This is a genomic window from Actinosynnema sp. NPDC020468, from assembly GCF_040642015.1.
Taxonomy (GTDB): Bacteria; Actinomycetota; Actinomycetes; order Mycobacteriales; family Pseudonocardiaceae; genus Actinosynnema.
The window spans coordinates 25,125-139,455 of record NZ_JBFAEO010000013.1; the positions used below are offsets into that span (position 1 = coordinate 25,125).

The window sequence follows — 114,331 nt, forward strand, 5'->3', positions numbered from 1 at the left end:
GGCGGCACACCCGGCGGCACACCCGGCGGCACACCCGGCGGCACACCCGGCGGCACACCCGGCGGCACACCCGGCGGCACACCCGGCGGCACACCCGGCGGCACACCGAGTTTCGCTAGCACATCGGGCGGTCCCGGTGTGGGCGGGGCGGGTTCGGGTGGCGGGGTTCCGAAGGCGCGGGCGGGGGTGTGGTGGTGTGCTTCGCCGGGTCGGCGGTGGGCCGAGGTCGGGAAGGGGTCTGCTGTGCGTGATGTTCGGGTTCGGCGAGCGGCGCCCCGGTTGGCCCAAGGGACGGGGCCTGGTGGTCGAACAGGGGGTGGACACGCTGTTGACCAGGGCTTGACAGTTGACCTTCGTGGTCACTCAGTGACCTCACGAAGGTCTGACGATTGACCCGTGAGGATGATGGTGACATAACGAACCGCTTAGGGGCACGGACTGGGTAGTCGGCGGGCCTCGCGAATCGTATCCTGGTTGTGACGCCCCCTGGACGGGGCGTCCGCCGGGACCGGCGGCAACCGTGAACACCCGGCGCCCGCGACCGCTGTGCCGGAGGAGGAGCCATGCCACTCTCCGAGCACGAGCAGCGACTGCTCGACCAGATCGAGCGCGCGCTCTACGCCGAGGACCCGAAGTTCGCATCCACAGTGCGCGGCGCCAAGCTGCGCAAGCCGTCCCGACGGCGTCGCATCCAGGGCATCGCGCTGTTCGCCGTGGGTGTGGCACTGCTGGTGACGGGTGTGATGTTGCCGAAGCTCGCTGGTATCCCGGTGGTGAGCGTGGTCGGCTTCCTGTTGATGTTCTTCGGCGTACTGCTGACCGTCACGACGCTTCGTCGTGGCGATCAGGGCGCCGACGAACCCAACGACGAAGGAAGTCGCCCGAGCCGCAGCTCGTTCTCCCAGAAGATGGAAGAACGCTTCCGTCGTCGTTTCGAGGACGAGTAGAAGCCCGAGCGAACATCCGCACACGGCCCGCCCTGGGACACCAGGAGCGGGCCGTGCGTTTGTCCGGAGAACGGGCACCGCGCCTCGGGCGGCGGGAACGGTTCGGATGAACGCGGGGGAAACGGACATCCGCGTTCGGCACGCGGTGGCCGGTACCTGGGGCCGGGTGTCGGCGATCGGACGCCGGGGATGGCCGGGCTGATCGGTGGATCCGGCTGGCGGGCTCGGACGGCGCGCGCCTGGGACCAGCCGCTCGCTGCGCACGAGCCTGGCCCCGCCGACACCCGAAGCCGACCGTCTCCCGTCCGACCGCCTTCCGTCCGAACGGAGTCCGGGCTCGACGGGTGCCTGGCCTGACCGACGCCCTGAGCCGGCGGCTGTCCGGGCCGACCGGAGTCGGCCAGACGGTGGCCCGGCCGGTGGCGGCCCGACCGACGCCTGAGCCGACGGGCGTCCGGCCTGACCGGAGTTGGCCTGGCCGGTGGTGGCCTGGCCTGGTGGTGGCCCGGCCCGGCCCGGAGTCGGCCCGGCCCAGTGGTAGCCCAGCCGGTAATGGCCGGGCCGGTGGTGGCCTGGCCTGGTGGTAGCCCGGCCGGGGTTGGCTTGGCTGGTGGTAGCCCGGCTGGAGTCGGTCCGACCCGGAGCCGGCTTGGCGGGAGTTGGCCCGGCCTGGAGTTGGCTTGGCGGGAGTTGGCTCGGCGCGGAGTTGGTCTGGCCGGAGTGGGCCTGGCTGGTGGGGTTGCCGTGCCCTGGGTCAGACGCCCACCGAGTCCGCGGTCTCGTCCGCCGGGGTGGTCGGGTGGAGGACCGAGCGCGGCATGATCTTGGCCTTCAGGGCCAGGGGCGCGTTGCGGTTCAGGCTTTGGCGGACCTCGTCGACCGCGGTCGGCAGGGACGGGTCGGCGGTGGTCGTGGTGCTGTACCAGGAGCGTTCCACCGCGCCCACCACCGCGCGCAGGCCGTCGCGGCCGCGGTCGTCCAGGTTGTGGGCCCGGACCAGGCGGCGGGCGGCCACCCGGACGGTTTCCGTGTCCGGGACGCGGGTGCCCCGGTCCACCGACTCGGCGAGGAGTTCCTGCCAGGCCGCGTTCGCCGCGTCCGGGCCCAGGCTCGCCACCACGGCCAGGCGCGAGCGGCGGCGCCACGTGCGGATCACCGCCGGGACGGCGGCCACCAGGGCCAGTGCGGGCAGCGCCGCGACCCACCACGACACCAGGCCCACCGCCAGCACCACGCCCACCGCGCCGGACGCCAGCGCGCCACCGGTAGCGATCGGTCGCACCCTGGCCGGGCCGATCCGGGTCCACGCCAGCAGTGCGAGCAGCAGCGCCAGCGCGAACCCGGCGATCAGCGCGATCTTGTGCCACAGCGGCACGGCCTGCTCGTCGCGGTTCGCGTCCGCCTGGTTCTGGCCGTTCGCGGTGTCGACCGCCGTCGTGGACGTGCCGACCTCGGTCGTGGTGGTCGGCGCCGACGTCACGCCCGAGGCGTCGTCCGGCTCGTCCCCGTCCGGGCTCAACCCGTTGATGTACGACGGCGTCACGCTGCGCCCGTCGGTCAGCGGCGTCGGGTCGAAGGTCATCCAGCCGTAGCCCGGGAAGTAGACCTCGACCCACGCGTGCGCGTCCTGCGTGGTGATCGACAGCGCGTCCTCGGTCGGGTACCCGGCGGTGAAGCCCAGCGCGACCCGCGCCGGCAGCCCGACCGCCCGCGCCATGATCGCCATCGCCGACGCGTACTGCTCGCAGAACCCGGTCTTGCCGTTGAACAGGAAGTCCGACAGCGCGTCGACGTTCGTGTCGTTCTTGGTCTGGGTCGTGTACTTGAAGCCGTGCGTGCCGTCGGTGAAGTACGCCCAGAGCGCGCGCGCCTTGTCGAACGTGTTGGTCTGGTCCCGGGTGATCTGCTGGGCGAGTTCGCGCACCTCCGGCCGCACGCCGGGCGCCTGGAGGTACGCCGGGTCGATGTCGAGCGCGCCGGAGGCCTTGCGCAGCACGTCCGCGCTCGGCTCGGTCAGCACCGTCTCCAGCTTGTACTCGTCGGCCTTGCGCGCGCGGACGCTGTAGACCATGCCGCGACCCGGGTCGTACCGCCAGTTCTCGTCCACATCGGACAGCCGGCGCGGCCTGCCGTACACGGGCAGCCAGTTGTCCACCCAGGTGACCGGCTCGATCCGGACCTCCTTGACCTCGCCCGCGCCGTCGTCGCCCGGCTGCGGCGCGAGCGCGGCGTTCGCCGGGTCGCCCTCGGGCAGGTTCCCGCCGAGCTGCCAGCCCTTGTCCGGCACGAAGTCGCGCAACGTCATCGCGCGCAGGTACGCCGACTGGCCGAGCCCCCGCACCTTGAACATCTCCCGCGACGCGCCCTGGTTGAGCATGCCGCGCAACTCGGTCATCGGGTCGATGCCCAACCCGCCGGACCCGCCGCCCACGTCGTCACCGGTGCCGGGCAGCCGCCCGACCGTGCCGACGAGCGTCAGCGACATGCCCGCGAGCAGCGCGACGACCACGGCCAGCGCCGCGACCCCGGTCGCCGCCGAGCCGGACCCGCCGCCGCCACCGCCGAGCCGACCGCGCCACGCCGAGTGCTTGTGCTGCCCGTCGACGGCCAGCAGCAGCGCGAACGCGCCGGCGCCGCAGACGAACGTCCACACCGGCAGCATCGCGTCGGCCAGCGACGCGGGCACCGCGAACACGCACAGCAGCACCAGTCCGGACGCGGCGGGCGCGCCGGCGCCGACGGCCAGCGCGTCGACCAGCACCGAGACCACGCCGATCGCCACCATCACCAGGCAGCTCATCGCGGCGCTGCTCGGCACCGGCGGCACGCCCGTCTGCACCTCGGTGATCGCGTCGGACAGCACGGTGCCCAGGTCGGACAACGACTGCGGACCCGGGAACACCACCAGCACGCCGGTGCGGGTGAACACGGTCACCAGCAGGCACAGCAGCGCCAGCAGCTGACCGGCGACGACCAGCAGCGACGGCAGCCGCAACGACCGCAGCAGCACGCCGACACCGGCCACCACGGCGATCGCCACGGCCAGGTGCACCAGCCACAGCCCGCCGTCGATCACGCTGGACAGCGCGGTCGCGGCGCACAGCGTCGCGAACCCGGCCACCGCCGGTGTCGCGCTCACCACCCAGTTGCCGCCGCGGGTACCGGTCGCGCCGCTCACTTCAGCCCACCTCCGTGCGCACCACTGGCCCGCGGTTGCCCGCGCTGTGGCACAGCTCGCGCCACACCTGGTTCATGGACGTGCCGGGTCCCGCGACGACCGCGCCCCAGCCCGCGCCGCGCAGCAGCCCGACCGCGTCGTCGGGCCCGGGCGCCGGGTCCTCCGAGGGGCCTGCCCACCGGGACACGTCGAGCACGACGGCCAGGCTGCGCATGCCGCGCGGCCGGTTGCGCACCAGCGCGTCGACCACGCCGGGCGTGCAGGAGCCGAGGATCGCGATGACCTCCTGGCCCGCGCCGGGATCGACCCCGGCGGCGGGCTCGCGGCGGTGCGAGGGCTGCAACGCGGCGAGCGCGTCGAGCACCAGCGAGTCGCTGTGGCCGCCCTCGCCCGCGATCACCCGGCCGTCGTCGCCGACGAGCCGCACCTGGTGGCCGTACCGGTGCAGGTGCAGGCACACCGAGGCGGCGAACGAGACGGCCCACTCCAGGGACGCGGTCGGCCCCGCGCCGCGGTGCGCGGTCAGCCGGTGGTCCAGCAGCACGGTCGTGCCGCCGCGCCACGGGCGTTCCTCGACGCGCACCATCAGCTCGTCGCGCCGCGCGGTCGACCGCCAGTGGACCTTGCGCAGGTCGTCGCCGTGCCGGTAGGGCCGGACCACGGCGTCGTCCTCGCCCTGGCCCGCGCGCAGCCGGATCGAGCCGTCGTCGCCCGCGCCCATGCCGGACCCGCTGGGCAGGCCGACGAGCCCGGTCACCCGGGGCACCACGACGAGCCTGGTCCGCCCGGCGAGCTCGCGGTCGAACTCGGCCAGCCCGAACGGGTCGGTGATGCGCGCCATCAGCGGACCCACCTGCTGGACACCGCGCATGACGGGCTTGAGCTGGTAGCGCAGGGCGGTCACGGTGTTGCGCGGCAGTCGTTTGACCACGAACCGCGGCCGGGAGCCGAGCGCGTAGGGGACCGCGTCCTCCAGCAGCAGCCCGCCGGTCGGCAGCCGGCCCGCGCTGCGCAGCTCGACCCGCACCTCGGTGGACGACCCGACCTGGACCCTGGCGGGGAACAGGAAGCGGTTCGCGTTCAGGCCGACCCGGGCGCGCCCGGCGAGCCACGCGGCGAGCACCGGCAGCGCGATCACGAACGCGGCGACGCGCAGCAGGTCGCGCTCGTTGAGGATCACCGCGCACGCGCCGGCCGCGAACCCGGCCGCGAGCAGGCACCTGCCGCGCGTCGTCAGGCCGGACAGGGCTCCGCGCATGTCAGCGGTTCGGGTTGGCGGCGTGCGGGAACGGCCCGCCCGGAGGCATCGGCGTCCCGTGCGGGACGGGCACCCGCTGGAGCAGGTTGCGCACCAGGTCGGCGGAGGACCGGCGGGCGGCCTGCGCCTCGGCGGTCGGCACCAGGCGGTGCGCGAGCACCGGCACGGCCACCGCGTGGATGTCGTCGGGCACCACGAAGTCGCGACCGGACAGCGCGGCCTGCGCGCGGGCGGACCGGACCAGCTGGAGCGTCGACCGCGGCGAGGCGCCCAGCCGCAGCTCGGGCAGCCGGCGGGTCGCGCCGACCAGTTCGACCGCGTACCGGCGGATCTCGGTCGACAGGTGCACCCGGCGCACCGCGTGCACGAGCTTGAGCACCTGGTCCGCGTCGGACACCGGGCGCAGCTCGTCGAGCGGGTTCGCGCCCGCGTGCTCGTCGACCATGGCGAGCTCGGCCTGCGGGTCGGGGTAGCCGATGGACACCCGCGCGGTGAACCGGTCGCGCTGCGCCTCGGGGAGGGCGTAGGTGCCCTCCATCTCGATCGGGTTCTGGGTGGCGATCACCATGAACGGCGCGGACAGCGGGTAGGTGTGCCCGTCGACCGTGACCTGGTGCTCCTCCATGCACTCCAGCAGCGCGGACTGGGTCTTCGGCGACGCGCGGTTGATCTCGTCGCCGACCACGATGTTCGCGAAGATGGGGCCGGGGCGGAACTCGAAGTCGTTGTCCTGCCGGTTGTAGATCGACACGCCGGTGATGTCGCTGGGCAGCAGGTCGGGCGTGAACTGCAACCGGCTCACCGAGCAGTCGATGGATCTGGCCAGCGCCTTGGCGAGCGAGGTCTTGCCGACCCCGGGCACGTCCTCGACCAGCAGGTGACCCTCGGCGAGCAGCGTGACCAGCGCGATCCGGACCACCTCGGGCTTGCCGACGATGACCTTCTCGACGTTCGCGGCGATCCGGCCCACCACGGTGTGCAGCTCCGCCAGCACCTCGTCAGGCCGCTCCTGTGGATGACCTGTGCCCGCCGACACGTGGTTCACGCCCGGCCCACCCACACCCCCGTAGGAGTGACCGGGCAGGGCGGTTGGCGGGGTACTCGGAGTCACGCGACCTCCTGGAGCGGGACGGCCCGACCGCGACCGGTTCGCGGTGGCGGCGAGCGTTTCACGCAGTGTGTCAAACCAGGGCTAAGCGCCCTACACCCGATTGAACAGTTTCGCCCGCGGGGCGTCCAACGTCCGGGCGGTCCGGCCGGTTCGACCCGCTTCCACCCACCATTCCCCACCACGCGCCGCCGTGAACCGGTTTCACGTGTTTTCGTTGGGCCATCCGGGTGGATTCAGGGGCCTCTCAGCTCACTCTCCAGGGGTACGGGCGCCCGTCGTCCCCCACCGCGCCCCACACCGGCCGTCTTCGCTCTACCAGCGAAAACGTGATCCCGCTCGCCGTGCCTCCACTCGTTTCAGCGTTGACTGTGGGGAAAAGTGGGGTACTGTGGCGGCCGGTGGGGCAGACGGGGGCTCCACTGCCGGTCGGACGTCTGGTTCCGGCGTCGGGAGGTGGAGTGCCGTGTTCCTGGGCACGCACCACCCGAAGCTGGACGACAAGGGCCGGCTGACGCTGCCTGCGAAGTTCCGGGACGCGCTAGCGGGGGGTCTCATGGTCACCAAGGGCCAGGACCACTGCCTCTACGTGTTCCCTCGGGCCGAGTTCGAGCAGATGGCGCGCAAGGTCGCGGAGGCCTCCTTCACCAACGAAGCCGTCCGCGCCTACCAGCGCTACCTGTTCGCGGGGACGGACGAGCAGCGGCCGGACGGGCAGGGCCGGGTGTCCATCGCACCGGAACTGCGCCGCTACGCCGGGTTGACCAAGGAGTGCGTGGTCATCGGCGCGGTGAACCGGCTGGAGATCTGGGACGCGCAGGCGTGGCAGCGGTACCTCGACGAGCACGAGGAGAGTTACGCCGAGGCTCGCGAGGAGGTGCTGCCCGGCGTCTTCTGATGGCCCGTTGGCTTGATCGCTTGAGGTTTCGGGTGCCGTGAGGCCTCGGTCCGCTCGGCTATCGGCCCTGGCGCACCTTCCCCGGCGCCAGGTCCGACGGGCGGGCGGGGACCTGACGTCACCCGATTCTGTTGTTCGAGGGGGTAGTTGGAGGAGTGGGTCTGATGGCGCAGCGGGCGCGGCACGTGCCGGTGCTGCTCGACCGCGTGCTGGACCTGCTCGCACCGGCCCTCGCCGACCGCGACGCGGTCTTCGTGGACTGCACGCTCGGTCTCGGCGGCCACTCGGAGGCCGTGCTGGCACGGTTCCCCCGGGTCCGGCTGATCGGGCTGGACCGCGACCCCCAGGCGCTCGCGCTGTCCCGGGAGCGGCTCGCGCCGTTCGGTGACCGGGTGTCCTTCGTGCAGACCACCTACGACCGGATCGCGGACGCCGTTCCCGGCCGGGTCGACGGGATCCTGATGGACCTCGGGGTGTCGTCGTTGCAGCTGGACGCCGAGGAGCGCGGGTTCGCCTACTCCAAGGACGCGCCGTTGGACATGCGGATGAGCGCGGGCACCGGCACGACGGCGGCGGACGTGCTCAACACCTACTCGGTGGACGAGCTGACCCGGATCCTGCGCGACTACGGCGAGGAGCGGTTCGCCCGCAAGATCGCCGGGGCGGTGGTCCGGGAGCGCGAGAAGGAACCGTTCACGTTGAGCGGCCGGCTCGTCGAGCTGCTCTACGCCGTGGTGCCGGCCGCGACCAGGCGCACCGGCGGCCACCCGGCGAAGCGCACGTTCCAGGCGTTGCGCATCGAGGTCAACGAGGAGCTCGAGTCGTTGCGGCTCGCGCTGCCCGAGGCGCTGTCGGTGCTCGCGGTGGGCGGTCGGATCGTCGTGGAGGCCTACCAGTCCCTGGAGGACCGGATGGTCAAGCGGGCGTTCGCGTCGCTGGCCGAGTCGAAGACGCCGCTGGGCCTGCCGGTGGAGCTGCCCGGCCACGGCCCGGAGCTGAAGCTGGTGACCCGGGGCGCCGAGGTCGCGAACGAGCAGGAGATCGAGGACAACCCCAGGGCCGCGCCGGTGAGGCTGCGCGCGGCGGAACGGATCCGGGAGGCGACATGACCGCGCCGGCACGGACCGGTGGCACGGCGTCGCCCGGTCCCCACCCTCGGGAGCGGCAGCTGCGCAAGGCGGCGGCCGAGCGGTCGCGGACCCGGTCCGCGGCGGCCGAGCGGGCCTACGCGCGGCGGGCTCAGCGGAACGCGCCCCGGGGTGCGTCGCGGAGCGCGTCGGCGGCGGCCCGGCAGGCCGTGGTGGCGCCGCGGGCGCCGTTCGTGGTGATGGTCATGGTGGTGCTCGGGGTGGGCATCGCGGCGATCATGTGGTTGTCGACCCAGGCCACGGCCGACTCGTACCGGTTGCAGGACGCGCGGGCCGAGGAGACGCGGTTGGCGCGGCAGGTCGAGCAGTTGCGGCAGGAGGTCGCGTTGGCCGAGTCGCCATTGGAGTTGGCCGCGGCGGCGGCCAAGCTCGGGTTGCTGCCCGCCGGGGATCCGGCGAAGTTGCGGTTGTTGCCCGACGGGACGGTGGAGGTCTACGGGAAGCCGTCCGCGGTGCAGGCGCCTCCTCCGCCGGTGACCTCGTCGGCCGCGCCCACTACGTCGGCCGCGCCGACCACTTCGGCCGCTCCTACTACTACGACTGCTGCTGCACCTACGACTGTTGTTGCGCCCGAGCAGCCCGACGCGAATGTCGTGCCCACCACCACCGCGGCCGGTGGGTGAGGTTCCCGTGGGGCGGGCTCGGGCGTGCTTCCAGCAGGTAATCGGAGGTTCGTGATGCCCACTCGGGGCAGGCCCGCTCGTCGTCCCCTGTCGGTGCGGGGGCGACCCGCCAAGCGTCGGGGGGGTAACAGTCGCGTCCGGATCGGGGTCGGGCGGCTGTTGCTGATCGGGGCCTTGGTGTTGGCCGGGTTGCAGCTGGTTCGGGTTCAGGGGTTCCAGGCCGAGGCGTTGTCGGCGCAGGCCGAGAAGCAGCGGGCCACCCAGATCGACATCCCGGCCGCTCGTGGGTCCATCACGGATCGGAACGGCAACCAGTTGGCGTTCAGCGTCGAGGCCCGGGCGTTGTACGTGGTTCCGGCGTTGATGCGGGAGAATTGGGCCAAGGCTGTTGCGGCCGATCCGTCGATCGGCAGCTTCGAGGATCACGCCAAGGCCATTTCGGTGTTCGTCGAGCAGACGTTGGGTGCTTCGGTCGGTGGGCAGAAGACCGATGCCGCGACCATTTACGGGATGTTGACGCGGGACACCACCTACATCGAGCTGGTGGACAACGTGGACCCGGCGAAGGCTGCCTCGATCACCGAGCGGTTCAACGACGTGGGGGCCGAGTACCGGGCCGTCCGGGTTTATCCCAACGGGTCGTTGGCGTCCAACATCGTGGGGGCGGCGAACTGGCGGAAGTCCGAGTCGCCGGCGGTCACCCAGGGCTTGCTGGGGTTGGAGAACTCGCAGGACACCGTGCTCGCCGGGACCAACGGGCGGCGGGTCGTGGACACCATGCAGGGGAATGACAACGTGGTTATTCCCGGGCCCGGGCGGTCTCGGGAGTTGGCGGCGGCCACTCCCGGGAAGAGCTTGGAGTTGACGCTCGACATCGACACGCAGTACGCGTTGCAGAAGATGGTCACTGATTACACCGCGAAGTCCGGGGCCAAGGCCGGGTCGGCTGTGGTGTTGGACGCGCGTACCGGTGAGATCGTCGCGATGGCGAACGACAAGACGTTCGATCCGACCGACTTCGGGCAGGCTTCCGATGATCAGAAGCGGAACACCGCGGTCAGTTCGGTGTTCGAGCCCGGGTCGGTGAACAAGATCATTACGGCCGCCACGGCCATCGAAGACGGGATTTATCAGCCGGACAGCGTGTTGACCGTCGACCCGTCGATCAAGATTGCCGACCGGGTGATCGGGGATGCCACCTGGCATCCCACCCAGGAGATGTCGTTCACCGGGGTGTTCGCGAAGTCGTCCAACGTGGGGACGTTGATGACCGCGCAGAAGATCGGGCCCGATCGGTATTCGGACATGATGCGGTTGTTCGGGTTGGGCAAGCGGACCCAGTCCGGGTTGCCCGGGGAGGAGCAGGGGGTTGTTCCGCCTCGGGGGCAGTGGTCCGGGTCGACGTTCGGGAACCTGCCCATCGGGCAGGGGTTGAGCATGACGTTGTTGCAGATGACCGGGATGTACCAGGCCATTGCCAACGATGGGGTTCGGATTCCTCCGCGGATCGTCCGGGCTGTGGTGGATGCTTCCGGGGCTCGGCGGGAGATGCCCAAGCCCGAAGAGGTCCGGGTGGTGTCGCCTACTACTGCGAAGACTGTTCGGGATATGTTTCGGGCGGTGTTGCAGAACTCTCCCGGGCAGGTCGGGACCGGGTATCCTGCGGCGTTGCCGGGGTATCAGATCGCCGGGAAGACGGGGACTGCTCAGCAGATTGACGAGAAGTGTTCCTGTTATAGTTCATCGCAGTACTGGATCACGTTTGCGGGTATTTTGCCTGCGGATAATCCGCGGTATGTGGTCGGGATCATGTTGGATGCGCCCAGTGGGTCGCAGTACAGCGGTAGTGCTGCGCCGTTGTTTCATGATGTGGCGTCTTATCTGACTCAGCGGTATCAGATTCCCATGTCCGATGTGCAGAGTCCTGTGGTTCCGTTGGTGTTGGGGTGAGGGTTGGGTGTTGGGGTGAGGATTGGGTAGTCGGGTGAGGGTTGTGTGTTGGGGTGGGTTTAGAGCGTAAAAGCGTCCTCGCCGGACGGGCAGCGCCTCCGGGGGTGAAGGGCGTCGTGTTCTCCCCGTATGGCCTGCCTGAGGCAACCACATGCGTCAAGGGGGCCGTTGTCGAGTTCGGGCGGCGGTTGGGCGGTTCGGTGCCCCCTTGACACATGCGGTTGGGCTTCGCCCAGGCCATACGGGGAGAACACGAGGCCCCTGGCTTGGTCGGCGTGACCGTGCGCTTCGTGTGGCTGGTGAGTTGTGTGTGGGGCTTCGGTGGTGTGGGGTGTGCGGGTGGTGAGGGAGGGGTTGGCTTCGGGAGGTGGTTCCAGGGTGGACGTGCCCGGTGAACACTCTCCGTGCGCCGGTAGCCTTCCGCGCGTGCCTGCCAAGCTAGAGGGCAAGGTCGCGACTGCCCCGCCTCGCCCTTCCCGCACATCGCCTGTGACCGTGTCCGATATCGCCTCCGCGGTGGACGCTCATCTGACTGCGCCCGATCTTGCCCATGTGAGGGTTCGTGGCGTCACGCTGCGTGCTCAGCACGTGGTGGTCGGTGACCTTTTCGCCGCTCTTCCCGGTGCCCGGGTGCACGGGGCCGAGTTCGTTTCCCAGGCCCTCGAGTTGGGGGCCGTCGCCGTGTTGACCGATGAGGCCGGTGTGGTTCACGTGCCTTCCGGGGTTCCTGTGCTGGTGCACCCCCGGCCTCGGGATGTGCTCGGGCCCGTGGCCGCGCGGGTGTACGGGGAGCCGTCCACCAAGGTCGCCTTGTGGGGGGTCACCGGGACGTCCGGGAAGACCACCACCTCTTACATGATCGAGTCCGTGTTGCGCGCCGACGGGCGGAGCACCGGGTTGATCGGGACCGTCGAGACCCGGATCGGGGAGCGGCGGCTCGACAGCGCGTTCACCACGCCCGAGGCGCCTGATCTCCAGGCGCTGCTCGCGGTGATGGCCGAGTGCGGCACCACCGATGTCGCCATGGAGGTGTCCAGCCACGCGTTGCGGCTCGGGCGGGTCGGTGGGGTCGGGTTCGCGGTGGCCGCGTTCACCAACCTGTCCCAGGACCACCTCGACTTCCACCCCGACATGGAGGACTACTTCCAGGCCAAGGCCTCGCTGTTCGACGGGCGGGCCCGGACCGAGGTGGTCTGCGTCGACGGCGAGTGGGGACGGCGGCTGGTGAAGGGCGGCACGGTGACCGTGTCGACCACCGGTGACGCCGACTGGACCGCGTCCGGGCACCGGGTGTCGGCGACCGGGGAGCAGAACTTCACCGCGCGGGGGCCCGGTGGGCTCTCCTTCGACGTCACGTTGCGGTTGCCCGGTGAGTTCAACGTCGCCAACGCGCTGCTCGCCATCGGGTGCCTGCACGCCGGTGGGGTCGGGGTCGACGCCATTCGGGAGGGGCTCGCGAACGTCCAGGTTCCCGGGCGGATGCAGCGGGTGGACGAGGGGCAGGACTTCACCGCCGTCGTCGACTACTCGCACAAGCCCGCGGCCGTGGCGCTCGCGTTGGACGCGGTGCGCGCGCGGTCGGCCGGGCGGATCATCACCGTGCTCGGGTGCGGCGGGGATCGGGATCGGGCCAAGCGGCCGTTGATGGGTGCGGAGGCCGCCTTGCGCAGTGATGTCCTCGTGGTGACCGACGACAACCCCCGCGGTGAGGACCCCGCCGTGATCCGGGCCGCGATGCTGGCCGGCGCGTTGGAGGTACCGGACGACCTGCGCGGCGAGGTGGTCGAGATCGGCGACCGGGGGCGGGCGATCGCGCACGCCGTGTCGTTGGCGCGTGCCGGTGACGTGGTCGTCGTCGCGGGCAAGGGGCACGAGACGGGCCAGGAGGTGGCGGGGGAGATCCTGCCGTTCTCCGACGTCGACTCGCTCGCCGAGGCGATTCGCGGGGTGCGCGCGTGATCGAGCTCAGCCTGGCCGAGATCGCGGAGGTCGTCGGCGGACGACTGCACCGCACCGACGGGTCGCCGGTGGTGACCGGGACCGTCGAGTTCGACACCCGCGAGGTCGGTGACGGCGCGCTGTACCTGGCGCTGCCCGGCGCCCGGGTCGACGGGCACGACTTCGCCGACGAGGCGATGCGGGCCGGTGCGGTCGGGGTGCTGGCCGGGCGTGAGGTCGACGCGCCCGCCGTCATCGCGCCTCCGGTCGAGCACGGGCACGGGAACGCCTACGTGCTCTCCGACGACACCGACGGGTCCGGCGCCGCGGTGTTGGCGGCGCTGGCCAGGCTCGCCCGGTACGTGACGGACAGGTTGACCGGGTTGACCGTGGTCGGGGTGACGGGCTCGTCGGGCAAGACGAGCACCAAGGACCTCATCGCGCAGGTGCTCGCGCCGCTCGGGCGCACCATCGCGCCGCCCGGGTCGTTCAACAACGAGCTGGGGCACCCGTGGACGGCGTTGCGGGCCGACGCCGACACCCGGTTCCTGGTGCTGGAGCTGTCCGCGCGCGGGCCCGGGCACATCGCCGCCCTGTGCGCGGTCGCGCCGCCGCGGATCGGCGCGGTGCTCAACGTGGGCTCGGCGCACGTCGGCGAGTTCGGCTCGCGCGAGGGCATCGCGGTGGCCAAGGGCGAACTGGTCGAGGCGCTGCCGCAGGACGGTGTCGCGGTGCTCAACGCCGACGACCCGCTGGTGGCGGCGATGGCCTCGCGGACGCGGGCCCGGGTCGTGCTGGTCGGCGAGCGGTCGACGGCCGACGTGCGGGCGGTCGACGTGCGGCTGGACGACCAGGCCCGGGCCGGGTTCCGGCTGGTGACGCCGAAGGGCGAGGCCCGGGTGCAGCTGGCCGTGCACGGGCCGCACCACGTCGGCAACGCGTTGACCGCCGCCGCGATCGCCCTCGAGCTGGGCGCGACGCCCGAGCAGGTGGCCGACTCGCTCGGCAAGGCGGAACGGGTGTCGGCGCGCCGGATGGAGGTCACCGAGCGGGCCGACGGGGTGACCGTGGTGAACGACTCCTACAACGCCAACCCCGAGTCGGTGAAGGCGGCGTTGAAGTCGCTGGCCACCATCTCCCGGGCGACCACGCCGGCGCGGCGCAGCTGGGCCGTGCTGGGTCCGATGGCCGAGCTCGGCGCGGACTCGGTCCGCGCGCACGACGAGATCGGCAGGCTCGTGGTGCGCCTGGACATCAACAAGCTGGTCGTCGTCGGAGCGGACGCCCGCCCGATGCACCAGGGCGCGCACCTGGAAGGATCATGGGGAGAAGAAGCGGTTTTGGTGCCGGACGTCGCGGCGGCCGTGGAGCTGCTGCGCGACCAAGTGCGGCCGGGTGACGTCGTGCTGGTGAAGGCATCCAAATCTTACGGCCTGTGGCGCGTTGCCGAGGCTCTCCTGGAGGCGGTCAGCAAATGAAGAGCATCCTCATCGCGGCGGCCATCGCGCTGATCGCGTCGATCATGCTGACGCCGTACCTGATCAAGATATTCTCGCGCCAGGGCTTCGGCCAGGAGATCCGCGAGGAAGGCCCGCAGAGCCACAAGACCAAGCGCGGCACGCCCACCATGGGTGGTGTGGCGATCCTGATCGCCATGTGGCTCGGGTACCTGGGCGCGCACCTGGTGAACTCGATGTCCGCCTCCGCGCGGGACCAGACGCCCACCGCGTCCGGCCTGCTGGTGCTGCTGCTGACCACCTCGCTCGGCGTGGTGGGCTTCCTCGACGACTTCATCAAGATCCGCAAGCAGCGCAACCTCGGCCTGAACAAGACCGCGAAGCTGGTCGGCCAGTTCCTCGCCACGATCGTGTTCGCGCTGCTGGTGATGCAGTTCCCCAACAAGGACGGGCTGACCCCGGCGTCGGTCAACCTCTCGTTCGTGCGCGACATCGCCGTGGTGTCGTTCGGCGTGGTCGGGTTCGTGGTGTTCTGCTACGCCGCGATCAGCGCGTGGTCCAACGCGGTGAACCTGACCGACGGCCTCGACGGCCTGGCCGGCGGCACGTCCGCGATGGTGCTCGGCACCTACGTGGTGATCAGCTTCTGGCAGTTCCGCTACAACTGCTCCAACCTTCCGGTCGCGGGCTGCTACGACGTGCGCGACCCGCTGGACCTGGCGTTGGTGGCCGCCGCCGCGATGGCGGGTTGCATCGGCTTCCTGTGGTGGAACGCCGCGCCGGCCAAGATCTTCATGGGCGACACGGGTTCGCTCGCGCTCGGCGGCCTGGTCGCGGGCCTGTCCATCGCGACCCGCACCGAGCTGCTGCTGGTCGTCATCGGCGGGTTGTTCGTGGTCGAGGTGCTGTCGGTGGTGCTCCAGGTCGCGGTGTTCCGCACGTCGCGGCGAAGGCTCTTCCGCATGGCGCCGTTCCACCACCACTTCGAACTGTCCGGGTGGGCCGAAACCACGGTGATCATCCGGTTCTGGCTGCTCGCGGGCATCTGCTGCATGTTCGGCCTCGGGCTGTTCTACAGCGAGTGGCTCACCGCGGCTGGGCCCTGACGCATGGGTTTCCTCACGGGACGCAGGGTGCTGGTCGCCGGCGCGGGCGTGACGGGGCGGTCGGCGGCGGAGGCGCTGCTGGCCGCCGGCGCGACCGTGGCGGTCACCGACGGGTCGGCCGACCGGCTGGCGGCGCTGGAGCAGCTGCTGCCCGGCGTCGAGCTGGTGCCCGGGTTGACCGAGCCGCCGGTGGGCACCGACCTGGTGGTCACCTCGCCCGGCTGGCGGCCGGACAACCCGCTGCTCGCCGCCGCGGCGCGGGCGGGTGTCGAGGTGATCGGCGAGGTCGAGCTGGCCTGGCGGATGGGCGGCGAGCTGGCCGACGCGCCGACCTGGCTCGCGGTCACCGGCACGAACGGCAAGACCACGACCGTCGGCATGCTGGAGTCGATCCTGCGCGCCGCCGGGGTGGACGCGGTGGCCTGCGGCAACGTGGGCCTGCCGGTGGTGGACGCGCTGCTCGCCGGGCACCGGGTGCTCGCGGTGGAGCTGTCGAGCTTCCAGCTGCACTGGTCGCCCTCGGTGCGGCCGTTCGCGGGCGTGCTGCTCAACCTCGCCGAGGACCACCTGGACTGGCACGGCTCCCTGGAGGCGTACGGGCAGGCCAAGTCCGGCGTGCTGACCGGCGAGGTCGGGGTGGCCAACGCCGACGACCCGCTGGTCGCGGCACTGCTGGCGGACGCGCCCGCGAAGGCGCACGTGTCGTTCACGCTCGGCGAGCCCGAGGAGGGGCAGCTGGGCGTGCGCGGGTCGGAGCTGGTGGACCGGGCGTTCGGGCCGGACACCGTGCTGCTGCCGGTGGACGAGGTGCGGCCCGCGGGTCCGCCCGGACTCGCCGACGCGCTGGCCGCCGCCTCGCTGGCCCGGGCGTTCGGGGTGTCGGCGGAGGCGGTGCGCCGAGGGCTGCGCGACTTCCGGCCGGGCGCGCACCGGGCCGTGGTGGTGGGCGAGGTGGACGGCGTGACCTACGTCAACGACTCCAAGGCGACCAACCCGCACGCGGCGGACGCGTCGTTGCGGTCGCACGACAGCGTGGTGTGGATCGCGGGCGGCCTGCTCAAGGGCGCGTCGGTGGACGAGCTGGTCCGGGCGCAGGCGCACCGGTTGCGCGCGGTGGTGCTGATCGGCGCCGACCGCGAGGTGATCGCGACCGCGCTGGAGCGGGAGGCGCCGGACGTGCCGGTGACCGTGCTGGCCGACGCGACGATGGTCGACGCGGTGCGCGCGGCCCGCTCGTTCGCCCGGCCGGGCGACGCGGTGGTGCTCGCGCCGGCGGCGGCGTCGATGGACATGTTCACCGACTACGCGCACCGCGGCCACGCGTTCGCGGACGCGGTGGCGGGCTTGTCCGGGACGGTGTGATCGTCGGCCGGAACCGCGACACGCGGGTGACGTTCGGGTTTCTGCGCGGGTCGCGCGGGACGATGGGCGCATGACTGCGGTGGAGCAACCTACCCGACGGGCTCGGCGGGTCGTCGGCGTGCGCGGCGCGCTGACGGCGTGGCTGAGCCGCCCGCTCGCGGACTTCCACCTGCTGCTGGCCGTGTTCGGCGTGCTGACCGTGCTGGGCCTGATCATGGTGCTCTCCGCGTCCGCGCCGGGCGAGGTGGCCGAGGGCGCGTCGGCGTACTCGGTGTTCCAGAAGCAGTTGCTGTACGTGGGTGTCGGCGCGGTGATGTTCCTGGTGGTGCTGCACATCCCGCTGCGCCGGATCCGGCACGGCAGCACGATGGCGATGCTGGTGTGCGTGATCGCGCTGGGTCTGGTGCTGACCCCGCTCGGCACGGTCGCGGGCGGCGCGCAGTCGTGGTTCACCGTCGGGCCGGTGTCGTTCCAGCCGATCGAGGTGGCGAAGCTGGCGCTGGCGCTGTGGGGCGCGCACGTGCTGGTGACCAAGCGGGCGCTGCTGGACCAGTACCGGCACCTGCTGGTGCCCGTGGTGCCGGTGGCGCTGCTGGTGTTCGCGCTGGTGATGCTCCAGCCCGACCTCGGCGGCACGATCACCCTCGGCGTGGTGCTGATCAGCCTGCTGTGGTTCGTCGGCGCGCCGCTGCGGGTGTTCGGCGTGATCGCGGTCGGCGCGGTCGCCGGCGCGGTGGTGCTGGCGGTCGGCGCGACGTACCGGCTCAAGCGCGTGCTGAGCTACCTGAACCCGGACGACGACCCGCTCGGCGCGGGCCTCCAGGCCAAGCAGGCGCTGTACGCGCTGGCCGAGGGCGGGTTCTTCGGCAAGGGGTTGACCAACGGCAGCTCGAAGTGGCGCTACCTGCCCAACGTGCACTCGGACTTCATCTTCGCGGTGATCGGCGAGGAGCTGGGGTTCATCGGGTGCATGCTCGTGCTGGGGTTGTTCGCGTTGCTGGCGCTGGTGGGCCTGCGGATCGCGGCGCGCAACACCGACCCGTGGATCCGGATGGTCGCGGCGACGCTGACCGTGTGGCTGGTCGCGCAGGCGGCGATCAACATCGGGTACGTGGTGAAGCTGTTGCCGGTCACCGGCATCACGCTGCCGATGATCTCCTCCGGCGGCACGTCGATCGTGACGACGATGATGGTGTTCGGGATCCTGGCGTCCTGCGCGCGGCACGAGCCGGAGGCGGTGGCGGCACTGCGCTCGCTCGGTCCCGGCCGGGTGGGCGGCGCGCTGCGCCTGCCCGCGCCCGAGGCCTACAAACCGCCGCCGCGCCGCAAGCCCGTGCGACCGTCACCGCCGCCGCGCTCGCGCCGTGCCGCGCCGCAGACCGACGAACGCCGCGTCGCCGGCCGCCAGGCACCGCCGTCGGAGTACCGCCGCCGCGACACCCGCCGTGCCCAGTCCCGTTCCGAGGGCCCGCGCCGGGCCCGCTGACGCGGTCGTCCTCAAGGGACGGTCCGCACCCCGTCGGCCCGACCCGCACGCCCGGACCGCCGCCGTTCACGTGCCGTTCGCGGTGTCCGAGTGGAGGAGGCGCGGCACGGGGTCGGTAGGCTCGACGGCGTCGCGAATCTCTCACCCTGGAGGTCACCCTGTCCGGCGATCGGCTTGTCCACAACGGCCCTTGCGTGGTGGTGGCCGGTGGCGGCACTGCCGGCCACATCGAGCCGGCGCTGGCGCTGGCCGACGCCGTCATGAGGCTGCGTCCCGACGCGCGGGTGGTCGCCCTCGGCACCGAGCGGGGCCTGGAGAACAAACTGGTGCCCGCCCGCGGGTACCCCCTCGAGCTCATCCCGCCGGTGCCCATGCCGCGCAAGGCGAGCCCCGAGCTGCTGAAGCTGCCGCTGAAGGTCCGCGAGTCGGTGAAGCGCACCCGCGAGGTGCTGGAGCGCGTCGGCGCGGACGTCGTGGTCGGGTTCGGCGGCTACGTCTCGCTGCCCGCCTACCTCGCCGCGCGCGGCCGCGTGCCGATCGTGGTGCACGAGGCCAACGCGAAGTCCGGTCTGGCGAACAAGGTCGGCGCCAAGTTCGCCGCCCGCGTCGCCGCCGCCGTTCCCGACTCGGGCCTGAGCGAGGCCGAGATCATCGGCATCCCGCTCCGGCACGCGATCACCACCCTGGACCGCGCCCGGCTGCGGGACGAGGCGCGCCGCGCCTTCGGCCTGCACCCGCACGCGCCGACGCTGCTGGTGTTCGGCGGTTCCCAGGGCGCCCGGTCGATCAACAACGCGGTGTCCGGCGCGGCCGAGGCGTTCGCCCGCGCGGGCGTCGCCGTGCTGCACGCGCACGGGCCCAAGAACACCGTGGCGGTGCAGTCGTTCCCGGGCGCGCCGCCGTACGTCCCGGTGCCCTACCTGGAGCGCATGGACCTCGCCTACGCCGCGGCCGACGCGGTGCTGTGCCGGTCCGGCGCGATGACCGTGGCCGAGGTGTCCGCGGTCGGCCTGCCCGCCGTGTTCGTCCCGCTGCCGCACGGCAACGGCGAGCAGGCGCTCAACGCGGGCCCGGTGGTCGCGGCCGGCGGCGGCATCCTCATCCCGGACGAGCAGCTGAGCCCGAGGTGGATCGCGGAGAACGTCGTGCCGCTGGTCGCCGACCGGGCGCGGCTGGCCGCGATGAGCCAGGCGACGCTGAGCACCGGCCACCGCGAGGCGGACGAGGTGCTCGCCCGCATGGTGCTCGAGGTGATCAAGAAGTGAGCGCGCTCGACCGGGTGCACCTGGTGGGCATCGGCGGCGCCGGGATGAGCGGCATCGCGCGCATCCTGCTCGCCCGCGGCGCCAAGGTGTCCGGTTCGGACGCCAAGGACTCGCGCACCGTGCTCGCCCTGCGCGCGCAGGGCGCCGTGGTCGCGGTCGGCCACGACGGCCGCAACCTCGACCAGCTCGTCGGCGGACCCACGGCCGTCGTGGTGTCCACCGCGATCCGCGAGGACAACCCGGAGTTGCAGGCCGCACGGGCGCGCGGCGTCACGGTGCTGCGCCGGGCCGAGGCGCTGGCCGCGCTGATGCTCGACCACAAGGTCGCGTGCGTCGCGGGCACCCACGGCAAGACCTCCACCACCTCCATGCTCACGGTGGCGTTGCAGCACTGCCGGCTCGACCCGTCGTTCGCGATCGGCGGCGACCTCAACGAGTCCGGCGCGAACGCCCACCAGGGCACCGGCGGCGTGTTCGTCGCCGAGGCCGACGAGAGCGACGGCTCGTTCCTCTTCTTCGCGCCGTCGATCGCGGTGGTGACCAACGTCGAGGCCGACCACCTCGACCACCACGGCACCGTCGAGGCCTACGTCGCGGTGTTCGACGCGTTCCTGGAGCGGATCACGCCCGGCGGAGTGCTGATCGCGTGCGTGGACGACCCGGGCGCGGCCGCGCTGGCCGGACGCGCGGCGGCACTCGGCCTGCGGGTCCGCCCGTACGGCCGCACGGCCACCGGCGAGGGCGCGGCGACCCTGGTGGACTATCGCGCCGACGAGGTCGGCGGCCTCGCGGTGGTCGACCTCGACGGCGAGAAGGTCGACGTCCGGGTGGCCGTGCCGGGCGAGCACATGGCGGCCAACGCCCTCGCCGCCCTCCTGGCCGCCCTGGAACTGGGCGCCGAGCGCTCCGCGGTCCTGGACGGCCTCGCCGCGTTCGGCGGCGTCCGCCGCCGCTTCGAGTTCAAGGGCCGCGCGGGCGGCGTCCGCGTCTACGACGACTACGCCCACCACCCGACCGAGGTCGCGGCCCAGCTCACCGCCGCGCGCCCGGTCGCGGGCGACGGCAAGCTGGTCGTCGTGTTCCAGCCCCACCTCTACTCCCGCACGAGGACGTTCGCGGCGGAGTTCGGCACGGCGCTCGGCCTGGCCGACGAGGTCGTGGTGCTGGACGTCTACGGCGCCCGGGAGGACCCCGAGCCCGGGGTGACCGGCGCGCTGGTGGCGGGCGAGGTGCCGCTGGCCGCGGAACGGGTGCACTACGAGCCGTCGTTCGACCGGGTGCCCGCGCTGGTGGCGGGTCTGGTCGGCGAGGGCGACCTGGTGGTGACCATGGGCGCGGGCGACGTGACGATGCTCGGTCCGGAGATCGTGGACGCGCTGACATGACGACGGGGACGGATGGTCGGCGTGCCGAGGTGCGTAGGCGTCCGTCCCGCGCGCGCCGGACGGCTCGTCGTCCGGTCCGCCGCGGCCCGTCCCGCGCCACGGTGGCGCGTCGACGGGCTGTGGCGGTGCTCACCGTCCTGTCGATCGTCGGCCTGGTCGTCGTGATCTGGTTCACGCCGGTGTTCGGCGTCCGCGAGGTCGACGTGACGGGTATCACCGACCTCACCGCGGACGAGGTGCGCGGCGCGGCGGCGATCGAGGAGGGCACCCCGCTGATCCGGCTGGACGTGGCCGCGGTCGAGTCCCGGGTGCGCCGGCTCGCCAGGGTCGCCGGGGTGCGGGTGGAGCGGTCGCTGCCGGGCACGGTGCGGTTGACCGTGGACGAGCGCGACCCGGTCGGCGTGGTCAAGGCGCCCGACGGCGCGCACCTGCTGGACTCGACCGGCAAGGACTACGCGGTCGTGGCCCAGCCGCCGCCCGCGTTGCCGGAGTTGAAGCTGTCGACCGACGAACGTGCGGTGCGGGCGGCGGTCCGGGTGCTCACCGGCCTGCCCGCCGAGCTGCGCGGCGAGGTCCAGGCGGTGTCCTCGAGCACGGGGTCGGACGTGAAGCTCTCCCTGACCGCCGGCCGCGAGGTCCGCTGGGGCACCGCGGAGAACACCGCGCGCAAGGCGGCGGTGCTGCTGGTGCTGCTGACCAGGCAGGGAACGTCGTTCGACGTGTCGAGCCCGGAGCTGCCGACGGTCTCGTGACCACGATCGCGCCGGGCGAGACGATCTCCCGATCGATCTCCGACTACGCTGCGCAGTGCACGACGCGTCGTGACGAACGTGGTGTGCGAACTGCTCGACGGGGTGACCGACGAGTAGACGTAGCTCACCCGGTCGGGACAAGACACGGCGTGGCTGCTGGACCGAGGCATTCATCGTGCATAACGTCCAGCAGGAACATACGGGGTTGACATAACCCTCGACCTCTGGTTGAGGGTTTCAATCCGGGTGGAGCTCCGTCCGGGTGTGACACCGGTGGTCATCCACTCCAGCACATGAGCACGGACACGATCAGGAAGGCGGATCCGATGACGCCCCCGCACAACTACCTCGCGGTGATAAAGGTCGTCGGCATCGGCGGCGGCGGTGTCAACGCCGTGAACCGGATGATCGAGGTCGGTCTCAAGGGCGTCGAGTTCATCGCGGTGAACACCGACGCGCAGGCGTTGCTGATGTCCGACGCCGACGTGAAGCTCGACATCGGCCGCGAACTGACCCGCGGCCTCGGCGCCGGCGCGAACCCCGAGGTCGGCCACCGCGCCGCCGAGGACCACCGCGAGGAGATCGAGGAAGTCCTCCGCGGCGCCGACATGGTCTTCGTGACCGCCGGCGAGGGCGGCGGAACGGGCACCGGCGGCGCGCCCGTCGTGGCCTCGATCGCCCGCAAGCTCGGCGCCCTGACCATCGGCGTCGTGACCCGGCCGTTCTCGTTCGAGGGCAAGCGCCGGGCCAAGCAGGCCGAAGAGGGCATCCAGGCGCTCCGCAACGAGTGCGACACCCTCATCGTGATCCCGAACGACCGGCTGCTCCAGCTCGGCGACATCGGCGTGTCCCTGATGGACGCGTTCCGCTCCGCCGACGAGGTGCTGCTCTCCGGTGTCCAGGGCATCACGGACCTGATCACGACGCCGGGTCTGATCAACCTGGACTTCGCCGACGTGAAGTCGGTGATGTCCGGCGCGGGCTCGGCCCTGATGGGCATCGGCTCGGCCCGAGGCGAGGGCAGAGCGGTGCAGGCCGCGCAGAAGGCGATCAACTCGCCCCTGCTGGAAGCCTCCATGGAAGGCGCCCACGGCGTCCTGCTCTCGATCGCGGGCGGCTCCGACCTGGGCCTGTTCGAGATCAACGAGTCGGCGTCCCTGGTCCAGGAAGCGGCCCACCCCGACGCCAACATCATCTTCGGTACGGTCATCGACGACTCCCTCGGCGACGAGGTCCGGGTGACGGTGATCGCGGCAGGCTTCGACAGCGGCGGCCCGACCCACAAGAAGCTGGAACCGCAAGCCCTGTCGTCACCGCCTCGCGGCAACCCGGTGGTGTCCGCGACAGCGGGCCAACTCTCGACCCCACCCCCGGTGACCACACCCCCACCGCCTCCGCCGGTGGAACACCAGCAACCGCAACACCAACAGCAACAGCACCAGCAGCCGGTGACCCCGCCACGCCCGTCGGTCCCCCAACAACCGACGAGCCCGGTGGGCAACGGCGCGAACCCGTACGGCGCCCCGACCCCCGTACAACGCCCCCTGCCGTCCTCGGGCTCCCTGCCACCGCGCATCGTGCCGGTGACCGACGACCCGGACGACGAGGTGGACGTCCCACCCTTCATGCGTCGCTGACACCCATCGAACGGCCGCCCCCAGGGCGGCCGTCCGTTTTTCGGCGTCCAGGCGCGCGCAGTCACCCGAGGCGCCTCAAGACGTGCCGCACCTGGCCCGCCCCACCTCCATGGGAGGCTGTAGGCGTGCGCATCCGCCGTGTTGTGACCACTCGCGAAGGCGGGGTTTCGAAGGGCGAGTTCGCGTCCTTCAACCTCGGGGACCACGTAGGCGACGACCCCTCGGCCGTCGAAGCCAACCGAACCCGGCTGGCAAGGGAACTGGGCCTCCCCCCAACCAGGCTCGTGTGGATGGAGCAGGTCCACGGCCGAACGGTCACGGTGGTGGACGGCCCGGTCGACAGCCCGGCCGAAGCCACCGACGCGCTCGTCACGGACCAGCCGAACCTGGCCCTCGTCGTCCTCACCGCCGACTGCGTCCCGGTCCTCCTCGGCGACCCGGAGTCAGGCGTGATCGCCGCCGTGCACGCCGGCCGAGTGGGCGCCCGCGTGGGCGTGGTCCCGGCCGCCCTGGACGCCATGATCTCCCTGGGCGCCGACAAGTCCCGAATCGAAGTCCTCCTGGGGCCCGCGGTGTGCGGCCCCTGCTACGAGGTCCCCGCCCCGATGCGCGACGACGTCGAGAAGCACCTCCCGGGCTCGGCGACCAAGTCCCGCAAGGGCACCCCGGCCCTGGACCTCCGCGCCGGCCTCTGGCAACAACTCGCCGACGCGGGCGTGGGCAAACTGGGCCTGGACCCACGGTGCACGGTCGAGGACCGCACCCTCTACAGCCACCGCCGGGACCCGGGCACCGGCAGACTGGCCTCGGTCATCTGGGTGGAGTCGTGAACCGAGCCGAGGAACTGGCCGCGAACCTGGCCGACGTCCGAGCCCGCATCGCCAAGGCCTGCGCCCAGGCGGACCGCGATGAACAGCAGGTGACACTTCTCGCGGTCACGAAAACCTTCCCCGCCTCCGACGTGGCCCTCCTGTACGACCTGGGCCTGACCGAGTTCGCCGAGAACCGCGACCAGGAGGCCGCCCCGAAAACCGCCGAGTTCGCCACCCTGCGCCCCGCCGCGACCCCGCGCTGGCACATGGTCGGCTCGCTCCAGCGCAACAAGGCGAAATCCGCGACCCGCTGGGCCCACCAGGTCGATTCCGTCGATTCCACCCGCCTGGCCGACGCCCTGGCGAAGGCCGCGACCACCCGCCTGGACGTGCTGATCCAGGTCAGCATCGACGCCGATCCGCTCCGCGGCGGCTGCCCGATCGGTGACCTTCCGCGACTGGCCGATCACATCGCTCGTACGGATGAACTTTTTCTGCGGGGTGTGATGACCGTCGCACCCCTCGGGATGCATCCACAGCAGGCGTTTGCCGCTCTTGAACAGGCGGTAACCCGCTTGCGGGACGATCATCCCGATGCCACCGTGATCTCGGCGGGGATGAGCGGCGACCTGGAAGATGCTGTTGCGCACGGATCGACGTGCGTGCGTGTCGGAACAGCGTTGCTGGGCAGCCGGAGACTAGCCTCGCCGTAACTGTTCACAACCTCTGGGACGGCCGCGACGTCCTTGTGGTGGGGATCGGCGGAGGAAGGGCTCGACATGAGCGGGTTTCACAAGCTGAAGGCCTACTTCGGGATGGTTCCCGCCGAGTACGCCGACGACCCCGGTGCCTACGAGGACGAGCGGGGCGGGCGCTACCAGTCGGAGTACCGCTCCGACTACCCCGAGTCCGACGACTACGAGCCCTACCCCGAACAGCGCCAGAACGGCCGGCGCCGCCCGACCGGCGGCTACCGCGCCGAGCTGGACGACACCGAGGACTACGAGCAGCCCGACACCCGCAACCGGCCCCGCCGGTCGTGGAACGCCGACACGCCGGTGCACGGCGCGCTGGCGGTCGAGCCGCAGCGGGAGCCGCCGCGTCCGCGCGTCGCGCCCACGCCGGAGCCCACCCGGTCGCTCGGCCGCATCACCACGCTGAACCCGCGCAGCTACAACGAGGCGCGGACCATCGGGGAGCACTACCGCGACGGCACGCCGGTGATCATGAACCTCACCGACATGAACGACGCGGACGCGAAGCGGCTGGTCGACTTCGCGGCGGGCCTGGCGTTCGCCCTCCGGGGCTCGATCGACAAGGTCACCAACAAGGTGTTCCTCCTCTCACCTCCGAACATCGACGTGACGGCGGAGGACCGGAGGAGGCTGGCCGAGGGTGGGTTCCTCAACCACGGCTGACTGGTGGCAGAGTTGACGACGTGGATGCCCTCTGGCTCGTGGTCTACTACCTGCTGTTCTCGTTCTGGCTGCTGCTCACCGCGCGTGTCGTGGTCGAGCTCGTCCGCAGTTTCGCCAGGGAGTGGCGACCGGCGGGCGGCGTCGCAGTTGCTTTGGAGACCGTGTACACGGTGACCGACCCCCCGGTCCGCCTCCTCCGCCGGCTCATCCCGACGGTGCGGATCGGGGGCATCGGACTGGACTTGTCCATTATTGTGCTGTTGCTGGTCGTTATCATTCTGATGCGAGTAGCCGATCCCAGGTGAGGGGACCAGGGATGTCCACAGCCCAGGAGTGCGTGAGGTGATCTGATGCCGTTGACCCCCGCGGACGTGCACAACGTCGCGTTCAGCAAGCCGCCGATTGGCAAGCGGGGCTACAACGAGGACGAGGTGGACGCGTTCCTCGACCTGGTTGAGGGCGAGTTGGCCCGCCTGATCGAGGAGAACAACGACCTGCGCCAGCAGGTCGAACAGCTCGACCAGCAGGTCGAGACCGCGCGAGCCGACCTCGAGGACGCACGTGCCAAGGTCGCCGCGGGCGTCCCCAGCCGTGTCATCGAAGAGCCCCGCAGGCTCGCTCCGGTGCCACCCCCCTCGGCGCTCGAGCAGACGTCGCCGGGTGGCGGCGGCGGTGGCGGCGGTGACCACCACGTGCAGGCCGCCAAGGTGCTCGGGTTGGCCCAGGAGATGGCCGACCGGCTGACCGGCGAGGCCAAGGCGGAAGCCGACGGCATGCTCTCGGAGGCCCGGACCAAGTCCGAGCAGCTGTTGTCCGAGGCGCGCGCCAAGGCCGACACCATGGTCAACGAGGCCCGCACCCGAGCCGAGACCATGCTCAACGACGCGCGGACGCGTGCCGACACGCTGGAGCGGCAGGCCCGCGAGAAGGCCAGCGCGCTCGACCGGGACGCGCAGCGCAAGCACGCCGAGGTGATGGGCAACATCACGCAGGAGAAGAACACGCTCGAGAAGCAGATCGACAAGCTCCAGACGTTCGAGCGCGAGTACCGCACCCGCCTGAAGACCATGCTGGAGTCGTCGCTGCGCGATCTACAGGACCGCGGTCCCGCAGCGCCGTCCGACGGCCGTCAGCAGGGCTACTCGTTCGGGGCTCGCGCCGAGGCCGGCTGATCCCGCTCGCGGTGATCTAGTCTGCTCCGATGCTCTACGTCGTACTGCTGTTGGTGCTGGCGGCTCTCGGGCTGCTCGTGCCCGCCCTGACCACGTCCCGGGAGATCTGGGCGTGGTCGTCGGTGGGCGCGAGCGCCGCGGCCGCGATCGTGCTGGTGGTGGACTGGTGGCTGCGCCGCCGGTCCGGGCCCGAGCCCGCCGCGCCGGCAGTGCCGTCCCACCCGACCGAGGTCGGGCCCGGACCGGAGGACGACGCCGTGCCCGTGCCGGCCACCGACGCCGAACCGGCGGAGGAGGACACCGACGCGGGCGACCTGCTCGCCGTGGCGGACCTGTCCGACGAGGTGCGGGTGCTCGACGAGCGACCCCGCTACCACCTGCCCGCGTGCGCGTGGGTGGGCGACCGGGCCACGCTCGGCCTGCCCGTGTCCGAGGCCCGCCAACTGGGCTTCACCCCGTGCGCCACGTGCCGCCCGGACTCCACGTTGGCCGCCCGCAACCGACTGGGCTGAGCCCGCCCGGACCGGGTCGCCGGAACCGGTTTGCCTGCCCGGCTATTCTCGACGTACAGGCATCGACCCGGCCATCACCGGTGAGCCTCCGGAAGAACAGGCGCGAGCCCCAGTAGAACCGGACGGGAACGGCCCGTCACAGCCGTCCAACGAGAGGCCGGAGCTTCGCGCGCCGGCAAGCGGGGTGGTACCGCGGTTCGCTCGCGAGAGCGCGTCGTCCCCGTGCGCCGGCAGTACCCCACGCGAGGAGCGACGCACGATGGCCTACCCCAAGGCAGGCGAGGGCTCGGTTCCCTCCCAGCCGTCCTTCCCCCAGCTGGAAGACCGGGTCCTGGACTTCTGGAAGTCCGACCGGACCTTCCAGGCCTCCATCGACGCCCGGCCCGCCGGGGACGACGGGGCAGGCGAGTTCGTCTTCTACGACGGCCCCCCCTTCGCCAACGGCCTCCCGCACTACGGCCACCTGCTGACCGGCTACGTCAAGGACGTCGTGCCGCGCTTCCAGACCATGCGCGGCAAGCACGTCGAGCGCCGGTTCGGCTGGGACACGCACGGCCTGCCCGCCGAGGTCGAGGCGGAGAAGCAGCTCGGCTTCTCGTCCAAGTCGGACATCGAGGCGTTCGGCATCGAGAAGTTCAACGACGCGTGCCGCACGTCCGTGCTGCGCTACACGGACCAGTGGCGCGACTACGTGACCCGCCAGGCGCGCTGGGTCGACTTCGACAACGACTACAAGACCCTCGACCTGGACTACATGGAAAGCGTCATGTGGGCCTTCAAGACCCTGTGGGACAAGGGTTTGGTCTACGAGGGCTTCCGGGTGCTGTGGTACTGCTGGCGCTGCGAGACGCCGCTGTCCAACACCGAGACCAAGATGGACGACACCTACCGGGACCGGCAGGACCCGGCGGTGACCGTCGGTCTCCGGCTGGAGACCGGCGAGCTGGCCCTGGTGTGGACGACCACGCCGTGGACGCTGCCGTCCAACCTGGCCGCCGCCGTCGGACCGGACATCGACTACGTGGTGGTCGAGGCGAACGGCGAGCGCTACCTGCTGGCCGAGGCCCGGGTGGCCGCCTACGCCCGCGAGCTGGGCGAGGAGCCGCCGGTCGTGGCCCGGTACAAGGGCTCGGAGCTGGTCGGCCGCCGCTACACGCCGCCGTTCGACTTCTTCGCGGGCCGGGAGAACGCGCACCAGGTGCTGCCGGCGGACTACGTGACCACCGAGGACGGCACCGGTGTCGTGCACATCGCGCCCGCCTTCGGCGAGGAGGACAAGGCGGTCACGGACGCGGCCGGCATCGAGGTCGTCGTGCCCGTCGACCCGCACGGCCGGTTCACCGCCGAGGTGCCGCCGTACGAGGGTCAGCACGTCTTCGACGCGAACAAGGTGATCATCCGCGACCTGCGGGAGACCGGGCTGCTGCTGCGGCACGAGACCTACGACCACCCGTACCCGCACTGCTGGCGGTGCGACAACCCGCTGATCCAGCGGGCCGTGTCGTCGTGGTTCGTCGCCGTGTCGCAGTTCAAGGACCGGATGGTCGAGCTGAACCGGCAGATCAACTGGGTGCCCGAGCACATCAAGGACGGCCAGTTCGGCAAGTGGCTGGAGAACGCGCGCGACTGGAACATCAGCCGCAACCGGTTCTGGGGCTCGCCGATCCCGGTGTGGGTCTCCGACGACCCGACCTACCCGCGGGTGGACGTGTACGGCTCGCTGGACGAGCTGGAGCGCGACTTCGGCGTGCGCCCGACCGACCTGCACCGGCCGAACGTGGACGAGCTGACCCGGCCGAACCCGGACGACCCGACCGGTGGCTCCACCATGCGCCGGGTGCCCGAGGTGCTGGACTGCTGGTTCGAGTCCGGCGCGATGTCGTTCGCCCAGGTGCACTACCCGTTCGAGAACCGCGAGTGGTTCGAGAGCCACTACCCGGGCGACTTCATCGTCGAGTACAACGGCCAGACGCGCGGCTGGTTCTACACCATGCACGTGCTGGCCACGGCGCTGTTCGACCGGCCCGCGTTCCGCAACTGCGTGGCGCACGGGATCGTGCTGGGCGACGACGGGCAGAAGATGTCCAAGTCGCGCAAGAACTACCCGGACGTGAACGAGGTGTTCGACCGGGACGGGTCGGACGCGATGCGCTGGTTCCTGATGTCCTCGCCGATCCTGCGCGGCGGCGACCTCGTGGTGACCGAGCGCGGCATCCGGGACGCGGTGCGCCAGGCCGTGCTGCCGCTGTGGAACTCGTGGTACTTCCTCGCGCTGTACGCCAACGCGGAGGGCGTCGAGGGGCACTGGCGGACCGACTCGGAGCACGTGCTCGACCGGTACGCGCTGGCCAAGACGCACGACCTGGTGGCGACCGTCGGCGGGCAGCTGGAGGCGTTCGACATCTCCGGCGCGTGCGCGTCGATCCGGGAGTTCCTGGAGGTGCTGACCAACTGGTACGTCCGCCGGTCCCGGGACCGGTTCTGGGCGGGCGACCAGGACGCCGTCGACACCCTGCACACCGTGCTGGAGGTGGTGTCGCGGGTGGCCGCGCCGCTGCTGCCGCTGACCACCGAGGTGGTGTGGCGCGGGTTGACCGGCGGCCGGTCGGTGCACCTGGCCGACTACCCGGTGCCCGCCGACCTGCCCGCCGACGCCGCCCTGGTGGCGGCGATGGACAAGGTGCGGCAGGTGGCGTCGACCGCTCTCGGGTTGCGCAAGGCGGCGAAGCTGCGGGTGCGGCTGCCGCTGGCGCGGCTGGTGATCGCGGCCGACGAGGTGGCGTCGCTGGAGCCGTTCGCCGGGATCCTGCGGGACGAGGTGAACGTGAAGGCGGTGTCGTTGACCACGGACGTGGCGGCGCACGGGCACTTCCAGCTCGCGGTGAACGCGCGCGCGGCCGGGCCCCGGTTGGGCAAGGACGTGCAGAAGGTGATCAAGGCGGTCAAGGCGGGGGACTGGGCCGAGGTGGACGGCGCGGTCGTCGCGGCCGGGCTCGCGCTGCTGCCGTCGGAGTACGAGCAGCGGCTGGTGGCGACCGACCCGGCGGCCACCGCGGCGCTGCCCGGCGGCGGCGGTCTCGTCGTGCTGGACACGGTGGTGACCGACGAGCTGGCCGCCGAGGGTGTCGCGCGCGACCTGGTGCGCGTGGTGCAGCAGGCGCGCAAGGACGCCGACCTCGACGTGTCGGACCGGATCTCGCTGGTGCTGGACCTGCCCGAGGACGTGGTGGCGCAGGTGCGCGCGTTCGAGGAGTTCGTGGCGTCGGAGACGCTGACCTCGGCGGTGGCCTACGGGCCGGTCGAGGGCGGGTCCGAGGGCACCGTGGGCGACGGCGCGAAGGTCCGGGTGTCGGTCACCCGCGCCTGAGCGAGCTCTCCAGGGCCAGCAGCACCTGGACGTCGTGGACCAACCGCTCCGGCGGCGGGTCCACGACGTCCACCAGCCGCTCGACGGCCTCCTCGGCGCTCACCGGTGACCGCCCTCGGGTCTGGCACGGGACGCGGCCGGGTGGGTTGTGGTCGCCGGGGGCCGCGTTCGTGGTGTGGCGCGGGACGTGGCCGGGTGGTCGGTGGACCCGTGGGTCGTGGTCGCCGGCGGATCGCCTCCGGCTCCGGCACGGGACGCGGCGGGCACCTCGGCGTTCGCCCGGTGGGGCGCGGTGGCGCTCACCGGAGACCGCCTGCGGGCGTGGAACGACGCGCGGCCGGGTGGTCGGTGGTCCGGTTCGGCGTCGTGGTGTTCGCCGGCGACGGCCCTCGGGTGTGGCCGGGTGATCGGTGTGGCGTGGTCATCGGGGCCGCCTTCGGGTCGGGTGCGTGGCGTGGTGGGCGTTCCGGTGTCACCGGAGGTCGCCTTCCTCTTCGAGCGTGGCGCGCAGGGTGGCCAGGCAGCGGCCTCGGGTCGGGCCGATGCTGCCGCGCGGCATGGCCAGGGTTTCGGCGACCACGCGGTACTCGGCGCGGCCTGCCAGGACGGTCAGCCGCAGGAGTTCCTGGCAGCGCCTCGGCAGCGTGGCGAACGCCTGCCACAGTCTGCGGTCGCGGTCGTTGCGCAGGGCCTCGGACTCCGGGAGCCACCGGGTTTCCGGCACGTCCAGCGCCGAGTCGTCGGAGAGCGCGGCCTTGCCGTTCGCCTCGCGCCACGCCCGTTGCGCCTCCCGGCGGGTGGCCACGATCAGCCAGCCCGCGACCGCGCGCGGCTCGACCAGGCGGTCCAGGTGGCGGAGCAGGCTCAGCCACACCGTCTGCACCACGTCCTCGGTGGTCGCCCGGTCCAGTCCGTTGCCGCGCGCCACGTGCCACACCAGCGGCGTCAGTTCCGCCACCAGCGCGTCGAGCGCGCCCTTCGCGCCGCCGCGGGCCGCGTTGATCAACGACGCGTGCCGGTCCGGCGCGGAGCCCTGTGCCATGATCGCCGCCACTCCCAGCTCGTCGGGCGCCGGATCCTCCGGGATCGCCTCGACCAGTTCCCGCCGCAACCGTGCCAGCGGCTCGGTCTCGTCACTCACGAGCGTCCTCCCTTCCGGCCCGGTCCGACGGCGTTTCGCGCAGTCACGACCGTCCCTCCCCTCGCCGGGACCGGCGCGCCCGCCGCTCCTGGTTGCCGACCACCTCGCTGATCCGGGCCCGCGCCTCGGTCACGTACCGCCGCACGGTCTCCCGCCGACAACCCAGCACGTCGGCGATCTCGTCGTCGCCGAAGTCCCAGAACCGCAGCACCAGCGCGGTGCGCAGCCGGTCGGGCAGGTCCGCGATGGCGGCGAACGTGCTGTTCAGCTCCTGCCACGTCTCGGGGTCCCGGTCGCGCTGCACGAGTATGCGGAACGTGCCCCGGTGGCGTGCGGCCACCTCGTCGGTCACCTCGCCCGGCCGTTCGCGCCGCCGCGACTGGTCGACCAGCAGGTTGCGGATGGTCTTCACCATCCACGCGCGGCGGCGGGTCTCGTCGATGGTGGGCCAGTGCCGCCACGCGCCGACGAACGCCTCCTGCACCGCGGACTCGTGGTCCAGGTGCGGCGACACCACCGCGGCGAACCGCAGCAGCCTCGTGCGTTCGCGCTGGTAGAAGTCGCTGAAGGAGTCTTCCGGCGTCACGAACCCTCCCCTCGTTCCCCGGCACAGGTGAGACGGACGAGGGGAGGTGTTGTGGATGTCAGCGCAGCCGGCGCAGCACCCGCACCCACCACGACCAGCGGGCGGGCCGCTCGGGCGGCACGCCGGCGAACGTCGCCGCGTTGTCCAGCAGGTCCTCCACGAGGGCGTCGTGCAGCCACCGGACGGCCAGCGGCCACCCCAGCCGCATCCACCCCGTCGTCCGGCCGCGCAGCACGTGCCGCAGACCGCCGGGCACGACCTCGAACGCGTGCGTGCCGTGCAACCCGACGCGGGGGTCGAAGGCGAACTCGATCCGACGTCCCGGCTCGTGCGCGGTGCACGTGTAGCGGACGAAGCCGTGGCCGCCGGTCGCGCCGACCCCCGGCGGGCGGTCCAGCACGAGCTTCGGCCACCGGCGCGGCCACAGGTCGGCGAGGTGCTCCACCACCCCGTCCGTCGGCAGTGCCCGGAAGTGCACGTTCTCCACCACGACGACCTCCGTACGCATCCGTATGGAACCTGTCCGTACGGTAGCGTACGGAACCGTGCGGACACGACGGACTCGGGAGGACTGGACCGGGGTGGCGCTGCGGGCGCTGGCCGAAGGCGGTGTCGCGGCGGTGGCCGTCGAACCGCTGGCGGTGCGGCTCGGCGCGACCAAGGGCAGCGCGTACTGGCACTTCCCCAACCGGGAGGCGCTGCTCAAGGCGACCCTGGAGCGCTGGGAGCGCGAGCACACCGAGGCGGTGATCGCGCTGGCCGACGTGCACGCGACGCCGGAGGGGAAGCTCCGGGCGCTGTTCGGCGTCGTCCTGGGTCGGGAGCGGGACAGCGCGATCGAGCTGGCGCTGCTCGCCGCCGCGGACGACCCGGCGGTCGCGCCGGTGCTGGCCCGGGTCACCGGGCGGCGCGTCGACTACCTGGTGGAGTTGTTCTCCGCCTTGGGTTTCCCGCCGGACGCGGCACGCAGCCGGGCGGTGCTCGCCTACTCCGCCTACCTCGGGCAGGCGCAGCTGCTGACCAGGGTGCCCGCCGTGCTGGGCCGTCGCGGCGTGCTGCTGGAGGAGACGCTGGCCGCGTTGATCACGCGTGGCTGACGGGTTCCGGTTCGCGGTGCGGGTCAAGCCCGGCGCGCGGCGGGACGCGGTGGGCGGGCGCTGGGACGAGCGCGCGCTGGTGGTCGCCGTGGCCGCTCCGGCGGTGGAGGGCAAGGCGAACGAGGCGGTGCGACGGGTGCTGGCCAAGGCGTTCGGCGTGCGGCGTCAGGACGTGTCGGTGGTCGCGGGTGAGCGCGGCCGGGACAAGGTCGTGCGGGTGGACCCCGCCCCGGCCGACGCGCTCACGACGTTGGAGCGACTGCTGGACGCGGGTTAGGCGGCCAGCTTCCACAGCACGCTCGCGATGCCGTCCGCCTGGCGGTCGAGCGAGGTGTTGTCGATGTTCGACGACGTGTCGCACGCGCGGTGGTAGCACGGGTCGAACGCGCGACCCGACGTGCCGCCCCACTTCTGCGCCTGCGCCGCGGTCTTGGTGCCCTCCGCGCCGCTGAACGTGCCGCCGACCGGGATGCCCGCCCGCGCGAACGCCGCGTGGTCGGAGCGCCCGCCGACGACGGTCAGCTCGGTCTGCACGCCGATCGACGTGAAGTAGGCCTGGAGCGCCTGCTGGAGCGCGGCCGAGCCGGTGGGCTGACCCGAGGCGGAGTACACGAAGTAGCCCGGGTTCGGCGACGCGGTCATGTCGAAGTTCAGGTACGACTTGATCTTCGACTTGTCGCTTGTGGACAGTGAGTTCACGTAGTACGTCGAGCCGACCAGGCCCAGTTCCTCGGCGCCCCACCAGGCGAAGCGCAGGTGCTTCGTCGGGGTGAAGCCGGTGGCCTTCACCGCCAGCGCCACCTCGAGGATGCTCGCCGAGCCGGTGCCGTTGTCGTTGATGCCCGGACCGGCCGCCACGCTGTCCAGGTGGCCGCCCAGCATCACGATGTTGTTCGCGTCGCCACCGGGCCAGTCGGCGATCAGGTTGTACCCCGTCGCGCCGCTGTTGGTGAACGACTGCACGCGGGTGGTGAAGCCCGCGGCGTCCAGCTTGGACTTCACCCAGTTGACCGACGCCAGGTAGCCGGGCTTGCCGTGCGCCCGGTTGCCGCCGTTGGAGTTGGCGATGCTCTGGAGTTGGGCCAGGTCCGCCTGGACGGCGGCGAGCGAGATGTTCGGCGCCGCCGCTTGTGGCGCGGCGTTCGCGGTGGCCGCGCTCGACAGGAGCACGGCGAGCGTCACGGTGATCGTGCGCAGTTTCACGGTAGTTCTCCCGCAGGGAAGTGGAGGACTGGTGCGCACATCAACATGCACGGTTTCGCATGAGGTGGATAGGTTCGATCGGCTGGTGACGCTGCGCGTGTGCCGGATTAGTCCAAATCGGTGGTACCAGGGAGAATGGCCCCACCGTCGAGTGAAACCCCGGGGAGGGTGAGTGGGTGGTGTCACGGTCTACCTCGGCATCGGGGCCGCTGTACTGCTGATCGCCGTGGTGGCGGTGCGGGTGTCGACCCGGCTCGGGTTGCCCTCGTTGCTGCTGTACCTCGGCATCGGCGTCCTGCTCGGCGAGTCGGTGCTGGGCATCCAGTTCTCCGACGCCGACCTGACCCGGTCGCTGGGCACCGTCGCGCTGGTGCTGATCCTGACCGAGGGCGGGTTGACCACCCGGTGGTCGGCCGTGCGGCCGGCGCTGGGCATCGGGCTCGCACTGTCCACTGTGTCCGTCGGCGTCTCGATCCTCGTGGCCGGCGTGGGATTGCACTACCTGTTGGGCTTCGACTGGCGCACGGCGCTGTTGTGGGGCGCGGTGCTGTCGTCGACCGACGCGGCCGCGGTGTTCTCCGTGCTGCGCGGTGTGGGCGTCGGCAAGCGGCTGATCGGCGCGCTGGAGCTGGAGTCCGGCCTCAACGACGCGCCGGTGTACATCGCCGTGGTGCTGCTGTCGTCCGCGGAGGCGATCACCTGGACCGCGCCGCTGTTGATCGTCTACGAGTTGGTCGCCGGCGCCGTGGTGGGCATCGCCCTGGGGTGGCTGGGCGGGGTGGCGCTGCGCCGGGCCGCGCTGCCGTCGACCGGCCTGTACCCGTTGGCCACGGTCGCGGTGTGCCTGCTGGCCTACACGGTCGGCGACCTGGCGCACGCGTCCGGGTTCCTCGCGGTGTACATCGCGGCGCTGGTGCTGGGCAACGCCCGGTTGCCGCACCGGTCGGACACGCTGTCGTTCGCCGAGGGGCTCGGGTGGATCGCCCAGATCGGGCTGTTCGTGCTGCTGGGGCTCTACGCGTCGCCGTCGCGGGTGCTGGAGGTGCTGGTGCCGGCGCTGGTCGCGGGCGCCGTGCTGGTGCTGCTGGCCCGGCCGCTGTCGGTGCTGGCCGCCTGCCTGCCGTTCCGGGTGCCGTGGCGCGAGCAGGTGTTCATCTCGTGGTCCGGGCTGCGCGGCGCGGTGCCGATCGTGTTCGCGCTGTTCCCGTTGATCGAGGGGGTGCCGGGCGCGCGTCGGCTGGTCGACGCGGTGTTCGTGCTGGTGGTGGTGCTGACGGTGGTGCAGGGCAGCACGCTGCCGCTGGTCGCGCGGTGGCTCGGGCTGGTGCGCCGCGGCGAGGCCGAGGAGGTGCAGGTCGACTCGTCGGTGCTGGACGAGATGGGCGCGGAGCTGTTGCAGGTGCGGATCCAGAAGGGCTCGCGGCTGCACGGCGTGTACCTGTCGGAACTGCGGCTGCCGGTGGGCGCGGCGGTGAGCCTGGTGGTCCGCTCGACCCAGGGCTTCACGCCGTTGTCGACCACCCGGCTCCAGGAGCACGACCAGCTGCTGGTGGTGTGCACCGAGGAGGTCCGCACGGCCGCCGAGCACCGCATCCGGGCCGTGGACCGGGCGGGTCGCTTCGCCCGCTGGAAGGGCGACGCCGGTGTGCCGTGACCGTCCATTCCGGACGGTCGGGTGGGAGTGGTCCGGTGGTGAGCTGGGGACTCCCAGGATGTGGGCGCGGGTTGGCGGCCGGTGGTTCGTCGGTTAACGTTGTCGGCAGGTCATGAGTGCCAGCGTCAAGCCCGAGCTTGCTGGCCGGCAACCCTCCTCCGCGGTGGGGTGCCCTCGGTGAGGACCAGGCCTGACGCGCAGGGCGTCTGGGCAAGCGCGGGCTCCTCTCTCCGACGTGGGGTCCCGGACTCCCCGGAGGGTTTTGTCATGACCGTCGCCGTTCCCGGTTCCATCGCCGCTCTGCCCCGCGTCGTCGGCTCCGCGCTGCGGGTGCCCGTCGTCGGCGGCGCGCGGGTGCAGTACGCCAACCTCGACCACGCGGCCAGCGCGCCGTGTCTGGAGCAGGTGCGCGACGCCGTCGACGAGCTGCTGCCCTGGTACGCCAGCGTGCACCGGGGCGCGGGCTTCGCCTCGCAGGTGTCGACCAAGGTCTACGAGCAGGCGCGGGCGTCGGTGCGCAAGTTCCTCGGCGCCCGGCAGAGCGACGCGGTCGTGTTCACCCGCAACACCACCGACGCGCTGAACCTGCTGGCCCGCAGCCTGCCCCGGCACACCTCCGTGGTGCTGTTCGACACCGAGCACCACGCCGCGCTGCTGCCGTGGCGCGGGCCGAACGTGCACCGGATCGAAACCCCCGCCGACGCCTCGCGGGCCGCCGGCGTGCTGGACGCGGCGCTGTCGCGGACGCCGGTCGGGCCGCGGCTGGTGGTGCTCAGCGGCGCGTCCAACGTGACCGGCGAGGTGTGGCCGGTCGCCGAGCTGGCCGCGGTCGCCCGTCGGCACGGCGCGCGGATCGCGCTGGACGCCGCGCAGCTCGCGCCGCACCGGCCGATCGACGTGAAGGCGCTGGACGTGGACTACGTCGCGTTCTCCGGGCACAAGATCTACGCGCCGCTGGGCGCGGGCGTGCTGGTCGGGCGGTCCGACTGGCTCCAGGCCGCCGACCCGTACCTGGTCGGCGGCGGCGCCACGGCGCGGGTCACCGACCACGGCGACCGGCTGGGCGTGGCGTGGTCGGCGGTGCCCGAGCGGCACGAGGCCGGGTCGCCCAACGTGGTCGGCGTGCACGCCCTCGCGGTCGCGTGCGAGGTGCTGGGCAGGCACTGGGAGCAGACCGAGGCGCACGAGCGCGAGCTGCTGGGCCGGCTGCGCGCCGGGCTCGCCACCGTCCCGGGCGCGCACGAGCTGTCGCTGTTCGGCCCCGAGCACGACCGGGTGGGCGTGGTCAGCTTCGTGGTGACCGGTCAGGACGCCGGGTTCCTCGCCGCGGCGCTGTCCGCCGAGCACGGCATCGGGGTGCGCGACGGCGCGTTCTGCGCCCACGTGGCGGTGAACCGGCTCACCGACGGGCAGCGCGCGCTGCGGGCCTCGCTCGGGCTGGGCTCGACCGCGGAGCACGTGGACCGGTTCGTCGCGGCGCTGCGGTCGCTCGTGGCCGAGGGTCCGAAGTGGCGCTACGCGATCCAGGACGGTCGCTGGGCGCCGCTGGAGGACGACCGCGCACTCCCGCCGTTCCTGCACTGAGCGCGTGTTGGACAATGGTTCGGTGAGCACAGAGCCGACCACCACCGAACCGCAGCCCAAACGCCGCGTGCTGCTGCTGGCGGTCATCGCGCCGGTGGTGCTGGCGCTGGACATCCTGACCAAGGTGCTGGCGGTGGCCGACCTGGAGAACAAGCCGCCGGTGGAGCTGTTCGGCGGTCTGGTCTACCTGTCGCTGATCCGCAACTCCGGTGCCGCGTTCGGGCTGGCCGAGGGCTGGACGGTGATCCTGGCGCTGATCGCGTTCGGCGTCGTCGGGTTCATCCTGTGGATCGCGCGCAAGCTGCGGTCGGTCGGCTGGGCGGTCGGGCTCGGCCTGGTGCTCGGCGGCGCGCTGGGCAACCTGGTGGACCGGCTGTTCCGCGGCCCGGGTCCGCTGCGCGGGCACGTGGTCGACATCGTGTCGGTGGTCGAGCCGTACGGCACGTTCTTCCCGGTGTTCAACCTCGCCGACTCGGCGATCTGCGTCGGCGGCGCGCTGATCGTGCTGATGGCGCTGCGCCAGCGGGACTACGACGGCACCAAGATCGTCAAGAAGAGCGACTCGGGCACGGCGGACCAGGACAAGGCGGAGAACCAGGCGTGAGCGGCTACCGGACGCTGCCCGTGCCCGACGGACTCGACGGGATGCGCGTCGACGCCGGACTGGCGAAACTCCTCGGGTTGTCCCGCACGGTCGTCGCCGCGCTCACCGATTCGGGTGACGTCGTGCTGGACGGCCGGCCCGCGGGCAAGTCGGACCGGCTGATCGCGGGCTCCGTCCTGGAGGTCACGCTGCCCGAGCCCGAGCGGCCGGTGCAGGTGCAGGCCGTGCCGGTGGAGGGCCTCGAGGTGCTGTTCGAGGACGACGACGTGATCGTGGTCGACAAGCCGGTGGGCGTGGCGGTGCACCCGAGCCCCGGCTGGACCGGTCCCACGGTCGTCGGCGGGCTCGCGGCGGCGGGCAAGCGGATCTCCACCTCCGGCGCGGCCGAGCGGCAGGGCGTCGTGCACCGGCTGGACGTCGGCACGACCGGCGTGATGGTGGTGGCCAAGAGCGAGAGCGCCTACTCCGCGTTGAAGCACGCGTTCAAGGAGCGCACGGTCCACAAGCTCTACCACGCGCTCGTGCAGGGTCACCCGGACCCGATCAAGGGCACCATCGACGCGCCCATCGACCGGCACCCCAAGCACGACTACAAGTTCGCCGTGATGGCCAACGGCAAGCCGAGCATCACCCACTACGAGGTGGTCGAGGCGTTCCGGGCCGCGTCGCTGCTCGACGTGCACCTGGAAACCGGGCGGACGCACCAGATCCGGGTGCACTTCTCGGCGTTGCGGCACCCGTGCGTCGGCGACCTGACCTACGGCGCCGACCCGGTGCTGGCCAAGCGGCTCGGCGTGACGCGGCAGTGGCTGCACGCCCGCACGCTGGGGTTCCACCACCCGGCGGACGGCCAGTGGGTCGAGTTCACCAGCGAGTACCCGGCCGACCTGTCCCAGGCGTTGGAACTGCTGCGCGCCGAGGGCTGAGCACCGTCCGCCCGCGGCGAATTCCGTTCCGGGATTGTCGTACCCCCTCGCTACCGTGATCCACGTGAGCCGACCTCGCGTGTCCCGGTCCCGACGACCGCGCCGACCGCCCCGGCTCACGCCCGGTTCGCCAGTCCGGCGGCCGGCGGAGGGTCATCGGGGGATGAAGTGCGGAGCCGTGCCGGTCTGATCGGGCTCCTGGGCGTGCTGTGCTGCCTGGGGCCGCTGTCCGTCGACGCCTACCTGCCCGCGTTCCCGGCCATCGCGGCCGAGTTCGGCGCGGGGGAGTCGGAGGTGCAGCTGTCGCTGACGACGTTCATCGTGGGGATGGCGGTCGGGCAGCTGGTGGTCGGTCCGCTGTCGGACTCGTGGGGGCGGCGAAAACCCCTGCTGATCGGCATCGCGGGCTACGTGGTGGTGTCGCTGGTGTGCGCGTTCGCGCCGTCGGTGCTCGCGCTGTCCGGGCTGCGGTTGGCGCAGGGCCTGGGCGTGGCGTCCGGGTTCGTGATCGCGATGGCGGTGGCGCGCGACCTGTTCTCCGGGTTGGCGATGGCGCGGTTCATGTCGTTGCTGATGCTGGTGAACGGGATGGGGCCGATCGTGGCGCCGGTGCTGGGCGGCCAGGTGCTGCGGTTCGCGTCGTGGCGGGGCACGTTCGTGGTGCTGGCGGTGTTCGGGGTGCTGCTGCTGGTCGCGCTGGCGGCGTGGCTGCCGGAGACGCTGCCCGCCGAGCGGCGGCGGCCGGCGAACGTGCCGGGGACGCTGCGGGTGTTCCGCGGGCTGCTCGCGGACCGGGTGTTCCTGGGGTACGCGCTGGCGTCGGCGTTCGCGCTGGGGTCGCTGTTCGGGTACGTGGCGGGGGCGTCGTTCGTGCTCCAGGGCGTGTTCGGGTTGACGCCGCAGCAGTTCAGCCTGGTGTTCGGGGCGAACTCGGCGGCGATCTTCCTGTCGGGGGCGGTGAACACCTGGCTGACGGGCAGGATCATGCCGCGCGGCCTGCTGCGGATCGGGCTGGTGGCGGCCGTGGCGGGTGGCCTGGGTCTGCTGGCGGTAGGCCTGGCCGGTGGCGGCCTGCCCTACTTCCTGCCGCCGCTGTTCGTGGTGACGGCGAGCGTGGGCCTGCTGCTGCCGAACGCGGCGACCCTGGCCATGTCCCGCCACCCGGAGGCGGCGGGCAGCGCGTCGTCGGTGCTGGGCGTGACCCAGTTCGTCACGGGCGGTCTGCTGGCGCCACTGGTGGGCGCGGCGGGTTCGGCGAGCGTGCTCCCGATGACCGCCGTGATGGCGGCCGCGACGGCGGTGGCCCTGCTGTCGTTCGCCGTCCTGACCCGGGGCGACGCGGGCATCACGGCACACGAGCCGGAGGAGGTCCCGGTCCCCTGACCCACCGGCCCGACTTCCGAGCCGGACCAGGCCGTCCGGGACGGCTCGGCCCACTCTGTCCCGACCAGGCCGAGTCCTGCTCGGCGGGACCGGCGCGTCTGTGGCCGGACTCGGCCCTTCCCGGTGTGGGCGCGGCCCGGTTCGAGATGTCGCGGTGGCGTTGGTAGGGCACGGCTACCCGGTTGTCGCCCGTCGTTTTCCGGATGCCGCGACACCAGGGTGGCGGTACGGCTCCTGGTGCGGATACCGCAGCGGGCGTGCTGCGGTCGGCTCTGCGCGGTGTGGCGGAGGGGGTAGTCCGGTCGAGTGGCGCGGTGCCGGTGCGGGGTGGTGCGGGCATTGGCGCGGGGGTGTCGGGCGGCCCGGAAGTGACCCCCTACAACTGCGGACCGGCGGTGGGGCGCGCGCGGTTACGTTGTGCGGTCGGGCGGGGTGGGAATGATCTGTCGTGACGGTGTTTTCGCAGCTCAGTGTGACTGGCGTCCCAGCGGAAATGTCGTTTGGATGGGTGACAATGTCCTACCGAATAGTTCAGCTGTGCACTGAACTCGTCACGGTCGGTTCACTCTGGGCCTAGTTGTGTATCGAATTGATTACACACGACAAGGTGATAACGGACGGTGATAACACTCCGGAAGGTTGCACCGATCGAGCAACCACGGACATCGACCGTGGAGAGTGCGGCATGGCAAGAGAACACCGACCGATCACCCGGCGGACGCTGCTGGCAGCGACCCTGGGTGGAGCGGCGGCCGTCGGGATTTCGGGGGTGCCCGCGTTCGCGCAGACCACCACCCCGTCCCAGCCGGCCGGCAAGGCAGGGGGGGAACGGCTTCTGATCGGCAACGTCGTGGACGGTGGCACCGGCCTCCTCCAGGTGACGACCGCCGATCTGGCCGCTCCGGTGGGTGTTCCCCTGAGCAGTCAGCCCAACGGCCTCGTCGGCAGCGCCGACGGCAAGGTCGCGTACGTCGCGACCCAGTTCAACCCGGGCCTGACCGTGGTGAACGTGGGTGGCGCGAAGGTGGACGGCACGATTCCCGTGGGGGGATTCGCGAACTCGGTCGTCCTGAGCCCCGACGGCGCCACCGCGTACGTCGCGGTCGGCGCGGGCGGCGGCTCGCGCGGCTACGTGGCGGTCGTGTCGACCGCCGACGGCCAGGTCAAGACCCGGGTCCAGGCGGGCTACCAGCCCCGGGACATCGCCATCACCCCCGACGGCGCGAAGCTCTTCGTCGCCGACGAGCGGGCCAAGGGCGTCACCGTGGTCGACACCAAGACCAATCAGGTGGTCGGCACCATCAAGACCACCCGCCCGGCGCTGAAGGTGACCACCGACCCCAAGGGTCAGCGGGTCTTCATCGCGGGTCAGCAGGAGCTCGTGACGGCCGACGTGGCGACCGGCAAGGTCACCTCGACCGCCGTGCTCGCGGGCCGTCCCGGTGGCCTCGTGGTCGCGCCGTCGGGCGCGCTCGCGTACGTCAGCCTCTACACCGGGCCGACGACACCGGCTGCGCTGGCCGTGGTGAACACGCAGAATGGCCGCGTGTTGCAGTCCAAGGGCAACAAGAAGGCGCACGGCGACCTCGCGATCGCCGGCACCAAGGTCGTCGCCGTCGACCCCGTGGACGGCACCACCACCGCGGTGAACACCGAGACCACGGCAACCACCGGCGAGCTGGCGTCCCCCGGGAACGCCACGCCCACCTGCGTGGCGTTCGTCGGAACGAACTGAGAGAAGGACGCCACAATGCCCTTGTCGATGGCGGTCAGGACCCTCGACTACACCCCCACCTACCCGACCTACCCGAGCTTGTGGATGGGCGGCTACGGCGGCGCGCAGCGCGGCAACCACGGCACGGTCGCCCGGCGCCTCAAGGCGTCGTGCGTGGTGTTCGACGACGGCAGCGGCACCAAGAAGGCCATGCTGCGGATCGACGTCGTCAGCATCGCCCGCGAGATCCACCAGCAGATCCGCGCCGCCGTGCTGCCCCTGGTCGGCAACGTGAACGGGAACTTCCTGATCACGTGCAGCCACACCCACTCGGGGCCGATGATCGGCGTGAACTCGCCGCACCCGTACGTCATGATGTCGCTGAACGCGGCCGACATCAGCGCGATCGGTCAGACCACCACCGTGTTCATCAACCAGCTCGTCGCGCTGGTGCAGAACACCCTGTCCGACGCCACCACCCCGGTGAACCTCGGCTACGCCACCGGCTCGGTGACGATCGGCTACAACCGGGCCGAGCTGCCGACCGTGCTGACCGAGGTGCAGGTGCTCACCGCGCGCCGGACCTCGAACAACTCGCTGTTCGCGCTGCTCTACGGCTACGGCTGCCACGCCGTGTCGCGCGGCAACGACGACGTGTTCGACAGCGACTACTGCGGTTTCGCCGCCGAGGCCATCGGGTCGGCGCTGGGCATCGGCACCAACGTGTTCTTCTTCCAGGGCGCCGCGGGCGACCAGGACCCGGAGGACCCGCACCAGGCGTCGCAGGTGAACACGCTGGGCCAGCGGTTGGCCAACAAGGTCGTGGACATCGTCAACAACGGCACGTTCACCCCGGTCACCGGCCCGATCTCGACCCGGTACAACGACCTGCTGCTGCCGCTCAACCGCGACCTGGGCAACCCGGCCGCGATCATCGAGCTGCGCAACAAGTACACCGCGCGGATGGCCGCCAACCCGCCGGAGAGCTACGACTACCGGCACGCGAAGGTCATGGTCGACCAGATCGCGGGCGCGGGCGTGCAGCGGTACTTCTTCATGCCGATCGAGGTGTGGAAGTTCGGCGGGCTCAACATCGTGGCGCTCGCGCACGAGGTGCTGAGCGTGTACGAAACCCGGATCAAGGCGCTGACCGGCACCAAGACCTGGGTCATGGGCTACTCGAACGAGATCGGCGGCTACGTCGGCGGCGACACCACGATCCGCGCGGGCGAGACGAAGCACTTCGGCTACGAGGGCGGGTGGACCGACGACCCGAACGTCTCCGGCGCGGGCACCTGGACCACGTTCTACGCGTGGGCCGCGCCCTTGAAGCTCGACGGCGACAGCATCACCACGCCGGGCGGTCCGAGCACCGAGCAGGCGATCGTCGACGCCGCCGCCGCGCTGATCAACCAGGCCTGAGGGGACCGGAGAGAACATGCCCGCACCAGGAAACCTTGTGGCGCCGTACGGCGTGACGCCGGTGTACCCGGTCCACACCAACGGTCAGCTGTGGCAGTACGAGCACAACGACCCGGCCGGCGGCAGCTTCACGTGGGGCTCGTCCAAGCAGATCGGCAACGGCTGGCAGGGCCGCGTGCTCGCCGGGCCCAGCGGCTACTTCTACAGCATCACCACCGGTGGTGAGCTGCGGCTGCTGCACTTCAACGGCTCGTCGTGGGACCCGTACGCGTCCGGCGTGTACCAGGTCATCGGCCAGGGGTGGAACTACATCGCGGCCACCACGAAGTACAAGATCACCGTCGACGAGGACGGCGTCATCTACACGCTGGAGACCGACGGCCGGCTGCGGGCGTGGTACTTCGACGTGATGGCGAAGAACTGGACGATCCTCGGCGCGACGCTGGCGACCGGCCTCGGTTCGACCTACAACGCGATCATCGGCGCCGGCCGGGGCGTGCTCTACCTGCGCACCACCGCCGGCGTGCTGCACCGCTGGTACATCGACGACTGGACGACGCCGGCCACGCCGACGTTCCAGAAGCCGACGACGTCGATGTCGACCGGCTGGACGAACTTCAAGAACTTCAGCTCGTCCGGCGGCGACGTGATCTACGTGGTGAACGCGAGCGGCACGCTGCTGCACTACAAGTGGAACACCAGCACCAGCAAGCTGACCGCCGGCACCACGATCGGCTCCGGCTGGGGCAGCGAGCAGGACGTGATCGTGTCGTCCAACACCACGACCCGCTCGAACCCGGCCACGGCGTTCAGCAGCCTCGGCCCGAACGACGGTGGCGCCGCGCTCGCGCGGATCAACGCGGTGAAGCTGCCGTAGTACCCCGGTAAGCGCAAGAGGCCCGTCGCGAGTCGTTCGCGGCGGGCCTCTTCGCGTGCGGGGGTGCGGTCAGTCGTCCACGGTCCAGACGAGGGTGTTCAGGTCGGTCTCGGGCCGGGCGCTCCAGCGCACCGAGGTGACGACGGTGTTCTCCGGCAGCACGTACACCGTGTGGCCGCCGGCCGTCTCGCCCGGCTGCACGCCGATCTTGTGCGGCGGCCGGGAGGACAGCGACACCGGCGCCTTGGCGATCGTCTCGCCGGCCGAGGTCATCAGCACCAGGTACATGTCGGGCAGCGCGTTGAACGTCACGCCGCCGTTGTTGGCCAGTTCGGTGTGCACGACCACCGCGCGCTCGCCGTCGGCCAGTTTGTAGCCGGCCGCGGTGAAGAGGAAGTCGGCCGGGTCCACGACCTCGACCAGCTGGATGGTGAACCGGGCGCCCTCCAGGCCCTCGGTCTCCAGGGTGCTGCCGATCTTGCCGGTGCGCGGCCTCGGTCCGGACGGCGCGTCGCCGCGCGCCCAGCCGGCGGACTGCGGGGGACCCCAGGTGCTCATCGGCTCGGGCACCGGCGGCACGGGCACCGGGCCGGAGGGGTGCGGCGGGTGCGGCTGCTGCGCGGGGAACGGCTGGGACGGCGGGCCGGGGTACCCGGGGTAGCCGCCGCTGGGCGTGCCGCGGACGGTGCCGGGCCCGGGCTGGTAGGCGCCGCTGGGGGTGCCCCGGACGCCGGCGACACCGCCGCCGAGGCCACCGCCGACGCCCGCGCCCGGACCGCCGGTCGGGCCCGCGTAGTTGCCCCAGGCGACGCTGTTCGCGAGGGCCTTGCGGATGCCGTTGGGGTCGCACTCCACGCCGACCAGCAGCGGCAGCCCGCTGCCGGACAGGGTGATCAGCCGGGTGGCCGCCTCGCGGGGGTCCATGCCCAGCCGGGCGGCCAGTTCGTGCACGGCGGCGCGACCCGTCTCGGCGAGCAGCGCGAGCAGGCGGGCATCGACGGGATCCGGCGCGACCACGTCTTGAACGCTACCCGCCGGAAGGGGGTGCCGTGTCGACACCCCGACGGTCGGCGAGTCCCTGTTTGGTATCGATCGCGGGCGCTATAGGCTCGCTGGATCTGGCCCGTGGGCGGCGACCCGGGCGTACTGCGAACCTCCGGGGGGCTAGGGTGTCCGACTCGTTTGTGCACCTCCACGTGCACACCGAGTACTCGATGCTCGACGGCGCGGCGAAGCTGAAGGACATGTTCGCCGAGTGCGAGCGGCTGGGCATGCCCGCCGCCGCGATCACCGACCACGGCAACATGTACGGCGCGTACGACTTCTACCGGCAGGCCACCGCCGCCGGGATCAAGCCGGTGGTCGGCATCGAGGCCTACCTGGCGCCCGAGTCGAGGTTCAACAAGAAGCGCGTGCTGTGGGGCGACCCCGGCCAGAAGTCCGACGACGTCTCCGCCTCCGGCGCGTACACCCACCAGACGATCTGGGCGCGCACCGCCGAGGGCCTGCACAACCTGATGAAGATCTCCAGCCGGGCCTCGACCGAGGGCCAGCTCGGCAAGTGGGCGCGGATGGACGCCGAGCTGATCGCGGAGCACGCGTCGGGGCTCATGGCGACCACCGGCTGCCCGTCCGGCGAGGTGCAGACGCGGTTGCGGCTCGGGCACGAGAAGGAAGCCCTCGAGGCCGCCGCGAAGTGGCGCGACATCTACGGCGCGGACAACTTCTTCGTGGAGCTGATGGACCACGGCATCGAGATCGAGAGCCGGGTGCGCGGCGGCCTGGTGGACATCGCGCGCAAGCTCGCCATCCCGTTCGTGGTGACCAACGACAGCCACTACACCTACGCCGAGGACCGCGACGCGCACGACGCGCTGCTGTGCGTGCAAACCGGCAAAACCCTCCAGGACCCGAGCCGGTTCAAGTTCGACGGGTCGGGCTACTACCTCAAGTCGCCCGACGAGATGCGCGCGATCGACTCCTCGGACGCGTGGCAGGAGGGTTGCCGCAACACGCTGCTGGTGGCCGAGAAGGTCGACACCACCGGCATGTTCGCGTTCCAGAACCTGATGCCGCGCTACCCGGTGCCCGACGGCACGACCGAGTCCGAGTACTTCCGCGAGGAGGTCTGGGCGGGCATGCGCCGCCGGTTCCCGGGCGGGGTGGACGAGGTCCACGAGAAGCAGGTGGAGTTCGAGATCGGCGTCATCCTCCAGATGGGCTTCCCGTCCTACTTCCTGGTGGTGGCCGACTTCATCAACTGGGCCAAGGAGAACGGCATCCGGGTCGGTCCGGGCCGGGGCTCCGCGGCGGGCGCGCTGATCGCGTACGCGATGGGCATCACCGACCTGGACCCGTTGGCGCACGGCCTGATCTTCGAGCGGTTCCTCAACCCGGACCGGGTCAGCCCGCCCGACATCGACATCGACTTCGACGAGCGCCGGCGCGGCGACGTGATCCGGTACGTGACCGAGAAGTGGGGCGCGGACAAGGTCGCCCAGGTCATCACGTTCGGCACGATCAAGGCGAAGGCGGCGATCAAGGACTCCGCGCGGGTGCTCTACGGGCAGCCGGGCTACGCGGTCGCGGACCGCATCTCCAAGGCCATGCCGCCCGCCGTGATGGGCAAGGACATCCCGCTCGCGGGCGTGTTCGACCCGCAGCACAAGCGGTACTCCGAGGCGGCCGAGGTGCGGGCGCTGTACGAGACCGACCCGCAGGTCAAGGAGATCATCGACACCGGCCGGGGCCTCGAGGGCCTGATCCGCAACGCGGGCGTGCACGCCTGCGCGGTGATCATGTCCGCGGAACCGCTGATGGACCACATCCCGGTGTGGATGCGGCCGCAGGACGGCTCGATCATCACCCAGTTCGACTACCCGACGTGCGAGACGCTCGGGCTGTTGAAGATGGACTTCCTCGGGTTGTCCAACCTGACCACGATCGACGACGCGCTCAAGAACATCGCGTTGAACGGCAAGGGGAACCTCCACCTGGACGACATCGGGCTGGAGGACAAGAAGACCTACGACCTGCTGGGTCGCGGCGACACGCTGGGCGTGTTCCAGCTCGACGGCGGCGCGCTGCGCGACCTGCTGCGGCTGATGCGACCGGACAACTTCGAGGACGTCTCGGCGGTCATCGCGCTGTACCGGCCGGGCCCGATGGGCGCGAACTCGCACACGAACTACGCGCTGCGCAAGAACAGGCAGCAGGAGATCGTGCCGATCCACAAGGAGCTCGAGGAGTCGCTCGCCGAGATCCTGGACACGACCTACGGGTTGATCGTGTACCAGGAGCAGGTGATGGCGATCGCGCGGAAGGTGGCCGGCTACTCGCTGGCACAGGCGGACCTGCTGCGCCGCGCGATGGGCAAGAAGAAGAAGGAGATCCTGGACAAGGAGTTCGAGGGTTTCCGGCAGGGCATGCTCGACCAGGGTTACACCGACGAGGCGATCAAGACCCTGTGGGACATCCTGGTCCCCTTCGCCGACTACGCGTTCAACAAGGCGCACTCCGCCGCCTACGGCCTGATCGCGTACTGGACCGCGTTCCTCAAGGCGAACTACCCCGGCGAGTACATGGCCGCGCTGCTGACCACCAACTCCGACAACAAGGACAAGTCGGCGATCTACCTCGCCGAGTGCCGGCGGATGGGCATCACCGTGCTGCCGCCGGACGTCAACGAGTCGGAGCGCGAGTTCGTCGCGGTCGGCGACGACATCCGGTTCGGCCTGGGCGCGATCCGCAACGTCGGCGCGAACGTGGTCGAGGGGATCATCAAGGCGCGCAAGGAGAAGGGGAAGTTCGCGGACTTCTCCGACTTCCTGCGCAAGGTCGACGCGACGGTGTGCAACAAGAAGGTCGTGGAATCGCTGATCAAGGCCGGCGCCTTCGACTCGCTCGGCCACCCGCGCAAGGGCCTGCACATGGTGCACGTCGAGGCGGTGGACGCGGTCATGCTGACCAAGAAGGAGGAGGCGCGCGGCCAGTTCGACCTGTTCGGCGACGGCGGTGGCGACGACGGCGTGGGCAGCGTGTTCGACGTGAAGATCCCGGACGAGTACTGGGAGCCCAAGCACCAGTTGACGCTGGAGCGGGAGATGCTCGGCCTGTACGTGTCGGGTCACCCGCTCAACGGCGTCGAGCAGGTGCTGGAGTCCTACTCGGACGCCTCGATCGCGCGGATCCTGGAGGGCGACGTCCCGGACGGCACGCAGGTGACGCTGGGCGGCATCCTCGCCTCGGTCACCCGGCGGGTCAACAAGAACGGCGAGCCGTGGGCGTCGGCGCAGCTGGAGGACCTGGCCGGTGGCATCGAGGTGCTGTTCTTCCCCAAGTCCTACATGGTGCACGGGATGTCGGTGGCCGAGGACGCGATCGTGCTGGTGAAGGCGCGGGTGGCCAAGCGCGAGGACCGGATCTCGCTGATCGCCAACGACCTGGTGGTGCCGGACCTGTCCGAGCTGGGCGCGCAGGCGTTGCGGCTCAAGGTGAACGCGTCGCGGTGCGACCCGAAGCTGGTGACCTCGCTCAAGGAGGTGCTGGCCGCGCACCCCGGCACCACCGAGGTGCACCTGAACCTGATCATCAACGCCTCGCGCAACACGGTGCTGAAGCTGGACGACGCGCTGCGGGTGCAGCCGACGCCGTCGTTGATGGGCGACCTGAAGGCGTTGCTGGGCCCGGGTTGTCTGGGATGACCGGTTCGGGTGCCGTTGGGTAGGCCGATCGAGTGACGTGGCGGGGTGGCGGGATCTCGAGGGGACCTCGGGTCGTTTGAGTGAACAGGGTTAACTCAAACGAGGAGGGGCTCCCATGGGGGAGAAGGTCGCCGAGCACGAGTGGCTCGGCGAGGAGTACTTCGAGGACCCGCACACCTTCCACGCCCGGTTGCGCGCCGACGCCGCCGCGACGGAGGTCGTGCTGCCGCGCTCGGTGAAGGTGTGGCTCGTGACGCGGTACGACGAGGCGCGGCAACTGCTGGCGGACCCCAGGCTCAGCAAGGAGTTCGGCGGGTTCGCCCCGCTGTTCGACCGGCACTACGTCGGCACCCGGGCGCGGGACGTGTTCGACCAGTCGCTGGTGCAGCACATGCTCAACAGCGACCCGCCCGACCACACCCGGCTGCGCAAGCTCGTCACCAAGGCGTTCACGCCGCGCCGGGTCGAGCAGCTTCGGCCGCGCGTGCAGCAGATCACCGACGAGCTGCTGGCGTCGGTGCGGGAACCGTCGGAGGTGGACCTGCTCGACCTGCTCGCGTTCCCGCTGCCCATCACGGTGATCTGCGAGATGCTCGGCGTGCCGGACGACAAGCGCGACGACTTCCGGCTCTGGTCGAACGTGCTGGTCGGCGTCGGCAACGACCCGATGTCGATCCAGGAGGCGGGCACGGCGATGGCCGAGTACCTGTCCGCCCTGGTGCAGTCCAAGCGGGACGACCCGGGTGACGACTTCTTCTCCGAGCTGGTGCACGCCAGCGAGGGCGGCGACTCGCTCAACCACGTCGAGCTGATGTCGATGGCGTTCCTGCTGCTGGTCGCGGGCCACGAGACGACGGTCAACCTGATCGCGAGCGGGGTGTACAACCTGCTGCGGCACCCCGAGCAGCTGGCGAGGTTGCGCGCGGACCGGTCGTTGCTGCCCGGCGCGGTCGAGGAGTTCCTGCGCTACGAGGGCCCGGTCAACCAGGCCACGTTCCGCTACACCACCGAGGACGTGCGCGCGGGCGACGTGGTGATCCCGGCCGGCGAGCTGGTACTGGTGTCGCTGATGTCGGCGAACCGGGACGAGTCGCGGTTCCCGGACGCGGACTCGTTCGACATCACCCGGCCCACCGGCGGGCACCTCGCGTTCGGGCACGGCATCCACTACTGCCTCGGCGCGCCGCTGGCCCGGATCGAGGGCGAGATCGCCGTCGGCGCGCTGCTGGACCGGTTCGACGTCGAGCTGGCCGCCGAGCCGGAGACGTTGCGGTGGCGGGAGAGCACGCTGATGCGAGGGCTCTACACGCTGCCGGTTAGCCTCGTTCCCCGTGGAGCACGATGAGCTGCTGAAGCTGGACCGGGCGCACGTCTGGCACCCGTACGGCCCGATGCCGGGCACCCTCGACCCGCTCGTGGTGAGCGCGGCCGAGGGAGTCCGGCTGCGGCTGGACGACGGTCGCGAACTGGTCGACGGCATGTCGTCGTGGTGGGCCGCGATCCACGGCTACCGGCACCCGGTGCTCGACGCGGCGGTGCGCGACCAGCTCGGCCGGATGAGCCACGTGATGTTCGGCGGCTTGACCCACGAACCGGCGGTGGCGCTGAGCGCGAAGCTGGTCGAGATCACGCCGGCCGGCCTCGAGCACGTGTTCCTGTGCGACTCGGGCTCGGTGTCGGTCGAGGTCGCGGTGAAGATGGCGGTGCAGTACTGGCGGTCGAACGACCGGCCGGCCAAGCGCCGGCTGCTGACGTGGCGCGGCGGGTACCACGGCGACACGTTCCAGCCGATGTCGGTGTGCGACCCGGAGGGCGGCATGCACGCGCTGTGGCGCGGTGTGCTGCCGGAGCAGGTGTTCGCCTCCGCGCCGCCGCGCGACCTGGACACCGACTACGTGCAGGAGCTGGCGGATCTCGTCGAGCGGCACGCGGACGAGTTGGCCGCGGTGATCGTGGAGCCGGTGGTGCAGGGCGCGGGCGGCATGCGCTTCCACGACCCGCGCTACCTGCACGTGCTGCGCGAGCTGACGCTGGCGCACGACGTGCTGCTGATCTTCGACGAGATCGCCACCGGCTTCGGCCGCACCGGCGAGCTGTTCGCCGCCGACCACGCGAACGTGACACCGGACATCCTGTGCCTGGGCAAGGCGTTGACCGGCGGCTACCTGTCGATGGCGGCGGCGCTGTGCACGCCCCGGGTCGCGGACGGCATCTCCCGCGGCGACGTGCCGGTGCTCGCGCACGGGCCCACGTTCATGGGCAACCCGCTGGCGTCGGCGGTCGCGCTGGCGTCCACGAACCTGTTGCTGGCGGGCGATTGGCGGGCCGACGTGGCGCGGATCGAGGCCGGGCTGAAGGCGGGGCTCGCGGACGCGCCGGGCGACGTGCGGGTGCTCGGCGCGATCGGCGTGGTGCAGCTCGACCACTCGGTGGACATGGCCGCCGCCACGGCCGCCGCGGTCGAGCACGGCGTGTGGCTGCGCCCGTTCCGCGACCTGGTCTACACGATGCCGCCCTACGTCAGCACGGACGAGGACGTGGCGACGATCGCGGCGGCCGTGGCCGCGGCGGCGCGGGCCTCGCACGCCCGACGGGGTTAGGGACGACCCGCCGCGGGATCGTGGGCCGGCGCGCCGAGGGGGCTCGGGTCCGCCGGGTCGCGGGCGGGTGCGGCCTGCGGCGGGCTCGTGCGTTCGCCCTGCTCAGAAGAGGACGAGCGCGGCGTACAGCCAGACCGCGCCGTACAGGGCGCTCGCCAGTCCGACGCCGAACGGGGTCGGTCGCGGGTCGCGGCGCAGGACGCCGGCCGCGATCGACCACCACACGGCCGCCGCGCCCGCCGCCACCGGGCTGAACACCACGCCCCACGCGCCCGCGAACACGCCGGCCCGGAAGTCGGCGGGCAGCGGCACGTCGTCCACCCAGCCGAAGGGCGCGCACAGCGCCATCACCACCGCGCACGCCACCGCCGACCCGCGCCGCGCCCGGCCGGACGCGAGCAGCACGCCCAGCACCACGAACCCGCCGCCCGCGAACGCCCAGCCCGCCGCGGTGGCGAACGGCGTCGACCCGACCACCGCGCCCGCGGCCGGCAGCACGGCGTGCCACATCAGCCAGTGCCCGCCGACCACCGCCGGCGGTGCCCACCACCACACCCCGCTCCGCGTCCGCTGCACCCGCACGTGATCCAGAATCCCAGCGGTGCCGACCGGAGCGCCGGCGCCGGGAGGGCGTAATCGGGGTCAGAACCGGAGCAGCGTCGAGCCCCACACCAGCAGCAGGAACGAGTAGGCCACCGCGAGCCAACCCATGGCGACCTCGGTCGCCTCCACCTCGCGCTTGAGGAACACCTTCGTCACGAGCCACCAGAGCAGCGCCGCGACCGCCGCCGCGAGCGGTGTCGCCAGCACGCCCCACGCGCCCGCGAACACGCCCGCCCAGTAGTCGGTCGGCAGCGACACGTCGTTGGCCCACCCGAAGGGCAGGCAGAGCAGCGCGAGCACCGACCACGCCAGCGCGACCTGCATCACCGGCTTGGCGCGCGCGGACTCGTGGTTGATCAGCGCGACGCCGACCGCCATGATCGCGCCGCCGCCGTACGCCCAGCCCACGACCGTGGACACCACCGGCACCGAGCCGACCACCTCACCGACCGCGGGCACCGCGTAGACCCACCACAGGTAGTGCGCGAGCAGCGCGCCGAGCACGCCGCCGGTGACCAGCAGCGACCGCTGACCGCCCGAGCGGCGGGCGAACCAGTTCTTCGGCTCGGGTGGCGTCGACACCGCGTCGGCGCGCTTCTGCCGACCGCGGCGGGTGTTCTTCGGCACTCACGCCCCCAGCGCGGCGGCGAGTTCGGCGTTCGTCGGCTCCACCAGCACGTCGCCGTTGGGCAGCACGACGACCGGGATGTTCCGGCGGCCGCCCGCGATCTCCACCGCGCGGTCCCGCGCGACCTCGTCGTGCTCGACGTCCACGTCGAGGAAGGGCACTTCGTTCTCCCGCAGCCACGCCTTGGCCCGACGGCAGTCGCCGCACCAGTTCGCACCGTAAACCGTGGTCTCACCCATGTCGGTGACTCTAGAACGCCGCCTGCGGCCACGCTCCGTGTAGTCGTAGGGTGAGTGCCCGTGAGCGTCCTGGTGATCACGGGCACCGGCACAGAGGTCGGGAAGACGGTTGTCGTCGCGGCACTGGCCGCGCTCGCGGTCGCCGAGGGCCGCCGCGTCGCGGTGCTGAAACCGGCGCAGACGGGCATCGCGGCCGGGGAGCCGGGTGACCTCGCGGAGGTCGAGCGGTTGGCGGGTCCGGTCACCACGCGTGAGCTCCGCCGCTACCCCGAGCCGCTGGCGCCCGCGACCGCCGCGCGCCGGTCCGGGCTGCCGACCGTGCACCCGTCGGACGTGGCGGCGGCCGCCGTCGCGCTGGGCGAGGCGCACGACCTCGTGCTGGTCGAGGGCGCGGGCGGGCTGCTGGTCCGGTTCGACGACGAGGGCACCACGATCGCGGACGCCGCGTGGGCGCTCAACGCGCCGGTGCTGGTCGTCGCGCACGCCGGTCTGGGCACCCTGAACACCACCGCGCTGACCGCGGAGGCGTTGCTGCGCCGGGGAATCGAGTCGGTGGGCGTGGTGGTGGGCCGGTGGCCCGCCGAGCCCGACCTCGCGGCGCTGTGCAACCTGGTCGACCTGCCCGAGGCGGCCGGCGCGCCGCTGCTGGGCGTGCTGCCGGACGGCGCGGGCGCGCTGGGGCGGGCGGAGTTCCAGGACGTGGCGCGGGAGGGCCTGTCGCCGTGGTTCGGCGGTACGTTCGACCCGGAGAAGTTCGCCGCGCCGCACACCTGCTGACCGTGACGCACGTCGCTCGGTGACGGAGAGTCGGGTGCGGCAGACTTGCCCCCGACCGCAGCCGGACGCCAGAGGAGATGTCGTGACCGCAGCCCCTGAACAGGTCGATGTCCTCCACACCGCTCGCGAGCAGGTGTTGGAGCGGGGCGTCGGGTTGTCCGAGGAGCAGGTGCTCGAGGTCCTCCGACTGCCCGAGGACCGGATCCCGGAGCTGCTCGCGCTCGCGCACGAGGTGCGGATGCGCTGGTGCGGCCCGGAGGTCGAGGTCGAGGGCATCGTGTCGCTCAAGACCGGCGGGTGCCCCGAGGACTGCCACTTCTGCTCGCAGTCCGGCCAGTTCCCCTCCCCGGTGCGGTCGGCGTGGCTGGACATCCCGGGCCTGGTGCGCGCGGCCCGGCAGACCGCCGAGACCGGCGCGACCGAGTTCTGCATCGTGGCCGCGGTGCGCGGTCCGGACAAGCGGCTGCTCTCGCAGGTGCGCGACGGCATCAAGGCGATCCGCGCGGACGGCAACGACATCCAGATCGCGTGCTCGCTCGGGATGCTGACCCAGGAGCAGGTGGACGAGCTGGTGGAGATGGGCTGCCACCGCTACAACCACAACCTGGAGACCGCGCGCTCGCACTTCCCGAACGTCGTCACCACGCACTCCTGGGAGGAGCGCTGGGAGACGTTGACGATGGTGCGCGACGCGGGCATGGAGGTGTGCTGCGGCGGGATCATCGGCATGGGCGAGACGCTGGAGCAGCGCGCCGAGTTCGCCGTGCAGCTCGCGTCGTTGGAGCCGGACGAGGTGCCGATGAACTTCCTCATCCCCAACCCCGGCACGCCGTACGAGAACTACGACGTCGTGGAAGGTCCCGAGGCGCTGCGCACGATCGGCGCGTTCCGGTTGGCGCTGCCGCGCACGATCCTGCGGTTCGCGGGCGGGCGGGAGTTGACGTTGGGCGACCTCGGCGCGAAGCAGGGCATGCTCGGCGGGATCAACGCGATCATCGTCGGCAACTACCTGACCAACCTCGGCCGTCCCGCGCAGGCCGACCTCGACATGCTGGGCGAGCTGTCCATGCCCATCAAGGAACTGAGCAAGACGCTGTGAGCTACTGCGGTTACTGCGGTGTCGCGGAGTCCGGGAAGGACCACTCCGCGTGTGCCTCCCGGCTGGCCGTGATCGACCCGCCGCGCTACTGCGGCGAGTGCGCGCGGCGGATGGTGGTGCAGGTGACGCCGACCGGCTGGACCGCGAGGTGCAGCCGACACGGCGAGATCGCGTCCGCGCGGTAGCCTTCCGGGGCATCGGGTTCTCGGGAGGTCGCGCGTGGCGGAGTTGGACGAGCGCGTCGAATTCGTCTACCACTACTACCCGCCGCGGCCGCGGGTGGTGGTGAAGCGCGACCTGCTGCCCGCGTTCTCCGTGTTGTCCACGGTGGCCCTGCTCGGGTTGCCGGTGGGGTGGGTGTGGGGGTGGCTCGCGCCGGCGCAGAACGTGGTCGTGGCGGCTGACGGCACCCTCGTGCCGGTGACCGGGGAGAGCTACCACCGGCTCGACGGGTTGATGGTGTTCGTGCTGCTGGGGTTGGCGGCCGGGCTGTTGACCGGTATCGGTGTGTGGATGCTGCGCGAGAAGCGCGGTCCCGTGGTGATGCTGGGCGCGGTGCTCGGGTCGGTGGCGGCGGCGTTCCTGGCCCAGCAGACCGGTGTCGGCTCGGCGGCGGGGCACTACGCGGTGGCGGACGCGCCCAAGGTCGGCGACGTGCTGTTGAAGGCGCCCGTGCTGGAGACGTGGTGGGGTCTGCTCGCGTGGCCCTTGGCGGCGGCGCTGGCGTACGGCTGCCTGGCCGCGTGGAACGGCATGGACGACCTCGGGCGTCGGCTGGGCTGATTTCTCGGCTGACCGTTCAGCTCGACCACGGCTGCCCCGAAGCCGCCGAGGATCGCGCACAGCGCGAACCCGAGCGCGAAGCCGAGCAAGGACCGCGGTGTCCGCGCCGGCCGGGATGCGGGTGCCGATCGGGATCAGCGCGGCGGGCAGGACGGGCCGCCGATGAGGTCGCCCACGAACGGCGCCGGAGATCAGAAACGCCCAACAGAGGATTGTTGAACAATCCCACCCAAGAACAATAGAGCAAACCAACACGCGAACAATCGACACGTAGAACAATCCTTCAATGCCGCCGCGTTCGCCAGGCGGGGTGCCGCCCGGCGGCGCCGTTTTGGTTGGCGCGGGCGGTGTTCGGGCCGGGGTTGTCGGGCGCGGCTTGCCGACTGCCGCCACAGCCGCCACAGCCACAGCCGCCACAGCCGGGGCCACAGCCAAAGTCACAGCCGGAGCTGGGGCTGCGACTGTGGGCCTGAGGCCTGAGGCCTGAGGCCTGAGGCCTGAGGCCTGGGCTTCGGGTCGGCGTGAGGCCGGAGGGGCCGACGGGTGGCGGGTTGGTGGCGGCGTGGGTTCATGGGGCCGCGAGCGTTGGGCGCCTGCTGAGCGGTCTCGCTTGGTGCCTCGCGCCGCGTTGCGCCTTCACCTTGCGCGTGCCGGTCGGGAGCTGTCAGGACTGGTGCGCGTCCGGGCCGGGCTTGCCGTGCCGGGTCTTGGCGCGAGCATTCCGGCGTCGGCACCCCCGAGCCCGCCGATACCGCCCGCCCGTACCGCCGGCCTCTGCGTTGATCGCCGGGATCCGGCCGCGCCTCCACCGGCGTGCCCCGCGTCGATCACCGCGTCTATCACCGCGTCGATCACCGCGCCGTCGAAAGCGCCGACGTTCGAGCCTTCAGTTGCGGTGCGGGAATTGGCCCAGTTCGGAGAGCGGGGCGGGGACGGCGTGCAGGGCTTTCAGGATGCCCGCTTCGCGGTGCAGGACCTTGCGGATCAGGCGGAGGCGGCGGGCGGCTGAGGGGTCTTCCAGGAGGCGTTGGCGGTCTTCCAGGGTCAGCAGGCAGTCCGCGGCCAGGGCGTAGGCCAGGTCCGGGTACGGGGTGTCGGGTGCGGGCGGGGTGCGGGGGGTGCGTTCCCAGGCCACCTCGCGGTAGCGGGTGTGGGCGGCGCGGGCGCCTTCGGCCAACGCGGGCAGGAGTTCTTCGACGCCCGGCGGGGGCGGGGTGTCCGGGAGCCACTCGACCTCGCCCACCAGGTACGGGGCCGTGTCGGTTTCCACCGACAGCAGGCGGAAGCGGCGGATTCCCTCCGTCTCCAGGTCGAAGCGGCCGTCGGGGAGGCGTTGCGCCTTCTTCAGCAGCGCCGTGCAGCCGACGGTGTGCAGCGCGGCCACGTTCTCCGTGCCCACCTCCCAGCCCTGGCGGATGGCGATCACGCCGAACGTGCGGTCGCCCGCCAGCAGGTCCACCGTCATCTGGCGGTACCTCGGCTCGAACACGTGCAGCGGCAGGGGAGTGCCCGGGAGCAGCACGGTGCCCAGAGGGAACAGGGGGAGTCTCACGGACCCAAGCTACGGCTCGACGGTGGCCGCAGCACGGCGAACGGATCGGTCACCCGCATCTCCCGCGACACGAACCGGAACAGCGCCGCCGGTCGCCCGCCGGACGGTCCGGGAGGCGCCGTCGCGCCCGTCGGCTCCAGCAGCCCGCGCCGGGACAGCACGCGCTGGAGGTTCGTCGCCGACACCTTGTACCCCAACGCCGCCGAGTACAGCGAGCGCAGCGCGGAGATCGTGAACGCCGGCGGCGCGAGCGCGAAACCCAGGTTCGTGTACGACAGCTTCGACGCCAACCGCTGCCGCGCCCGCAGCACGATCGCCTCGTGGTCGAACGCCGTGGGCGGCAACGCGGACACCGGGTACCAGGCTGTGTCCGACGGCACAACGGGGTCCAGCGAGGACGGCACCAGCCCGAGGAACGCGGTCGCCACCACGCGGGTCAGCCCGGGCACCCGCGAGGGCGCGCTGAACACCGCCAGTTGCTCCACGTGCGACAGTTGCCGCACGTCCACCTTCTCCGCCAGCTGACGGCGGATCGACGCCTCGACGTCCTCGTGGTCGCCGAGCGTCCCACCCGGCAGTGACCACCGGTGAGCGTGCGGTTCCTTTGCGCGCTCCCACAGCATGACCTGGAGTGATCCGGCTCTCACCTGGAGCACTGCGGCCAGCACCTCGTGTCCCGCGAGCCCCATTCGGCTGATACTATCGGCCACGTTTTCGACCGAAAGGCGAAAACCGGCGGAACCTGAGGAGGGACCCGAAATGGTCGCTACCGCGTACGTGGAGCGGACCACCGATGGTGCGTACGACGGCATCGCGCCGGACGCCGAGTGGCGGGACGAGGTGCTCGAGCTGGCGCGCAGGCAGGACGCGGTCATCCTCGCGCACAACTACCAGCTGCCGGAGATCCAGGACATCGCGCACCACACCGGTGACTCGCTGGCGCTCAGCCGCATCGCGGCCCGGAGCGACGCGTCCACCATCGTCTTCTGCGGCGTGCACTTCATGGCCGAGACGGCCAAGATCCTGGCGCCGCACAAGACCGTGCTGATCCCGGACGAGCGCGCGGGGTGCTCCCTCGCCGACTCGATCACCGGTGCGCAGCTGCGGGAGTGGAAGGCCGAGCACCCGGGCGCCGTCGTCGTGTCCTACGTGAACACCACGGCCGAGGTGAAGGCGGAGACGGACATCTGCTGCACGTCGTCGAACGCGGTCGACGTGGTGGCGTCCATCCCGGCCGACCGCGAGGTGCTGTTCCTGCCGGACCAGTTCCTCGGCGCGCACGTGAAGCGCGAGACCGGCCGGGAGAACCTGCACATCTGGGCGGGCGAGTGCCACGTGCACGCCGGCATCAACGGTCCCGAGCTGGCCGAGCGCGCGGCGGCCAACCCGGACGCCGACCTGTTCATCCACCCCGAGTGCGGCTGCGCCACCTCGGCGCTCTACCTCGCGGGCGAGGGCACCGTGCCGGCGGAGAAGGTCAAGATCCTCTCGACCGGCGACATGATCACCGCGGCGCGCGACACCAAGGCCAAGACGGTGTTGGTGGCGACCGAGATCGGCATGCTGCACCAGCTGCGCCGGGCCGCGCCGGAGATCGACTTCCGCGCGGTGAACGACCGGGCGTCGTGCCGGTACATGAAGATGATCACCCCGGCCGCCCTGCTGCGCTGCCTGCGCGAGGGCAAGGACGAGGTGTTCGTGGACCTCGACACCGCGAAGCGCGCCCAGGGCGCCGTGCAGCGCATGATCGAGATCGGCAAGCCCGGCGGCGGGGAATGACCGTGTGGGAGGCCCGTGCCGACCTCGTCGTCGTCGGCACGGGTGTCGCGGGCCTGACGGCCGCGCTGCGCGCGCGTGAGCTCGGCCTGCGGGTGCTGGTGGTGACGAAGGCCGGTCAGGCCGACGGCAACACCCGCTGGGCGCAGGGTGGCGTGGCGGTCGTGCTGCCCGACCAGCACGACGAGGGCGACTCGGTCGACGCGCATATCCAGGACACCCTGGTCGCGGGCGCGGGCCTGTGCGACGAGGCCGCGGTGACCGCGATCATCTCGGGCGGACCGGCGGCGGTGGCCCGACTCCGGGAGCGCGGCGCGGTGTTCGACCCCGGCGCGGACGGGCTGCTCGCCCGCACCCGCGAGGGCGGGCACGGCAAGTTCCGGGTGGTGCACGCGGGCGGTGACGCGACCGGCGCCGAGGTCGAGCGGGCCCTGCTCGCGGCGGCGGCCGACGGTCGGGTGCCGGTGCTGGAGGACCACGTCGCGGTCGACGCGGTGCGCACGCCGCTCGGTCGGGCCTGCGGCCTGCTGGTGCTGGACGGCAACGGGGTGCCCGGCGTGCTGACCGCGCCCGCCGTGCTGCTGGCCAGCGGCGGTCTGGGCCAGCTCTACCAGGCCACGTCGAACCCCGAGGTGGCCACCGGCGACGGGCTGGCGCTGGCGATGCGCGCGGGCGCGGTGGCGGCGGACGTCGAGTTCGTGCAGTTCCACCCGACCGTGCTGTACACGGGCCGGGGCGCGCGCGGTCGGTGCCCGCTGGTCACCGAGGCGGTGCGCGGCGAGGGCGCGGTGCTGGTCGACGCGACCGGCGCGCGCGTGATGCGCGGCGTGCACCCGCTGGAGGACCTGGCGCCGCGCGACGTGGTGGCGGCGGCCATCACCCGGCACATGGCGAACGCGCCCGGCGGCGTGGACGACCACGTCTTCCTCGACGCGACGGGCATTTCCGACTTCGCCCGCCGGTTCCCGACGGTGCACGCGGCGTGCGTGACGGCGGGCGTGGACCCGTCGTCGCAGCCGATCCCGGTCGCACCGGCCGCGCACTTCGCCTGCGGCGGCGTGGTGTCCGATGTGGACGGACGCACCGGCGTGCCCGGCCTGTACGCGGCGGGCGAGGTGGCGCGGACCGGGTTGCACGGCGCGAACCGGTTGGCGTCCAACAGCCTGCTGGAGGGCCTGGTCGTCGGCACGAGGGCCGCCGAGGCGGTGGCGGCCGACCTCGCGCTCGGCGGGCAGGCGAAGCTGACCGGCACCGTGGAGCTGCCGACCGCGCCGGTCGCGGACCGGGACTCGTTGCAGCGCGTCATGAGCCGGTACGCGGCGATCGGCCGGGACGCCGAGGGGCTCGCGGTCGTCGGCTCGGTGCTGGACCTGTCCACTGTGGACCGGGTGCTCGACACCCGGCAGCGGGTGGAGGACGCGGCGCTGACCCTGGCGGCGCGGGCGTTGATCGCGGCGGCGGCGCAGCGGCACGAGTCGCGCGGCTGCCACGTGCGGACCGATTTCACCGAGCGGGACGACGCGGGCTGGTCGCGCAGCCAGGTCGTGCGGCTCAACCCGTCGGGGCAGCCGGTGCTGGCCGACCCCGTGGTCGCGAGGGGAGTGGCATGAGCCTGGACTGGGACGACGTCGCGCGGGTGGTCGCGACGGCCCTGGAGGAGGACCTGCGCTACGGCGTCGACGCGACGACCGAGGCGACCGTGCCGGCGGACGCGGTGTCCACGGCCGAGTTGACCCCGCGCGCGGCGGGCGTGCTGGCCGGGGTCCCGGTCGCGCTGCACGTGTTCCGCACCGTGCTGGGCGACGTGGAAGTGGTGGCGCAGAAGGAGGACGGCGACAAGGCCGTGCCCGGCGAGCCGGCCCTGGTGCTGCGCGGACCGGTGCGCGGGCTGCTCACCGCCGAGCGCACCGCGCTGAACCTGGTGTGCCACCTGTCCGGCATCGCCACGCTCACCGCGGCCTGGGTCGAGGCCCTGGAGGGCACCGGCGCCAAGGTGCGGGACAGCCGCAAGACGTTGCCCGGCTTGAGGTTGCTGGAGAAGTACGCGGTCCGCGCGGGCGGCGGCGTCAACCACCGGCTGGGCCTGGGCGACGCGGTGCTGATCAAGGACAACCACGTGCAGGCGGCCGGCTCGGTGACCGAGGCGCTGCGCCAGGTCCGCGCGCACGCGCCGCACCTGCCGTGCGAGGTCGAGGTGGACTCCCTGGCCCAGCTGGACGAAGCCGTCGCGCAGGGCGCGGAACTGGTGCTGCTGGACAACTTCACGGTCGCCGACTGCGCGGAGGCCGTGCGGCGGGCCCAGGGCGTGAAGCTGGAGGCCTCCGGCGGGCTCACGCTCGACGTGGCGCGCGCGTACGCCGAAACCGGTGTCGACTACCTCGCGGTCGGCGGCCTGACGCACTCCGCGCCGGCGCTCGACCTGGGGATGGACCTGCGCTGAAGCCGGGAGAGCGGCCCTCCCCCCGGAGAAGGGGGAGGGCCTGCGCTCACGCCGGCACGCCGTAGTGCGCGGCCAGTCGGCCCTGCTGCTCCTCGGACATGTGGCGGTCCGAGACGTCGAGCCGCGGCGAGTCCGCCACCTGCTCCTTCGCCACCGGCACGGTGATCATCCCGGAGCCGACGCGCGCGCCGCGCAACGGCACGAACGCCTCGCCGAGCCCCAGGAACCCGGTGTGCACCGAGGCCCACTGCGGCCGGCCGCTCCGGTCGTCGAGCCACACCTGCTTGAGCGAACCGATCTTCACTCCCTGCCTGTCGATCACTTCGCAGTCGTACAAGCGGTTCAAGTCGGCCTGGTTCATCAACGGCCTTCTCCCTTCCGTTGTTCGGTCCTGCGTCCACTCGGGTACCCCGGGCACACCCGTGCGCCCGGGCTTTCACTCGAACGTGCCGCGTCCACCCCTCGGGTGGAGCAGAGGTCACAGTCGCCGGTTGGCCAGCACGGGCAGCGTGCGCCGGGCCTGCTCGACCGACGCCGTGTCGACGTCCGCCACCAGCACGCCGGGTTCGCCCGACAGCCGGTCGACCACCCCGCCCAGCGGCCCGACAACCGCGCTGTGCCCGACGCCCGTCGGCGCGCCGCCGTGGTCCACGCCGGGGTCGGCCTGCCCGCACGCCAGCACCCACGTCGTGCTGTCCAGCGCGCGCGCCCGCACGAGCAGGTCCCACTGCTCGACCTTGCCCGGACCCGCGCCCCACGACGCGACGAGCACCACGGCCGTCGCGCCCTCGTCGGCCAGCGCGTGGAACAGGCCGGGGAACCGGACGTCGTAGCAGGTCGCGAGCCCGAGGGTGACCCCGTCGACCTCGATCACCACGGGCTTGGCGCCCGGCGCGACGGTGTCCGACTCGGTGAACCCGAACGCGTCGAACAGGTGGATCTTGTCGTAGCCCACGTGCAGGTCCGCGCCGGTCGCGAGCAGGGTGTTCGCCACCCGGCCGTCCGGCGACGGGGTGAACATGCCGGCGACGACGACCACGCCGTGCTCGACCGCCACCGCGCGGACGGCGGTCGCCCACGGCCCGTCCAACGGCTCCGCGACCGGACCGAGCGACACGCCGAACCGGCACATCGTGGCCTCGGGGAACACCACGACGCGGGCTCCGCGCGCGGCGGCCGAGGCGACGTGCGACCGGACCAGGTCCAGGTTCGCGGCCGGGTCGGTGGACGAGGCGATCTGGCAGAGCGCGACACGCATGCCCCCCACTCTAGGTAGTGTCGGCACTCGTGCGCTCCCTGTTGCCCCCGCTGGCGGTCCTGACCCTCGTCCTTCTGGCGGGTTGCACGGGCACGGCCACACCGGGCGCGGAGGGCACCGCCGACGGCAGCACGATCGTGCTCGCGGACAGCGCCGAGCCGACCACGCTGAACCCGCTGCTCGGGTACGGCAGGCACGGCGCCGCCAAGATCTACGACGGTCTGGTCGAGCACCGCGCGGACGGCTCGCTGCGGCCCAAGCTGGCCGCCGAGTCGCCGACGCCGAGTGCCGACGGCCTGTCCTGGACGGTGAAGCTGCGCGACGGCGTGACGTTCACCGACGGCACGACGTTCGGCCCGGAGGACGTGGTCGCGACCTACAAGGCGCTGCTGGACCCGGCGTCGGGCTCGACCGAGCGGTCCTCGTTCGCCCGGCTGACCGGCGTCGAGCAGCTGGACACGCACACGGTCCGGTTCGCGCTGGCCAAGCCGTGGGCGGCGTTCCCGAACCTGCTGGTGCTGGGCGTGCTGCCGAGCGAGGCGTTCGGCGTGCCGCTGGCGGAGGTGAAGCCGGTCGGCACCGGGCCGTACAAGGTCGCCGACTGGAAGAAGGGCGACCGGCTGGTCCTCCAGGCGAACCCGACCTACTTCGACGGCGGCGAGCCCAAGGTGCGCAAGGTGACCGTGGTGTTCGTGCCGGACGACAACACCCGCGCGCAGCGCATGCAGGCGGGCGAGTTCGACGGCACGGAGCTGCCGCCGCGGTTGGCCGCGGGCTTCGCCTCGAACAGCGACTTCAAGTCCGTGGCGCACCGGTCGTCCGACGTGCGCGCGGTGACGCTGCCGCCCGGTCCGGTGACCGGTGACGCGGCGGTGCGGCTCGCGCTGAACCTCGCGGCGAACCGCAAGGGCGCGGTGGACAGCCTGCTCGGCGGCAAGGGCACCCCGCTGAGCACGCCGGTGCCGGAGACGCCCGCCGAGTTCACCGCCACCGACGCGGTGTTCGCCTACGACAAGTCCCAGGCCGAGGTGCTGCTGGACCAGGCGGGCTGGGCGCGCGGCGCGGACGGGTTGCGCGCCAAGGCCGGCGTGGTCGCCCGGTTCACCCTGATGTACCCGATCGGCGACGTGGTGCGGGCCGACCTCGCGACGGCGTTCGCGGCCGACGCGAAGGCGGTCGGCGTGGACGTGCAGTTGGCCGGGCTCGGCTGGGACGCGATCTCGCCGCGGCTCGGCGTGGACGCGCTGCTCTACGGCGGCGGCAACCCCTACGACCCGGACCTGTCGCTGTACGCGGCGCTGCACACCGGCAACCCGTTCGGCTACTCGAACGCGGCGGTCGACGCGGCCCTGGACGCCGGGCGCGACCTGACCGACCCCGGTCAGCGCGCGGTGGCGTACAAGCGGTTGCAGCGCGCGTGGGTGACCGGGCCGGGCATGGTGGTGCTGGCCGCGGTGCAGCACACCTACGTGCTGCGGGACAACTGGACCGGGTACCAGGAAGTCGTGGACCCGGACGTGCACGGCCCGCTGTCCTGGGGGCCGTGGTGGAACCTGGAGAAGTGGACGGCGAAGTGATCGACCTCGCCCGCGCCCGCGCGGACACCCCCGGCGCGCTCGACCGCGTCTTCCTGGACTCGGCGGGCTCCTCGCTGCCGCCAACGCCGGTGCTCGACGCGGTGGTGTCCCACCTGCGCCGGGAGGCCGAGGTCGGCGGGTACGTGGCGGCCCGCGAGCGCGCCGACGACCTGGCCGACGGCTACCGGGTGCTCGCCCGGCTGTTCGGCGCCGAACCGGACGAGATCGCGTTCACCGACAGCGCGACCCGCTCGTGGCTCGCGGTGTTCGACGCGGTGCCGCTCGGTCCGGGCGACCGGGTGGTGATCACCGAGGCCGAGTACGCGGGCAACGCGGTGCCGATCCTGCACCGGGCGAAGCTGGACGGCGTGGCCGTGGACGTCGTGCCGTCCGCGCCCGACGGGCGGGTGGACCTCGAGGCGTTGAAGGCGGTGCTGACGCCCGCGGTGAAGCTGGTGTCCCTGGTGCACGTGCCGACCAACGGCGGCCTGGTGAACCCGGTGCGCGAGGTGGTCGAGGCGGCGCACGAGGTGGGTGCGCTCGTGCTGCTGGACGCGTGCCAGTCGGCCGGTCAGCTGGACCTCGCCGTCGAGGCCCGGGGCGTGGACCTGATCTCGGCCACCGGCCGCAAGTGGTTGCGCGGTCCGCGCGGCACCGGCGTGCTGGTGGTCCGGAGGCAGGCGCGGGACCGGCTGCGGCCCCGGCTGGTCGACCTGCACAGCGGTGACTGGACCGGTCCGGCCGACTACGCGCTGCGCGAGGACGCCCGGGTGTTCGAGCTGTGGGAGTGCTCGGTCGCCGACCGGCTGGGGTTGATCAAGGCCGCCGAGTACGCGCTGGACCTGGGCCTGCCCGCGATCCGGGACGCGGTGCGGTCCCGGTCCGCGCACCTGCGCGAGGGGTTGCGGGCGCTCGACGGGGTGCGGGTGACCGACCTCGGCGACGCCGGGCTGGTGACGTTCACCGTCGAGGGCCGGCACGCCGAGGAGGTCAAGGACCTGCTGGCGGCGGCGGGGGTGATCGTCACGGTGAGCTACGTCGGGTCGACCCGGCTGGACATGACCCGGCGCGGGCTCGACTCGGTGGTCAGGGCGTCGCCCCACTACTTCGTCGAGCCCGCGCAGCTGGATCAGGCCGTGGAGCGGGTCAGCAGGATTGCCCGATGATCCGCGGCACGCAGTCCGAGTACTGGAGGAACAGCTCGACCGCGCTGTCGTTGCGGCTGGTCTGCGGCGCGATCTGGGTGTCGCGCGGGTAGAACCCGCCCGCGCCGCTGGAGGTCGGGTACATCTCGAAGGTGTAGCTCCAGATCTTGTGCTGGAACCACATCCAGTCGTTGACCGAGCCGTCGGTGATGTACAGGTCGGACGACTGCTCGGGCGTGTAGCCGTTCTTGGCGGCCATCTGCTTGCCCAGCGTGGAGAACGCCTTGGCCTGGTTCGCGTCCAGGCCGGGAGCGGTGTCGGCGGTCGTGTAGCCGTAGGGCCACAGGATCAGCTCCGAGTAGGTGTGCCAGTCGATGTGCGACTTGATCTGCTGCACACCGCCGACCACGCGCGAGTTCACGAAGTCGCGCACGCGCTGGGTTTCGGGCGCGGAGAACGCGGACGGCCCGCGGTAGGTCTCGGAGGACACGCTGCCGCTGGAACCGCCGCAGCAGCCCCACTTGTAACCCCAGTTGCGGTTCGGGTCGGTCGCGCTGGGCTGCCGGTTCTTGCGCCACGACCGGAACGAGCCGGACGCGATGTCGTACTCGGCGCCGTCCGGGTTCACGCTCGGCACGACCCAGATCTCCCGGCTGTCCACCAGCGCCTTGATCGAGGCGTTGGTGGCGTAGCCGTCGGTGTACTGCTTGATGATGCGCAGGCACATCTCGACGGTCAGGTGCTCGCGGGCGTGCTGGTTGCAGGTGAACAGGACCTCGGGCTTGGCCTGGTCGGTGTTCGGGCTGTTGCTGATCTTCAGCGCCCAGAGGTCGCGACCCTCGTAGGACTTGCCGATGCTCTGGAGCTTCACCAGGTTCGGGTGGTCGGTCACCGTCTGGTTCAGCTCCGCGACGGTTTCCGCGTAGTTGTGGTACCCGGTGTAGCCGGACGGGAAGTCCAGCGCGCCGACCTCGCGGTCGGTGAAGTCGGACTTGCCGAGCGCGGCCAGCTGGGCCTCGTAGTCGCCGAGCGACTTGACCTTCAGGCCGGTGGCGCGCAGCGCGAACTGCTGGAACGGCTCGGCCGCGACGGTCAGCACGTCCTTGTTCTGCCCGAGCACGTCGACGCCGGTGCGCGCGACCTTGGTGCGCGCCGCGGAGTCGGGCGCGGTGACCTCGAACAGGGTTCGCCCGGTCTTGGCGGTGGCCGGTTCGGCGACGCCGGTGTACGCCGGCGCCAGCAGGGCCAGGCACGCGCCGATCGCTACGGCCACGAGGCCGCGGCGCTTGGTGAACATGGGTCCTCCATCATCAGCAGGGTTTGCGACGGAGTTGCACACGCAGCGTGGCCTGGTCGTCACCCGACCGGTAAGCCGCCGTTTGTCGGGTTCACCACTTCCGCCCGGGCTGACAGTTGACCGAATAGGGCACCGCTTACCCTTGTGGACATGCTCAACCGCATCGACCTGCGAGGTCGTGTCCCGTCGCCGACCGCACTGCGCGCCACGCTGCCGCGCGCCGAGGTGGACGTGGACGCGGTCCTGCATCAGGTGCGACCGGTGGTCGAGGCGGTGCGCGAACGCGGTGTCGACGCGGTGCTGGAGTACACGGAGAAGTTCGACCGGGTGCGCCCCGCGAGCGTGCGCGTCCCGCTGACCGAACTCGACCGTGCGCTGGCCGAACTGGACCCGGAGGTCCGCGCCGCGCTGGAGGAGTCGATCGCGCGCGCCCGTCGCGTGCACGCCGACCAGCGGCGGGTGGACACCACGACCCAGGTCGTGCCCGGCGGCACGGTGACCGAGCGCTGGGTGCCGGTGGCCCGGGTGGGCCTCTACGCGCCCGGCGGACTGGCCGTGTACCCGTCGAGCGTGGTGATGAACGTGGTGCCGGCGCAGCTCGCCGGCGTCGAGTCGCTGGTGGTGTGCTCGCCGCCGCAGGCCGACTTCGGCGGTCTGCCGCACCCGACGATCCTGGCCGCCGCGGCGCTGCTGGGCGTGACCGAGGTGTGGGCCGTGGGCGGCGCACAGGCGGTGGCGCTGCTCGCGTACGGCGGCGTGGACACCGACGGCGGCGTGCTGGAGCCGGTGGACCTGGTCACCGGACCCGGCAACGTGTACCTGACGGCCGCGAAGCGGTTGCTGCGCGGGCTGATCGGGATCGACTCCGAGGCCGGGCCGACCGAGATCGCGATCCTGGCCGACGAGACGGCCGACCCCGCGCACGTGGCGGCGGACCTGATCTCCCAGGCGGAGCACGACCCGCTGGCCGCGAGCGTGCTGGTGACCACGTCGGAGTCGTTGGCGGACGCGGTGGACGCGGAGCTCGCGCGCCGGGTCGCCGCGACCAAGCACCACGAGCGGGTGCGGACGTCGTTGACCGGCAAGCAGTCCGGTGCCGTATTGGTGTCCACTGTGGACGAAGGGCTGCGGGTGGTCGACGTGTACGCGGCCGAGCACCTGGAGATCCAGACGGCCGACGCGCGCGGCGTGGCGGCCCGGGTCCGGGCGGCGGGCGCGGTGTTCGTCGGGGCGCACTCGCCGGTGTCGCTGGGCGACTACTGCGCGGGCTCCAACCACGTGTTGCCGACCGGTGGCTGCGCGCGGCACTCGTCGGGGTTGTCGGTGCAGACGTTCCTGCGCGGCATCCACGTGATCGACTACAGCGAGGACGCGCTGCGCGAGGTGGCCTCGAAGGTCGTCGCGCTGGCCAACGCGGAAGACCTGCCGGCGCACGGTGAGGCCGTGACGGCGAGGTTCCCCTCGTGAGGCCCGTCGGGGACCGGGTCGAGCTGTCCGACCTGCCGCTGCGCGAGGACCTGCGGGGGCGCACCCCGTACGGCGCGCCGCAGCTGGACGTGCCGGTCCGCTTGAACACCAACGAGAACCCGTACCCGCCGTCCGAGGCGCTGGTGGCGGAGGTGGTGGCCGAGGTCGCGGAGATCGCGGGCGAGCTGCACCGGTACCCGGACCGGGACGCGGTGGCGCTGCGCGAGGACCTGGCCGCGTACCTGGCGTCGGCGACCGGCGTGCCGTTGACGTCGCGGAACCTGTGGGCGGCCAACGGTTCCAACGAGATCCTCCAGCAGATCCTCCAGGCGTTCGGCGGCCCGGGCCGCACCGCGCTGGGCTTCGAGCCGTCGTACTCGATGCACCCGATCATCGCCGCCGGCACCCGCACCGAGTGGGCGCCGACGCCGCGCCGGTCGGACTTCTCGTTGGACACCGAGGCCGCTGCGGGGATCGTGGCTGCTCGGCGGCCGGACGTGGTGTTCGTGACCAGCCCCAACAACCCGACCGGCCAGAGCGTGCCGACCGAGGAGTTGCGGGCTTTGATCGAGGCCGCGCCCGGCGTGGTCGTGGTCGACGAGGCGTACGCGGAGTTCTCGTCGCGGCCCAGTGCGGTGACGCTGCTCGCGGACTACCCCGAGAAGCTGATCGTCAGCCGCACCATGAGCAAGGCGTTCGCGTTCGCCGGCGGCCGACTCGGCTACCTGGCCGCAGCGCCCGCCGTGGTCGACGCGCTGTTGCTGGTGCGCCTGCCCTACCACCTGTCCGCGCTGACGCAGGCCGCCGCACGGGCGGCGTTGCGGCACGCCGAGGACACGCTGGGTTCGGTGGCGAAGCTGGCCGCCGAGCGCGACCGCGTGGTGGAGACGTTGGCGGGCTGGGGTTTCGACGTCGTTCCCAGCGACGCGAACTTCGTGCTGTTCGGGTGGTTCGAGGACGCCCGGGAGACGTGGCGGTCCTATTTGGACCGTGGTGTGCTGATCCGGGACGTGGGCATCCCCGGGCACCTGCGGGTCACCGTGGGCACCCCGGAGGAGAACGACGCGTTCCTCACTGCGAGCAAGGAGGTCGGCCGGTGAGCCGGGTCGGCAAGGTGGAGCGCGCCACGAGGGAATCCTCGGTGTACGTGGAGATCGACCTCGACGGGTCGGGCCAGGTCGAGATCGACACGGGTGTGCCGTTCTACGACCACATGCTCACCGCGCTGGGCGTGCACGGGTCGTTCGACCTGGTGGTGCGGGCGACGGGTGACGTGGAGATCGACGCCCACCACACGGTCGAGGACGTGGCGATCGTGCTGGGTCAGGCGCTGCGCGAGGCGTTGGGGGACAAGAAGGGCATCCGCCGGTTCGGCGACGCCTGGATCCCGATGGACGAGACCTTGGCGCACGCCGCGGTGGACGTGTCGGGCCGGCCGTACTGCGTGCACGTCGGCGAGCCGGAGCAGTTCAACACGTTCACCATCGGCAACAACTACCCGTTCGTGCTGAACCGGCACGTGTTCGACTCGCTGGCCTTCCACGCGGGCATCGCCCTGCACGTCCGCGTCGAGTACGGCCGCGACCCGCACCACATCACCGAGGCGGAGTACAAGGCGATCGCGCGTGCCCTGCGCGCGGCGGTCGAGCCGGACGCGCGCGTGGCGGGCGTCGTGCCGTCCACCAAGGGCGTCCTCTGATGTCGAAGGAAGTCGTCGTCATCGGGTTGCTGGCGCTGGCCGGCTTCCTGGCGGGCGGCGTGTACGCGACGTGGAAGACGGTCAGGGCGCTCTCCCTCGCCCTGGCCGTCCTCGTCGTGGTGTCGGTGGGCGGCGCGATCGCCTGGCTGGTCGGCTGAACCTCCACCACCCGAACAGGTCATCCACCAGCCCTCTCGCTCCATGCCGAGCTTGGCGCGAGGGGGCTGAGTGGCGTCTTGGGGAGAGGTCGCGGCACAGGTTCGGCGTGTGCGTGAGACGGCCGAAGCCAGTGCTGCCGCGTCGGAACGCGCGGCGGACGCTGCCGAGGATGCCCGCGACCTGTTGACGGAGGCGTTGGCGGGCGCGAGCCGGCTGGAATCGGATGCGGCACTGGTGCCTGCCGAGTTCGGCCTGGTGATCGATGGGAATGTCGGTGCGATCCGCCGAGACGGCGGACGTGGAGATCAAATTGGCTGCACGCATGGTCGGCGAAGGCATTCGGCACGCGACGGTAGTGATCAACTCACTGCCTTGCGTCGGTCCGTTCGGTTGCGACACCCTCGTGCCGATCCTGCTTCGGTACGCAGGAGGTGCTCGGCCGTGGTGGCGCTAGAGGCGTGGTTCGACTGGAAAGCGGCAGGGCCTACGGTGGTGCGAACCCCGGCCGAGTTGGACGCTGTGTTGGACATCGTCGTCGGGTGGAACGATCCCACCACGGTGCAGCTCCTCGTCCACGGCAACCCCGGCCACGCGATCCTCGATGTCGGACTGGACGCCACCACAGGACGTGGTGTTCTGTACTACTCCGGGCCTGATGCTCCTGATGCCTGCGTCAGCAAGGGATCGGAGATCGCCTCCGAACCGCCCGTCTACTACTTCACCGGCTCGGACACCGAGTTTCCGGTGGACGCGGAGATCTCGTTGGCCGACGCACGTCGGGCCGCGCACGAGTACCTGGCCACAGGAGGCGGACGGCCGGATGGGGTCGACTGGCAGGTCGGCCGACGCTGACCGCCTCCGGTGGGCGAGGTCGTCAGGCAACGGGCACGATGCGCGTGCGCACCCCCGGTACGTCGAGCGCGCTCAGCAGGCGGTCGGTGTCGGCGAGGCTCAGCCAGCCGCCCAGGCCCGCCGTGAACGCCGCCACCCGGCGGTCGGCGAACTCCACGCCCCACGCCGCCACGTAGGCATCGGGGGATTCCTCTCGTTCCTGCACCACGGCGAACAGGCCCGGGGCGGTGCTGGCGACCAGCTCCCTGACGGCCGCCTCGTAGACCTCCGGGTCGGTGAGGTCGGGGACCAGGGATTCGGACGACTGCGACATGTGGGGGTCCTTTCGGCGTGCTGTTGGGGGTGCGCAACAATCGTGGCGTGCTCGCAACCCCGTGTGCAAGTCGAATTGTCCACAGATTGCATTTGTTCACCTGGACGGAGGAACCCCTGCCATGAGTGGAGTGGGGTACGCGATTCCCCCGAACGTGCGAAAGCACCTCGCGGCGGAGGTGAAGAAGATCGTCGGCGACCGGCTCCAGAAGGACCTGGTGAGCGCGCTGAACGAACGCGCCGGTGATGACAGCTGGAATATTCACCGGATGGGCCGAATCCTGCGCAACCAGACGCGCGTTCAGCCCGACGAGGTCGAAGACATCGCGGAGGTCTGCGGTGTCACCGATCAGGAACTGATCGCCAAGCTCAAGGCCTGGGCCAAGTCCGCCCGGCTCAAGGGTCGCTGGGAGCAGAAACGCCGGAACCTGCACGAGAACCTGATGGACCTCGTCGGTTACGAGGAGCAGGCCGTCGTCCAGCGCATCTGGGACCCGCTGCTGATCCCCGCGCTGTGCCAGACCGCTGGTTATGCATCAGTCGTCATGTCCGCCATGGATCCCCACCTGGTGACGGGCGAACTCGACCGCTGGGTCGACGCCCGGATCGCCCGCCAAGCCGCTCTGACCGGCGACTTCCCGCAACACCTTTGGGTGTTGTTGGACGAGCGCGTCGTCCGTACGCAGATCGGGTCGGCGGACACCTGGGTCGAGCAGTTGCGCCACCTCAAGAAGATGGCGTCCTGGCCGAACGTGACACTCCGCGTAGTCCCGACCACCGCGGCACCTCACCCGGGACTCTCAGGCTGGTTCACCCTGATGGAGTTCGCGGACGACATTCCTGACATCGCGTACACGGATGGTCTCGGCGGGAGTCTCTATCTCGAAGAGGCCCAGGACGTTCGCGGCTGTACGCTCATTTTCGGGCATCTGCTTGGGATCGCCCTCAACGCCATGGAGACGATCGCCCTGCTGGACAAGGCGGTCAACGACACGAGGGGGCTCGAATGATCACCTTCACGACTTGGCGGAAGAGCAGCCGGAGCGGTACGAGCAACGGCGGCGGCGGAACGCAGTGCGTCGAGATCGCGTTCGCCGACGACGCGACTCGGGTCGGTGTGCGCGACTCGAAGGCGGACGGTGCACGGCTGGAGTTCGCAGCCGGTGTGTTCGCCCAGTTCGTGGCGGGCGTCAAGCGCTGAACGGGGGCGGGGCGGTGTAGGCCGCCCCGCCTTCCGTCAGACCAGTGCCTCGGTTTCCGGGCTGATCTTGTTGAGCAGCCAGTAGATGCCGCCCGCGACCACGAACGGCACGATGCAGCTCAGGTCGATGCCGCCCGCGATGCCCGCCAGTGGACCGGTGTAGATCGGGTTCGCGGCCAGCAGCAGGCCGAGCACGACCGCCGGCACGAACGCGGCCAGTGCGCGGAGATTGACGCCGGCGGTGAAGCGGTACCGGCCGTGCGGGTCCAACAACTCGTCCGGTGCGTACCGGCCGCCCCGCAGTGCGAAGCCCACCAGCATGATCGCGGTCCACGGCGCGATCAGGGCCAGCAGCAGCAGGATGAACGTGGAGATCGAGTCGATCGCGTTGTACGCCACCGCGCCCACGTACAGCACGGCCACGCCGACCACGGCCATCACGACCGTGCACGTCACCCGGGAAGCCTTGCGCGCCAACGAGTTGGCCGTGATGCCCGCCGCGTAGATGCACAGCGCGCCCTGCGGCAGCGTGCCGAAGAAGCCGAACACGATGACGAACAGGGTGAACCACGGCGGCACGGCCTCGGTCAGGCCGATCACCCACGGCACCGAGGAGTCGGTGATCATGGTGGTGGCCATGATGCCGACCAGCAGCGCGATGGCGTTGGAGACGAACATCGAGAAACCGTTCCAGGACACGGCTTCCCGGTCGGACGTGCCGGGTCGGACGTGCCGGGCGTAGTCGCCCTGCAACGTCGCGTAGGTGATCGGCACGGTCACGCCGAACGTGACGCCGAGCAGCCACGTCTCCCAGAAACCGCCCAGCAGCAAGGAGGACGGCTCGGCGGGGGTGAAGTCGGGCAGCAGCGCCAGCACGAGACCGGCGAGCACCAGGCCGCCGATGACCGTGACGGCCTTGTAGGTGGCCAGCAGGACCCGGTGGCCGAACACGGCGACCAGCACGACCGCCAGGGCGACCGGGATGATCACCACGCTCAGCGAGCCGAAGCCGAACAACCGCTGGGTGGCCGCGACCACCGCGGTCGCGCCGGTCCACACCGCGATGGCGAAGAAGCCGATGGCCACGCACAGCGTGATCAGGTTCGTCACCACCCGGCCGCGGACGCCGAAGTGGGCCGCCGACGACACGGCGTCGGTGGCGCCGGTGCGCATGCCGAACCTGGCCAGCGGTGCGAACGCGAGGCTGCCGAACACCAGCCCCACCAACACCGACGTGACGCTGCCCCACCAGCCGAGCCCGAAGCTCACCGGCACCGAGCCGAGCACCACGACCCCGAACGAGAACTGCGCGGAGTGCCAGATCCACAGGAACTCGCGGGCGGGCGACGTGCGCTCCGCCTCGACCGCGAGTTCGGTGTCCGGCCTTTCGAGTACGACGGACATGCGTTCCCCAATCGGGACAAGGGGGTGCCCGGCCCGCGGGTCGGGTCCGCGGGCCGGGCGGGTTCGCCGGAGCGAGTCAGAGCGGGTACGGTCCGTCGGCCGGGAGCCTGGTCACCCGAAGGGAACCGCACTCCGGACCGGAGACCTGCTCTCCCGTGTTGAGGTCGAACGTGGAGTGGTGCAGCGGGCAGGTGATCCGCAACCGGCGCTCGTTGACGATGCCGAAGAGCATGCGCCCCTTGCGGTGGGGGCACTCGGCCTCGGTCAGGAACCGCTGACCGCCCGCCTCGACGAGCACCAGGTCCGCGGTCAGCTGCCGCATCACCACGCCGGTCCGCTTGCGCGGCGCGGGTTCCCCGGCGGGTTCCCCGGCCGGTACCCCAGCCGGCCGGGGTTCCACGGCGGTCACGCGACGGCCTTGGCCCTGGCGACCGCGGCGTCCATCGCCTCGCCGACCACGGTGCTGGTCAGCTCGACGCCGGCCCACACCTTCCGCAGGTCCACGCCCTGCTCGAGATCCAACTCGCGGATCGCGGCCTGCATCTGCTTGCTGTGGAAGGCGTCGACGTAGAGGTGCTCGGTGTAGTACCGGTCCTGCTCCAGGCCCAGCCGCTTGCTCGCGCCCGCGAAGCTGCGGAACGCGTAGAGCACGCTGGACTCGAAGTAGGAGTAGGCGCCGAGGAAGTAGTCCGGCTCGGGAGCGCGGGCCGCCAGCCAGTAGAACAGGTTGACGAAGCCCAGCACCTCGTCGGCGGCGTTCTCGACGTGGTGGTCGAGGTCGGTCGGCAACCCCAGCTCGCGCAGCAGGCCCAGGTAGAGGCCCGCGTGCTCCTGGTCGTCGTTGCCGCAGCCGAACTCGTCGATCAGCACGCGGAACACGGCCATCCGGGACCGCGAGGGCAGCCGCGGGATCACCGCGAGCAGCGCCTGCGACTCGATCAGCCCGTCCACCGCGAACTGCGAGACGATCTCCCGGAACTGCGGGAGGTCGGCGTCGTCGGTGATGAACAGGTCGGCCGGGCCGGGGTTGGCTTCCTCGTCGGCGAGCCGCTCGCCCAGCGCGGTGATCAGCTCACCGCGCTCGGCGAAGTCCGGCGCGTTCGCGACGAACTCTGCCGCGCGCACGCCGAAGAACTTCTCCTCCAGTTCGAGGATCCGCGCGTAACCGGCCGCGTCCGGCACCGACCGGTTGAGGCGGTAGAGCGCGCGCGCGTCGCTCACGCCACGGCCTCCTTCTCCGGCACCACGTTCGCCGTGGAGAGCACGCCGCGGCGCACCAGCTCCTCCTTCAGCGGCACGTACCACTCGTCGCCGAACAGGCCGTGCTGCTCGCAGGTGGCGTTGATCCGGTCCTGCAACTCCTGGCTCGGCGCCGCGAGCATGTCGTTGACCAGCACCGGCTCCAGGTTGAGCAGCGGGCCGATGAACCCGTTCACGTCGCCCGCCTGGAACAGCAGGTTCTCCCAGCCCTCGAACACCGGGATGCCGGTGCCGGCGGCGGTCATCTCCTGGGTGAAGTCCGCCGAGCCGCTCGACTCCTTGATGCCGACGATGCCGGGCAGCCGGCAGATCTTCAGCAGGGTGTCGAGCTCGATCCGGTTGCCGGACACGGCCTCCTCGTTGTAGAGGAAGATGCCGACGCCCACCGCCTCGCGGATCCTCGTGTAGTGGTCCAGGATGTCCTGCTGCGTGACGTCCTTGCCGTACGGCGTGGTCGCCACGATCGCGTCCACCCCGAGGTCCACCGCGATCTTGGCGCGGGCGATGACCTCGTCGGTGGTCGGCAGCTGGATGCCCGCGAGGACCGGGAGCCCGCGCGAGTGCTTCACCGTGTAGGACACCACGTCCGACCACTGCTGCTCGGATAACTTCCAGCCCTCGCCGGTGCTGAGCGCCGGCATCAGGCCGTTCACGTGGTCGCCGAGACTCGCGACGAGACGGTCCACATCGGACTCGGAGACCTCGCCGTTCGCGTCGAGCGGCGTCACGAGCGGGACGATCGTTCCGTGGAAGCCCATGACGTCACACCCCTTCCGGGTGGACCAGCAGCGCCAACGACTGCTGGTAGAGCGTTTCGAGTGGTTCGGGGAACGCCGACTCGACGTCGGGCAGCTCACCCAGCGGCAGGTCGGTCCGGCCGGTCAGCTGCGGGTCGGTGGTGTAGAGCGTGGCGCCCCGGTTGAGCACCACGGCCACCGTCAGCCGCCGGCCGAGCGGGAGACCGGCCAGCAGGGACGAGGTCTGCGCGACGCGCAGGTCGTCCTCCGTGTAGCCGATCCGGTCGACCTTCATGTCCGTGTGGAGCACGTCCATGAACGGGTAGTACGCGTCCTGCACCTCGCGCGGGTAGCCCCAGACCAGGTCGTCGCAACGGCCGACCTGCTCCAGCGGCATGACGGCGCCGGTGGTCAGGCGGTGGGCGAAGAACGCCTTGCCCTGCCTGCGGATCCGGTCGTCCGTGCTGTTCATCGCCATGAACAGCGCCGCGTCGATGACGGCCTCACCACTCATTGCGGGCCAGCACCTCGCGGAAGGCGGTCATCGCGCCGGCGAAGACCTCGGGCTCGCGGGCCAGGGCCAGGCGGATGTAGCGCTCGCCCTTGATCGGCTCGTGCCAGAAGAAGTACGTGCCGGGCAGCACGTAGACCTCGTTCTCCAGCAGGTGCTTCTGGAGCTCGGACGCGGTCAGGTGCTCGGGCTTGACGCGGAACCACGCCACGCTCACGTTGACGGCCGGCTCGATGTACTCCAGCACGTCGCCGTCGAGCGCCTGCTTGGCCAGCAGCCGGTTCTCGGTGATCACGTCGCGGACCGACGCGAAGTCGTCCTTGATCGAGTCCTCGATGTAGTCGGCCACGAAGTTGAGCACGAACGGCGAGACGTTGAGCAGGACGCTGGTGTGGAGGTTGTAGACCTCGTCCAGGATGTCGTTGCTCGGCGTGATCAGGGCGCACTTGGCGTCCTGGATCGGCCAGGTCTTGCCGGTGTCCTCGATGGCGAAGTAGGTGACGCCGGAGGACTCCAGCAGGTCGTAGATCGGGATCCGGCCGACCTTCTCGTCGGCCAGCGCGAACGAGGCGAAGCAGTGGTCGATCAGCAGGACCTTGTTGTGGTCGACGCAGTACCGGATGACCTCCTCCCAGCCCGTGCGGCCGTCCTTGAGCAGGCTGAAGCCGGTGGGGTTGTTCGGGTCGACCAGGAACAGCGCGTCGGTGTGCACGTTGCGGACCAGGTTGTCGTAGATCGACACCGGGTCGTGCAGGTTGCTCTCGTCGATCGGGCGGACCTCGACCTGCATGTTCTTGAGCAGGTCGACCAGGTTGTCGAAGCACGGCTCGATCAGCGTGACCGAGAGGTTGCGCTGCTTGAGGAACATCGCGGCGACCATGGTCGAGATCGAGGCCGCGTAGGACAGGAAGGTCTTGTTCAGCTCGGCGACGCCGGGCTGCTGGTGGAGCCGGAAGAACGCTTCGATGAACCGCTTCTCGTAGAACGACTGGAGGCCCTCTTCGGCCTCGTGCCACCGCTGCGGCAGGCTGGCGACGATCTGCTCCTGGCTGGCCGACTGGCGCTGGTGCGTGTGGGCGTCCGCCAGGTTGAAGCGGGTCTTGAGGGCGAGGATCTCGTGCTGCGTCAGGTCGACGAAGCCGTCCACGTCCTTCTGCTTGGCCTCCACACCGGCGGTGAGGTCGGTGATCGGCGCTTCGGTGCTGGTGCTCATCGAGAAATACCCCCAGGGCATTGTTCCGGGCAGGTCGACAAGAGGCCGTATGGGCGGCCCCGGTCAATTCGGGAAGTTGGAGCTTCTCACTGTCCGCTGTCGTGCCGAGTCCCACGGTAACCACGGTTACGCCGTCGTAACAATAACGGACGGATCACGATTCGCGGTACTCCGGGGGGTGCAAAAAATGCCGCCACAAGTCCCACATATGAGACTTATGACGACATTGGATTCTGTTATGGCTTCGGATATGCGAAATCCCGGCCACCGGGGCCGGGATTTCGACCAGCAAAAATGAGGTGTATCCGGGCCGGCCTAATTCACCGGCTGAACTACTAAAGAGCGGAGACCTTGAGCAGCGCGTCGACGGCGGTGGGCTCGTCGCCGGTGATGACCGGCCAGCCGACCCCGTAGTCGCCCTGCCAGCCGACCGCGATGCCGGGGTTGGCGTGGTCGGTGCCGTCGGGCAGGAAGAGGTGCGGGCTACAGTTCACCGTGTCCGAGGCGGCGATGTCGGCCTGCTCGAACAGGGTCTTGCGCGCCCGGCCGTCGCGCAGCGCCTCGACCAGGGCCGGTACGTCCACCACGCCGGTCTTCTCCGCCACGTCCAGGATCACGTGGTAGTTCGCGACGCTGCGGGATTCCGCCCAGAACGCCTTGCGCAGGCCGAGGTCGAGCTGGTCGGCCGCGTCGAGCGACTGCTCCTTCGCGGCCTGGATCGCCTCCAGCGCGAGCAGCGTGCTCGACGGGTACAGCCAGTCCTTGTCCTGCCACAGCTGCCAGCCGGCCGCGGGCTCGAGGCTCGCCGTGCGGCCGACCTCGCTGTCCGTGCCGGTGCGCGGCGACGGGGCCTTGTTCAGCAGCTCCAGGGGGAACGCCCGGTGGTCGAAGCGCACGCGACCCTCCAGCCCGAGCCGCTTGCGCGCCTCGTGCAGCCGGAAGATCGTGACGTGCGCGAACGAGCACCAGATGTCCGAGAACACCACGATGGTGCCCTGCTCGGGGGTCAAGCCGTGGTCCGTGGTCATGCGCTTGCCTCCGCTTGTGCGATCACGTTCGCCAACTCCGCCTCGTGTCGTTCGAGGACGGCTTCGACCTCGACGTCCTCGGGCGGCAGCCACGGGGTCATCGAGGGGATCTTGCGCATCTCGTCCAGCAGCCGGTCGGTGAGGCCGTTGGCCACCGGGCCGTGCGCGCTGAGGATGCGGGCCGGGTTCAACGCCCTGATGACGTCGATCACCTTGTCGAACTTCTGCGGGTCCACGAGCGAGGTCCACGGCGCGTTGGCCCGGGTGAACAGGGCGAACCCGTCGTAGTAGTCCTGCTCGGTCAGGTCGCTCGCGTCCGCGACGAACTGCGGGATCACGGTGCCGAAGCTGTCCGCGCTGAACAGCGTGTCGAGCTTGTGGTCGTACACCGCGATCGTGGACGGCGCGTCGTAGGCGGGCGGCCGCAGGACGGTGATCTCGCGGTCGCCCAGGTCCAGCTTGCGGCCCGGGTTCACCGCGATCACGCGGTGCTGGGCGACGTTCCACTGCTCGGCGAGCCGGTCGACCGACAGCTGGTTGGTGATCAGCTTCGCGTTCGGCGCCGCGGCGAGGATCTCGCGCAGGCTGCCGACGTGGTCGCGGTCGTCGTGCGTGACGACGATCCACTTGAGGTCCTGGGGGTCGACCAGGTTCCACAGGTGCTGGTCGAAGGAGCCCGAGTCGATGGGTAACCCGGTGTCGATGAGCACCGGTTCGTGCGCCCTGATCAGGTAGGCGTGCACGGGCAGCACCCCGGCGCCCGCGATGGGCAGCTGGGAGGGCAGCACGAACACGTCCGGCGCGGCGTTGTACGGCGTCAGCACGGCGGTTGCGCCTTTCCGTGGTGGGAGTGGGCGCGTCCCGGACCCCGAGGGAGAAGTGGGGGCCGGGACGCGGGTCGGGGTGGGCGGGTGGTGCCTACTTGGCCAGCTGGACCAGGATCGAGCCCGCGATCAGCAGGCCGACGCCGATCAGGCGCGGCGCGGTGAGCTTGCGGCGGGGCAGCCGGAAGAACCCGTTCTGGTCGATCACCGCGGAGGCCAGCTGCTGGCCGAGCACGGTGAACGCCACCGTGGTCGCCGCGCCGATCTCCGGGATGAGCAGGAACGTCACCGTCACGTAGATCGCCGCGCACGCGCCGCCGAGCCAGCCCCACCACGGCATGCCCTTGAGCCCGGAGAGCTTGGGCTGCGGGGTCTTCTTCGCCGCGAGCAGGATGACCAGGACGATCGCGATGAACAGCGTGGCGACGATGAAGCTGATCAGCGCGACCGCGATGGGCGCGTGCAGGTCGGCGCGCAGCTTGGCGTTGATCGCGCCCTGCACCGGCAGCACGCCGCCGGCCAGCACGCCGAGCACCAGCCAGCCGGACTGGCTGCCCAGCGTCGGACGCGCGTCGGCGGCGACGGCGGTGCCCGGACCTGCCTTGATGGCGGCGTTCTGACCGCGCACCACGACCGTGATGCCGGCGACGACGGCCGCCGCGCCGAGCACGATCAGCAGGTTGATCGGCACCTGCTTGACGCCGATGAAGCCGCCGAGGTCGAGCACGAGCGAGGCGAGCATCTGGCCGGTGACCCACAGGCCGACCGTGGTCACCGCGCCGAGTCGGGGGATCAGCAGGATCCCGCTGGTGATGTAGATCGGACTGGCGATGCCGCCGAGCAGGTGCCACCAGGTCACGTCGGAGACGTCACCCAGAGCGCCGATGCTGCCCACCACGAGCGTGGCGACGAGCAGCAGGCCCGCGGCGACCGAGAGCTGGAGGGTGGACGCCCCGTATGGAGTGCCCACCGCGCGGTTGAGCTGCAAGTTTACCGACGCCTGCACCGCGAGCAGGGTGCCGACCAGCAGCGCCGAAGCGAGGAGAGCGAGGTACATGGCACTATGAAAGCACTAAGTGGACAAGGCGTCCACTTCCCCGATTGCGTATGGTGGTCGCCATGTCCAGCGAGGTCGTCCTGTCCTCCGGCAACAACGGACGGCCGCGTGAGCGCGCGGACGCGGCCCGCAACCGCGCGCGGGTGCTCGCGGCGGCCGAACAGCTGTTCGCGCTGGCCGGCGGCGCGGCCGGGGTCACCATGGAGGACATCGCCCGGGCCGCGGGCGTCGGGCGGGCCACGCTGTACCGCCGCTACCCGGACCCGACGTCGATCGCGCAGGCGCTGCTGGACTCGCACGAGGCCGAGTTGCAGGGCCGGATCATGACCGGACCTCCGCCGCTCGGACCCGGCGCGCCGCCCGCCGACCGGCTGGCCGCCTTCTACCGGGCCATGACCGAGCTGCTCGAACGCCACCTCCACCTGGTGCTGGGCGCGGAGACCGGTCGGGCCCGGTTCCGCACCGGCGTCTACTCCTTCTGGCGCCGGCACGTGGAGGTGCTGCTCCAGTCCGGGCCGCCACCGCACCCGTCCGCGCTGGTCGACGCGCTGATGGCGCCGCTGGCGCCCGAGGTCTACGAGTACCAGCGCAAGGTGCGCGGGCTGACCCCGGAACAAATCGCCGAGGCGTTGGCGCTCCTGGCCGGGCGGGTGTTGGTGGCGGGGCGCTAGCCTTCGGCCCCCGGTTCGATCGTCCCACACGGCACCGACATTTTCGGGTGGGTGCCCGGTGGCCGGATGCGGTCACGGGTGGCTTCATGAGGGGGCGGCGGGTGCGTGCGCGGGGAATTCGCTCCGGCACCCCGAACTTCGCGTTCGGCGTTCCGAACGGGCGTTCGCCTTCGACGTATTTCGCCGGCCCGGCGCGGTGCGTTCGGGTTCGCCACGTGGTGCGTTCGGACAACCGCACGGGGCCGTACTCGAATTATTTTCAGGATGGCCGGAAATGCTCCGGCGAATGTCTCAAATACTCACTCGTCCGAGGGAATTCGGGATGCCGCGGGGTTGGTTCGGGCCGGCCGGGTCAGGGCAGGACGGTCAGGTGGGTCGGCGGCACCGCCGAGGTCAACCAGACGCCGTTGGCGCTCACCTGGAAGCGGTGGCCCGCGGCGTGCAGGGCGGCGGCGTCGACCCGGAGCAGCACCGGCCTGCCCCGACGGGCGCCGACGCGCTCGGCGGTCGCGGTGTCGGGGGAGAGGTGGACGTCGTGCCGGGACATCGGACGCAGGCCCTCGGCCAGGATGGCGGGCAGGGACCGGGCGACCGTGCCGTGGTAGAGGTGCTCCGGCGGCACCGCGTCGGGCAGGTCGAGGCTGACCTCGACGCTGTGGCCCTGGTTGGCCCGGATGCGGTCGCCCTCGACGGCGAAGCGCTGCTTGTCGTTGCGGGCCACCACCTCCAGCACCCGGGCGCGGGTCGTCCGCAGCGCGGCGGCGAACACGTCCAGGTCGACCCAGCCCGCGTCGTCCAGCACCAGGCCCGCGGCCTCCGGGGCGTGGCGCAGGTGGCGTGACATCCGCTTCGAGAGGCGGATCATGTCTTTCTCTTGCACGCCCCGAAGTGCAGCACGTCGGAGGGCGTCACGGCCACCGGTTTCGGCCGCGGTGGTCCCGGCGCCCGTCTCAGGTGCCGCCCTCGACGGCCGGCTTCAGCTTGGGCGCGCCCGGCCCGTCGACCGCCTGCGAGTCCTCGAAGTTGTGCAGGAAGCACGACCGCAGCGACAGGCACCCGCAGCCGATGCACGAGGTCAGCCGGTCCCGCAGCCGCTTGAGCGCGTCGATCCGGGCGTCCAGCTCCACCTGCCACGTCGCCGACAGCCTGCTCCAGTCCGACTTCGTCGGCGTCCGGCTCTCCGGCAGCGTGGCGAGCGCCGCGTGCACGTCCTCCAGTGACAACCCCACCCGCTGCGCGGTGCGGATGAACGCGAGCCTGCGCAGCACCGACCTCGGGTAGCGGCGCTGGTTGCCCGTCGTGCGCTCGGACGCGATCAGCCCCCGCTCCTCGTAGAAGCGCAGCGCCGTGTGCGGCACTCCGCTGCGCTCGGCGACCTGGCCGATGGTCAGCATCTCGGGCAGCTTCGTCACGGCGGACATCCTACGTCTTGACCTCCACTTAAGTCGAGGTTGTTTTCTCGGGAGCATGCCAGCCAAGAGCTACGCCGACCTCCCGGCGCTGTTCGCGCGGATGTCCGGCGACGAGAAGCACGAGTGGGCGGCGGCGTCCACGCTCGACGTCCTGTGGGTGCTCTACGACCGCGTCCTCGACGTGTCGCCGCGGCACCCCGACCACCCCGACCGGGACCGGTTCCTGCTCTCCAAGGGGCACGGTCCGATGGCCTACTACGCCGTGCTCGCGGCGAAGGGCTTCCTCGAGGAGTCCACCCTGGACGACTGGACGTCGTTCGACTCGCCGCTCGGGCAGCACCCCGACCGGGTCCTGGTCGACGGCGCCGAGATCGGCAGCGGCTCGCTCGGGCACGGGCTGCCCATCGCCGTCGGTCTGGCGAAAGGCCTTGCCCTGCAAGGGAACGAGGCGGGCGTGTACGTCCTGGTCGGCGACGCCGAGCTGGACGAGGGCAGCAACCACGAGGCCATCGCGATCGCCGGCCGGTTCGGGCTCGCCAACCTCGTGGTCGTGGTGGTCGACAACCGCTCCGGCACGCTCGGCTGGCCCGGCGGCGTCGCGAGCCGGTTCGCCGTCGAGGGCTGGCAGACGTCCACAGTGGACGGACGAGACCAGGACGCGCTGTACGACGCGTTCACCCAACCGCACGACCGCCCGCTGGTCGTCGTCGCCGAGATCGGGGTCCGATGAGCACCATGCGCCAGACGTTCGTCGACGTGGTCGAGCGGTCCACCGACCCCCGGGTCGTGGTCGTCATCGCCGAGATCTCCCGCGACGTGTTCACCCCGTCCGACCGGGTGATCAACGTCGGCATCCGCGAGCAGGCCCTGGTCGGCGTCGGCGCCGGGCTCGCGCTCGCCGGCCTGCGCCCCGTCGTGCACAGCTACGCCCCGTTCCTGGTGGAACGCCCGTTCGAGCAGATCAAGCTCGACTTCGGCCACCAGGACCTCGGCGGCGTGCTGGTCAGCATCGGCGCCTCCTACGACGACCCGGCCTGGGGCCGCACCCACCAGGCGCCCGGCGACGTCGCGCTGCTCGACACCCTGCCCGGCTGGCGCGTCGTCGTGCCCGGCCACCCCGACGAGGTGGCACCGGTCGTGGCCGACGCGCTGGCCGCCGACGACCGCGTCTACATCCGGCTGTCCACTCGCGAGAACGACGCGCCGCACCCGGTGATCGAGGGGCTCACCGAGGTGCGCACGGGCTCGCGGGGCGTCGTCGTCGCGGTCGGCCCGGCGCTGCGCAACGTCCTGGAGGCCACCGCGGGCGCCGACGTGACCGTGCTCTACGCCACCACCGTGCGCCCGTTCGACGCCGACGGCCTGCGCCGCGCCGTCGCGCGGAGCCGACCCGACGTGCTGCTGGTCGAGCCCTACCTGGAGGGCACGTCGGCGCGCCTGGTCAGCGAGGCCCTGGCGGACACGCCGCACCGGCTGAGGTCGCTCGGCGTGCGCCGGGACGCCGAGCTGCGCGCCTACGGCACGCCCGAGGACCACGACTCCGCGCACGAACTCGACGCACTGGGCATCGCCGCCGCCGTGCGTCGGATGTTCGACCACCCGGTGCCTGCGGCATGATCCCCGATTGTGAGCGTGCCGAGAACCCTCGTCTGGACACCCGCGCCGACCGCGGAGCTGCAACGCGAGCTGCACCGCGCCGGCGGCGGGCCCGCGGCGCTCGTGCCGGTCGCCTCCGGGACCGTGCTGCTGCCCAAGCGCGGCAGCGGTTACGTGGCCGCCGAACGACTCGCGGCGCAGAGCAGGCACGCGGGCGGCGAGGCGGCGTTCGTGCGGTGGAACGGCCAGGCCGAGGTGTGGTCCGACGGCGACCGGGTCGGCTACCGCGGTCCGGCGCGCCGGCTCGTCGGCTTCCTGCGCTGGCTGCGGCTCAAGCCGGTGCGCGGCGTGCTCGACCTGCCCGAGGACGTCGCCGAGGTGCGCGGGCTGGTGGACGAGGGCCGGGCCGACGCGTGGATCACCAACCTGCCCGACCAGGCCGCGCTGCCCATCAACACCGTGCTGCCGGTGGTACCGGTGACGCAGGGCGGCGCGCCGTTGGCCTAGCCTGGTCGCGTGGCACGAGTCGTCGTACTGGACTACGGATCAGGCAACCTCCGCTCCGCCGAGCGCGCGCTCCAGCGCGTCGGCGCCGACGTCGAGGTCACCTCCGACCACCGCGCCGCGCTCGAGGCCGACGGCCTGGTGGTGCCCGGCGTCGGCGCCTACGCCGCGTGCATGGCCGGGCTGAACGAGGTCAAGGGCGGCGTGATCATCGGCCGCCGGCTCGCGGGCGGCCGTCCGGTGCTCGGCATCTGCGTCGGCATGCAGATCCTGTTCGAGCGCGGCATCGAGCACGGCGTGGAGTCCGACGGCTGCGGCGAGTGGCCGGGCACCGTCGAGCGGCTCGACGCGCCGATCGTGCCGCACATGGGCTGGAACACGGTGCGCACGCCCGAGGGCTCGGCCCTGTTCGCGGGCCTGCCCGCCGACACCCGCTACTACTTCGTGCACTCCTACGGCGTGCGCAAGTGGGAGCTGGACGACACCGGCCCCCTGCGCGCGCCGCTCGTCGCGTGGGCCGAGCACGGCGGCGACGAGTTCGTCGCGGCGGTCGAGAACGGTCCACTGTGGGCGACCCAGTTCCACCCGGAGAAGTCCGGCGACGCGGGCGCGCACCTGCTGGAGAACTGGCTCCGCACCCTGAACTAGGCTGTCCGGCGTGACTTTCACGCTGCTGCCGGCCGTCGACGTGGCCAACGGTGTTGCCGTCCGCCTCGTCCAGGGCGAAGCCGGCTCCGAGACCGACTACGGCGACCCGCTCGACGCCGCGTTGCAGTGGCAGCGCGACGGCGCGGAGTGGGTGCACCTGGTCGACCTCGACGCCGCGTTCGGCCGCGGCTCCAACCGTGAGCTGCTCGCGCGGGTCGTCGGCGAGCTCGACGTCAAGGTCGAGCTGTCCGGCGGCATCCGCGACGACGAGTCGCTGGCCGCCGCGCTCGCCACCGGCTGCGCCCGGGTGAACCTGGGCACCGCCGCGCTGGAGGACCCGGCGTGGTGCGCGAAGGTCGTCGCCGAGCACGGCGAGCAGGTCGCCGTGGGCCTCGACGTCCGGATCACCGCCGAGGGCCACCGGCTGGCCGCGCGCGGCTGGACCCAGGACGGCGGCGACCTGTGGGAGGTGCTCGACCGGCTCGACCGCGACGGGTGCACCCGCTACGTGGTGACCGACGTGTCCAAGGACGGCACCCTCCAGGGCCCGAACATCCAGCTGCTGCGCGACGTGTGCGCGCGCACCGACGCGCCGGTGATCGCCTCCGGCGGGGTGTCCAGTGTGGACGACCTGGTCGCGCTGGCCGCGTTGGCGCGCGACGGGGTCGAGGGCTCGATCGTCGGCAAGGCGCTCTACGCGGGCGCGTTCACGCTCCCCGAGGCCTTGGCCGCGGTACGTCGCTGATCGCCCGCTCGAACTCCGCCCGGATGTGCTTCTCGGCGGCGTGCGCGGTGACGCCCGTCTGCGCCAGGGCCCTGGCCGCGGTGCAGTCGGGCTCCGCGAGCAGCCCCAGCAGCACGTGCTCGGTGCCGACGAACGGCTGACCGAGCCGCAGCGACGCGCGCACCGCGAGTTCCGAGGCCTTCTTGGCGTGCGCGGTGAACTGCTGGTCGTCGGGCCGCTCCTCGGGCGCGCCGGCCAGCTCGTGCAGCAGGACGAGCCTGGTCGTGCCCTCGGAGGCCTCCAGCGCGGCGACGGTTTTGGCCGCCTGACCGCCGGACTCGTCCAGCAGACCGAGCAGCAGGTGCCCGGTGCCGACGTGCGTGCTGTACCGGGCGTGGTGGCGGGCCAGCACCACGACCCGCCGGGCGCGGTCGGTGTACCGGCCGAAGTCCGGCCTGGTCGACTCCTTGGGCACGAACCGCTTCTGCGCGGCCTGCTTGGTGACCCCGATGCTCTCGCCGATGTCGGTCCAGCTCGCGCCCGACCGCCGCGCCTCGTCCACGAAGTGGCCGATGAGGTGGTCGCCCAGCTCGCCGAGCCGCGCGCTCAGCTCGACGGCCGCGGCCAACCTGGTCAACGGCTCGCGGGCCTCCTGGGCGACGGTGACGATGAGGTCGGTCAGCTGGACCGGCGGCTGCATCCGTCAACTTTAGGTTGACGCAGAGTAGAGCGTCAACTCGCGGTTGACGGCATCTCGGGGCAGCTTCGGCACCGCGCGTGCCTGGGCTGAAAGCGACGGCCGGCCGCGTCAACCCGGGGTTGTCGGCACCACCGAGTGCCCTGCGGCGCATGGTTCGCCTCGGCCCGATCGCCCTGCGGCGCCCACGTCCGCCGGACGACGCCGAGCCGTTGTCGACGCGATCGCCGGCACCGCGTGGTCGCTGGAGGACGCCGGGCCGTAGTCGCTGACCCGACCGCCGGCCCGCGTGGTCGGGTCGGAGGACGCCGAGCCGCTGTCGCCGACTCGATCGCCGGTGTCTCGCGGCCGCCAGGGGACGCCGAGCCGCTGTCGCCCGCCCGACCCCACCGGCGGCGGCGTGTCCGAGCGATGGCCGGGCAGCGTCAAGCCGAGGTCGTCGGCACCACCCGGATGCCCACAGTGCCCTGCTCGCCCCGCCGGATCCGGCTGCCGAACAGGGTCAGCCGGCCGACCAGGCCGTACTTGCGGGCGATCAACCTCTTGGCGTGCGCGCTCTCCTCGGCGCCCAGCACCTCGGCCGTGGCGTCGACCGCGGGCCCCGTCGGGTTGCCGCGGAAGTCGCACGGACCGACGGTGACCGCGCCGCCGTTGCGGATCCGCTTCACCTTGCCCGCGTCGCGCGCCGACCACACGTACAGCGCGCCGCCCTCCTCGGCCGCCCACACCGGCGTCGGCACCCCCTGACCGCTGCGCCGGAAGGTCGTCAGCACCACGTACTTCTCCTGCCCCAACGTCATCCCCGCACCGTAGGCCCTCGCACCGCGCCACGTAGGCTGGACGCCATGTCGGTCGCGGTGCGGGTCATCCCCTGTCTGGACGTGGACCAGGGACGGGTGGTCAAAGGGGTCAACTTCACCAACCTGGTGGACGCGGGCGACCCCGTCGAACTGGCCAGGGCCTACGACGCCGAGGGCGCGGACGAGCTGACCTTCCTGGACGTGACCGCGTCGTCGGGCAACCGCGAGACCACGTTCGACGTCGTGCGGCGCACGGCCGAGCAGGTGTTCATCCCGCTCACCGTCGGCGGCGGCGTGCGCGCACCGTCCGACGTGGACACGTTGCTGCGCGCCGGCGCGGACAAGGTCGGCGTGAACACCGCCGCCATCACCCGGCCCGAGCTGCTCGGCGAGCTGTCCCGCCGGTTCGGCGCCCAGTGCATCGTGCTGTCGGTCGACGCGCGCCGGGTGCCCGAGGGCGGGAAGCCCACCCCGTCCGGGTTCGAGGTCACCACGCACGGCGGCCGCAAGGGCACCGGCATCGACGCCGTCGAGTGGGCGGCGCGCGGCCAGGAGTTGGGCGTCGGCGAGATCCTGCTCAACTCGATGGACGCCGACGGCACCAAGAGCGGGTTCGACCTGGAGCTGATCAGGTTGGTGCGCAAGGTGGTCGACGTGCCGCTGATCGCCAGCGGCGGCGCGGGCACGACCGCGGACTTCCCGCCGGCGGTCGAGGCGGGCGCGAACGCGGTGCTCGCGGCGAGCGTCTTCCACTTCGGCGCGCTGCGCATCGGCGAGGTCAAGGACGAGCTGCGGCGCTCCGGCGTGGAGGTCCGCTGATGTTCCACCCCCGCAACGTCCCGGTCGAGGTGTTCGCGGCGATCGTCGTGGGCGCGGCGAGCGCGCTCGCGTTCGTCCTCGAAGGACTCGTCCGCTGGCAGGCCGACGGCGACCCGGGGTGGATCAGGTTCCCGGTGATCGTCGCGGTGCTCGAGCTGCTCGCCGTCGCCGCGCTGCTGACCCGGGCCCGGGCCGCGCGACTGGGCGCCACGGTCGTGTTCGTGCTCGTCGGCCTGATCCACCTGCTCGCCACGCTGAACGACGGCCCCGTGTGGGTGCGGGTGCTGTCCGGCGTGCTGTCCGCGGCGCACGTCTTCGGGCTCGTGCTGCTCAACACCCGACCGTCGCTGGAGCACTTCGGAGGATCCCGGTGAGTCTCGACCCGTCCGTCGCCGACCGGCTCAAGCGCACCGCCGACGGGCTGGTGTGCGCCGTCGTGCAGGACCGGACCAGCGGCAAGGTGCTGATGGTCGCGTGGATGGACGACGAGGCCCTGCACCGCACGCTGACCACCCGGCGCGCCACGTACTACTCGCGCAGCCGGCAGCAGCTGTGGGTCAAGGGCGAAACCAGCGGCCACACCCAGTACGTGCACGAGGTCCGGCTGGACTGCGACGGCGACGCGCTGCTGCTCCGGGTCGACCAGGTGGGCGGCGCGTGCCACACCGGCGACGAGACGTGCTTCGACGCGACCACGCTGCTGGCCGCCCAGGACCACGCCGGCGGTCAGCCGATGTCGCCGGTCAGGTAGCGCTGGAGGTTCGGCGCGATCGCCTTGACCAGCACCTCCACGTCGGCCGAGGCGATCGGCTCGAACCGCACCATGTAGCGCACGATGCCCATGCCGAAGATCTGCGTGGCGCACAACGTGGCCCGCAGCTCGCCCCGGTCCACCGCCAGCTCCACCAGCACCCGCCGGAGCAGTTGCTTGACGAAGAACTCCTTCAGCACCTCGGCCACCTGGTCGTGTGCCGTCACGCTGCGCACCAGCGCGGTGAACTGACCGCCGCCGGTCGCGTCCCACACGGCGACGAAGTTGCGCACGATCCGTTCGCCGACCTCCTCGACCGGCCCGTCGAGCAGGCGTTCCACCAGCACGTTCGGGTCGACCGGCAGTTGCAGCACGGCCTTGGCGAACAGGTTCTCCTTGCCGCCGAACCAGTGGTTCACCATCGCCGCGTCCACCCCGGCCCTGGCCGCGATCGCCCGGACGGTGGCGCCCTCGTACCCTCGTTCCACGAACACCTCGCGCGCCGCGGCGAGCAGGGCGGCCTTGGTGTCCTCGCCGCCCGCCCGTCGTCCGCGCCGCCTCGGCGTCGCCTGTTCCCCGGTCACCGCACCATCTTCACCGCACCGGGCCAGTATTTCAACACGAGGTGAAATAGCCCGCGGCGAAACCCGTTGGGCGGCGCACGGCAGAATGGCCGTCATGGTGAGCGTCATCGGTGCAGGCACCGGTCTGGGCGAGATCAGCCCGACCCGCGAGGAGTTCCGCGAACTCGCCGCACACCGCCGGGTGATCCCGGTGGTGCGCAGGCTGCTCGCGGACGCGGAGACCCCTGTCGGCCTCTACCGCAAGCTGGCCGCGGACCGCCCGGGCACGTTCCTGTTCGAGTCCGCCGAGAACGGCCGCTCCTGGTCGCGCTGGTCGTTCGTCGGCGCGCGCAGCGCCGGCTGGCTGACCGCGACCGGGGGCGAGGCGCACTGGCGGGGCACGCACCCGGTCGGTCTCCCCGAGGGCGGCGACCCGCTCGTGGCGCTGCGCGAGACCATCGAGGTGCTGCGCACCGACCCGCTGCCCGGCCTGCCACCGCTGACCGGAGGCATGGTCGGCTACATCGGCTACGACGCCGTGCGGCGGCTCGAGCGGCTGCCCGAGCTGGCCGAGGACGACCTCGGGGTGCCCGAGCTGGTCATGCTGCTGGCCACCGACCTGGCCGCGCTGGACCACCACGAGGGCACCGTCACGCTGATCGCCAACGCGATCAACTGGGACGACTCGGCGCAGCGCGTGGACGCCGCGTACGACGACGCGGTCGCGCGGCTGGACCGGATGACCGCCGACCTCCAGCACCCCGCGCCCGCCACGGCCGCCGTGTTCTCCCGGCCCAAGCCGGAGTTCACCCGGCGGCGGACCCGCGAGGAGCACTGCGCGGCGGTGGAGAAGGCCAAGGCCGCGATCCGGGCCGGCGAGGCGTTCCAGGTCGTGCTGTCGCAGCGGTTCGAGATGCGCACCGACGCCGACCCGCTGGACATCTACCGGGTGCTGCGCACGTCCAACCCCAGCCCGTACATGTACCTGCTGCGGCTCGAGGGGTTCGACATCGTCGGGTGCAGCCCCGAGTCCCTGGTCACCGTCCGCGACGGCAAGGCGACCACGCACCCCATCGCGGGCACCCGGTGGCGCGGCGTGGACGCCGAGGAGGACTCGCTGCTCGAGAAGGACCTCCTGCACGACGAGAAGGAGCGCGCCGAGCACCTGATGCTCGTCGACCTGGGCCGCAACGACCTGGGCCGGGTGTGCAAGCCGGGCTCGGTGACCGTGGTCGACTTCTTCAAGGTCGAGCGGTACAGCCACGTGATGCACATCGTGTCCACGGTCACCGGGGAGCTGGCCGAGGGGCGCACGGCGTTCGACGCGGTGGCCGCGTGCTTCCCGGCGGGCACCCTGTCCGGCGCGCCCAAGCCGCGCGCGATGGAGATCATCGAGGAGCTGGAGCCCACCCGGCGCGGCCTGTACGGCGGCGTCGTGGGCTACCTGGACTTCGCGGGCGACGCGGACACCGCGATCGCCATCCGGACCGCCCTGGTCCGCGACGGCGTGGCCTACGTGCAGGCGGGCGGCGGCATCGTGGCCGACTCCGACCCGATCGCCGAGGACAACGAGACGCTGAACAAGGCCGGCGCGGTCCTGTCGGCGATCGCCACCGCCCAGACGATGGCGGCGGCGGTGGACCCGGCCGGTGTCTAGCCCGTCCCGGCGTCCACTGTGGACCGTCGTGCTGCTGTTGCTGCTCGGCGCGGTGGCGCTGTGGTCGTCGGCCGCGCTCGAGTGGGACGCTTCGGCGCACCGAAGCGGCGGCGCGGTCGAGCCGGCCCTGGTGCCGGTGGCCTGGCTGGCCGTGGCGGCCGTCGCGGCGACGGTCGCGCTCGGCGGGTGGGTCCGCCGGGTGCTGGGCGTCGTCGTGGCGCTCGCGGGCGGCACGACGGTGTATCTGGCCGTCGCGGACGCGGGCGGGCTCCTGGGGCGAGGCGTCGGCGGGCTCGGCGGCGTGCTGGTGCTCGCGGCGGGCCTCGCGCTGGTGGTCCGGGGGTCGGCGCTGCCCAGGCTGGGCGGCGGCTACCAGACGCCGGGCGCGGCGAAGCGCGTCGTGGACCCCGAGCGCGAGCTGTGGAACGCGCTGGAGCGCGGCGACGACCCCACCGCCCGGGACCGACCTCACGCCGACGGGTGACTCGGCGTCCGGGTGGCGCACGTTTGCGCACGTGGAGTGCGAAGAACCCCGACCAACTGCGCGAACAGGGCGACCCCGGTCGCGGGAGCGGGTCCACCACGGGGTTAGCATCCTTGTGGCGGGAAGGGGAGCATGACGTGCGGGAGCTTGCGACCGAACTGTTGACGGACACGAGCGAGGTGCTCGGATGACCGTTCTCGAATCGATCATCGAAGGTGTTCGGGAGGACCTCGCCGCGCGCGAGGCGGAGTTGCCCTTCGACGCGCTTCGGGAACAGGCGGCGAAGGTGCCGCCGCCCCAGGACGTGATGTCGATCCTGAGGTCGCCCGGAGTGGGTGTCATCGCGGAGGTGAAGCGGCGCAGCCCGTCCAAGGGCGCGCTCGCGGAGATCCCGGAGCCGGCGGACCTGGCGACGCAGTACGAGTTGGGCGGCGCGCGGGCGATCAGCGTGCTGACCGAGCAGCGGCGCTTCGGCGGCTCGCTGGCGGACTTCGACGCGGTGCGGGCCGCGGTCGGGGTCCCGTTGCTGCGCAAGGACTTCATCGTCAGCCCGTACCAGGTGCACGAGGCCCGGCTGCACGGCGCGGACCTGGTGCTGCTGATCGTGGCGGCGCTGGAGCAGAACGCGCTGGTGTCGCTGCTCGACCGGGTCGAGTCGCTGGGCATGACGGCGCTGGTCGAGGTGCACACGGCCGAGGAGGCCGACCGGGCGTTGGAGGCGGGTGCGTCGGTGATCGGCGTGAACGCGCGCAACCTGCACACGCTCGAGGTGGACAAGGACGTGTTCGGGCGGATCGCGCCCGGGTTGCCCTTCGAGACGATCAAGATCGCCGAGTCCGGGGTGTCCGGGCCGGGCGACCTGATGGCCTACGCCGGCGCGGGTGCCGACGCGGTGCTGGTCGGCGAGAGCCTGGTGACGAGCGGCGACCCCAAGGTCGCGGTGAACAAGCTGGTGACGGCGGGGTCGCACCCCGCGTGTCCCCGGCCGAGCAGGTAGAGGAGAGCGCATGTCGAGCGGCCAGTTGCCCCCGACGCCCCACGACCCGGACGAACGCGGTCACTTCGGGCGATGGGGCGGCCGGTTCATGCCGGAGGCGCTCATCGCCGCGGTGGACGAATTGGCCGAGTTCTACGAGAAGGCCCGCGTCGACCCGGAGTTCCTGGACGAGTTCTTCCGGCTGCTGCGCGAGTACGCCGGACGTCCTTCGCTGCTCACCGAGGCGAAGAAGTTCTCCGAGCACGCCGGCGCGCGGGTCTTCCTCAAGCGCGAGGACCTCAACCACACCGGGTCGCACAAGATCAACAACGTGCTCGGGCAGGCGTTGCTGACCAAGCGGATGGGCAAGAAGCGGGTCATCGCGGAAACCGGCGCCGGGCAGCACGGCGTCGCCACCGCGACCGCGTGCGCGCTGATGGGCCTGGACTGCGTCGTCTACATGGGCGAGGTGGACACCGAGCGGCAGGCGCTGAACGTGGCGCGGATGAAGCTGCTCGGCGCGCAGGTCATCCCGGTCAAGACCGGGTCGCGGACGTTGAAGGACGCGATCAACGAGGCGTTGCGCGACTGGGTCGCCAACGTGGACGACACGCACTACCTGCTGGGCACGGCCGCCGGGCCGCACCCGTTCCCGATGCTGGTCCGGGACTTCCACCGGGTGATCGGCATCGAGGCCCGGGCGCAGATCCTCGACCAGGCCGGGCGGCTGCCGGACGTGGTGGCGGCGTGCGTCGGCGGCGGGTCGAACGCGATCGGCATCTTCCACGGGTTCATCGACGACCCGTCGGTGCGGCTGGTCGGGTTGGAACCCGGCGGCGACGGCGTGGACACCGGTCGGCACGGCGCGACGTTGACCGCCGGCACGCCCGGGTCGCTGCACGGCGCGATGTCGTACGTGCTCCAGGACGAGGACGGGCAGATCGCCGAGGCGCACTCGATCTCGGCCGGTCTGGACTACCCGGGCGTCGGTCCGGAGCACTCGCACCTCAAGGACATCGGGCGGGCCGAGTACCGGCCGGTGACCGACGCCGAGGCGATGGACGCGTTCGCGCTGCTGTCCCGGTCCGAGGGCATCATCCCGGCGGTCGAGTCGGCGCACGCGCTGGCCGGCGCGCTGGTGCTCGGTCGGGAGCTCGGCCCGGAGGGGTTGATCGTGGTGAACCTGTCCGGTCGCGGCGACAAGGACATGGACACCGCGATCAAGTGGTTCGGGCTGGGCGTGGAGGAGTCGTCATGAGCAGGCTGGAAGCGGTGTTCTCGGCGTGCCGCGCGGAGTCGCGGGCGGCGTTGATCGGCTACCTGCCCGCGGGCTACCCCACCGTGTCCGGTTCGGTGGACGTGCTGCGCGCGATGGTCGAGTCCGGGTGCGACGTGGTCGAGGTCGGCCTGCCGTTCTCCGACCCCGTCATGGACGGGCCGACCATCCAGCGCGCCGCCGAGCAGGCGTTGGGCGGCGGTTTCCGGGTGCGCGACCTGTTCGGCGTGGTGGAGCAGGTGTCGGCGGCCGGTGGGCGGGCCGTGGTCATGACGTACTGGAACCCCGTGCTGGCGTACGGGGTGGACCGGTTCGCGCGCGACCTGGCGGCGGCCGGCGGCCTGGGGCTGATCACGCCGGACCTGGTGCCCGACGAGGCGACCGAGTGGATCGCGGCGTCCGAGGAGCACGACCTGGACCGGATCTTCCTGGTGGCGCCGTCGTCCACCGAGGAGCGCATCGCGCTGACCGCGTCGTCGTCCCGGGGCTTCCTGTACGCGACGTCGGTGATGGGCGTGACGGGCGCCCGCGACGCGGTCTCGTCGGCCGCGCCGGAGTTGGTGGCGCGGGTGCGCGAGCACGCCACCCTGCCGATCGGGGTGGGGCTGGGAGTGCGCAACGGCGACCAGGCGGCCGAACTGGCGGCCTTCGCGGACGGCGTCATCGTGGGCTCGGCGTTCGTGTCGGCGGTGGAGACGGGCACGGTCGCCGACCTGACCCGCGACCTGGCCGAAGGCGTCCGCCGCGTGCCGTCGCGGGCGTAACTGCGGAATAGCCGCACTTTGGAGTGAACGACAAACCGGGGGCCTTCCGAGGCCCCCGGTTTTGTCGGTGGTGGTCGGGACACTTGCCGCATGACGAACACCGCACCCCACGCCCCGTCCTCCGACCACCGCCCCGCGCTGTTGGGCGGCCTACCGCCGACCGACCCGGGCCGTTCTCGCGGCCATCGGCACCCCGAGTCCGCTGCCGGGCCGCCGTGGGCGGAACAGGCGTGTTCTCTCGGTGATCGCCCGAGGTGGCGGAGCGCAGCCTCGCTCCCGCCTGGGCCGCCGCCCTCGTCCGCGCCGCCGTGTTCTCGCGGCGATCGGCACGCCAAGTCCGCTGTCGGGCCGCCGCAGGGGGAACATCCACGTCCTGCGGGTGATCGTCCGAGGTGGCGGAGCGCGACCTCGCCACCGCCTGGGCCGCCGCCCTGGTCCGCGCCGCCGTGTTCTCGCGGCCATCGGCACGCCGAGTCCGCTGCCGGGCCGCCGTGGGCGGAACAGGCGTGTTCTCTCGGTGATCGTCCGAGGTGGCGGAGCGCAGCCTCGCCACCGCTTGCGCCGCCGCCCTCATCCGTACGGCCTGGGCCGCCACCCTCGCCCGCACCGCCGAGCCCGCACAGCCGAGCCCCGCACAGCCGAGCCCCGCACCGCTGGGTCCTGCACCGCTGGGTCCTCGCCGGCGGCGGCACCCCGGGCCGCCGCCGGCCGCCGTGGGCGGCTGGCCCTTCCGGCTGGCACGCCCGTCCGGTGACCGGTCCCTCGGCACCCGGCCCTTCCGCGCCGCGCCCAGCCGAGCCCAATTCCGCCGCCGCCCGTCCCTCTCCGCCAGCCATCCCTTCCGCCGCACAGACCCGGTGCGCATCAAGCCGCCCGCGCTCGCCCTGCCCGCCGCACAGACCTACCCGCACATCCCCCCCGCCCGTGTTTCGCCCTGCCGCGTTCCGCTCGGCCCGCGTTCCGCTCGGCCCAGCGAGAAGTCAGGTCGACGAATGCGGCTTCGCCCTGGCCGCGTTCCGCCCTGCCCGCGCCGGCGATCTTCGCGGTGGTCACGGCGCTCTCCACCCTCGCCCCGAAGGGCCAGGTCCGGAGGGCGGTCGGCGGGCGCGGTCCGCCCGGCGGCGACTCGTGGTTCCCGGTAACAATCGACCTACCGCCATAGGGGTGTTGCGGGCACCCACTACGGTGGTGGCCGTGGTGACGACTTACCTCGCGACGATTCCCAGCCCCAGCCAGGGTGTGTGGCAGCTCGGACCCATCCCCATCAGGGCCTACGCGCTGTTCATCATCGTCGGCATCATCGTGGCCATCTACTGGGGTGAGCGCCGGTGGGTGGCTCGCGGCGGGGTGAAGGGCGAGGTCACCGACATCGCCGTGTTCGCCGTGCCGTTCGGGCTGGTCGGCGGGCGGCTCTACCACGTCGCGACCGACTACCAGAAGTACTTCGGCGAGGGCAAGAACCCGTGGGCCGCGTTCGCGATCTGGAACGGCGGGCTCGGGATCTGGGGTGCCATCGCGCTCGGTGGGCTCGGGGCGTGGATCGCGTGCCGGCGGCGGGGGATCCCGCTGCCCGCGATGGCGGACGCGCTCGCGCCCGGCATCGTCACCGCGCAGGCGATCGGCCGGCTCGGCAACTACTTCAACCAGGAGCTGTACGGCGGTCCCACCACGCTGCCGTGGGGTCTGGAGATCTACGAGCGGGTCGTCCCGGAGACCGGGTTCAAGGACGACCTGAACGGCGTGGCGCTCGACCACACGCCGATCGAGATCGTGCACCCGACGTTCCTCTACGAACTGCTGTGGAACCTGGGCGTCGCGCTGCTGATCGTGCTGGCGGACCGCCGGTTCCGGCTCGGTCACGGCCGGGTGTTCGCGCTGTACGTGGCGGGCTACACGGCCGGCCGGTTCTGGATCGAGCTGATGCGGACCGACCCGGCGACCCAGGTGTTCGGGCTGCGGATCAACGTGATCACCTCGATCGTGGTGTTCCTCGGCGCGGTGATCGGGTTCCTGCTCGCCGGCCGCAAGGGCGGGCGCGAGGTCATCGTCCGGGGTGAGCCCGGGCCGGACGACGGCGGCTCGGCCGCGGATCCGGACGACGCGCCGACCAAGGCCGACGTCGCGGCCGACGGGGGTGGGTCCGACCACCCGGAGCCGGGCGGCGACGGGGTCAAGGCCGAGGCCACGGCCGGCGCGCCGGACGGCAAGCCGGGCGAGGGCAAGGACGAGTAGGCGCGGGCCATGCGCATCCTCGTCGTCGAGGACGACGACCGGGTGGCGCGCGGCCTGCTGACGGCCCTCAAGCACGCGGGCTACGAGGTGCACCGGGTCGGTACGGCCGCGGCGGCGTTGAGCGCGCCGGCCGCCGACGTGGTGCTGCTCGACCTCGGGCTGCCCGACGCCGACGGCCTGGAGGTGCTGCGCGAGCTGCGGCACCGCGAGGGCACGGCGATCATCACCGTGACCGCGCGGGGCGAGGAGCGCGAGCGCGTGCTGGGCCTGCGGGCGGGCGCGGACGACTACGTCGTGAAGCCGTTCGGCACGGCCGAACTGCTGGCCAGGATCGAAGCCGTGCTGCGCCGCACGCGTTCCGCGCGGGCACACGACGACACCGACCCGACCCTGACCCTGGGCACCCTGACGCTGACCCCGTCCACCCGACAGGCCCGCATCGCCACCGAGCCGATCGCCCTGACCCGCAAGGAGTTCGACCTCCTCGCCCTCCTGGTCCGCCGCGCGGGCACGGTCGTCAGCCGCGACCTCATCGTGGACCAGGTGTGGCAGGCCCACTGGGAAGCACCCTCGCGCACCCTCGACACCCACATCGCCGCCCTGCGCGGCAAGGTCGGCCACGCGGTCCGCATCGACACCGTCCGCGGCGTCGGCTACCGAGTCGACCGCCCGGACCCGCCTGACCTGCCCGGACTCCGCTGATCAGGCCGCAGTCCGTCGCTCACCCAATCGGGTGGCCGCCCGCCTGCTCGACCGCGCGATTGCCCGCCTGACCGACTGCCTGCCTGCCTGCCTGACCGACCGCATGCCCACCCCATCGGGTGACCCCGACCGAGTCGGAGTCACCCGGTCGGGGGTCACCAGGTGTGGGCGACGTCCACCACGACTCGGCCGGGCAGGGTGAACACCCGGAAGGGGAGGCGGGCCCGGGTGCCCAGGCCCACGGTCGTCTGGCCCTCGAACGAGCCCGCGAAGGCGACCTGGCGGAACGTCGAGTAGGTCGACACGTCCACCAGTTCGCGCCGGTTGGCGAACACGTAGGTCGGGTGCCCGGAGGCGTCGTAGGCGGGCGAGTACACGACCACCTGGAGCTTCGCCCCGCCGCGCAGCGGCACGACCTTGCCCGAGCCCTCCTCGTAGACCTCGTCCACGTACTGCACCGAGTAACCGTCGTCGGTGCCCCGGAAGTCGAACACCAGGCGGTCGTAGCAGTCCTGCCGGCCGCCGCGGATGTCGGTCAGCTCGCCCGCCGTCGTCGCCGGCGCGAACCGGGGCAGGGAGCCCCAGCCCGTTTCACAGGCCGCGGCCGAGGCGGTGAACGCCGTGGTCAGCGCCAGGCCGGTCACCGCCGCGACCACCAGCGCGAGTTTTCGTAGCATCTCGTCATTCCCCCTGGTCCTGGACCGCGAGTGGGTCCACCGACCAGGATGACGCAGGTCACACCCGCGAGGTTGCGTTTTGCTCAGACGGTTGCTCGTCCTGATCGTGCCGCTGCTGGTGGCACTGGTCGGCGCGCTCGGCGTGCCACTGGCGGTCGCCGTGGTGCAACGGGAAAGTCGGGAGACCTACCTCGACCGGCTCGGTGACGCCGGCCGGTTCGCCTCGCTCGCGGAGAACGCGCTGGCGTCGAACCGGCGGACCGCCCTGCGCGAGGAACTGGTCCGCTACGACCACCTGTACGGCATCGCGGCGGCGATCGTGGGCACCGACGGGTCGGTCATCGAGAGTTCCCGGCAGCCGTTCCCGCTGACCGGCGCGAAGGTTGAGGCCGGGCTGACCGCCGCGTTCGGCGGCTACCGGGGCGACACCGACCAGTCCGTGTGGCCGTGGCGGGACGAGGACGTCGTGGTGGTCGAACCGGTCGGCCGGGACAGCGAGGTGGTCGCCGCCGTCGTCACGATCTCGCCGACCGACGAGCTGAAGGCCGCGATCCTGCGCCAGTGGGCCCTGCTGGCCCTGATCGGCCTGGTGCCCACGCTCGGCGTGGTGGCGGTGGCGTGGCCGATGTCGCGGTGGGTGCTGCGCCCGGTCCGCCGGCTGGACGAGGCCGCCGCGGCCGTCGCGCAGGGCGAGTGGGACGTGCGCGCGGTCGAGGGCGGGCCACCCGAGCTGCGCCGGCTCACGGCGGGGTTCAACACCATGGTCGAGGTGGTCGGCCGGGCACTGCGCCGGCAGCGCGCGTTCGTCTCCGACGCCTCCCACCAGCTGCGCAACCCGCTGGCGGGCCTCCGGCTCGCGGTCGACAACCTGGCACCGCACGTCGTCGGCGAACCGGGTCGGGAGGCGCACCGGATCGCGGTGGACGAGGCCGAGGAGATGGGCCGGGTGCTCGACGCCCTGCTGGCCGCGACCCGGCTGGACAGCGCGTCGGCCGCCGAGCCGGTCGACCTGGACGCCCTGCTCGCCGCGCACGTGCCGGGCTGGCGGGCGCTGGCCGGCGACATCGCCCTGGAGGTGGACGTGCCGCCCGGCCTGCGCGCCCTGGAACCACCCGGCGGCCTGGGCAGCGTGCTGGACGAACTGGTCGCCAACGCGATCCGGCTCTCCGGCGCCACCCGCGTCACGGTCTCCGCGACGGCCACCCCGGACACCCTGGAACTGCGCGTCGCCGACGACGGCGAGGGCTTGACCGAGGACGAACGCGCCCGCGCCCTGTCCCGCTTCTGGCGCGCGCCGAAGCACCAGAACACCCCGGGCACCGGCCTGGGCCTCGCGATCTGCGCCGAACTGGTCGCGAGCGCCGGCGGCACCCTGAGCCTGAGCCCGACCGACCCGCACGGCCTGACCGCCGTCCTGCGCCTCGCGACCCCGTCACCACAGACCCAGCCGCACCCGATCCCGCCACACCCGATCCCACCGGACCGGTGACCCGCCGAACCCGGCTACCGGGCGGCGTCGGGCGCGGCCTCCCGCTCCGGCGGCACCGCGGACTCGCGCGGCGCGGGCAGGTCCACGTCGACCGAGCCGGGGTTGGCCAGGACGTGGGCCAGCCGGGTGCGGTCCAGCTGGTTCTGCCAGCGGGCGATCACCAGGGTGCCCACGCCGTTGCCGATCACGTTGGTGATGGCGCGCGCCTCGGACATGAAGCGGTCGATGCCGACGATCAGGGCGATGCCGACGGCCGGGATGGCGCTGTTCGCCTCGAACGCGGTCAGCGACGCGGCCAGCGTGACCAGACCCGCGCCCGTCACGCCCGCCGCGCCCTTCGACGCCAGGAGCATGAACAGCAGCAACCCGATCTGGGTGCCCAGCGACACGTCGTGACCGGTGGCCTGGGCGATGAAGATCGCGCCCATGGTCAGGTAGATGCACGTCCCGTCGAGGTTGAACGAGTACCCGGTCGGGATCGTCAACCCCACCACCGACCGGTCCGCGCCCGCCGCCTCCATCTTCGCGATCATCCGCGGCAGCACGGACTCCGACGACGACGTGCCCAGCACGATCAGCAGCTCGTCCTTGATGTAGCGCAGGAACCGCAGGATCGAGAACCCGGAGTACCACGCGACCGCGCCCAGCACGACGAACACGAACAGCAGGCACGTCGCGTAGAACGACCCCATGAGCCACGCCAGCTTGCCCAGCACCGTGCCGCCGAACTTGCCGATGGTGTAGGCGATCCCGCCGAACGCGCCGATCGGCGCCGCGTACATGACGATCCGGATGACCCCGAACATCACCTTGGACACGGTGTCCAGCGCCGCCACCACCGACGCGCCGCGCGCGCCCATCGAGCCGACCGCGATCGCCACCAGCACCGCGACCACCAGCACCTGGATCAGCTGCCCGTCGGTGAACGCCGACACGAAGGACTTGGGCACCAGGGAGAGGATGAACCCGGTCACCCCGGTCTCCGCGGTTTTGGCCTCCGTCAACGTCTTCTGCGCCACCGAGTCGTCCAGCGGGATCGGCGGGCCGTGGTGGCCGGGCGCCACGACGTTCACCACGACGAGCCCGATGACCAGCGCCACCGTGGTCATCGCGGTGAAGTACAGGATGGTCCGCAGCGCGAGCCCGCCCGCCTTCGCGAGGTTGCCGAGCCCGGCGATGCCGACGACCACCGTGCAGAAGATCGTCGGCGCGATGACCACCTTGACCAGGTTCACGAACAGGTCGGCGAGCCACTTCATCCCGGACGCCTGCGCCGGGAAGGCGTACCCGACGACCACACCCAGCACGATCGACACCAGAACCCAGAAGTACAGGTGCTTGTAGAGCGGTTTGCGGCGTTGTTCGACCACGTCGTCCTCCCGGCACTCGCGTTGGCCAGTGATCCTCGGGACGCCCGCGCGCCCCGACAAGGCGCGGCGCGGAAACTTCAGGTCCCTCTGACGTAACACGGCGTTCACCCGCCTGGGCGGGCTAGTCTCCCGGACTGTGCCGACCCGACGCGCGTTCCTGCTGGCCGCCCTCGCGGCCGGTGCGTGCACGCCCGGCGACCCGGCGCCGCCCGTCGAGCTGGTGCTCGCCACCGGTCTGGACGGCGCGGTGTTCAAGGAGCTCGGCGCGGCGCTCGCGGCGGCGTTGGGCGACGCGCTGCCGGGCACCGCGGTCCGGGCCAGGCCGACCGCGGCGTCGGTGGCGAACGGCCGGCTGCTCCAGAGCGGCGAGGTCCACCTGGGACTGTCCTCTTTGGATCCACTGGACGGGCTGCTGCTCAGCGCCGAGGACCCGGGCGGGGTGAGCGCGGTCGGCCGGCTCTACGACAGCTTCTTCCAGCTCGTGGTGCCCGCCGACTCGCCGATCCGGACCGTCGCGGACCTGACCGGCCGCCGGGTGTCCCTCGGGCCGGTCGAGTCGGGCACCGAGTTCACCGCGACCCGCCTGCTCACCCTGCTCGGCGTCACCCCCGACAGTCGCCGGATGGCGCACGCCGAGGCCGCGCGGCAGCTCGTGTCCGGCGACCTCGACGCGTTCCTGGTGTTCACCGGCATCCCCACGCCCGCCGTCACCGACATCGCGGGCCGGGTGCCGCTGCGCCTGGTCGACCTGCCGGCCGAGGCCGTGCTGCTGGCCGACGCCTACCCGGGCCCGTACGTGCCGGTCACGGTGCCGGCGACCACGTACCGCGACCTCGGGCCGTGCCGGACGTTCGCGGTGCCGAACCTGCTGCTGGCGCGCACCGCGCTGGACGCGTCGGTGGTCGAGGTGGTGACGCGGACGGTGTTCACGGAGTCCGGGAGGATCGCCGCGGGCCACCCCGAGGCGGCCCGGATCAACGTGCGCACCGGCATCGCCACCGGTCAGGTGCCCCTGCACCGCGGCGCCGAGCGCTGGTTCCGGTCGGTGAAGCGCTGAGCGGCTGTCGGAAAGCTCTCACCAGCGCGCCGACCAGCGGCTAGGCCGTTATGCTTAACAAGGCGTAACAACGTCGGTGACCCCTGTCGTTCGGGCGGCCTGAATCGTTACGCGTCCACGGCCGGGATCACCCGTTGGATGGTGTGCCCCGGTTTCGCGGCTGTTAAAGTCGCGTCAACACGCGGGCCACCGTCGTCCCGTGCCCAGAAGCCGGATTCCAGGAACTGGACACGAGACTCGTTCTCCTCGAAGGACGACGAAGGAGGTCTGCGCAGTGATCTTCTCCGCCATCCCGTCCCCGCAGGGGCTCTACGACCCGACCGCGGAACGCGACGCGTGCGGTGTGGCCATGGTGGCCGACGTCAAGGGCCGGCGGTCCCACTCGATCGTGGTGGACGCGCTGACCGCGCTCGCCAACCTCGAACACCGCGGCGCGGCCGGCGCCGAACCGACCAGCGGCGACGGCGCGGGCATCCTGCTCCAGCTGCCCGACGCGTTCCTGCGCGAGGTCGTGCCGTTCGAGCTGCCCGGAGCGGGCGGTTACGCGGCGGGCATCGCGTTCCTGCCCGCGGACGAGGCCGAGCGGGACAAAGCCGTCGCGCTCGTGGAGCGCATCGCGGACGAGGAGGGCCTGACGGTCCTCGGGTGGCGCGCGGTGCCGGTCGACCCGGAGCACGCCGACGTCGGTCCCACGGCCCGGTCGGTGATGCCGCACTTCGCGATGCTGTTCGTGACCGACCCGGGCGGCGCGACCGGCGTCGAGCTGGACCGGCTGACGTTCGGGCTGCGCAAGCGCGCCGAGCACGAGACGGTGACCGCGGGCGTCGGCGCGTACTTCCCGAGCCTGAGCGCGCGCACCGTGGTCTACAAGGGAATGCTGACCACCGGCCAGCTGCCCGCGTTCTTCACCGACCTGCGCGACGAGCGGCTGGCCAGCGCGATCGCGCTGGTGCACTCGCGCTTCTCCACCAACACCTTCCCGTCGTGGCCGCTCGCGCACCCGTTCCGGTTCGTCGCGCACAACGGCGAGATCAACACGGTGCGTGGCAACCGGAACCGGATGCGCGCCCGCGAGGCGCTGCTCGCCAGTGACCTGATCCCGGGTGACCTGACCAGGTTGTTCCCGATCTGCCACCCCGAGGGCTCGGACTCGGCGAGCTTCGACGAGGTGCTGGAACTGCTGCACCTGGGCGGCCGGAGCCTGCCGCACGCGGTGATGATGATGATCCCGGAGGCTTGGGAGAACCACGTCTCGATGGACCCCGGCCGGCGCGCGTTCTACGAGTTCCACGCGAGCCTCATGGAGCCGTGGGACGGCCCGGCGTGCGTCACGTTCACCGACGGCTCGCTGGTCGGCGCGGTGCTGGACCGCAACGGGCTGCGGCCCGCGCGCTGGTGGCGCACCGACGACGACCGCGTCGTGCTGGCCTCGGAGACCGGCGTGCTCGACCTGCCCGCCGAGCGCGTGGTGGCCAAGGGCCGGTTGCAGCCCGGGAAGATGTTCCTGATCGACACGGTCGAGGGTCGGCTGGTCGAGGACGACGAGGTGAAGGCCGCGCTCGCCGACGACCACCCGTACGACGAGTGGCTGCACGCGGGCCTGCTCGACCTGCGGGACCTGGCCGACCGCGAGCACGTGGTGCAGAGCCACGCGAGCGTCGTGCGCCGGCAGCTGACCTTCGGCTACACCGAGGAGGAGCTGCGGATCCTGCTGTCGCCGATGGCGACGTTCGGCGCGGAGCCGCTGGGCTCGATGGGCACCGACACCCCGGTCGCCGCGCTGTCGCAGCGGTCCCGGCTGCTCTACGACTACTTCGTGCAGTCGTTCGCGCAGGTGACGAACCCGCCGCTGGACGCGATCCGCGAGGAGATCGTCACCTCGGTGAGCCGGGTCATGGGCCCGGAGCAGAACCTGCTGGAGCCCAACCCGGCGAGCTGCCGGCACATCAAGCTCGGCTACCCGGTGATCGACAACGACGAGCTGGCCAAGCTCATCCACATCAACGACGACGGCGACCTGCCCGGGTTCTCCTGCACCGTCCTCAGTGGACTGTACGAGGTGGACGGTGGCGGGGACGCGCTGGCGGCGGCCGTCGAGCGGGTGCGCCGGGAGGCGTCCGAGGCGATCGCGGCCGGCGCGCGGATCCTGGTGCTGTCCGACCGCGACTCGGACCACCGGATGGCCCCGATCCCGTCGTTGCTGATGGTCGGCGCGGTGCACCACCACCTGGTGCGCACCAAGGAACGGCTGCGCGTCGCGCTGGTGGTGGAAACCGGCGACGCCCGCGAGGTGCACCACATCGCGGCGCTGCTGGGCTACGGCGCGGCGGCGGTGAACCCGTACCTGGCGTTCGAGACGATCGAGGACCTGATCAGCCAGGGCGCGATCACCGGCATCGAGCCGCGCAAGGCGATCCGCAACTACGTGACGGCCCTGGTCAAGGGCACGTTGAAGATCATGTCGAAGATGGGCATCTCGACCGTCGGCGCGTACACGGCGGCGCAGGTGTTCGAGGCCGTCGGGTTGTCGAAGGCGTTGCTGGACGAGTACTTCACCGGCACCGTGTCCAAGCTCGGCGGCGCGGGGCTCGAGGTGCTGGCCGAGGAGGTCGCGCTGCGGCACCGGCGCGCGCATCCGGAGAACCCGACCGACCGCGTGCACCGGCGGCTGGAGGTCGGCGGCGAGTACTCCTACCGGCGCGAGGGCGAACTGCACCTGTTCTCGCCGGAAACCGTGTTCCTGCTCCAGCACGCGACGAAGACCGGCCGCGAGGACGTGTACCGCAAGTACACCGAAGAGGTGGAGAGCCTCGCCCGGCAGGGCGGGACGCTGCGCGGGCTGTTCACGCTGCGCACCGCGGACCGGGCGCCGGTGCCGATCGACGAGGTCGAACCCGTGGCGTCGATCGTCAAGCGGTTCAACACGGGCGCGATGTCCTACGGCTCGATCTCGGCCGAGGCGCACGAAACCCTGGCCATCGCGATGAACCGGCTCGGCGGCCGGTCCAACAGCGGCGAGGGCGGCGAGGACCCGGAGCGGCTCTACGACCCGGAGCGGCGCAGCGCGGTCAAGCAGGTCGCGTCCGGCCGGTTCGGCGTGACGAGCGAGTACCTGGTCAACGCCAGCGACATCCAGATCAAGATGGCGCAGGGCGCGAAACCCGGTGAGGGCGGGCAGTTGCCCGGCTACAAGGTGTACCCGTGGATCGCGCGCACCCGGCACTCGACGCCCGGCGTCGGGCTCATCTCGCCGCCGCCGCACCACGACATCTACTCGATCGAGGACCTGGCGCAGCTGATCCACGACCTGAAGAACGCCAACGAGCAGGCCCGCGTGCACGTGAAGCTGGTCAGCGAGGTCGGCGTCGGCACGGTCGCGGCGGGTGTGGCCAAGGCGCACGCGGATGTCGTGCTGGTGTCCGGGCACGACGGAGGCACCGGCGCGTCGCCGCTCAACTCGCTCAAGCACGCCGGCACGCCGTGGGAGATCGGGCTCGCCGAGACGCAGCAGACGTTGCTGCTCAACGGTTTGCGCGATCGGATCACGGTACAGGTCGACGGCGCGCTGCGGACCGGGCGGGACGTCGTGGTCGCCGCGCTGCTGGGCGCCGAGGAGTTCGGCTTCGCCACCGCGCCGCTGATCGTGGCCGGTTGCGTGATGATGCGGGTGTGCCACCTGGACACCTGCCCGGTGGGCGTGGCGACGCAGAACCCCGAGCTGCGCAAGCGGTACACCGGACAGGCCGACCACGTGGTGAACTTCTTCCACTTCGTCGCGCAGGAGGTCCGGGAACACCTGGCGGCACTGGGTTTCCGCACGATCGACGAGGCCGTCGGGCACGCCGAGCTGCTGGAGACCAACCGCGCCATCGAGCACTGGAAGGCCGCCGGGCTCGACCTCTCGCCGGTGTTCGAGGTGCCGGAAACCCCGTACCGGACGGCGAAGAGGCGGGTACGCGACCAGGACCACGGTTTGGCGCGGGCACTGGACCGCACGCTCATCCAGCTCGCCGAGGCCGCGTTGGAGGACGCGCACCCGGTGCGGCTGGAACTGCCGCTGCGCAACGTGAACCGGACCGTCGGCACGCTGCTCGGCGCGGAGGTGACGCGGCGGTTCGGCGGTGACGGACTGCCCGACGACACGATCCACGTGACGTTCACCGGGTCGGCCGGCCAGTCGCTCGGCGCGTTCCTGCCGCGCGGCATCACGCTGGACATGGTCGGCGACGCCAACGACTACGTGGGCAAGGGCTTGTCCGGCGGGCGGATCGTGGTGCGACCGCACCCCGACGCGCCGTTCGCCGCCGAGCGGCAGGTCATCGCGGGCAACGTGATCGGCTACGGCGCCACCGGCGGTGAGATCTTCCTGCGCGGACGGGTCGGCGAGCGCTTCTGCGTGCGCAACTCGGGCGCGCTGGCGGTGTCGGAGGGCGTGGGTGACCACGCCTTCGAGTACATGACGGGCGGGCGCGCGGTCGTGCTCGGCCCGACCGGCCGCAACCTCGCGGCCGGCATGTCGGGCGGCATCGCGTACGTGCTGGACCTCGACCCCGCCTCGGTGAACCGGGCGCAGGTCGAGTTGCAGCGCCCCGGTGCCGAGGACCTCCGCTGGCTGCGCGAGGTCGTCGAGCACCACCACCGGCACACCGGATCGGCCGTGGCGGCGTCGCTGCTCGGCGACTGGCCGCGCCGGTCCGCGTCGTTCACCAAGGTCATGCCCGGTGACTACCAGCGCGTGCTCGAGGCGATGAGGCTCGCACGCGCGGAAGGCAGGGACGTCGACCAGGCGATCATGGAGGCCTCCCGTGGCTGACCCGTCGGGTTTTCTCAAGCACTCGCGTGCGGACGGCAGGAAGCGTCCGGCGACCGAGCGGTTGGCGGACTGGGACGAGGTGTACGCCGACCTCCCCGCCGAGGAGCGGTCGAACCAGGTCCGCGAGCAGGCGACCCGGTGCATGGACTGCGGCATCCCGTTCTGCCACTCGGGTTCCGCCGGGTGCCCGCTCGGCAACCTGATCCCGGAGTGGAACGACCTGGTGCGCCGGGGCGACTGGGAGCAGGCGTCGGACCGCCTGCACGCCACCAACAACTTCCCCGAGTTCACCGGCCGGCTGTGCCCCGCGCCCTGCGAGGCGGCCTGCGTGCTGGCGATCTCGCCGCTGAGCGGTGGCGCGGTGGCGATCAAGCGGGTCGAGCAGGCGATCGCCGACACGTCGTGGGAACAGGGCTACGTGCGGCCGACCCAGGCCCAGGTGTCGTCGGGTCGGCGGGTGGCCGTGGTCGGGTCCGGTCCGGCCGGGTTGGCGGCGGCGCAGCAGTTGACGCGGGCCGGGCACGCGGTGACGGTGTTCGAGCGGGACGACCGGCTCGGCGGGTTGCTGCGGTACGGGATCCCCGAGTTCAAGATGGAGAAGAAGGTCCTCGACCGGCGGCTCGCGCAGCTGCGCAAGGAGGGCACGCGGTTCGTGACCGGGTGCGAGGTCGGGGTCGACCTGACGGTCGAGGAGCTGCGGTCGTCGTTCGACGCGGTGGTGCTGGCGGTCGGGGCGTTGCGCGGTCGTGACGACACCACGACGCCGGGGCGGTCGCTGGACGGGATCCACCTGGCGATGGAGCACCTCGTGCCGGCGAACCGGGCGTGCGAGGGCGACGGCGCTCCCGCGGTGGACGCGGCGGGCAAGCACGTGGTGATCATCGGCGGCGGTGACACGGGCGCCGACTGCTTCGGCACGGCGTCCCGCCAGGGCGCGGCCTCGGTGCTGCAACTGGACCAGTACCCGCAGCCGCCGTCGGCGCGGGACGACTCGCGGTCGCCCTGGCCGGTGTGGCCGTGGATCCTGCGCACCTACCCCGCGCACGAGGAGGCGGGGGAGCGGAAGTTCGCGGTGGCGGTGGAGAAGTTCGTCGGCGACTCGGCCGGGCACGTGCGGCACATCCAGCTGCGCAAGGTGCGGGTGGAGCGGGACGCCTCGGGCCGGCGGGCGGTGGTGCCGACCTCGGAGGAGGTCGAGGTGCTGCCGGCGGACCTGGTGCTGCTGGCGATCGGCTTCGAGGGCGTGGAGCGGATGCGCCTGCTGGACGACCTGGGCATCGAGTTGACGGCGCGCGGGACCATCGGCTGCGGTTCGGACTGGCAAACCCGCTCGCCCGGCGTCTTCGTGTGCGGTGACGCCCACCGGGGCGCCTCGCTGGTGGTGTGGGCCATCGCCGAGGGCCGTTCGGTCGCGAACGCGGTCGACCGCTACCTGACCGGCAGCTCCGACCTCCCGTCCCCGGTGATCCCGAACCAGCTCCCGCTGGCCGTGGTCTGACCACTCGATCCACCCGACAGCCGCCCCGCGGGCGCTCCGCGAGGGCGGCTGCGGTGTTCCCTTGCTCCCTCGTCCGGTTGTTCGATCGTCGTGTTGTCCAACAATCCCTCGACCCGACACCCGTGGCGGCGGGGGTCAGCGGGAGCAGAGAGGCGCGGCGTCCTTGTCCCGGCAGGGGATGTACTGGAAGACGCGCATCGAGTTGGCGGCCTCCTCGCTGGTCAGGTAGGCGATGAAGGCGGACGCGGGCGAGTTCGGCGGTGGGGTGCCCTTCGTGTAGACCTGTTCCACCGCCCAGAACTTGTAGCCCGAGGTGATCCGGCGCAGGGGGATCTCCTCGGTGGGGGTGGGGCCGGCGTTGTCGACCGGGATCGCCTGGACCCGGTCCTCCTCCTTCGCCGCCGAGATGTCGGTGTAGCCGATGGCGTTCGGGTCGGCGGCCACCGCGGCGATCACCGCCGCGGTCGAGGCCAGTTCGCAGACCACCGGGCCGTCGGTGGAGTGGTCGTCGCGGGTTCGGCAGTCGGTGGAGGTCCTGGTGGTCTGCTTGACCAGCAGGCGGCTCTCCAACGCCTTCCTGGTGCCGGAGCCCGGCGCCCTGGTGACCACGTGGATCTGGCTGTCTCCGCCCGCGTGGAGCTGTTGCCAGTTGGTCATGTCGCCCTCGAAGATCTGCCGGACCTCGCCGGTCCTCAAGGTCCCCACCGGTCCGTCCTTGTTCACCACGATCGCGAACGGGATCACGGCCAGGGCGGTCGGGTGGAGGTTCGGGTCGGTGGTCAGGCGGCCGTCGGAGACGACCAGCAGGGAGCCCGAGGTGTCGGCCTTCAGGTGCTCCAGGCCGGTGACGCTCCCCTGTCCGGTCAAGGTGATCGACGCGCGGGGGCAGTACGCCTCGTAGGCGCCGGCCAGGCGGGTGGCCACCGGGCGGAACGCGGTCGAGCCGTCCAGGGTCAGCGGGCCGTTCGCGCACTCCAACTCCGCCGGGCGCGTCGAGGCCAGCAGGAGGGACGCGCCGAGCACGCCCGCCAGCAGGATCGCCGTGCCCGACCACGCCAGGGTCGCCGGTCGCAGCCGGCGGTCGGTCTCGCCGGTCACGATGCGGCCGTCGCGCAGCCGACCCTCCGACCGCGCCGGCCCGGTTCCCTTGCCCGACAGGTAGAGGACGAGCTTGAACGCCGCGTTCCGGCGCAGTCGCACCCGGGGCAGCGTCACGCGTTCCCGGTCGAGCGCGTACCCGGGCTGCTTCGGCACCAGCGAGGCCAGTTCCTGCGGCTCGGAGTCGGTCACCTCGATGTGCAGGATCCGCCGACCGGGGAACACCAGCGACAACGGGTTCACGTAGTCGTCCGGCTCGATCTCCTGCCCGCCGGTGTTCTTCACCCGCACGACGACCAGGCTCGGATCCACCACCGCCTGCCCGCCGGTGTGCAGCAGCACGGGCGTCCCGGCCCGGGCCGACCCCGTCTCGACCGCGCTGTCCAACCGCACCCGGAACGACAGCACCCGCTCGCCACTGGCCCGGACCCGGGTGACGACCGCGATCACCAACGCCGCCACCGCCCCGCCACCCATCGCCAACTGCCCGTAGCCGTCGACCACGGACTCCGCGATCCACTCCCGGAACCACAGCACGGCCACGACCAGCAGCACCGCGGCGGCCACCACGAGCACACCGGCCAGCGGTGTCCACAGTGGACGGCGGGGTGGCGCCGCCGCGTCCACGAACGACGGTGGCGGGTGGTCCTCCACCAGACCGCCGAACCGGGCCCGCTCCTCGGCGAGGTGGACCTGCTGCTCCAGCCAGCGGGCATCGGCGTTCGGGTACACCTTGCGCAGCAACGCCCGACTGACGTCGGTGAGGTCGCGCGGCCGCTCAGCCATCGGGGACACACCTCGGGCAGACGTCCGGGAGTCCGTCCAGCAGGTACGCGGCGGTGGTGACGGCGGTGCGGATCACGCCGTCCGGGCCCTGGCGGCGGTCGAAGGCGTTGGTCTCCAGGTACTCCTCGACCATCTGCTCCCAGTGGTTCTGGGCGGCGGGCCAGTTCATGCCGTGCCAGTCGGCGAACTTGAACGCGAAGTACGGCGGCACCTCGTGGCCGTGGCGGTGGTATTGCAGGGACTCCAGCAGCGGGATGCCCCTGGTCGCCAGCCGACCCGCCTTGCCCTCGCGCCGGGCCCGCCGGTTCGTCGTGGCCTCGACCACCACGTAACCGGCGACGGCGCCGGCGAAGCCCGTCACGATCAGCCAGCCGGACACCGACAGCAGGAGGGCGGGCAGTTCCTTCCACCAGCGGTCCGCCCGGTCCACCGCGAACGGGCTGCTGATCTGCGACACGACGTCGTACGCCGTCGCGAAGCCGGTCAGCAGGCCGTTCACCACGAACAGCAGCACCATGCCCGCGATCAGCTTCCAGCCCTGCGTCACCAGCCAGTACGGAATCCCGTCCAGCCGGTTGCGCCCGCGCCACCAGCGGCGCGCTCGTCTTCGCGTGGATTCGCCCCACACCGGTCTCGCGCCCGGGTTCGCACCCGGACCCGACCCGGAAGGGGTCCCGACCCCCGTCACGCCGGCACCGTAACGGCGCCGCCGAGTGCCCGACAAGCGCGCCGAACGCCGGGCACTCGAACGGATCAGCCGCTCGACCCGGGTGGACCCCTCCGCCCTGGTCCGCCGAACCCGAGCGAGCCGCCCGGCCGGGGGTCAGCGGAACCGGACCGTCCTGAGCCACAGGTCGAGGAGGTCGCCGTCGCCGTGGACCTCGACCCGGGAGCCGTCGGGTGCGGACCGGCCGTAGAGGGCCATCACCAGGTCCTCGACGGGACCGCGGACGGCGACGGCGGCCTTCTCGTGGCCCCGACGGGTGTGGACGCGGTCGCCCCGGGTGAGGTCCACGGTCCACTCGGCGTCCGGCCCGTCGACGTCGGTGGCGTGGAAGTGCAGCGTGCGACCGGGTGCCAGCAGGGCCTTCTTGGCCGGGTCGGTGGTCATGTGCACGGGCAGCGCGATCAGGTCCATCCACTCGGCGAGCGTGTCGACCAGCACCTCCCGCTCCGCCTCGAACTCCGCGCCGACGGCGAGGGTGGCGTCCGCGCGGTGCACCACGGTCTCGTGGCAGAACCGGCGCGCCCAGAAGGGGGTGCCGCCGCTGCCGTCCACGATCCACACCCGCGCGTCGGGACCGGCTGCCAGCAGCGTGTCGCGGAACGACCAGGCGCCCTCGCGCAACCGTTCGGCGTAGTCCGGGCCCACGGACGCGCCCTCGCGCAGGTCGCTGTCGGGCAGCGGCGCGGAGGCGCGGGACCGGACGATCCGCGCGGCCCAGCGGTGCCCCGCGCCGATGTGGTGCAACAACCGACCGAGTGTCCACTCCGGACAGGAGGGCACCGGGAGGTCGAGGTCGGCTCCGTCCACAGTGGACAGCAGGAGCTCGGTCTGGGTGACGATCTCGGCGACGTGGCGTTCGAACACGAGTTCGGTCATGGCGTCGACCCTAGCGAATCTCGCGCACCGACCGGATGTGGCTGACGAGGAACTCCCGGCGGTCGCCGCGCGGCTCCAGGTTGGCCAGCAGGTTCCCGGCCGCGTGCTCCACGGGGGTGACGACGTGCTTGCTGCTGGTCCGCGGCCCGTTGGCGACGTCGATCTCCACCGTCGTCCTGGTCACCAGCGCCTCGGCCAGCAGCACGACCTCGGCGTCGCGCAGCACCAGGGACTGGTCGCGCAGCAACCGCACCGCGCTCATCCGCCGCGACTCGGCCACCGGCGGCACGAACCGGGGCCGCGGCCGCTCGCGCTCGACCAGCGACACCGCCAGCCGGTTGAGCTCCTGGTCGGTCAGCGGCAGCCGCCAGCCGCGCCACGGCGCGCTCCGGCGCACGGGCGGCTCGAGCCGGCGGCGGGTGACCCGGTCGAGCAGCGGCACGCCGTCGGCGGTGGCCGCGGTCGGCGCGTACCCCGCGTCGCGCAGCAGCGCCAACGTCTCCGCCGCCGGTTTCGCCGACGCCAGCACGGTCGGCGCGAGCGTCCGCAGGCCGAGCGCGGCGAGGCTCGGCCGGGTGGCGATCTCGGCGAGCAGCGCGGGGTCCTCGGCGCGCACGCAGCAGGCGACCGCGGTGACGGTGACCTGCCCGTGCCGCTTGGCCACGTCCCGCACCAGCTGCTCGACCGCCCGCGGCACGCCGTGCTCGGCCACCGCGGCCAACTCGACGAGCAGCGCGTCCGGACCGCGCCCGGTGTCCAGCGCCCGGCGCACGCTCTGCGGGGTGAACTGCCAACCGCCCTCGGCGCCGTCCGCGCACAGGTCCAGCACGGCGCTCAGCTCGCGGGTGGGCAGTCCGCGCACGGTGGCGGTGAGGTCGGGGCGCAGGTGCGCGGTCGTCGCGGCCCGCGGCACGAACCGCGCGGCCACCTCGGCCTCCTCGCCCGCCAGCACGGCCGCGCCCAACGACGTCAGCGCGCCCAGCGCGACCAGGCCCAGCGCCTCCGCCTCCTCGACCACGGCCTCCGTCGACAGCGCGCAGTGCGCCGCCGGCCGCGTCCAGACCAGCTCGTTGACCACCTCGTCGCGGTGCTCGAACGCCTCGCCGGGCGCCAACTCGGCGTACCGCTCGAGCACGTCGCGGCGGCAGCGCTCGCCGACCTCCTCCACCCGCCCGGTGACCCGGGTGATCCGGGGCCAGGCGCGCACCAGCGCGGCCAGTCGCACGGCGGGCTGGGCGGCGCGCCACGCGTCCGAGGCGGTGGTGGGCAGCACCCGGCGCTCGTGCTCCTCCACGGCGAGCAGCCCGGTCTGGTAGGCCAGCCGCAGGTACAGGCAGGCGCGGATCTCGTCCACCCGCAGCGCCTTCGCGACCCGCTTGAGGCCGCGGGTGCCGGCGCCGACCTCGTGCGCGTCGCAGAAGTCGACCAACCGGGTGACGCCGTCGACCACCGCGGTGGCCGGTCGCACGGCGGCGTGCTCCACGAGGTCCGGT

108 protein-coding genes and 1 riboswitch (1 of these 109 running past the window's edge) are annotated in these 114,331 nt (G+C 71.9%); of the genes, 71 read left to right on the top strand and 37 right to left on the bottom strand.

The window, feature by feature from the left end; genetic code table 11:
- Positions 1-563 precede the first annotated feature (563 nt).
- A complete protein-coding gene (locus AB0G50_RS11995; RefSeq protein ID WP_360105805.1) occupies positions 564-947 on the top strand; it encodes a DUF3040 domain-containing protein in 384 nt (127 codons plus the stop codon).
- 754 nt (positions 948-1,701) lie between these two features.
- Here AB0G50_RS11995 and AB0G50_RS12000 read toward each other — a convergent pair.
- From AB0G50_RS12000 to AB0G50_RS12010, 3 genes are read right to left on the bottom strand one after another with little or no spacing between them, the layout of a single operon-like run.
- Positions 1,702-4,125 carry a DUF3488 and transglutaminase-like domain-containing protein gene (locus AB0G50_RS12000; protein ID WP_360105808.1) on the bottom strand — a complete coding sequence of 808 codons (2,424 nt, stop codon included), beginning with the start codon at positions 4,123-4,125 and terminating at the stop codon, positions 1,702-1,704.
- Between the two features lies 1 nt (position 4,126).
- Entirely contained in the window at positions 4,127-5,383 is a 1,257-nt protein-coding gene (locus AB0G50_RS12005) for a DUF58 domain-containing protein (RefSeq protein ID WP_360105811.1), read from the bottom strand.
- Position 5,384: 1 nt separating this feature from the next.
- On the bottom strand, positions 5,385-6,377 hold the full coding sequence (locus AB0G50_RS12010) for a MoxR family ATPase (RefSeq protein WP_360106153.1): 993 nt from the start codon (positions 6,375-6,377) through the stop codon (positions 5,385-5,387).
- 580 nt (positions 6,378-6,957) lie between these two features.
- Here AB0G50_RS12010 and mraZ point away from each other — a divergent pair.
- From mraZ to ileS, 20 genes are all read left to right on the top strand, one after another.
- Positions 6,958-7,389, top strand: coding sequence for a division/cell wall cluster transcriptional repressor MraZ (gene mraZ / locus AB0G50_RS12015; RefSeq protein ID WP_360105814.1), 432 nt, complete (start codon positions 6,958-6,960; stop codon positions 7,387-7,389).
- Positions 7,390-7,553: 164 nt separating this feature from the next.
- Entirely contained in the window at positions 7,554-8,498 is a 945-nt protein-coding gene (rsmH, locus tag AB0G50_RS12020) for a 16S rRNA (cytosine(1402)-N(4))-methyltransferase RsmH (protein ID WP_360105817.1), read from the top strand.
- Positions 8,495-9,160, top strand: coding sequence for a hypothetical protein (locus AB0G50_RS12025; protein ID WP_360105820.1), 666 nt, complete (start codon positions 8,495-8,497; stop codon positions 9,158-9,160). Before rsmH ends, AB0G50_RS12025 begins: the two co-directional genes overlap by 4 nt.
- 159 nt (positions 9,161-9,319) lie before the next feature.
- Positions 9,320-11,110: a penicillin-binding protein 2 gene (locus AB0G50_RS12030; RefSeq protein WP_360105823.1), complete on the top strand. Its 1,791-nt coding sequence runs from the start codon at positions 9,320-9,322 to the stop codon at positions 11,108-11,110.
- 426 nt (positions 11,111-11,536) lie between these two features.
- Positions 11,537-13,069: a UDP-N-acetylmuramoyl-L-alanyl-D-glutamate--2,6-diaminopimelate ligase gene (locus AB0G50_RS12035; protein ID WP_360105826.1), complete on the top strand. Its 1,533-nt coding sequence runs from the start codon at positions 11,537-11,539 to the stop codon at positions 13,067-13,069.
- Positions 13,066-14,526, top strand: a complete 1,461-nt coding sequence (murF, locus tag AB0G50_RS12040; RefSeq protein WP_360105828.1) for a UDP-N-acetylmuramoyl-tripeptide--D-alanyl-D-alanine ligase — start codon at positions 13,066-13,068, stop codon at positions 14,524-14,526. Before AB0G50_RS12035 ends, murF begins: the two co-directional genes overlap by 4 nt.
- On the top strand, positions 14,523-15,611 hold the full coding sequence (gene mraY, locus AB0G50_RS12045; protein WP_360105830.1) for a phospho-N-acetylmuramoyl-pentapeptide-transferase: 1,089 nt from the start codon (positions 14,523-14,525) through the stop codon (positions 15,609-15,611). Before murF ends, mraY begins: the two co-directional genes overlap by 4 nt.
- A gap of 3 nt (positions 15,612-15,614) precedes the next feature.
- Positions 15,615-16,973 (top strand): UDP-N-acetylmuramoyl-L-alanine--D-glutamate ligase, encoded by a 1,359-nt coding sequence (gene murD / locus AB0G50_RS12050; RefSeq protein ID WP_360105833.1) that lies wholly within the window; start codon positions 15,615-15,617, stop codon positions 16,971-16,973.
- 70 nt (positions 16,974-17,043) lie between these two features.
- Positions 17,044-18,459, top strand: coding sequence for a putative lipid II flippase FtsW (gene ftsW, locus AB0G50_RS12055; RefSeq protein WP_360105836.1), 1,416 nt, complete (start codon positions 17,044-17,046; stop codon positions 18,457-18,459).
- 194 nt (positions 18,460-18,653) lie between these two features.
- Positions 18,654-19,724, top strand: a complete 1,071-nt coding sequence (gene murG, locus AB0G50_RS12060) for an undecaprenyldiphospho-muramoylpentapeptide beta-N-acetylglucosaminyltransferase (RefSeq protein WP_360105839.1) — start codon at positions 18,654-18,656, stop codon at positions 19,722-19,724.
- Positions 19,721-21,109, top strand: coding sequence for a UDP-N-acetylmuramate--L-alanine ligase (gene murC / locus AB0G50_RS12065; RefSeq protein WP_360105842.1), 1,389 nt, complete (start codon positions 19,721-19,723; stop codon positions 21,107-21,109). The genes murG and murC overlap by 4 nt, the downstream gene beginning before the upstream one ends.
- 125 nt (positions 21,110-21,234) lie before the next feature.
- Positions 21,235-21,861, top strand: a complete 627-nt coding sequence (locus AB0G50_RS12070) for an FtsQ-type POTRA domain-containing protein (protein WP_360105845.1) — start codon at positions 21,235-21,237, stop codon at positions 21,859-21,861.
- A 326-nt stretch (positions 21,862-22,187) separates the two neighbouring features.
- The gene (ftsZ, locus tag AB0G50_RS12075; protein WP_360106156.1) at positions 22,188-23,498 is read left to right on the top strand and encodes a cell division protein FtsZ; all 1,311 of its coding nucleotides are present in this window, start codon (positions 22,188-22,190) and stop codon (positions 23,496-23,498) included.
- 125 nt (positions 23,499-23,623) lie between these two features.
- Positions 23,624-24,328, top strand: coding sequence for a peptidoglycan editing factor PgeF (gene pgeF, locus AB0G50_RS12080; RefSeq protein ID WP_360105848.1), 705 nt, complete (start codon positions 23,624-23,626; stop codon positions 24,326-24,328).
- Positions 24,325-25,023 (top strand): YggS family pyridoxal phosphate-dependent enzyme, encoded by a 699-nt coding sequence (locus tag AB0G50_RS12085; RefSeq protein ID WP_360105851.1) that lies wholly within the window; start codon positions 24,325-24,327, stop codon positions 25,021-25,023. Before pgeF ends, AB0G50_RS12085 begins: the two co-directional genes overlap by 4 nt.
- 66 nt (positions 25,024-25,089) lie before the next feature.
- On the top strand, positions 25,090-25,728 hold the full coding sequence (locus tag AB0G50_RS12090) for a cell division protein SepF (protein ID WP_360105854.1): 639 nt from the start codon (positions 25,090-25,092) through the stop codon (positions 25,726-25,728).
- A gap of 20 nt (positions 25,729-25,748) precedes the next feature.
- Positions 25,749-26,033 carry a YggT family protein gene (locus AB0G50_RS12095; RefSeq protein ID WP_360105857.1) on the top strand — a complete coding sequence of 95 codons (285 nt, stop codon included), beginning with the start codon at positions 25,749-25,751 and terminating at the stop codon, positions 26,031-26,033.
- A gap of 45 nt (positions 26,034-26,078) precedes the next feature.
- Positions 26,079-26,900, top strand: a complete 822-nt coding sequence (locus tag AB0G50_RS12100; protein WP_360105860.1) for a DivIVA domain-containing protein — start codon at positions 26,079-26,081, stop codon at positions 26,898-26,900.
- A gap of 29 nt (positions 26,901-26,929) precedes the next feature.
- Positions 26,930-27,412, top strand: coding sequence for a hypothetical protein (locus AB0G50_RS12105; protein ID WP_360105863.1), 483 nt, complete (start codon positions 26,930-26,932; stop codon positions 27,410-27,412).
- Between the two features lie 259 nt (positions 27,413-27,671).
- Complete coding sequence (gene ileS, locus AB0G50_RS12110) at positions 27,672-30,779, top strand: isoleucine--tRNA ligase (protein WP_360105866.1); 3,108 nt, start codon at positions 27,672-27,674, stop codon at positions 30,777-30,779.
- 472 nt (positions 30,780-31,251) lie between these two features.
- On the opposite strand, the gene AB0G50_RS12115 is transcribed toward ileS, so the two are convergent.
- From AB0G50_RS12115 to AB0G50_RS12125, 3 genes are all read right to left on the bottom strand, one after another.
- The gene (locus tag AB0G50_RS12115; RefSeq protein WP_360106159.1) at positions 31,252-31,821 is read right to left on the bottom strand and encodes a sigma-70 family RNA polymerase sigma factor; all 570 of its coding nucleotides are present in this window, start codon (positions 31,819-31,821) and stop codon (positions 31,252-31,254) included.
- Positions 31,822-31,963: 142 nt separating this feature from the next.
- The gene (locus tag AB0G50_RS12120; RefSeq protein ID WP_360105868.1) at positions 31,964-32,506 is read right to left on the bottom strand and encodes a sigma-70 family RNA polymerase sigma factor; all 543 of its coding nucleotides are present in this window, start codon (positions 32,504-32,506) and stop codon (positions 31,964-31,966) included.
- Positions 32,507-32,564: 58 nt separating this feature from the next.
- Positions 32,565-33,014, bottom strand: a complete 450-nt coding sequence (locus tag AB0G50_RS12125; RefSeq protein WP_360105871.1) for an SRPBCC family protein — start codon at positions 33,012-33,014, stop codon at positions 32,565-32,567.
- A gap of 37 nt (positions 33,015-33,051) precedes the next feature.
- Between AB0G50_RS12125 and AB0G50_RS12130 the strand changes: the two genes are divergently transcribed.
- Together AB0G50_RS12130 and AB0G50_RS12135 are read left to right on the top strand one after the other, a co-directional pair.
- Positions 33,052-33,603, top strand: coding sequence for a TetR/AcrR family transcriptional regulator (locus AB0G50_RS12130; protein WP_360105874.1), 552 nt, complete (start codon positions 33,052-33,054; stop codon positions 33,601-33,603).
- On the top strand, positions 33,596-33,880 hold the full coding sequence (locus tag AB0G50_RS12135) for a DUF167 domain-containing protein (protein WP_360105877.1): 285 nt from the start codon (positions 33,596-33,598) through the stop codon (positions 33,878-33,880). The genes AB0G50_RS12130 and AB0G50_RS12135 overlap by 8 nt, the downstream gene beginning before the upstream one ends.
- Here AB0G50_RS12135 and AB0G50_RS12140 read toward each other — a convergent pair.
- The gene (locus AB0G50_RS12140; protein WP_360105880.1) at positions 33,877-34,806 is read right to left on the bottom strand and encodes a M28 family metallopeptidase; all 930 of its coding nucleotides are present in this window, start codon (positions 34,804-34,806) and stop codon (positions 33,877-33,879) included. The two genes, AB0G50_RS12135 and AB0G50_RS12140, sit on opposite strands and share 4 nt — an antisense overlap.
- Before the next feature lie 172 nt (positions 34,807-34,978).
- Here AB0G50_RS12140 and AB0G50_RS12145 point away from each other — a divergent pair, with 172 nt between their 5' ends.
- The 8 genes from AB0G50_RS12145 to AB0G50_RS12180 all read left to right on the top strand — a co-directional run bounded on the left by AB0G50_RS12145 (position 34,979) and on the right by AB0G50_RS12180 (position 44,970).
- Positions 34,979-36,460 carry a potassium/proton antiporter gene (locus AB0G50_RS12145; protein ID WP_360105883.1) on the top strand — a complete coding sequence of 494 codons (1,482 nt, stop codon included), beginning with the start codon at positions 34,979-34,981 and terminating at the stop codon, positions 36,458-36,460.
- Positions 36,461-36,568: 108 nt separating this feature from the next.
- Positions 36,569-36,683, top strand: a riboswitch (SAM riboswitch).
- 44 nt (positions 36,684-36,727) lie between these two features.
- A complete protein-coding gene (locus AB0G50_RS12150) occupies positions 36,728-38,044 on the top strand; it encodes an aminotransferase class V-fold PLP-dependent enzyme (protein ID WP_360105886.1) in 1,317 nt (438 codons plus the stop codon).
- 22 nt (positions 38,045-38,066) lie between these two features.
- Positions 38,067-38,648 carry a signal peptidase II gene (lspA, locus tag AB0G50_RS12155; protein ID WP_360105889.1) on the top strand — a complete coding sequence of 194 codons (582 nt, stop codon included), beginning with the start codon at positions 38,067-38,069 and terminating at the stop codon, positions 38,646-38,648.
- Between the two features lie 41 nt (positions 38,649-38,689).
- The gene (locus tag AB0G50_RS12160; protein WP_360106161.1) at positions 38,690-39,574 is read left to right on the top strand and encodes an RluA family pseudouridine synthase; all 885 of its coding nucleotides are present in this window, start codon (positions 38,690-38,692) and stop codon (positions 39,572-39,574) included.
- A 168-nt stretch (positions 39,575-39,742) separates the two neighbouring features.
- On the top strand, positions 39,743-40,957 hold the full coding sequence (locus tag AB0G50_RS12165; protein WP_360105892.1) for a multidrug effflux MFS transporter: 1,215 nt from the start codon (positions 39,743-39,745) through the stop codon (positions 40,955-40,957).
- Positions 40,958-41,564: 607 nt separating this feature from the next.
- Complete coding sequence (locus tag AB0G50_RS12170) at positions 41,565-42,692, top strand: YncE family protein (RefSeq protein WP_360105895.1); 1,128 nt, start codon at positions 41,565-41,567, stop codon at positions 42,690-42,692.
- A 27-nt stretch (positions 42,693-42,719) separates the two neighbouring features.
- Positions 42,720-44,093 carry a hypothetical protein gene (locus AB0G50_RS12175; protein WP_360105898.1) on the top strand — a complete coding sequence of 458 codons (1,374 nt, stop codon included), beginning with the start codon at positions 42,720-42,722 and terminating at the stop codon, positions 44,091-44,093.
- A 16-nt stretch (positions 44,094-44,109) separates the two neighbouring features.
- On the top strand, positions 44,110-44,970 hold the full coding sequence (locus AB0G50_RS12180) for a tachylectin-related carbohydrate-binding protein (protein ID WP_360105901.1): 861 nt from the start codon (positions 44,110-44,112) through the stop codon (positions 44,968-44,970).
- Positions 44,971-45,039: 69 nt separating this feature from the next.
- Here the strand turns inward: AB0G50_RS12180 and AB0G50_RS12185 are convergent, their stop codons facing one another.
- Positions 45,040-45,987 (bottom strand): AsnC family protein, encoded by a 948-nt coding sequence (locus AB0G50_RS12185; protein WP_360105904.1) that lies wholly within the window; start codon positions 45,985-45,987, stop codon positions 45,040-45,042.
- Between the two features lie 152 nt (positions 45,988-46,139).
- Here AB0G50_RS12185 and dnaE point away from each other — a divergent pair, with 152 nt between their 5' ends.
- The 3 genes from dnaE to AB0G50_RS12200 all read left to right on the top strand — a co-directional run bounded on the left by dnaE (position 46,140) and on the right by AB0G50_RS12200 (position 52,273).
- Positions 46,140-49,673, top strand: coding sequence for a DNA polymerase III subunit alpha (gene dnaE, locus AB0G50_RS12190; protein ID WP_360105907.1), 3,534 nt, complete (start codon positions 46,140-46,142; stop codon positions 49,671-49,673).
- A gap of 115 nt (positions 49,674-49,788) precedes the next feature.
- Positions 49,789-51,018: a cytochrome P450 gene (locus AB0G50_RS12195; RefSeq protein ID WP_360105910.1), complete on the top strand. Its 1,230-nt coding sequence runs from the start codon at positions 49,789-49,791 to the stop codon at positions 51,016-51,018.
- Positions 51,005-52,273 (top strand): adenosylmethionine--8-amino-7-oxononanoate transaminase, encoded by a 1,269-nt coding sequence (locus tag AB0G50_RS12200; protein WP_360105912.1) that lies wholly within the window; start codon positions 51,005-51,007, stop codon positions 52,271-52,273. Before AB0G50_RS12195 ends, AB0G50_RS12200 begins: the two co-directional genes overlap by 14 nt.
- A 102-nt stretch (positions 52,274-52,375) precedes the next feature.
- Here the strand turns inward: AB0G50_RS12200 and AB0G50_RS12205 are convergent, their stop codons facing one another.
- Genes AB0G50_RS12205 through AB0G50_RS12215 form a run of 3 tightly spaced genes read right to left on the bottom strand, consistent with a single transcriptional unit; the run spans position 52,376 to position 53,743 of the window.
- Positions 52,376-52,855, bottom strand: a complete 480-nt coding sequence (locus AB0G50_RS12205; RefSeq protein WP_360105915.1) for a hypothetical protein — start codon at positions 52,853-52,855, stop codon at positions 52,376-52,378.
- A 60-nt stretch (positions 52,856-52,915) separates the two neighbouring features.
- Positions 52,916-53,503 (bottom strand): hypothetical protein, encoded by a 588-nt coding sequence (locus tag AB0G50_RS12210; protein WP_360105918.1) that lies wholly within the window; start codon positions 53,501-53,503, stop codon positions 52,916-52,918.
- On the bottom strand, positions 53,504-53,743 hold the full coding sequence (locus tag AB0G50_RS12215) for a glutaredoxin family protein (RefSeq protein WP_360105921.1): 240 nt from the start codon (positions 53,741-53,743) through the stop codon (positions 53,504-53,506).
- A gap of 60 nt (positions 53,744-53,803) precedes the next feature.
- On the opposite strand from AB0G50_RS12215, the gene bioD reads away from it, so the two are divergent.
- From bioD to AB0G50_RS12235, 4 genes are all read left to right on the top strand, one after another.
- Positions 53,804-54,520: a dethiobiotin synthase gene (gene bioD, locus AB0G50_RS12220; protein ID WP_360105924.1), complete on the top strand. Its 717-nt coding sequence runs from the start codon at positions 53,804-53,806 to the stop codon at positions 54,518-54,520.
- 82 nt (positions 54,521-54,602) lie between these two features.
- Positions 54,603-55,619, top strand: coding sequence for a biotin synthase BioB (bioB, locus tag AB0G50_RS12225; protein ID WP_360105927.1), 1,017 nt, complete (start codon positions 54,603-54,605; stop codon positions 55,617-55,619).
- On the top strand, positions 55,616-55,804 hold the full coding sequence (locus tag AB0G50_RS12230; RefSeq protein WP_360105930.1) for a hypothetical protein: 189 nt from the start codon (positions 55,616-55,618) through the stop codon (positions 55,802-55,804). Before bioB ends, AB0G50_RS12230 begins: the two co-directional genes overlap by 4 nt.
- Before the next feature lie 34 nt (positions 55,805-55,838).
- Entirely contained in the window at positions 55,839-56,402 is a 564-nt protein-coding gene (locus tag AB0G50_RS12235) for a DUF2567 domain-containing protein (RefSeq protein WP_360105933.1), read from the top strand.
- Between the two features lie 886 nt (positions 56,403-57,288).
- Here the strand turns inward: AB0G50_RS12235 and AB0G50_RS12240 are convergent.
- Both AB0G50_RS12240 and AB0G50_RS12245 read right to left on the bottom strand, forming a co-directional pair.
- Entirely contained in the window at positions 57,289-57,954 is a 666-nt protein-coding gene (locus AB0G50_RS12240; protein ID WP_360105936.1) for an LON peptidase substrate-binding domain-containing protein, read from the bottom strand.
- Complete coding sequence (locus AB0G50_RS12245; protein ID WP_360105939.1) at positions 57,951-58,643, bottom strand: NUDIX domain-containing protein; 693 nt, start codon at positions 58,641-58,643, stop codon at positions 57,951-57,953. The genes AB0G50_RS12240 and AB0G50_RS12245 overlap by 4 nt, the downstream gene beginning before the upstream one ends.
- A 70-nt stretch (positions 58,644-58,713) precedes the next feature.
- Here AB0G50_RS12245 and nadA point away from each other — a divergent pair, with 70 nt between their 5' ends.
- From nadA to nadC, 3 genes are read left to right on the top strand one after another with little or no spacing between them, the layout of a single operon-like run.
- Complete coding sequence (gene nadA / locus AB0G50_RS12250) at positions 58,714-59,733, top strand: quinolinate synthase NadA (protein WP_360105942.1); 1,020 nt, start codon at positions 58,714-58,716, stop codon at positions 59,731-59,733.
- The gene (locus tag AB0G50_RS12255; protein WP_360105945.1) at positions 59,730-61,340 is read left to right on the top strand and encodes an L-aspartate oxidase; all 1,611 of its coding nucleotides are present in this window, start codon (positions 59,730-59,732) and stop codon (positions 61,338-61,340) included. Before nadA ends, AB0G50_RS12255 begins: the two co-directional genes overlap by 4 nt.
- Positions 61,337-62,170, top strand: coding sequence for a carboxylating nicotinate-nucleotide diphosphorylase (gene nadC / locus AB0G50_RS12260; RefSeq protein ID WP_360105948.1), 834 nt, complete (start codon positions 61,337-61,339; stop codon positions 62,168-62,170). The genes AB0G50_RS12255 and nadC overlap by 4 nt, the downstream gene beginning before the upstream one ends.
- A 46-nt stretch (positions 62,171-62,216) precedes the next feature.
- On the opposite strand, the gene AB0G50_RS12265 is transcribed toward nadC, so the two are convergent.
- Complete coding sequence (locus AB0G50_RS12265; protein ID WP_360105951.1) at positions 62,217-62,531, bottom strand: PRC-barrel domain-containing protein; 315 nt, start codon at positions 62,529-62,531, stop codon at positions 62,217-62,219.
- 117 nt (positions 62,532-62,648) lie between these two features.
- On the bottom strand, positions 62,649-63,428 hold the full coding sequence (locus AB0G50_RS12270; RefSeq protein WP_360105954.1) for a carbon-nitrogen hydrolase family protein: 780 nt from the start codon (positions 63,426-63,428) through the stop codon (positions 62,649-62,651).
- A 29-nt stretch (positions 63,429-63,457) separates the two neighbouring features.
- Between AB0G50_RS12270 and AB0G50_RS12275 the strand changes: the two genes are divergently transcribed.
- Together AB0G50_RS12275 and AB0G50_RS12280 are read left to right on the top strand one after the other, a co-directional pair.
- On the top strand, positions 63,458-65,005 hold the full coding sequence (locus tag AB0G50_RS12275; RefSeq protein ID WP_360105957.1) for an ABC transporter substrate-binding protein: 1,548 nt from the start codon (positions 63,458-63,460) through the stop codon (positions 65,003-65,005).
- Positions 64,990-66,171: an aminotransferase class V-fold PLP-dependent enzyme gene (locus AB0G50_RS12280; RefSeq protein ID WP_360105960.1), complete on the top strand. Its 1,182-nt coding sequence runs from the start codon at positions 64,990-64,992 to the stop codon at positions 66,169-66,171. The genes AB0G50_RS12275 and AB0G50_RS12280 overlap by 16 nt, the downstream gene beginning before the upstream one ends.
- On the opposite strand, the gene AB0G50_RS12285 is transcribed toward AB0G50_RS12280, so the two are convergent.
- Complete coding sequence (locus AB0G50_RS12285; protein ID WP_360105963.1) at positions 66,152-67,447, bottom strand: M14 family metallopeptidase; 1,296 nt, start codon at positions 67,445-67,447, stop codon at positions 66,152-66,154. The genes AB0G50_RS12280 and AB0G50_RS12285 overlap by 20 nt on opposite strands.
- Before the next feature lie 150 nt (positions 67,448-67,597).
- Between AB0G50_RS12285 and hisD the strand changes: the two genes are divergently transcribed.
- The 6 genes from hisD to AB0G50_RS12315 all read left to right on the top strand — a co-directional run bounded on the left by hisD (position 67,598) and on the right by AB0G50_RS12315 (position 71,624).
- On the top strand, positions 67,598-68,914 hold the full coding sequence (gene hisD / locus AB0G50_RS12290) for a histidinol dehydrogenase (RefSeq protein WP_360105966.1): 1,317 nt from the start codon (positions 67,598-67,600) through the stop codon (positions 68,912-68,914).
- Complete coding sequence (locus AB0G50_RS12295; RefSeq protein WP_360105969.1) at positions 68,911-70,014, top strand: histidinol-phosphate transaminase; 1,104 nt, start codon at positions 68,911-68,913, stop codon at positions 70,012-70,014. The genes hisD and AB0G50_RS12295 overlap by 4 nt, the downstream gene beginning before the upstream one ends.
- Positions 70,011-70,613, top strand: a complete 603-nt coding sequence (hisB, locus tag AB0G50_RS12300) for an imidazoleglycerol-phosphate dehydratase HisB (RefSeq protein ID WP_360105972.1) — start codon at positions 70,011-70,013, stop codon at positions 70,611-70,613. The genes AB0G50_RS12295 and hisB overlap by 4 nt, the downstream gene beginning before the upstream one ends.
- Positions 70,613-70,771 (top strand): hypothetical protein, encoded by a 159-nt coding sequence (locus AB0G50_RS12305; RefSeq protein WP_360105975.1) that lies wholly within the window; start codon positions 70,613-70,615, stop codon positions 70,769-70,771. The genes hisB and AB0G50_RS12305 overlap by 1 nt, the downstream gene beginning before the upstream one ends.
- Positions 70,772-71,094: 323 nt before the next feature.
- Positions 71,095-71,226: a DddA-like double-stranded DNA deaminase toxin gene (locus AB0G50_RS12310; protein WP_360106164.1), complete on the top strand. Its 132-nt coding sequence runs from the start codon at positions 71,095-71,097 to the stop codon at positions 71,224-71,226.
- 35 nt (positions 71,227-71,261) lie between these two features.
- On the top strand, positions 71,262-71,624 hold the full coding sequence (locus AB0G50_RS12315; protein WP_360106167.1) for an Imm1 family immunity protein: 363 nt from the start codon (positions 71,262-71,264) through the stop codon (positions 71,622-71,624).
- 22 nt (positions 71,625-71,646) lie between these two features.
- Here the strand turns inward: AB0G50_RS12315 and AB0G50_RS12320 are convergent, their stop codons facing one another.
- Positions 71,647-71,937, bottom strand: coding sequence for a hypothetical protein (locus AB0G50_RS12320; RefSeq protein WP_360105978.1), 291 nt, complete (start codon positions 71,935-71,937; stop codon positions 71,647-71,649).
- A 178-nt stretch (positions 71,938-72,115) separates the two neighbouring features.
- Here AB0G50_RS12320 and AB0G50_RS12325 point away from each other — a divergent pair, with 178 nt between their 5' ends.
- A complete protein-coding gene (locus AB0G50_RS12325) occupies positions 72,116-72,946 on the top strand; it encodes a DUF5753 domain-containing protein (protein ID WP_360105981.1) in 831 nt (276 codons plus the stop codon).
- Complete coding sequence (locus AB0G50_RS12330) at positions 72,943-73,137, top strand: DUF397 domain-containing protein (RefSeq protein WP_360105984.1); 195 nt, start codon at positions 72,943-72,945, stop codon at positions 73,135-73,137. Before AB0G50_RS12325 ends, AB0G50_RS12330 begins: the two co-directional genes overlap by 4 nt.
- A gap of 36 nt (positions 73,138-73,173) precedes the next feature.
- On the opposite strand, the gene AB0G50_RS12335 is transcribed toward AB0G50_RS12330, so the two are convergent.
- The 9 genes from AB0G50_RS12335 to AB0G50_RS12375 form a co-directional block, all read right to left on the bottom strand.
- A complete protein-coding gene (locus AB0G50_RS12335; RefSeq protein ID WP_360105987.1) occupies positions 73,174-74,541 on the bottom strand; it encodes a cytosine permease in 1,368 nt (455 codons plus the stop codon).
- A gap of 76 nt (positions 74,542-74,617) precedes the next feature.
- Positions 74,618-74,950 carry a Rieske 2Fe-2S domain-containing protein gene (locus tag AB0G50_RS12340; RefSeq protein WP_360105990.1) on the bottom strand — a complete coding sequence of 111 codons (333 nt, stop codon included), beginning with the start codon at positions 74,948-74,950 and terminating at the stop codon, positions 74,618-74,620.
- Positions 74,947-75,762 carry an iron-containing redox enzyme family protein gene (locus tag AB0G50_RS12345; protein ID WP_360105993.1) on the bottom strand — a complete coding sequence of 272 codons (816 nt, stop codon included), beginning with the start codon at positions 75,760-75,762 and terminating at the stop codon, positions 74,947-74,949. Before AB0G50_RS12345 ends, AB0G50_RS12340 begins: the two co-directional genes overlap by 4 nt.
- The gene (locus tag AB0G50_RS12350; protein ID WP_360105996.1) at positions 75,759-76,559 is read right to left on the bottom strand and encodes a dihydrodipicolinate synthase family protein; all 801 of its coding nucleotides are present in this window, start codon (positions 76,557-76,559) and stop codon (positions 75,759-75,761) included. The genes AB0G50_RS12345 and AB0G50_RS12350 overlap by 4 nt, the downstream gene beginning before the upstream one ends.
- Positions 76,560-76,563: 4 nt before the next feature.
- Positions 76,564-77,052: a DUF6190 family protein gene (locus AB0G50_RS12355; protein WP_360105999.1), complete on the bottom strand. Its 489-nt coding sequence runs from the start codon at positions 77,050-77,052 to the stop codon at positions 76,564-76,566.
- Positions 77,042-78,262, bottom strand: coding sequence for a pyridoxal phosphate-dependent aminotransferase (locus AB0G50_RS12360; protein WP_360106002.1), 1,221 nt, complete (start codon positions 78,260-78,262; stop codon positions 77,042-77,044). The genes AB0G50_RS12355 and AB0G50_RS12360 overlap by 11 nt, the downstream gene beginning before the upstream one ends.
- A 335-nt stretch (positions 78,263-78,597) precedes the next feature.
- Positions 78,598-79,290: a DsbA family protein gene (locus tag AB0G50_RS12365; protein ID WP_360106005.1), complete on the bottom strand. Its 693-nt coding sequence runs from the start codon at positions 79,288-79,290 to the stop codon at positions 78,598-78,600.
- The gene (locus tag AB0G50_RS12370) at positions 79,287-80,114 is read right to left on the bottom strand and encodes an MBL fold metallo-hydrolase (RefSeq protein ID WP_360106008.1); all 828 of its coding nucleotides are present in this window, start codon (positions 80,112-80,114) and stop codon (positions 79,287-79,289) included. Before AB0G50_RS12370 ends, AB0G50_RS12365 begins: the two co-directional genes overlap by 4 nt.
- A 94-nt stretch (positions 80,115-80,208) precedes the next feature.
- The gene (locus AB0G50_RS12375) at positions 80,209-81,171 is read right to left on the bottom strand and encodes a DMT family transporter (protein WP_360106011.1); all 963 of its coding nucleotides are present in this window, start codon (positions 81,169-81,171) and stop codon (positions 80,209-80,211) included.
- Between the two features lie 62 nt (positions 81,172-81,233).
- Between AB0G50_RS12375 and AB0G50_RS12380 the strand changes: the two genes are divergently transcribed.
- A complete protein-coding gene (locus tag AB0G50_RS12380) occupies positions 81,234-81,842 on the top strand; it encodes a helix-turn-helix domain-containing protein (protein WP_360106015.1) in 609 nt (202 codons plus the stop codon).
- 352 nt (positions 81,843-82,194) lie between these two features.
- Here the strand turns inward: AB0G50_RS12380 and AB0G50_RS12385 are convergent, their stop codons facing one another.
- Together AB0G50_RS12385 and soxR are read right to left on the bottom strand one after the other, a co-directional pair.
- Positions 82,195-82,722, bottom strand: a complete 528-nt coding sequence (locus tag AB0G50_RS12385; RefSeq protein WP_360106018.1) for an RNA 2'-phosphotransferase — start codon at positions 82,720-82,722, stop codon at positions 82,195-82,197.
- 70 nt (positions 82,723-82,792) lie between these two features.
- Complete coding sequence (gene soxR, locus AB0G50_RS12390; protein WP_360106021.1) at positions 82,793-83,254, bottom strand: redox-sensitive transcriptional activator SoxR; 462 nt, start codon at positions 83,252-83,254, stop codon at positions 82,793-82,795.
- A 55-nt stretch (positions 83,255-83,309) separates the two neighbouring features.
- Here soxR and AB0G50_RS12395 point away from each other — a divergent pair, with 55 nt between their 5' ends.
- From AB0G50_RS12395 to priA, 5 genes are read left to right on the top strand one after another with little or no spacing between them, the layout of a single operon-like run.
- Positions 83,310-83,984 (top strand): thiamine pyrophosphate-dependent enzyme, encoded by a 675-nt coding sequence (locus AB0G50_RS12395; RefSeq protein ID WP_360106023.1) that lies wholly within the window; start codon positions 83,310-83,312, stop codon positions 83,982-83,984.
- Entirely contained in the window at positions 83,981-84,871 is an 891-nt protein-coding gene (locus AB0G50_RS12400; RefSeq protein ID WP_360106026.1) for a transketolase, read from the top strand. Before AB0G50_RS12395 ends, AB0G50_RS12400 begins: the two co-directional genes overlap by 4 nt.
- A 9-nt stretch (positions 84,872-84,880) precedes the next feature.
- Positions 84,881-85,357, top strand: coding sequence for a hypothetical protein (locus AB0G50_RS12405; protein WP_360106029.1), 477 nt, complete (start codon positions 84,881-84,883; stop codon positions 85,355-85,357).
- Positions 85,358-85,366: 9 nt separating this feature from the next.
- Positions 85,367-86,002 (top strand): imidazole glycerol phosphate synthase subunit HisH, encoded by a 636-nt coding sequence (hisH, locus tag AB0G50_RS12410; protein ID WP_360106032.1) that lies wholly within the window; start codon positions 85,367-85,369, stop codon positions 86,000-86,002.
- 10 nt (positions 86,003-86,012) lie between these two features.
- Positions 86,013-86,747 (top strand): bifunctional 1-(5-phosphoribosyl)-5-((5-phosphoribosylamino)methylideneamino)imidazole-4-carboxamide isomerase/phosphoribosylanthranilate isomerase PriA, encoded by a 735-nt coding sequence (gene priA, locus AB0G50_RS12415; protein ID WP_360106035.1) that lies wholly within the window; start codon positions 86,013-86,015, stop codon positions 86,745-86,747.
- Here priA and AB0G50_RS12420 read toward each other — a convergent pair.
- On the bottom strand, positions 86,710-87,426 hold the full coding sequence (locus AB0G50_RS12420; protein ID WP_360106037.1) for a Clp protease N-terminal domain-containing protein: 717 nt from the start codon (positions 87,424-87,426) through the stop codon (positions 86,710-86,712). The two genes, priA and AB0G50_RS12420, sit on opposite strands and share 38 nt — an antisense overlap.
- A gap of 422 nt (positions 87,427-87,848) precedes the next feature.
- A complete protein-coding gene (locus AB0G50_RS12425) occupies positions 87,849-88,223 on the bottom strand; it encodes a PPOX class F420-dependent oxidoreductase (RefSeq protein WP_360106040.1) in 375 nt (124 codons plus the stop codon).
- Positions 88,224-88,268: 45 nt separating this feature from the next.
- Here AB0G50_RS12425 and hisF point away from each other — a divergent pair, with 45 nt between their 5' ends.
- From hisF to hisI, 3 genes are read left to right on the top strand one after another with little or no spacing between them, the layout of a single operon-like run.
- Positions 88,269-89,042 (top strand): imidazole glycerol phosphate synthase subunit HisF, encoded by a 774-nt coding sequence (gene hisF, locus AB0G50_RS12430; RefSeq protein WP_360106043.1) that lies wholly within the window; start codon positions 88,269-88,271, stop codon positions 89,040-89,042.
- Positions 89,042-89,416 (top strand): hypothetical protein, encoded by a 375-nt coding sequence (locus AB0G50_RS12435; RefSeq protein WP_360106046.1) that lies wholly within the window; start codon positions 89,042-89,044, stop codon positions 89,414-89,416. Before hisF ends, AB0G50_RS12435 begins: the two co-directional genes overlap by 1 nt.
- On the top strand, positions 89,407-89,793 hold the full coding sequence (hisI, locus tag AB0G50_RS12440; RefSeq protein ID WP_360106169.1) for a phosphoribosyl-AMP cyclohydrolase: 387 nt from the start codon (positions 89,407-89,409) through the stop codon (positions 89,791-89,793). The genes AB0G50_RS12435 and hisI overlap by 10 nt, the downstream gene beginning before the upstream one ends.
- Here the strand turns inward: hisI and AB0G50_RS12445 are convergent.
- Positions 89,769-90,377, bottom strand: coding sequence for a TetR family transcriptional regulator (locus tag AB0G50_RS12445; protein WP_360106049.1), 609 nt, complete (start codon positions 90,375-90,377; stop codon positions 89,769-89,771). The two genes, hisI and AB0G50_RS12445, sit on opposite strands and share 25 nt — an antisense overlap.
- 94 nt (positions 90,378-90,471) lie before the next feature.
- Between AB0G50_RS12445 and AB0G50_RS12450 the strand changes: the two genes are divergently transcribed.
- The 7 genes from AB0G50_RS12450 to AB0G50_RS12480 all read left to right on the top strand — a co-directional run bounded on the left by AB0G50_RS12450 (position 90,472) and on the right by AB0G50_RS12480 (position 98,447).
- Positions 90,472-92,013 carry an anthranilate synthase component I gene (locus tag AB0G50_RS12450; protein WP_360106052.1) on the top strand — a complete coding sequence of 514 codons (1,542 nt, stop codon included), beginning with the start codon at positions 90,472-90,474 and terminating at the stop codon, positions 92,011-92,013.
- The gene (locus AB0G50_RS12455; protein ID WP_360106055.1) at positions 92,006-92,497 is read left to right on the top strand and encodes a Trp biosynthesis-associated membrane protein; all 492 of its coding nucleotides are present in this window, start codon (positions 92,006-92,008) and stop codon (positions 92,495-92,497) included. Before AB0G50_RS12450 ends, AB0G50_RS12455 begins: the two co-directional genes overlap by 8 nt.
- A 187-nt stretch (positions 92,498-92,684) precedes the next feature.
- On the top strand, positions 92,685-93,494 hold the full coding sequence (trpC, locus tag AB0G50_RS12460) for an indole-3-glycerol phosphate synthase TrpC (RefSeq protein WP_360106058.1): 810 nt from the start codon (positions 92,685-92,687) through the stop codon (positions 93,492-93,494).
- A gap of 10 nt (positions 93,495-93,504) precedes the next feature.
- Positions 93,505-94,731: a tryptophan synthase subunit beta gene (gene trpB, locus AB0G50_RS12465; protein ID WP_360106061.1), complete on the top strand. Its 1,227-nt coding sequence runs from the start codon at positions 93,505-93,507 to the stop codon at positions 94,729-94,731.
- Positions 94,728-95,513, top strand: a complete 786-nt coding sequence (gene trpA / locus AB0G50_RS12470; RefSeq protein WP_360106064.1) for a tryptophan synthase subunit alpha — start codon at positions 94,728-94,730, stop codon at positions 95,511-95,513. Before trpB ends, trpA begins: the two co-directional genes overlap by 4 nt.
- Before the next feature lie 1,197 nt (positions 95,514-96,710).
- Positions 96,711-97,745, top strand: coding sequence for a prolipoprotein diacylglyceryl transferase (gene lgt / locus AB0G50_RS12475; RefSeq protein WP_360106066.1), 1,035 nt, complete (start codon positions 96,711-96,713; stop codon positions 97,743-97,745).
- Positions 97,746-97,754: 9 nt separating this feature from the next.
- Positions 97,755-98,447 carry a response regulator transcription factor gene (locus AB0G50_RS12480; protein WP_360106069.1) on the top strand — a complete coding sequence of 231 codons (693 nt, stop codon included), beginning with the start codon at positions 97,755-97,757 and terminating at the stop codon, positions 98,445-98,447.
- A gap of 155 nt (positions 98,448-98,602) precedes the next feature.
- Here the strand turns inward: AB0G50_RS12480 and AB0G50_RS12485 are convergent, their stop codons facing one another.
- On the bottom strand, positions 98,603-99,124 hold the full coding sequence (locus AB0G50_RS12485; protein ID WP_360106072.1) for a hypothetical protein: 522 nt from the start codon (positions 99,122-99,124) through the stop codon (positions 98,603-98,605).
- A gap of 79 nt (positions 99,125-99,203) precedes the next feature.
- On the opposite strand from AB0G50_RS12485, the gene AB0G50_RS12490 reads away from it, so the two are divergent.
- Positions 99,204-100,613 carry a HAMP domain-containing sensor histidine kinase gene (locus AB0G50_RS12490; RefSeq protein ID WP_360106075.1) on the top strand — a complete coding sequence of 470 codons (1,410 nt, stop codon included), beginning with the start codon at positions 99,204-99,206 and terminating at the stop codon, positions 100,611-100,613.
- 14 nt (positions 100,614-100,627) lie between these two features.
- On the opposite strand, the gene dctA is transcribed toward AB0G50_RS12490, so the two are convergent.
- Positions 100,628-101,983 (bottom strand): C4-dicarboxylate transporter DctA, encoded by a 1,356-nt coding sequence (gene dctA, locus AB0G50_RS12495; protein WP_360106078.1) that lies wholly within the window; start codon positions 101,981-101,983, stop codon positions 100,628-100,630.
- Positions 101,984-102,119: 136 nt separating this feature from the next.
- Between dctA and AB0G50_RS12500 the strand changes: the two genes are divergently transcribed.
- The 3 genes from AB0G50_RS12500 to AB0G50_RS12510 all read left to right on the top strand — a co-directional run bounded on the left by AB0G50_RS12500 (position 102,120) and on the right by AB0G50_RS12510 (position 109,351).
- On the top strand, positions 102,120-103,040 hold the full coding sequence (locus AB0G50_RS12500) for a TAXI family TRAP transporter solute-binding subunit (RefSeq protein ID WP_360106081.1): 921 nt from the start codon (positions 102,120-102,122) through the stop codon (positions 103,038-103,040).
- A 274-nt stretch (positions 103,041-103,314) separates the two neighbouring features.
- A complete protein-coding gene (gene gltB, locus AB0G50_RS12505; protein WP_360106084.1) occupies positions 103,315-107,853 on the top strand; it encodes a glutamate synthase large subunit in 4,539 nt (1,512 codons plus the stop codon).
- Positions 107,846-109,351, top strand: coding sequence for a glutamate synthase subunit beta (locus AB0G50_RS12510; protein ID WP_360106087.1), 1,506 nt, complete (start codon positions 107,846-107,848; stop codon positions 109,349-109,351). The genes gltB and AB0G50_RS12510 overlap by 8 nt, the downstream gene beginning before the upstream one ends.
- Positions 109,352-109,486: 135 nt before the next feature.
- Here the strand turns inward: AB0G50_RS12510 and AB0G50_RS12515 are convergent, their stop codons facing one another.
- The 4 genes from AB0G50_RS12515 to AB0G50_RS12530 form a co-directional block, all read right to left on the bottom strand.
- Positions 109,487-111,235, bottom strand: a complete 1,749-nt coding sequence (locus AB0G50_RS12515; protein ID WP_360106089.1) for a substrate-binding domain-containing protein — start codon at positions 111,233-111,235, stop codon at positions 109,487-109,489.
- Positions 111,228-111,923, bottom strand: coding sequence for a DUF6313 family protein (locus tag AB0G50_RS12520; RefSeq protein ID WP_360106092.1), 696 nt, complete (start codon positions 111,921-111,923; stop codon positions 111,228-111,230). The genes AB0G50_RS12515 and AB0G50_RS12520 overlap by 8 nt, the downstream gene beginning before the upstream one ends.
- 135 nt (positions 111,924-112,058) lie before the next feature.
- On the bottom strand, positions 112,059-112,838 hold the full coding sequence (locus AB0G50_RS12525) for a maleylpyruvate isomerase family mycothiol-dependent enzyme (protein WP_360106095.1): 780 nt from the start codon (positions 112,836-112,838) through the stop codon (positions 112,059-112,061).
- Positions 112,839-112,848: 10 nt separating this feature from the next.
- On the bottom strand, positions 112,849-114,331 hold the 3' portion of the coding sequence (locus AB0G50_RS12530) for a helicase-associated domain-containing protein (RefSeq protein ID WP_360106098.1). It continues 428 nt past the right edge of the window; only the last 1,483 of its 1,911 coding nucleotides appear in the window; its start codon lies beyond the right edge, outside the window; its stop codon occupies positions 112,849-112,851.

Bases quoted from the DNA above. Each gene is read 5' to 3' on its own strand.
- AB0G50_RS12435 (WP_360106046.1), top strand. From the start codon at position 89,042: ATGTTCCACCCCCGCAACGTCCCGGTCGAGGTGTTCGCGGCGATCGTC.
- AB0G50_RS12255 (WP_360105945.1), top strand. From the start codon at position 59,730: ATGACCGTGTGGGAGGCCCGTGCCGACCTCGTCGTCGTCGGCACGGGT.
- murD (WP_360105833.1), top strand. From the start codon at position 15,615: ATGGGTTTCCTCACGGGACGCAGGGTGCTGGTCGCCGGCGCGGGCGTG.
- trpC (WP_360106058.1), top strand. From the start codon at position 92,685: ATGACCGTTCTCGAATCGATCATCGAAGGTGTTCGGGAGGACCTCGCC.
- AB0G50_RS12355 (WP_360105999.1), bottom strand. From the start codon at position 77,052: ATGAGTGGTGAGGCCGTCATCGACGCGGCGCTGTTCATGGCGATGAAC.
- AB0G50_RS11995 (WP_360105805.1), top strand. From the start codon at position 564: ATGCCACTCTCCGAGCACGAGCAGCGACTGCTCGACCAGATCGAGCGC.
- trpB (WP_360106061.1), top strand. From the start codon at position 93,505: ATGTCGAGCGGCCAGTTGCCCCCGACGCCCCACGACCCGGACGAACGC.
- hisD (WP_360105966.1), top strand. From the start codon at position 67,598: ATGCTCAACCGCATCGACCTGCGAGGTCGTGTCCCGTCGCCGACCGCA.
- AB0G50_RS12335 (WP_360105987.1), bottom strand. From the start codon at position 74,541: ATGTCCGTCGTACTCGAAAGGCCGGACACCGAACTCGCGGTCGAGGCG.
- AB0G50_RS12450 (WP_360106052.1), top strand. From the start codon at position 90,472: ATGGTGAGCGTCATCGGTGCAGGCACCGGTCTGGGCGAGATCAGCCCG.
- AB0G50_RS12245 (WP_360105939.1), bottom strand. From the start codon at position 58,643: ATGGGGCTCGCGGGACACGAGGTGCTGGCCGCAGTGCTCCAGGTGAGA.
- AB0G50_RS12515 (WP_360106089.1), bottom strand. From the start codon at position 111,235: ATGGCTGAGCGGCCGCGCGACCTCACCGACGTCAGTCGGGCGTTGCTG.
- AB0G50_RS12305 (WP_360105975.1), top strand. From the start codon at position 70,613: ATGTCGAAGGAAGTCGTCGTCATCGGGTTGCTGGCGCTGGCCGGCTTC.
- AB0G50_RS12180 (WP_360105901.1), top strand. From the start codon at position 44,110: ATGCCCGCACCAGGAAACCTTGTGGCGCCGTACGGCGTGACGCCGGTG.
- mraY (WP_360105830.1), top strand. From the start codon at position 14,523: ATGAAGAGCATCCTCATCGCGGCGGCCATCGCGCTGATCGCGTCGATC.
- AB0G50_RS12025 (WP_360105820.1), top strand. From the start codon at position 8,495: ATGACCGCGCCGGCACGGACCGGTGGCACGGCGTCGCCCGGTCCCCAC.
- AB0G50_RS12480 (WP_360106069.1), top strand. From the start codon at position 97,755: ATGCGCATCCTCGTCGTCGAGGACGACGACCGGGTGGCGCGCGGCCTG.
- AB0G50_RS12150 (WP_360105886.1), top strand. From the start codon at position 36,728: ATGACCGTCGCCGTTCCCGGTTCCATCGCCGCTCTGCCCCGCGTCGTC.
- AB0G50_RS12380 (WP_360106015.1), top strand. From the start codon at position 81,234: ATGTCCAGCGAGGTCGTCCTGTCCTCCGGCAACAACGGACGGCCGCGT.
- AB0G50_RS12360 (WP_360106002.1), bottom strand. From the start codon at position 78,262: ATGAGCACCAGCACCGAAGCGCCGATCACCGACCTCACCGCCGGTGTG.
- AB0G50_RS12100 (WP_360105860.1), top strand. From the start codon at position 26,079: ATGCCGTTGACCCCCGCGGACGTGCACAACGTCGCGTTCAGCAAGCCG.
- rsmH (WP_360105817.1), top strand. From the start codon at position 7,554: ATGGCGCAGCGGGCGCGGCACGTGCCGGTGCTGCTCGACCGCGTGCTG.
- trpA (WP_360106064.1), top strand. From the start codon at position 94,728: ATGAGCAGGCTGGAAGCGGTGTTCTCGGCGTGCCGCGCGGAGTCGCGG.
- AB0G50_RS12350 (WP_360105996.1), bottom strand. From the start codon at position 76,559: ATGGGCTTCCACGGAACGATCGTCCCGCTCGTGACGCCGCTCGACGCG.
- AB0G50_RS12320 (WP_360105978.1), bottom strand. From the start codon at position 71,937: ATGTCGCAGTCGTCCGAATCCCTGGTCCCCGACCTCACCGACCCGGAG.
- AB0G50_RS12125 (WP_360105871.1), bottom strand. From the start codon at position 33,014: ATGCGTACGGAGGTCGTCGTGGTGGAGAACGTGCACTTCCGGGCACTG.
- AB0G50_RS12400 (WP_360106026.1), top strand. From the start codon at position 83,981: ATGAGCACCATGCGCCAGACGTTCGTCGACGTGGTCGAGCGGTCCACC.
- AB0G50_RS12160 (WP_360106161.1), top strand. From the start codon at position 38,690: ATGCGCGTCGACGCCGGACTGGCGAAACTCCTCGGGTTGTCCCGCACG.
- AB0G50_RS12330 (WP_360105984.1), top strand. From the start codon at position 72,943: ATGATCACCTTCACGACTTGGCGGAAGAGCAGCCGGAGCGGTACGAGC.
- AB0G50_RS12375 (WP_360106011.1), bottom strand. From the start codon at position 81,171: ATGTACCTCGCTCTCCTCGCTTCGGCGCTGCTGGTCGGCACCCTGCTC.
- ileS (WP_360105866.1), top strand. From the start codon at position 27,672: ATGGCCTACCCCAAGGCAGGCGAGGGCTCGGTTCCCTCCCAGCCGTCC.
- nadC (WP_360105948.1), top strand. From the start codon at position 61,337: ATGAGCCTGGACTGGGACGACGTCGCGCGGGTGGTCGCGACGGCCCTG.
- AB0G50_RS12115 (WP_360106159.1), bottom strand. From the start codon at position 31,821: ATGGCACAGGGCTCCGCGCCGGACCGGCACGCGTCGTTGATCAACGCG.
- AB0G50_RS12310 (WP_360106164.1), top strand. From the start codon at position 71,095: ATGGTCGGCGAAGGCATTCGGCACGCGACGGTAGTGATCAACTCACTG.
- AB0G50_RS12395 (WP_360106023.1), top strand. From the start codon at position 83,310: ATGCCAGCCAAGAGCTACGCCGACCTCCCGGCGCTGTTCGCGCGGATG.
- AB0G50_RS12175 (WP_360105898.1), top strand. From the start codon at position 42,720: ATGGCGGTCAGGACCCTCGACTACACCCCCACCTACCCGACCTACCCG.
- AB0G50_RS12195 (WP_360105910.1), top strand. From the start codon at position 49,789: ATGGGGGAGAAGGTCGCCGAGCACGAGTGGCTCGGCGAGGAGTACTTC.
- AB0G50_RS12265 (WP_360105951.1), bottom strand. From the start codon at position 62,531: ATGAACCAGGCCGACTTGAACCGCTTGTACGACTGCGAAGTGATCGAC.
- ftsZ (WP_360106156.1), top strand. From the start codon at position 22,188: ATGACGCCCCCGCACAACTACCTCGCGGTGATAAAGGTCGTCGGCATC.
- ftsW (WP_360105836.1), top strand. From the start codon at position 17,044: ATGACTGCGGTGGAGCAACCTACCCGACGGGCTCGGCGGGTCGTCGGC.
- AB0G50_RS12270 (WP_360105954.1), bottom strand. From the start codon at position 63,428: ATGCGTGTCGCGCTCTGCCAGATCGCCTCGTCCACCGACCCGGCCGCG.
- hisF (WP_360106043.1), top strand. From the start codon at position 88,269: ATGTCGGTCGCGGTGCGGGTCATCCCCTGTCTGGACGTGGACCAGGGA.
- AB0G50_RS12285 (WP_360105963.1), bottom strand. From the start codon at position 67,447: ATGTTCACCAAGCGCCGCGGCCTCGTGGCCGTAGCGATCGGCGCGTGC.
- AB0G50_RS12365 (WP_360106005.1), bottom strand. From the start codon at position 79,290: ATGACCACGGACCACGGCTTGACCCCCGAGCAGGGCACCATCGTGGTG.
- AB0G50_RS12425 (WP_360106040.1), bottom strand. From the start codon at position 88,223: ATGACGTTGGGGCAGGAGAAGTACGTGGTGCTGACGACCTTCCGGCGC.
- nadA (WP_360105942.1), top strand. From the start codon at position 58,714: ATGGTCGCTACCGCGTACGTGGAGCGGACCACCGATGGTGCGTACGAC.
- AB0G50_RS12005 (WP_360105811.1), bottom strand. From the start codon at position 5,383: ATGCGCGGAGCCCTGTCCGGCCTGACGACGCGCGGCAGGTGCCTGCTC.
- AB0G50_RS12525 (WP_360106095.1), bottom strand. From the start codon at position 112,838: ATGACCGAACTCGTGTTCGAACGCCACGTCGCCGAGATCGTCACCCAG.
- AB0G50_RS12215 (WP_360105921.1), bottom strand. From the start codon at position 53,743: ATGGGTGAGACCACGGTTTACGGTGCGAACTGGTGCGGCGACTGCCGT.
- AB0G50_RS12090 (WP_360105854.1), top strand. From the start codon at position 25,090: ATGAGCGGGTTTCACAAGCTGAAGGCCTACTTCGGGATGGTTCCCGCC.
- AB0G50_RS12420 (WP_360106037.1), bottom strand. From the start codon at position 87,426: ATGCAGCCGCCGGTCCAGCTGACCGACCTCATCGTCACCGTCGCCCAG.
- AB0G50_RS12105 (WP_360105863.1), top strand. From the start codon at position 26,930: ATGCTCTACGTCGTACTGCTGTTGGTGCTGGCGGCTCTCGGGCTGCTC.
- AB0G50_RS12485 (WP_360106072.1), bottom strand. From the start codon at position 99,124: ATGCTACGAAAACTCGCGCTGGTGGTCGCGGCGGTGACCGGCCTGGCG.